Origin of the sequence: Empedobacter sp. UBA1574, from assembly GCF_002322895.1 — a bacterium.
Lineage (GTDB): Bacteria > Bacteroidota > Bacteroidia > Flavobacteriales > Weeksellaceae > Empedobacter > Empedobacter falsenii_B.
In genome coordinates this window covers 1-110404 of sequence record NZ_DCOI01000012.1, presented here as the reverse complement: position 1 = coordinate 110404, position 110404 = coordinate 1, and the positions used below count along the sequence as shown (strand labels likewise).

Below are 110404 nucleotides of genomic sequence, written 5' to 3'. Positions count from 1 at the left end.
TTAACAAGGGGAAGATTACAAACTATAATAAGTCCAGAAATTAAAAAATAATTGAAAGAGCTATATCCTATTAATATAAAAAAGAAATAGGCAACTACTGAAATTAATGTGACAATTTTCCTTAGAGCACCATCTTCCATTGAAGGAATAAAATGGGTATTAAATATTATCATTATAAAAACTCGTCTTCATCATCAAAATCATCTTCCATTTCGTCGTCGTCAGGAGGATAATCTTCGATAAAAACTTTGAATAATCTTGGACAAATGATTTGCAAATTGGTTAAATTTTCGTCATCCCAATCAAACTCAGGTTTTGGAGATTTTTCGGTATAAAATTTAAAACATTCTTTGTCTACAAAGTCAATAATTTTGTGTTCGAATTTTTCATAGAAAACATTATCAGCGATTAAATGAAAATCTTCAAACTCATATAAATCATCTTCGTTGAAGCCTTCGTTAAAATAATCAGCTAAATTATCAGGATTCAAAATTGCCTTTTCAAACAATTCTTGTCCTTGCGAAATAATCCAATTTTTGAAATAATAGAAATGTGTTGGATCTGTATCATCATTCATAATACAAGCTGCACACCATATTTCAGGCGAATGTAATGAATAGGAGTAGAACTCTAATCGAAGTTGAAAACCAATAATATCCTCGGCAGTTAGATCTTCTAATTCTTGTTCCAAAGCCTTTTCTTGATCTTGCAAATTATTGGCATTGAGCAAAGAATTTTCTATAATTTGCCAAAACAAATCTTCTTCGAGCATACGCGAAATGCGCTCTGAGGGAAGGGTTGAAGAGTTAAACAAATCATCTAAAAAATCCATATTTCTACTTTTTAGTTTGTATTTAGTTGGTTTTGATTCGTAAAAAATTATCTAACGTTTTATTTCTTAAACCTTTAATTGATAAAACATTTTAATAAAATCTTTTTATAATTTATAAATAAAATATGATGAAACCTATTAATTTTTAAACTATTTACAATTTTTAAGGTAATTGTTTGATTTTGTTTAAACTAAAAAATGTCTAATTCGAAGTGGAATTAGACTTTTTGGTTTTAAATATTTTACTCAATAATATGCGGAACAAAACGACTTTTATCGGTTGTAATAAATTGGTCACTTTCGCGGAACGTAATTCCACACGATTCTTGCCCAATAATCCAACTTCCGATAATGGTATAACCTGTTTCTTCGTGATGTAAATTAGCCAAAGCTTGATAAATAAAACCTTCTTCGCCATATTCGCCAGAAGTTTGCTCCGAAATAGCTCCACTTTTTACAACTTCTACATTTGCGCCTTCACGAGATAACAATGGTTTTTTGACATAATTCTTCATCTCTTTTGGTGAATCTGTATAAGCTTCTAATAATAATGGATGATCTGGATACAATTCCCATAAAATTGGTAAAATAGCTTTGTTCGAAAGAATCATTTTCCAAGCTGGTTCTATCCAATTTGCGTTGATTTCATCATTTTTGATGTTGTATGCAAACAACTCGTTCATCATCCATTCCCACGGATAAAGTTTGAAAATATCTGTAATTGGTTCTTCTTCTAAATCAACAAAATTGACATTATTCCAACCGATTTCGTCTACATAAATTAATTTGGTATTAATTCCGGCTTGTATCGCACAATCTCTGATATATTCGATATTCGTCAAATCTTCTAATGATTCTCTCACGCAAGAAAAATGCAAGGTTTCACCTTTCAAATAAGGTTTTAACATTTTCCATGTTTCAATTAATTTATCGTGAACAGAATTGAATTGATCTTTTGTTTCTCCAAAATAATTTTCCATCCAAAACCATTGTACAACACCACATTCAAACAACGAAGTAGGTGTATCAGCATTGAATTCTAACATTTTCAATTGATCATTATCGTAAGCAAAATCAAAACGTCCATAAATACTTGGCGCATCATTTTCCCATGTATCAATCAAATAAGGTTGAATAAATTTTGGAATTTTAAATTCGTCCAAACGATTATTTTGAATCACATGTTCGACAGCATTCAAGCACATTTCCCACAATTCGTTTGTCGCTTCAAAGATTTTATCCGCTTCTTTTTCCGAAATAGAATAGTAATAATCTTCTACCCAATAGGTTTGTTTATTTTCGTCTGTATGATAGCCAAAGCCAATATTTTCTAACCTTTCTTGCCAGTTTTCGTCAGCTTTTATTCTTTTTAATTGCATAAAATTTGTTTAAGATGAAACTGAACGAGAAGAAGCAGATTTTCCGAATCCACCGCGAACAGTTTGACTTTTATACGCTTGCGCTTTTGCTGCGTTTGTTCCGACGTTAGACTGTTGATGCAAACCTTGACTTGCATAGCCCATTCCGCTGCCAGTTAAGCTACGAAAAGCCATAAACCAAAGCAACGAACTTCCCATTCCACCGTGATGCGAACCACCAGAATGAGATGCATAATTTGACGTAACATCTGTGTAAGGAGCAGTAGAATCTGCACGCATATATACCTTTTGTGCATTGTTCGTAACAGGCGCTTCTTCACGATTCATACACGAACTAAGAACCGAAGAAATTAACACTAAAGTCACGACTTTACTTGCTCTTTTTTCTCTTTTATTCATGATAGATTATTGAATGGTTACGTAAATAGGAATTTTGGTAGAGTCGGTAGGTGTATATTGTTTGTGCGTAATCAAAGTATCTACTTTTTCTGCAATCATCAAATCGTTTGACCAAATTTTTTGTTTGGTAATATGTAAAACAGAGTCGCCTTTAGTTTCGGTTGTCAATACAACTTCGCGAGCCGATTTTTTATCAATTTGTTCTAAATTTTGATTTTCGTTTTGATTAGATTGACACGCAAAAAAAGTTGTCAATGGTAGTGTTACTAAAAGTATTTTTTTCATGTTTCTTAGACTTCTAACAAAGTTACATTATTTCACAAAAAAAGCATAATTCAGAATTTCTGAATTATGCTTTTTGAAAAAGTATAGTCTTATTATTTATTATTCTAATGATTCAAAACTAATAATTCTTCTTTTTTCATAGAACCTGTTTGTTTCAATCTTGTATGCCAAGAGAACGCTTCTTCTAAGATATGTGGCGTTTGACCACCTCTTTCTGCACAAGCTCTTTCGAAATAAGATAATAATTCACCTTTATAATCTGGATGAACACAGTTGTTGATAATTTCGATTGCTCTTTCGCGTGGTGCTAAACCTCTTAAATCGGCTAAACCTTGCTCTGTAACAATAATATCTACATCATGTTCTGTGTGATCGTGATGAGAAACCATCGGAACGATAGAAGAAATATTTCCACCTTTTGCGATAGAAGCAGTAACAAAGATTGAGATAAATGCATTACGAGCAAAATCTCCAGAACCTCCAATACCATTCATCATGTGTGTACCAGAAACATGAGTTGAGTTTACGTTACCATAAATATCACACTCTAAAGATGTATTGATTCCAATAATTCCTAAACGACGAATAACTTCGGCTGAGTTAGAAATAGATTGAGGACGTAAAACAATTTTATCTTTATAATTGTCGATGTTTCCTATAACACGGTCATAACATTCTTGAGAAACTGTCATAGAAGATGCCGAAGCAAACTTCATTTTTCCAGAATCAATTAAGTCAAATGTAGAATCTTGTAAAACTTCTGAGTACATTACTAAATCTTCAAAATCAGAATGTTCTAAACCACCTAAAACAGCGTTTGCAACTTTACCAATACCACATTGTAATGGCATTAATGATTTTGTAAGACGACCTTCTTCAACTTCATTTTCGAAGAATTTCACAATGTTTTGAGCAATTGCAGCAGTCGCTTCATCAGCTGGTTGAATGTCTCCTGGAGCATCTTGAATGTCGTGAAAAACAATTCCAACAATTTTAGAAGGATCTACTTTTATTGTTTCTGTTCCAATTTTTGTATCACAAGCAGTGATGTTAATTGGTGTACGTTTTCCATATTCTTCTACACTATAAATATCGTGAATACCTTTTATATTTGTAGGGATAGACGTGTTAATCTCAATGATTAATTTGTCTGCATTTGCAGCAATTTCAGCATTATTACCGATAGAAGTTGTAGGTACTAAAGAACCATCTTCTAAAATTTCAGCAACTTCTAAAACACCTAAATTAATTTTAAATTGTCCATCTAAAATATGTTCAGCAGTTTCTCCTAAATGCTGATCGATAAATAAAACATTACCTGCATTTATATTTTTACGCATTACAGTGTCTACTTGGAATGGTAAACGTTTTTTTAATGCTCCACTTTCTACTAAAGCTGCGTCTGTACCATGTCCTAATGAAGCTCCTGTTACTAAAGTGATTTTTAAATTTTCAGATTTGGCACGCTCCGCAACAGCTTTTAATACAACTTTTGTATCGCCTCCTCTTGTAAAACCACTAGAACCAACAGTCATTCCATCTTCAAAAAATTTGGCAGACTCCTCTGCTGTCATTACTTTTGACTGTAAGTTAGTTAATTTTATTCTTTCCAACATAATGCAACTTTTTCTTTCTAATACTATTCAATAATTGTTCCCTTCTGAACGAAGGGAATTACAAATATTGGATTAATTAATAAAAAGTTAATATTAAAAATAGTCAAATAATTATCTATTTCGGACATTTTTATTTGTGTACATTATACATCATATCAAATAAATTATTATATTAGTTCGCAGATTAAAGAAACTATGAATATACATTTGGATAATAAGTTCGAAACACGATATTACCTAACCGAAATTGACAAATTACCAACCTCAATTTTCTGTTACCATAAGGAAATTTCGGAAGCATACGTGGTAGAACATAAACATAACAAAGCGCAATTTCTTTATTGTGAGGGAGGAATAGTTTATGTAAAAATAGGAAAAGATACTTTTTATTTACCTGCAAGACACTATATGTGGATACCGCCTCATGTGGAACATAGTATACACCCAAATACACCAGAGGTGATTATGAGAAATTTATATTTCCCTATTAATGAAAGTGATAATTCGTTTTATAAAAAAGTAGGAATCTATCCTGCTGATGGATTGTTGTTAGAGCTTTTATTATTTTCTAACCAATGGAAAGGAGATATTGTTCCAGAAAACAGAAGCGAATATGTAATTGCACAAGCTTTTAAAGAAATATTACCTAAAGTAAGCAAAAGTAGTTTACGATTAGCTCTTCCATTACCACACGACGAACGTCTGAAAAAAATCGTTCAATTCTTAGATGATAATATGGATTCTTCGATTACAATGAAGAAAATTACAGCCGAATTCGGTTTCTCTGAACGATCATTATCACGATTATTCCAAAAAGATTTGAATATGACATTTGTTCAATATTTCACTATTTTAAGAATGTTACGCGCTTTACAATTGTTAATTGATAATACGTATTCAATCAGTGAAATTTCGACAATGGTTGGTTACAATAGTTTACCAACATTTAGTAATACATTCCAAAAAGTAATTGGAGTTCGTCCAACAGATTACTCAAAGAAAAAAGATATATTATAAATTAAGGTATGAAAATTTATCAAGTAAGTGGATTAGGCGCAAACGCAAATGCTTTTCGAAATCTACGCTTGGAACAAGATTTTGAGCAAGTTTATATTCCTTGGTTAGATCCAGAGAAAGATGAAACTTTGGCTCATTATACCGAAAGATTATTAGATAAAATAAATCCCACAGAAGATTTTCTTTTGATGGGATTATCTTTTGGTGGAATAATTGTGCAGGAAATGAATCGTTTTATTAATCCAAAACATACATTTCTGATTTCGACAGTGAAGAATAGGGCAGAGCTTCCGAAGTTATTTCGATTCTCGGCTTCTATTAATGCACATAAAATAATTCCGATGAGTTTCTTAACTTCGGATCGGACATTTTCGTACATGATGATGCGAAAATTATATTATACTGATCGAGAAAAAGATAATATTGACGATATTTTTGAGTTTCGAAACAAAGAATATTTAAGTTGGTCGATTCATAAGATTGTAAACTGGGAACATTCTACAGCTTATCATGAAGAAAATATTACACATATTCATGGTACAAAAGATATTGTTTTTCCGATTGAATATATCAAAGATGCAATACAAATAGAAGGCGGAACACATATTATGGTGATGCAAAAGCCAAAATTAGTGAGCGATGAAATAAATAAAGTATTAATCACTTTATAACTAAAAAAAGCTTGAACATTTGTTCAAGCTTTTCTGATTTTATACTTCTTCTGTTGTATTTTCTTCTTCAAAATAGCTTTTTTCTAAAGCGAAATTTTCAGCATTGATGACATCAAATTCGCCAATTTTTGTACGACGAAGTGCTGTTAAATATCCACCAGAATTGACTGCTTTTCCAAAATCAAAAGCCAAAGAACGAATGTAGGTTCCTTTGCTACAATTCACTTCAAAATCGACAAAAGGTAAATCTATTTTTGTAATTTTAAAATCGTGAATCGTTATTTTACGTGCTTTACGTTCTATTTCTTGACCTTCGCGAGCTAATTCATATAAACGTTTTCCATCTACTTTTACCGCTGAATGCATTGGCGGAAATTGTTCAATTTCTCCAACAAATTGTTTTGTTGCTTCGCGAATAATTTCTTCTGTGATATGATTTGTCGGAAAAGTTTCATTTTCTTCCGATTCTAAATCATAGGTAGGCGTTGTAACACCTAATTTAATTGTACCAGTATAAGTCTTTTCTTGCGCCTGAAATTCATCAATGCGTTTTGTCCATTTCCCTGTACAAACCAATAAAAGTCCAGTAGCTTTTGGATCTAAAGTCCCAGCATGTCCAACTTTTATTTTCTTTAAGTTATATGCTTTTCTAATGTTCCAACGAATCTTATTTACAACATCAAAAGATGTCCAATCAAGTGGTTTATCAATCAAAAAAACGTGACCTTCTTGTATTTTTTCTACATTCATCTTATTTGTGCTGAATCATTGTAGTTTCTACTGAAGCGGCATTGTCTTTTTCTGCTTGTGTTGGAGAATTATATGAGAAATAAATCAATAAAATAATTCCGATGATTATTCTGTACCACCCCCAAAATTTGAAACCATATTTTGTTAAAACTGCGATAAATGTTTTCACTGCGATTAATGCTACAATAAATGCTACAACATTTCCAATTAAGAATAATATAATATGGTTTTGATCTTGTAAAATCATTTCATAACCTTTCATTGGTGTTGCAGTATCTTCTCCCCAAGTTTTAACAAAAATAGAATAAACTGTAACCGCTAACATTGTCGGAACCGCTAAAAAGAATGAAAATTCTGCAGCTGCTTTACGCGATAAACCTTGTGTCATACCACCAATAATAGAAGCGGCAGAACGAGAAGTTCCAGGCATCATCGCCAAACATTGCCAAAAACCAATGATAATTGCTTGTTTTAATGTGATGTCTTTTTCATCATTAATTTTAGGATTTTTGAACCATTTATCTACAAATAATAAAATGATTCCTCCGAAAACTAACATTCCAGAAATAGCAACTTGATTTCCTAAAACAGCCTCGATTTTATCATCGAATAGTTTTCCTAAAATAAGTGCAGGAACAACCGCACAAGCTAATTTGATATAAAAATTGAAATTGAAATTTTTGAAGTCAAAGAATTTTTTCCAATATAAAACTACGATTGATAAAATTGCTCCAAATTGTATCGAAACTTGAAACATTTTTAAGAATTCGCTTTCTGGCATTCCCATCAAAGCTGCTGTGAATCCCATGTGTGCTGTAGAAGAAATTGGTAAATATTCGGTAAGACCTTCTATTATAGCAATTATAATTGCTTGTAAAGTATTCATTATTTTTCTTTATTCGGATTGATTAAAATGGCATAAATCTCGACGATGAAACCAACGACAACTAAAAATGGCGCTAATCTAATTCTACGAAAAGAATAGATTTCGTCGTTCCAATAATTTGCATCCCACGTTCCATCTGGTCTTGTGTTGGCATCGTGTCCTGTCATTAATAAAAATCCAAGACCAATTAGTGCAACACCAATTGCCATGAAAATGTAATTTCTTTTTCCGAATAAAAAAGTAAAACCAGCATCATTTGTAGATGCTGATTTTTTTGTTGTATCGATAGAATTTGATTTCATTAATAAAGTTGATCAGTTTTTAATCTTAAATAACGCCATGCAGCAAACAATGTACTAAATACGGCAATGACAACTCCAATTCCAATTAAAATAATAATAAGTGGAGTGAAGCTTGGGTTCCAAAGTACTAAACCAACTTTTGTTGCTAAAATGTACCATAAGAAACCTAATCCTACAGCTGCAATAAATGCTGCTAAGAAACCTAAAACTGCGGCTTCTATCAAGAAAGGTTTTACAATGAAACGTCTACGCGCTCCAACTAATTGCATTGTTTTGATGCTGAAACGTTTTGCGTATATTTTCAGACGAATAGAGTTGTTGATTAATACAACAACGATTACCAAGAAGATAACAGCAAAAATCATAATCCAGAATGTAATTTTATTGATGCTGTGGTAAATCGTTACCATCGCTTCTTTGTCACTTTTTACTTCGTCTACAATCGGATTTTTAGCCAATACCTTATTAATAGAATCAATTTGTTCAACAGATTGTATTAATGCAGGATTCAATGTAATTTGAACTGATGCAGGGAAAATACTTTCTTCGAAGAAATCGCTACCATCCGTACCCAAATCTTTTTTCGCAATTTTAGCTGCATCCTCTTTGCTGATATACTGTGTAGCTTCAACAAAAGGATACTTCACTTTCAACGAATCGATATAAGATTTTTGTAAATCAAGCTCCTTATCTTTTAATTTTGGATCTTCGACATCTTTAAAATATGCCTCGATTTTTAACTCTCTTTTTAGATGTTCTGCGTAACTTTGTGCATTAATGACAATTAAGCCGAAAATACCTAATAGAAATAAAACAAGCGAAATACTAATCACAACAGTGATGTTAGAAGATCGCAGTCTTTTTTTCTCAAATTTATCGTTCGTTTTTGACATTTGGGTTAATTTTGGGGCTAAGATAAAAAAAACTTATTTCGCAAGAAAGATATTCCGTATATATTCTACGGTAAGTTGGTTAAAGAAAACTTAAAATTTAGAATTTTTGAAAGTAAAAGCTAAAAAACATTTAGGTCAGCATTTTTTGAATGATGAAAATATTGCACGAGACATCGCCGAAGGGTTAACTTGGGAAGGTTATGATCGTGTCTTAGAAATTGGTCCAGGAATGGGCGTGTTGACAAAATATATTTTACAAGCAAAGAAAAATATAGAGGTTGTGGAGATTGATACAGAATCAGTCGAATATTTAAAAGAATATTATCAACCATTTTACCCAGGATTTAAAATTCATTCCGAAGATTTCTTGAAAATGGACTTTTCATCAAAGTTTGATGAACAAATTGCTATTTTAGGAAATTTTCCGTATAATATATCTTCGCAAATTATTTTTAAAGCTTTAGAAGAGCGTTACACTGTTCCCGAAGTTTGTGGAATGTTTCAGAAAGAAGTTGCCGAACGTATTGCATCAAAAAAAGGTACAAAAGATTATGGTATACTTTCTGTTTTAGCTCAAGCGTATTATCATTGTGAATATTTGTTCACTGTTCCAGAACACGTTTTTACACCACCACCAAAGGTGAAATCGGGCGTTATTATTATGAAACGCTACCGAACAGAAATTGAAGGAGTTGAACAGAAACGATTTTTTCAAGTGGTAAAAGCTGGTTTTGGACAAAGAAGAAAAACGCTTCGTAATTCGTTGAAGGCTTTGGGTATTCCTGAGGATTTAAACGATCACGAGTTTTTGAATATGCGCGCAGAACAATTATCTGTCGAAGATTTTATTGAGTTAACGAAAAGAATGAAATAGATTATGGAGGTAAAAATTACAAAAGATTTTATTGAACATTTAAACGAAAGTATTAATCAGCAAAATGCAAAAGCAGTTAAGGAGATGTTGCAAGATTTGCACCCTGCTGATATTGCTGAATTGTTTGATGAGCTTTCGACCAAAGAACAGTCTTTTGTAATTGATTTACTCGATAATGAAATTTCTGCTGATATCCTTCTTGAATTAGAAGAAGATGATCGACGTAAATTCCTGAAAACGCTTACTGCAAAAGAAATTGCCGAAGATGTCATCAATGAGATGGATACCGATGATGCAGTTGACGTTATCAATGAACTTTCTGATGAAAAGAAAGATGAGGTAATTGCACAATTAGAAGACCAAGAACATGCCCGTGAAATTGTAGATCTTTTGCGCTATGACGAAGATACGGCTGGAGGTTTGATGGGAAAAGAGTTGATAAAAGTTAACAAAGATTGGTCGGTAATCACAGCGGTAAAACAAATGCGAAAACAAGCTGAGGATTTAGAAGAAGTTTTCTCGATTTATGTAGTTGATGAAGATGAAAAATTACTTGGAACATTGAGTTTAAAGCGTTTGTTGACAACTTCTGCGAACACTAAAGTGGCAGATGTTTACAATGAAAAGATCCAATATGTAAAGACCTATACAAAAGATATGGAGGTTGCGAAAGTAATCGAAAAATATGATTTGTACGAAGTGCCTGTAGTGGACGAGTTAACGCGTTTGGTAGGTGTAATTACGGTGGATGATGTGATTGATGTGATTCGTGAAGAAGCTGAAGAAAATTATCAATTAGCAGCCGGGATTACTCAAAATGTCGACTCTGATGATAATATATTGAAATTAACTCGCGCTCGTTTACCTTGGCTTTTATTGGCTTTGGTAGGTAGTTTTGTAGCAGTTAATGTGTCGCAAAGTTTTAGCGATGCGATGAATTTGTATCCGCAATTATTCTTTTTTACGCCGCTTGTTGCTGCCATGGCAGGAAATGTTGGTGTGCAATCTTCTGCGATTATTGTGCAAGGTTTGGCGAATAGTAATATTTCGGGTTCTATTTGGAAAAGATTAGGAAAAGAAATGTTATTAGCTTTATTGAATAGTACATTATTAGCTTTTGTACTTTTATTGGCGACACATTTCTTGATGAGCACAAGCTACGAAATTTCTTCAACCATTGTTTTAGCTTTAGTTATTGTGATGATTTTAGCAAGTTTGATTGGGACATTTATTCCAATTATGTTGCATAAATATGGTGTTGATCCTGCTATTGCAACGGGACCATTTATCACAACAAGTAATGATATCTTTGGTTTGTTGATTTACTTTTCGATTGCGAAAATGATTTTAGGATTTTAAAAACCTTAAAAATGAATAAGTTGAAAATTATAGGAATAACGACTCAAACGTCTAATAATGATAGTCAAGCGATTGATGATTTAGGAAAATTGTGGCATCAATTTTTCGATGAGAATATAATTGCTAAAATTCCAAATGCAATTAGTTCTAATATTTATTCTGTTTACACAGATTATGAAAGTGATTTTACAGGAAAGTATATGACAATTATTGGTTTAGAAGTTTCTTCATTAGATGAAATTCCAGAAGGTATGGTTGGTCGTGAATTTGAGCCACAAACATTCAAAAAATATATTGCCAAAGGAGAATTGCACGAAGCAGTTGGGAAAACTTGGACAGAAATTTGGAATGATGATGCAAATCTAAATCGCACGTATAAATATGATTACGAATTGTACACCGAAAAAGCTCAAAATCCTGCTGATGCAGAAATTGAGATTTATATTGGTGTAAAAGAATAGTAATTAATACTGATATATTAGAAAATAATATTAAAAAAATGAGCTGAAAGTAAAACTTTTCAGCTCATTTTTTATTTTGGATATTTTGTAGGATTTCTATGCGCATTAAAAACTGCATAAATAAAAAAGTTTTTTCTTCTTCATTAGTTTCAAAAAAAAACAAATAAGGAAAAGATCTAAAAGGTTTTGAACGCAAATTTCTATAGTTCACTTGATAGAAAGGATTATTTCCAAAGTTTCCAAAACTTAAGATTTTGCCGCAGATGTAGAAAAGTTTGAATAATAAGAAAGAGCTTGTTCAATATCTTGGGCAGCTTCAGAAGAAATTCTAGTCTTATAAATCATATTTTTCGTGTAATTCTTTCAATACATCTTTTGCGTTCATAATTATTAATTTTACAAAACAGTTGTCGTTCTAACAAAGTCACAAAAAGTATACCTCATTATATAATCAAGATTTTGTGTAATATTTCTGATTATTTTTTCAATAAAATCTTAAACTCAGTTCCCGTTTCTTTAGATGATTTAGCTACAAATATTTTTCCTTTGTGATAATCTTCGATAATTCGTTTTGCTAATGATAATCCCAATCCCCAACCGCGTTTTTTGGTAGTAAAGCCAGGTTGAAAAATCTTTTTCTGCAATTTGGTCGGAATTCCAGAACCTGTATCAGCAATAGAAATTTCGACAAATTTACCTTTCGTTTTTATATCGATATCCAAAACGCCTTTATTTTGCATTGCATCAGCGGCATTTTTCATCAAATTTTCGATAACCCAACTATATAAAGAAGAATTAAGATTGATGTTAAATTCATCGACATCGGTAGTAAAGTTTAATTCAATTCCTTTCGAAATGCGTTGCGAAATATAATCCACTGTTTGTTTGGAAGTTGAAATAATATCAGTTTGTTTGAGTTCAGAAGTTGAACCAATTTTCGAGAAACGTTCGGCAATATGTTTCAATCGATCCACATCTTTTTCAATTTCTATGACTGAAGTTTGATCGATTTCTTCCAATTTCAATAATTCGACCCAACCCATCAACGAAGAAAGTGGTGTACCAATTTGATGTGCCGTTTCTTTTGCCATTCCAGCCCATAAATAACTTTTTTCGGTGTCACGAACTGTTTTGAAATACCAGTACGAAAATCCAAAAAACAGTAAAATCAATAAAATAATGATGAGTGGATAATATTGTAATTGATTGAGAAGTTTTGAATTTTTGAAATAAACATAATTTTTAGTTCCGATTAATTCAACATCAATTGTTTGTTCCGACGATTTCATTTTGTTGACATATTTTTTTAATTGAACCGAATCTTTTACGATGGATTCATCAATATTTTTGGTGTCTACAATAATGCCTTTTTCGTCTACAAGTGCAACAGGGATCGATTTGTTGTCTTCAATTAATTTGAATAGAAAATCTTGCGTTTTCGGATCTAAAAATTCTGATGAGCTTATCAACTCTAACGATCGCGCATAATTCTCTACACGTTTGTGTTCTTCACGTTTTAGCTCTTGTACAATTTTATTACTCGACCATATTGTAATAGCGAAAATCACAAATATTATAAAGAAGCCAATCCAACGTTTGTTTATTTTTTTTGTTAGAAAATTTCTCATCTAAATGTAAAATCTTTCTTAAATTTATATCAAATGTAATGATTATTTGATTATAATATATTTTTATGGCGAGATAAGATAAATATGATGAAAGTAATTTTTTTTAAAGCCTTAAATAGTTTATTTTTGTAGCTAAATCTCATAGAGAGTAAAATTTATGGATCGTTTTTCGTTTTTAAATGCCGCTCATTTAGAGTTTATAGGCGACTTATATGATCAATACGTCCAATATCCGGATAGTATTGAACCAAGTTGGAAAGCTTTTTTCCAAGGGTATGACTTTGCGAATGCAACATATGATGGAGAGCCATTATTTGCACCAGCAACACAAACAGCTCCTAACAAAGCTAGTCAAACAACGCAAGCAGTAGTTAATCCTGCAGTAGTATCTCAAGTTCCAGACAACGTACAGAAAGAATTTAAAGTAATCAATTTGATTGATGCTTACCGTTCTCGTGGACATTTGTTTACTAAGACTAACCCAGTTAGAGCGCGTAGAACTTTTGAACCTTCATTAGACATCAAGAACTTCGGTTTGACAGATGCCGATTTAGGATTGACATTCAATGCTGGTGAAATTTTAGGTATTGGTGGACCAATCACTTTACGTGAAATCATTGGACACTTAGAAAACATGTACTGCGAATCTATCGGAATCGAGTATATGTATGTAAGAGAACCTCAAAGAATTAATTGGATTCAGAATTGGTTAAACCAAAACTTGAATCAACCAAAATTATCTAAGGAGGAGAAAGAACGTGTTTTAGAAAAGTTGAATGAAGCAACTGCTTTTGAAAACTTTATGCACACGAAATATGTTGGACAAAAACGTTTCTCAGTAGAAGGAAATGAATCTTTAATTCCTGCTTTGGATACATTGATTAACCGTTCTGCAGATCACGGCGTACAAGAGGTTATCGTAGGGATGGCTCACCGTGGTCGTTTGAATGTTTTGGCTAACATTTTTGGAAAATCATATTCTCAAATCTTTTCAGAATTCGAAGGAAAAGCTTTTGATACAGATTTAATGGCTGGTGATGTTAAATATCACATGGGATCATCAAATCAAATCAAAGCATTGAATGGAAAAGATATCCGAATCAATTTAGCACCAAATCCATCTCACTTAGAGACTGTAGATGCAGTTGTAGAAGGGATTACACGTGCAAAAGTTGAGGAAGATTACAAAGATGATTATTCTAAAATTATTCCAATCTTAATTCATGGTGATGCTGCTGTAGCTGGACAAGGAATCGTTTACGAGGTTGTTCAAATGGCAGGATTAGACGGATATAAAACAGGTGGTACAGTACACGTTGTGGTAAATAACCAAGTTGGGTTTACAACAAACTATTTAGATGCGCGTACATCTACATATTGTACAGATGTTGCTAAAGTAACATTGTCTCCTGTAATGCATGTAAATTCTGATGATGTAGAAGCGGTAGTTCACGCTTTCCGTTTTGCAGCAGATTATCGTGCAGAATTCGGTTCTGATGTATTCATCGATTTATTAGGATACCGTAAATATGGACATAACGAAGGTGATGAACCAAAATTCACTCAACCTAAATTATATAACTTAATCGCTAAACACCCAAATCCTCGTGAAATTTACAAGGATAAATTATTAAAAGAAGGTGTAATAGGAGAAGAAATCGTTAAACAAAAAGAAGCAGAATTTAAAGCTCTATTAGAAACGAATTTCGAAGCTTCTAAAGAAATTGAGCGTAATCACATTTTCCCTTTCATGCCAGAAGAGTGGGAAGGATTTGAAATTGCTGATGATGCAAAAGTTTTTGAACAAGCAAATACTTCTTACGACGAAGCAAAATTAAAAGAAATTGCAAAAGCTGTTTCTACAGTTCCTGAAGGTAAAAAATTAATCAAAAAAGTTTCTCGTTTAATTGAAGGACGTGGAAAAATGATTGAGGAAGATAAAATTGACTGGGGATTAGGAGAAGCTTTAGCTTTCGGTTCTATCTTAACAGACGGACGTAACGTGCGTGTTTCTGGGGAAGATGTAGAACGTGGAACTTTCTCTCACCGTCATGCGGTTGTAAAAACTGAAGACACAGAAGAAGAAATTATCTTATTAAACCATATCAATAATGAACAAGGTCAATTAAGAATCTATAATTCATTATTATCTGAGTATGCAGTTTTAGGTTTTGATTATGGATATGCAATGGCAAATCCTAAAGCGTTAACTATTTGGGAAGCTCAATTTGGAGATTTCGTGAATGGAGCGCAAATCGTAATCGACCAATATATTTCTGCAGCAGAAGATAAATGGAAATTACAAAATGGTTTAGTAATGTTATTGCCTCATGGATATGAAGGGCAAGGAGCAGAGCACTCTTCAGCACGTTTAGAGCGTTTCTTACAAATGTGTGCTGGTAACAATATGTTTGTTGCAAATATCACAACTCCAGCTAACTTCTTCCACGCATTAAGAAGACAGGTTGTAACAGATTACCGCAAACCATTGGTTGTAATGTCACCAAAATCATTATTACGTCATCCATCAGCAGTATCATCATTAGCAGATTTCGCAAATGGAGGTTTCCAAGAAATCATCGAAGATGTAACAGTAGATGCGAAAAAAGTGAAAAAAGTAGTTTTCTGTTCAGGAAAAATCTACTACGATTTAGACAAAAAACGCCAAGAATTAGGTGATAAAGAAACTGCAATTATTCGTTTAGAGCAATTATATCCTTTAAATGAAGAAAAAGTAGATGCTATCATCTCTAAATTTGGTAATGCTAAATTGGTTTGGGCACAAGAAGAACCAGAAAATATGGGAGCTTGGATGTATATCTTACGTAAGTTAAGAAAATATCCATTCGACGTAGTTTCTCCAGCAGAAAGTGCTGCAACAGCACCAGGTTCAAGTAAACGTTGGGCTGCAATTTACGAAGAGGTAATTAATAAAGTATTCAATTAAAAAATAAAGCTAATAGATATGTTAGAAATGAAAGTCCCATCACCAGGGGAATCAATCACAGAAGTAGAGATCGCTACGTGGTTAGTAAAAGACGGTGATTACGTAGAAAAAGACCAAGCAATTGCTGAGGTTGACTCAGATAAAGCAACATTAGAATTACCAGCAGAAGAAAGTGGAATTATCACTTTGAAAGCGGAAGAAGGTGATGTTGTAGAAGTAGGACAAGTTGTTTGTCTTATTGATACATCAGCTGCTAAACCAGAAGGAGGAAGCGCTCCAGCTGCAGAAGCACCAAAAGCTGAGGTTAAAGAAGAAGTAAAAGCTGCTCCAGCTCCAGTTGCTACGCCAGCACCTGCTGCTCCAGCTGCAACTTACGCTACGGGAACTCCATCTCCAGCGGCTAAAAAAGTTTTAGACGAAAAAGGTATCGATGCTTCTCAAGTAAAAGGTTCAGGACGTGACGGACGTATCACTCAAGATGATGCAGCTCGTTTTACACCAGCAATGGGAACTTCTACTCAAGGAACTCGTGCTCAATCAGAGAAAAAATTATCATCATTACGTCGTAAAATTGCACAACGTTTAGTTTCTGTTAAAAATGAAACTGCAATGTTAACTACATTCAACGAAGTTGATATGTCTGCAATTTTTGCTTTACGTAACCAATATAAAGACGAATTCAAAGCTAAACACGGTGTTGGTTTAGGATTCATGTCTTTCTTTACAAAAGCAGTTACACGCGCATTAGAGTTATACCCAGACGTAAACTCTATGATTGACGGTGACTACCAAGTAAAATTTGACTTTGCTGACGTTTCTGTTGCAGTATCAGGACCAAAAGGTTTAATGGTGCCAGTTGTACGTAATGCAGAAAACTTAACTTTCCGTGGTGTTGAGCAATCTATCAAAGATTTAGCAATCAAAGTACGTGACGGAAAAATTTCTGTTGATGAAATGACAGGAGGTACATTTACAATCACTAATGGTGGTGTATTTGGATCTATGATGTCTACACCAATCATCAACCCACCTCAATCAGGTATCTTAGGAATGCACAATATCGTTGAGCGTCCAGTTGTTAAAAACGGACAAATTGTTATCGCTCCAATGATGTATGTTGCTTTATCTTATGACCACCGTATCATCGACGGACGCGAATCTGTAGGATTCTTAGTTGCTGTTAAAGAAGCGGTAGAAGATCCATTAAACGTATTAATGGGAGGTGACGCTAAAAGAGCTTTAGAATTGTAATACATAAAACATTCTAACAATCCATAAATTGAAAGCCATTCGAAAGAATGGCTTTTTTGGTTTATAAGTTGAGATTACCTAATTCTCCCTTCCTCTTCATTTACTTTATTCTCTTTCGAGATGGTTTTATTCAATCGGCCAAAATTATATTTAACACTAACTGATAGTTCTTGATAATCGACTAAAAATAGATTTTTAGAACTTATTTTATCATAATTCAGTGTTTCGCTAAATTTCATTTGTTTGAATAAATCATTGAAACGAATAGAAAAATCAAAGTTTTTGTATGATTTTGTCAATCCAAGATTAACGATAACTTGAGAATTTCGATCATAAATTCCTTCAGTTCGTTTGCTTAACCAATATCCATCAACCATAAAGTTGAAATCTTTTCCCAATTTGAAATTGTGATTAGAGTATAAATAGATATACGGAATCGATTTTTTTAACACAGCTTTTTCATCAATTATTTTACTATAAATTATAGCTAAACTAATTTGTGTTGACCAAAATTTATATTCGAATGGAACATCCAAAGCAACAGAAATGTTTTTTTCTTTTTCGAAATTAATCGTTGTAAATGTTGAAATATTTCTCACATCATTATAAATTAATGTATAATTCATCGGATTTTTACTTTGATAATACGTCACATTCATGTTCCATTTTTTTAATGAATAATTCGCTGAAAATGTGTCGGTGTAAGTAGGTAAAATATTAAAATTTCCACTGTATTCGATATAAGGACTTCCGTACAAATTCCCAGAAGAAAGATTGCTGTAATTCGGTCTGTCAATCGTACGTTTATAGTAAATTGTTAACGCATTTTTATTATCAAAAGTGTAATTAATTTCTGCATTCGGAAACCAATCGATGTATTTTTTATCAATATCCGAAAGTTGTTTTATTTCATCAAGACCTTTAGAATTAGTCGTTTCTGTTCTTAATCCAGCTTTATAATTCCATTTTTCATAATTTTTAGTGTATTGCAAATAGGCGGAAAGATTCAGTTCTTTGAAATTATAAAGAAATTCTTCTGATGATTGTTGAGGAAAAAATGTTTCATTATTCGTCTCAGATTTAGCGTGTGTAAAACGTCCTCCAAATTCAATTTTTTGATCAGATTCAAACTTTTTCTCTACATCAAATTTTCCTGCAAAAACCTTAAGACGATATTTTTGATAGCGCGATTGATTGTATTCGACATCATTCTCATTAATCTTATTATAAAAATCATATGTTGTTCCTGTATTATAAATCGTGTATTGTAATCCTGTTAAAATACTTGCGTCAATTGATTGAATATTTTTATTGTAATTCACCAAAGTATTCACAAAATTTCGATGATTTTCATTATCATTTAACGTTAAAATAGATTGATTTTCATTGTTTTCGGTATATTCTGTTTTGGTATCAAGCAAACCTTTATCTTTTCTAAAATTTGAATTAATAGCAAACGAAAAATAATCTCCAGATTCATTTAATTCCTGAAAAAAGCTTGTGTTTACAATAAAATGTGGACGTTTAGTTTGCGATTTTATGAAATAATTGGACTGAATATTTTTGTCTTTTATGCGATAATCGAATCCATTTCCTTCCCACGGATTTAGTTGATTATAAGATGCGTTCAGTTTAAATTCGCTTTTATTTTTACGAATTTGAAAAGTCGAATTGAAATAATTATTAAACTTTCTTTTGAAAGATAATGTTTCTTGCAAAGTCAATTTTAAACCTTCTTTTTTACTTTTCTTTAGATTAATTTTTACGATAGATTTTCCATTTGCTTCATATTTAGCAGAAGGGTTTTTGATAATTTCAATCGATTTTATGTCCTCAATTGCTAAACTCGAAATGGTAGAAAAATCAACTTGTTGATCGTCCAAATACAACAAAGGATTTCCTTTTCCAATAATCGTCAATGTTTCTTGATCTGCGCCTAACATGACGCTTGGTAATTTTGAAAATAATTCTTTAGTTGTAGCAAGTTTATTAAAATTTGAATTGGCGACATCAATATTATAATTGCCATTTTCTATTTTGAAAGTTTCTTTTTTTCCATTGATTATAACTTCATCAATTTGTACAGTTTCATCAATATTTAAGTGAAATGTTTTATTTTCGTTTAAATAAAAAGGTTCTTCATCTTGAATATTATTGTCATAAATAACAGAAATTAAATAGATTTTAGGTTCTAAATTTTCAAAGTTAAATTTAGAATTTTCAGTTTCAATTGTTTGAATAACATTTTGAAATTCATCGTATAAAATAACTTTTGCGTGAATTGTTTTTGACTCTTTTTCTGATGAAATATAGCCTGTAATCGAATATTTTTCTTGTGCAAAAGCAAAAGAGCTAATCAAAATGAGAATTAATTGTAGAAACTTCATAATAAAATTGTGTTGATTATTGTTTTACTTACATTTAGAGGAAGTAAAATTTTTGTTTGAACAATTTTAATTTATATTTTTAAATGTTTTTTATCAACTTGGTGTCAAATGATAATTGTTTACAATATTATTTAAATTAAAGAAATACAATATGTTACGTTTTATGATTTCGGGAAATAGGTTTCTTAAATTTATTATAGTTATTCTATTCATATTCAGTTCAGTAAATATGTTTGGAAAAACACAAAAAGATAAAGCTGAATTTTTGCGTCAAAAAAATAATGATTTGGTTGAAGAAAATCTTCGAATTATTGATTCAACGATTTCAACAGCTTATCGATTGAATGATAAAGTTGTGTTGAGTGAAGCTTATATCGAAAAAGGAAATTATTTTTTGGAGCAACGTAATTACAATAATGCATTGAAAAATTTCACCATTTCGAAACAACTATCAACTGAAATAAAAGATGATTTTACATTTTATTCTTCGCTTGTTGGAATTGCGAAAACAAAAGAAAACTTACATGAAATCAAGGAATCTATAGTGTTATACGAAACTTCTTTATCATATTTCGAAAAGCATAAACAGCAACCAAAATCGTTCAGCATTTATCTTTCCATTCTTGGGAAATTGTCTTATTTATATAGCAAAACAAATCATCTGAACAAAAGTGATTATTACAACAAAATTGAATTATCTGAAACGGTTGATACGGTAAATTATCAATATGCTTTGAAGAATAAAGGAATAATTGATTTCTACAAAAAAGATTATAATTCGGCATTTAATACATTGAAAAAAGCACAACAAGCTTTCTGGAAGCAAAATGATATCAAATGGTATGTGATTTCGGAGCAATTTTTAGGTGAAATTTTATATCAACAAAAGCGAAATAGAGAAGCAATCCAATATTTTGAAAATGTTGTGGAATTCTCAAAACAATATAAAATTCTTGATGAAGAACTGCGACTTTCTTATGAACGAGTAGTTGAATACAACGAGAAATATGGAAATAGTCGAGATAAATTATTATCTGTAAATAATTTATTGTCTTTTGATAGTTTATTTTATGTGGCTGATCATACTGTTTTGAAACCAAATCTCGAGAAATATGAAAATACATTCCTGAAAACTGAACGAAATTTATTGAAAGAAAAGAATCAAAACTTCAAAAGATCTTCATTTTTTGGTTTAGTAGTAATTCTATTTTTTGGTGGAATTGTTTTTTATAAAATGAATCAAAAACATCAAAAAAAGAAGAATTATTTACAAAAATGTCTTGATGAAATAATAATACTTGAGTTAGATATTAAGGAAGAAAATCAATTAGAAAAAACAAAATTCGAAGTTGAAATTGATGAAGATTTCGAACAAAGTTTGCAATTATTTGAAGAACAAAAGTTATTTCTAAATCCAAAATTTTCGTTGAATGATTTGGTTCTAGAATTGAACGCCAATCGAACAATTGTGTCAAATTATATTAATCGTTCGAGATCGAAAAATTTTAACCAATATATCAATGAATTGAGAATTAATCATCTTTTGAAACGAATTGAAAATGAGCCAAATCTCAAAAAATACACAATTGATGCGTTGGCAGAAGAAACAGGTTTTAATTCGAGAAAGACTTTTTCAGATGCTTTTTTGGAACATACAGGTTTTCGTCCGTCTCAATATTTACGGAATATTCTTGAATAAAAAAAGCAATCCAATTGGATTGCTTTTTTACTATTATATGAAATTGATTAATTGACTTTACTTAATGTACGAATTCTAATTTCTTGTAAAACATCTTCTACAGACATTCCTACATATGCACCTTCTTCTACAATTGGGTATAATTGATCGTAAGACATAATACGTGTATTGTCGATACGTAAATTTACGTGATAACGATTGAAATCTCTGTGAGATTTAACACCTGTTGCAGAAATTAACTCAGATAAAATATGCATTGTTTTCTTGTGGAAATTATACATACGAGTTGCTTTATCTTCTACGTCTAAACCTTTCATTAATTCACGATCTTGCGTCGCAACACCAACAGGACATGTATTTGTATTACATTGTAATGCTTGGATACATCCTACAGCCATCATCATTGCACGAGCCGAATAAACTAAATCCGCACCAATAGCCATTGCACGAGCAATGTGGAAAGAAGAAATAATTTTTCCAGAAGCTACAACACGAATATCTTTTTTAAGACCATAACCACGTAAAGTATCAACTGCAAAAGCTAAACCATCTAACAAAGGCATACCTAAAGAGTTTGAAAACTCTACAGGAGCAGCTCCAGTTCCTCCTTCACCACCGTCAATTGCAATATAATCTGGTTTGATACCCGTTTTAATCATTGCTTCACAAATCTCGATAAACTCACGTTTAATCCCAATACACAATTTAAATCCAACTGGTTTTCCACCTGATAATTCTCTTAATTGTTTGATGAAATGTAACATTCCTTCTGCATCAGAGAAAGCTGAGTGAGATGGAGGAGAATCAACAGTTGTATATGGTTCTACAGCACGAATCTTAGCGATTTCTGGAGTATTTTTATTTGCTGGTAAAATTCCTCCGTGACCTGGTTTTGCACCTTGAGAAATTTTCAACTCAATCATTTTTACATTTGGTAAAGTAGCACGCTCTACATACTTATCTGGATCGAAACCACCATCAGCTGCACGACATCCAAAATATCCTGTACCAATTTGCCAAATCAAATCTCCACCTGGCTGTAAGTGATATGGAGAAATTCCCCCTTCACCTGTATTGTGCGCAAAGTTTCCTAATTTGGCTCCTTTGTTCATTGCTAATACAGCATTTTCACTTAACGAACCGAAAGACATTGCAGAAATGTTTAATAAACTTGCTAAATAAGGTTGTTTACATTCGCTTCCACCAACTTTTACACGTGGATCATCAGCATGTTTGATTTTTCCTGCATACATCGAGTGATTTAACCACTCATATCCTGGTTCATAAACATCTAATTGCGTCCCAAAAGGAACTGTGTCAATTACATTTTTTGCACGACGATACACCATACTACGCATCAAACGGTCAATAGGTTTCCCTTCAGTATCCGTTTCAACAAAGTATTGCATAATTTCTGGACGAATACTTTCTAACAAATAACGTCCATGTCCAATAATTGGAAAGTTTCTTCTGATAGCGTGTTTTGTTTGCGAGATATCTGCAAATCCTAAAGCAATCAAAGGAAGAATAATTATTAAAGACCATAAGATACCTGGCCAAAAATAAGAGATTACTCCAATTGCAACAAGAGTAACGATAGATCCTACTACGAAAAGTTGTCTTACTTTCATAAGTAAAAATTTAAATGATTTTGATTAAAAATTTGGTGTCAAATATATCTAAAAAAACTCGGTTTAACGCCTATATTTCTGAAATAATTTCTTTTAAATTGTTGATTTCAAACGTTAGAGAAAACCCATTATTTCAAATAAGTTAACAATTATCTAATGTCGTGAAATAAAATGAAATATTATTTAGATTTTTTTAAAAGATGTTCAAACTTTTTGAGAAATGTCAAAAGAATTATTCTTTGTAAACTCTCGTTAAATCCAATAATTTGATTGGTCCCATCGAAAAATTCTTAACTTTTTTATTCAAAAATAACGTTGTTTGATCATAAAATAATGGCAAAATTGGAGCGTTTTGCATCATCAATGCATCCATTTTTTGATAAATTTTGGCACGTTCGTCTAGATTATTGGTCAAAAATGCTTGTTCGTACATTTTATCAAATTCACCATTTTTGTAATGTGAATAATTTGGACCTTCTGGCGCAAAGTTTTTCGAATAATATAAAGACAAAAAGTTTTCGGCATCTGGATAATCTGCTCCCCAATTTGCGCGGAACAACGTAAATTTTCCCGTTGCTTTTCCATCGCGCATCGTTGGTCCAGGTACAACATTCACTTTTATTGGTAAGCCTAATTTTGCCATTTCTGCCGCAATATATTCACAAACATCTACATATTCTTGCACAGTTGTCAGCTCGATTGGTACAATTTTTTCGTTCGTTTTTTTATAGCTATTGATTAGTTCACGTGCTTTTTCGGGAGAATATTTGTAACCACTTTCTGGCGAATAACCTGGTAAACCTTTCGGAATGAAACCTCCATCTGCTTCAAAAGCTTGACCTTTCATCATATATTTGATGATTTTGTTTTTATCAACTCCATAATTTAATGCTTGACGCAATTTCAAATCAACTGCATTGGGCGCATCAAGATAAAAACATAAATAAACGGTACTTAAATAAGGAACTTTTTGAATCGTTAAAATATTTGAATATTTTGGATTCAAATCTCCGATTGGATTTAAAATTTCATCTTTATAAGAAGGATCCAAATCTGCCATCATATCCAAATTACCTTTGATTAATTCTAAAAATTCTGAATTTTTCTCTGGTAAAAATGATAAATTAACCGCTTCTAAATATGGTAAACGTTGTCCTTTTTCATCAAACTCGAAATACTTTGGATTTTTTCTAAAAACCATTTTCACATTATCTTCCCAAATCTTAAATTGAAAAGGGCCTGTACCAATTGGATGTTTCAAGAATTCATCGTTTCCATTTTTGAATAATTCTTTCGGAACAACCGAAGCATATTTCATCGAAATTAATCCCAAAAATGCAGGATAAGCCTCTTTTAATTTAATTTCAAAAAGTGTATCATTTATCGCTTTATATGAATCAATATTATTCATAATCCAACCTCCAGAACCTCCAGCTTTCGGATCTTTTAAACGATTAAAACTATACTCGAAATCTGAAGCCGTTACAATTCGAGTCGAATCTTTTCCGAAAGCTTCATGTTTATGAAAAAAAACATCATTTCTCAAAGTAAAAGAATACGTTTTTCCATCTTCAGAAATTGTCCAAGATTTTGCAATATCTGGCTGAATTTCTAGTTCGTTATCAATCTTCACTAAACTATTGTACATTAAATTGCATGCCCAATTATTGGCTTGTGTACGTGCATTGATAGGATCTAAAGAAGAAATATTATCGTAACGATTTAATTTAAATACTTTGTTTTCATCGATTTCAATTTTCTTAGAACACGAAAATATTGAAACGAATAACATAATGTAGATAAAGTATTTAGTCATTTTGAATAGCTGATTTATTTATGTTTCAAAACTATGGATAATTTCTTAAATTTGCAGCTATGAATAATCAAACTAAAACAGTTGCATTTCATACATTGGGATGTAAACTTAATTTTTCTGAAACTTCGACGATCGCAAGAAACTTGAAAGATAATGGATATCAGAAGGTTGAGTTTACAGATTCTGCGAATGTGTACGTGATAAATACATGTTCGGTAACCGCAAATGCAGACAAAGAGTGCAGAACGATTGTGAAAAATGCAATGAAAGCAAATCCAGAAGGTTTTGTTGTCGTTGTAGGTTGTTATGCGCAGTTGAAACCGCAAGAAATTGCGGAAATGGAAGGTGTTGATTTGGTTTTAGGAGCTGCAGAAAAATTTAATATTGCTGAATATTTAGACGATATCAATAAAAAAGAAGAAACAATTGTACATTCTTGTGAGATTGAAGAAGCCGATTTTTACGTTGGTTCATACTCAATCGGTGATCGTACGCGTGCTTTTTTGAAAGTGCAAGATGGTTGCGACTACAAATGTACGTATTGTACAATTCCTTTGGCTCGTGGAATTTCGCGTTCAGATACAGTAGAAAATGTTATCAAAAATGCGAATGAAATTGCACAAAAAGGAATCAAAGAAATTGTATTAACGGGTGTAAATATTGGTGATTACGGTAAAGGTGAATTCGGGAATAAAAAACACGAACATACTTTCTTGGAATTGGTACAAGAATTAGATCAAGTTGATGCGATAGAACGAATCAGAATTTCTTCGATTGAACCAAATTTATTAAAAAATGAAACAATTGATTTTGTTTCAAAAAGTAATCGATTTGTTCCGCATTTCCATATTCCATTACAATCTGGTAGCGATGAGATTTTGAAGAAAATGAAACGTCGTTATTTATCTAATCTTTATTTAGATCGTGTAACAAAAATTCGCGAAGTGATGCCAAATGCGTGTATTGGTGTAGATGTAATTGTTGGTTTTCCAGGAGAAACAGAAGAATTGTTTATGGAAACATATAATTTCTTAAACGAATTACCAATTAGCTATTTACATGTATTTACTTATTCGGAGCGTGATAATACAGAAGCGATCGAATTTGAAGGAGTTGTAGATCAAGGAGAACGTAAACGTCGTAATAAAATGTTACGAATTTTATCAGAGAAAAAACGTCAAGCTTTTTATCAGTCTCAATTAAATTCTACTCAAAAAGTGCTTTGGGAACATGATAATAAAGACGGGAAAATGTTTGGTTTTACAGAAAATTATGTAAAAGTTCAGACAGATTTTAATCCTGAATTAGTCAACGAAACGCAAATTGTAGATTTGGTTAGAATCAATCACAATGGAATTGTTGAAGTGAAAATTCAAGAGTTAGAATTAGCAAAATAAAATTGTAAATATTAGTTAAAAAGAAGTTCATGTATTTTGAGCTTCTTTTTTTTTTGATTTACCTTTACATTTAGGAATAATAATTGTAGTTTTAAATAAAAAATCAAGGTCATGAAAATTATACACTTTACTTTTATAATTTTGTTGTCATTATTTGTAACAAGCTGTGGAACAGTTCAAGTAAGTACAGATTACGACAGATCAACAAATTTTGCTTCATATAAAACTTATACTTTTCACCAAAAAGGATTAGATAAGTTAAAGGTTAACGATTTGGATAAGAATCGACTAATTAAAGCAATTGATGCACAAATGGCTACAAAAGGATTTACAAAAGTAAGTTCTGATGCAGACTTAGTTATTAATTTATTGACAAGTTCTAAAGAACAAGTTTCTGTAAATAATAACAATTGGGGCTACGGTCCTTATGGTTACTATGGCGGATATTACGGCGGAAATAGCGTTTCTTCTTATCAAGCAGGAACAATTGTAATAGACATTATTGATGATAAACGTAATATATTGGTTTGGCAAGGTGTTGGTTCTGATCTTAATTTGAGTAATATCAGTGCTAAAGCGGAAAGAATCCCGAAAGCAATTGAAGAAATTCTTGCTAAATTTCCTCCTCAACCAAAAAAATAAATTTTCGAAAATAATATAGAAAGTTCTTCATTTGGAGAGCTTTTTTTATGAAATGAAGTTTGTATTAAAAAAAGCTTTAATTTTGTTAAAATTATACAATAACTTATGAAAAATTTAAAAACCAATCTATTAAGTTTATTTCTTTTAAGTTTATCTACTTTTTCTTTTGCTCAAATCGAATTTGGAGTTAAAGGAGGTGTTGGACTTAGTAACACAACTATTGTTCATGGAGTTTCTAAAGAGAGAGTTGGATTTTTAGTTGGAGGAGTTGCAAAATATCAATTAACTACTCGAAACGAAAATCATTATTTACAAGCTGAAGTTTTATATACTACTCAAGGTGAATATTCGTTATATAAAGAAGGTGGAGAGAAATACAAAGCTTTCTTAAATTATATCAATATTCCAATTATGTATAAATACTATTTTGATGATCAAGGAAAAGATTTCTTCGTTGAAGGTGGTCCTCAATTAGGTTTCAAAGTATCAGAAAAATTTGATGAAAATGAACCTGAAAGAGAAAATAATGTTCCAAAATCGTTTGATTTAGCTTTTAATATCGGTGGAGGTTATTCTATTGATAGAAAATACGAAATTAATTTACGCTATCAATATGGTTTAATAGATACTTACGACTATAAACGTTGGGATAATGGAACAAATCGTTCATCATTTTTAACTTTAGGAATTACATATTTCTTCAAATAAATTCAAAACCGCTTTATAGCGGTTTTTTTATTATCTTGTTTTAAAATTTAGTCAATGAATTTTAAACAAATTATTATTTTAGGTTTTTTCTTAATTAGTAGTAATCTATTTGCACAAAATACAATTAAAGGAAAAGTGATTGATGAAAAATCGCTTCCAATTATTAATGCTGAAATCTATGTCGATAATTCTACGATTAAATCAAAAACGAACGAAAAAGGTGAATTTGAACTAAGTCTTCCTAATGGACAATATAACTTAATTGTTCGTGCAAGTTTGTTTGAAAATTATATTTTGAATGTTAATACAAATCAAATTACATTTTATAAAGTAGTTTTAGAACCTGAAGTGGTAGCGTTGCAAGAAACAGTTGTTCAAGCAATATCTAAAGAAGATTGGTTGTATTATTATCAGACTTTTTTGAAATTGTTTTTGGGAAGTAATGAAGCTGCAAAAAAATGCAAAATAGAAAATTCGAAAGACTTAAGGTTTAAATATGATAAAAATACACGACAATTATCTGCTACTTCTAGAAATCCTTTAATCATTACAAACAATTACTTAGGTTATAAAATCGAGTATGACTTGGTTGATTTTAATGTTGATTTTAAGTCAAATTATGTCTTAACTCTTGGAACAGCACTTTTTACTGAGTTAAAATCATCAGCTTCTAAAGAAAAAAAATGGCAAGAAAATCGTCGTAAATCTTATTTAGGAAGTATTACTCATTTTATGAAAGCAGTTTATGAGAATAAAATTGAGGAAGAAGGATATGATATAAAACGATTGATTCGCAAGGATAATCCTGAATACATAAAATTTAAAGAAGAAACTTTGTTAGGAGGTAGAATTGAAGGTAAAGTTCCTCCAAAAATAATTACTTACTTAGTTAATCAAAAAGTTCCATATGATAGTTTGAAAATCGTTGATAATAATGATCAGTATCTTAATTTTAAAGGATTATATTCAGTTGAATATAAAAATGAAAAAGAGGATTTGGACTATGCAAAACAGAATGGTGCAAAATATATTTCGAACCAACTTTCTATTTTCGCTATAAAAAGCGATTTATTAAAAATTGAAGAAAATGGTACATATTACCATCCTGCTAATTTGGTTGTTGAAGGATATTGGAGCTGGGAAAAAATAGCAAACATGGTTCCTATGGATTATAAAATTGAGTAATATTTAAAACCTATTTCTTAATTCCATAATAACGATGGCTTTTCTTTATTGCCCATTTTTCTTTAAAATGAATCCATTTTAGTTGAAAAATCTTGCGCATCAATTTATCGGTATAGCGCATAATAAATACATGATAAATGGTATTCATCACTTGAAAAAACTCATTAGGAAAGGCGCGTAAAGACATTGAAAATCCTGCTTCTAAATAACGATTATAATGCCAATAACCGCGTGGGATAAATAAAGCATCGCCATGATTCATGACAAAATCAAAACCTTTTGCGTATTTCAAAGCTGGGAATTTTTCGTAATCAGGATGATCATAATCAATTTCGTAAATTGTATGTACAGAAAGTGGAACTTTATATAAAGCTTTGGATTGTTTTGGATCAAACAACAAAATTCGTTTATCACCTTGGAACTGAAAATGAATGAAATCCGTCATATCGACATCATAATGCATCAAAACTTTGGCTTCACTTCCTCCAAAAAACAATGTTGGTAAACGTTCAAAATATTTTAAACCTAGATCAGGATAAGTGAAATTTTTGAGTAATTCGGGAATTTTATCTTTGATGATAAAGAAAAAAATTCTCAAATCAGAGGGCTCTTTTTTGATCAAATCTACATATTCATTAAACTTCATATGTGTAGCAGGAGTGTCCGAACTTTTGTTAGCATCAGCAGGTTTGCTATCGTATAAAGGTACAATTTGTTCTCCAGCTTTTTCTTTGATATAATCGAGATTCCATTTGTCAAAATCTTTCCAATTCTTCGCATAACCTTTCAATAACAAAGGTTTCCTTTTTTTGAGATAATTTTTGATGAAATCTTCTTTCGAAATTGATTCAACTGTATCAATAGTCTGAAATTGCATGCGTTTTAAAGTATTGGATTACTCAAAAATAGAGAATCTATCTGAATTAAAAACAAAAAAGCCAACATATTGTTGACTTTTCATTTATTCTGTTTCTTTAACCATTCGAATCAGATACGCCATATTCCGAATTACACTATTGTGTTTTTTTACAAATGGATTTTCTTTGTTCCAAACGTATCCCGCTAAAACAGCACAAATTTTTTCTTTGACATCAGGATTTTCAGGTTGATGGAAAAATAATTCTTGCAAATTTCCTGTGTACCATTCTTGCACATAAGTGGTGAAAACATCGATACCTTCTTTCATATAATCTTCGTAATCTGTCTGCCAGTCTACTTTTTCGCCATTCATTTCTTTAATAGCAAGCTTAGCAGCTTTCAAACCACTTTCTGTTGCGAAACAAACACCAGAAGAGAAGACAGGGTCTAAAAACTCGGTACTATTTCCTGTCAAAACATAACCATCTCCAAACATTTTAGTCACCGCAGCGGAATAATTTTTTAACCAAATTGGGTTAAATTCAAATGGTAAATTACCAAAACGATTGACGTAAAAATCGGATTTTTGAATTGCATTTTGCAAAGCTTCTGTTGTATCTTGATTGGTTGATAATTGATTGATATAATCTGTTGGGCCAACGATCCCTACACTTGTTTTTCCATTCGAAAAAGGAATTACCCACAACCAAACTTTCGTTTCAATAATATCAAAAGAAATCTGCGTTCTTTCTTGACCTTCAGGGCGACGAACATCATTAATATGTGTGAAAATTGCTGAATGTGGATTTAGTTTTGATGGACTATCAATATTTAATAATCGTGGTAAAACGCGTCCATATCCACTCGCATCAATCAAAAATTTTGCATTGATTTGATACGTTTCTCCATTTTGTTTTTTTACAGTTGTAATCGATTTTTTTCCTTCAAATTGAACATCAATTACTTCTTCATTAAAACGCAAATCTGCACCTTTGTCTATAATTGCATCAGCTAAAGTCATGTCGAAATCAGCACGCGGAACTTGCCAAGTCCAATCTTGTCCTTTCCCAAACTTTTTACTGAAATCGAAAATACAAATTTGTTCGCCTCGAATAAATCTCGCACCAGGTTTTACTTCGAAATTTTGTTTCTCTAAATAAGGTAACAATCCAGCTTCTTCAAAATGATCCATAGAGCGAGGGATCAAACTTTCACCAACAACAATTCTGGGAAATTGAGTTTTTTCTAAAACAATAACTTTAATGTTTTTTTCTCTTAAATAGGCTGCTGCAACCGATCCCGAAGGTCCTGCACCAATGATTAAAACATCTGTATTTTCAATCATGACTTTTTGTATAGTTTTTTAATTATTTTTGCAACTGATTGAGGGAGTAAATAACCAAAATCGATAAATCTTTTACCTAATCAATAACATGACAAAATTAACAATTGACACTATAGAAAACATACTTTTTGAGAATAAAAAATTATTGCTTGATAAATCAACATTTGATCGTGTGGAGAATAGTTTTAAATTTTTAAAAGAATTTTCAAAAAATAAAATAATTTACGGCGTAAATACAGGTTTTGGACCAATGGCACAATATCGTATTGAAGATGAAAATACAATTCAGCTTCAATATAATCTAATCAGAAGTCATTGTACAGGAATTGGAGAACCGTTGACGTTAGACCAAACAAAAGCTGCGGTTATTGCACGTTTTAATACGCTTTCGTTGGGATATTCTGGGATTCATCCTTCAGTTTTAGTATTGATGCAAGAATTAGTAAACCGTGATATTTTACCTGTCATTTATCAACATGGAAGCGTTGGTGCTAGTGGAGATCTGGTTCAATTGGCGCATTTGGCTTTGACATTAATTGGAGAAGGAGAAGTTTTTTATAAAGGAGAAATCAAATCGACGAAAGAAGTGTTTGAACTTGAAAATCTTCAACCAATAGAAGTTCATATTCGCGAAGGTTTATCAATTATGAACGGAACTTCGGTAATGACGGGAATTGGAATGGTAAATTTGATTAAAGTTAATCAATTAATTAATCTTTCGATTACGTTAAGCTCGATGATGAATGAAATTGTACAATCTTTTGATGATCATTATTCAAAACCGTTGAACGAGGCTAAACAACATGTTGGTCAACGTTATGTGGCGAATAAAATGACCGATTTTTTGAATGATAGCAAATTAGTCAAAAAACGTGCAGACGAATTATATCAAGAACGTACTGAGAAAATTTTTGAAGAAAAAGTACAAGAATATTATTCGTTGCGTTGTGTTCCTCAGATTTTAGGACCAATTTATGATACTTGGAATGCCGCGAAAGAAGTACTAGAAAATGAAATAAATTCGGCGAGTGATAATCCAATTATCGATGTTGAAAATCAAACTGTTCATCATGGAGGAAATTTTCATGGCGATTATGTTTCATTAGAATTGGATAAATTAAAATTGGCTGTTACGCGTCTATCAATGCTAAGTGAACGTCAATTAAACTATTTAGTCAATCCAAAAATCAATAATATTTTACCACCTTTTGTCAATTTAGGAACGCTTGGTTTTAATTTCGGTTTGCAAGCTGCTCAATTTACGGCGACTTCTACAACAGCTGAAAATCAAACACTTTCTACGTCAATGTATGTGCATAGTATTCCAAACAACAATGATAATCAAGATATTGTGAGTATGGGAACAAATGCGGCTACGATTTGTGCAAAAGTGATTGATAATACGTTCGAAGTGTTGACGGTTCAGAGTATGGCTGTAACGCAAGCGATAGAATTTCTACAAATACAAGATAAATTATCTTCGAAAGGGAAAGCATTTTATGATTCGATTCGTAAAATTGTTCCTGTATTTAAAGAAGATGAGGTGATTTATCCTTATCTTAAGGAAGTTAAAAAATATTTACTAAATAATAAAGTAAACTAAAGCATGAAATGTGCAATTGTAACAGGTGGTTCTCGTGGAATTGGAAAAGCAATTTGTTTGAAAATTGCCGAAGAACATGATTATCATCTTTTGATAAATTATAATTCGAATGAAGCTGCTGCGTTAGAGACTTTGAAAGAAGTTGAAGCATTAGGAGGAACAGGAGAAATTTTAAAATTTGATGTGGCTGATGCAAATCAAACGCAACAAGTTTTAACCGAATGGACAGAGAAAAATACAGATGCAATTGTAGAAGTTATTGTAAACAATGCAGGTATTACGAAAGACAATTTGTTTATGTGGATTTCTCAAGAAGATTGGTCAAATGTGATTAATACAAGCTTGAATGGTTTTTACAACGTAACTCATTTCTTTATTAATCCATTATTGAGAAATAGATTCGGAAGAATTGTTAATATAGTTTCTGTTTCTGGTTTGAAAGGAACGCCAGGACAAACAAACTATTCTGCTGCAAAAGCTGCTGTGATAGGTGCTACGAAAGCATTGGCACAAGAAATAGCAAAACGTAATGTAACTGTGAATGCTGTTGCACCAGGTTTTATCGAAACGGATATGACAGATGAATTGGATCAACAAGAATTAAAGAAGTTGATTCCAGCAAATCGTTTTGGAAAAGCCGAAGAAGTTGCTGATTTGGTAAGCTTTTTGGTTTCTAAAAAATCGAGTTATATCACAGGAGAGGTTATTAATATAAATGGAGGAATTTATTCTTAGATAAAATGAGTCAAAGAGTAGTAATAACAGGAATGGGCATCTATTCTTGCTTAGGAACATCATTAGAAGAGGTAACAGAATCTTTGCGTCAAGGAAAATCAGGAATTATTTTTGATGAAGTACGCAAAGAATTTGGCTTTAAATCAGCTTTGACGGGAACTGTTCCAGTACCAGATTTGAAACCTTTTTTGAATCGTCGACAACGAATTACAATTGGTCAAGAAACAGAGTTCGCTTATATGGCAACTTTAGAAGCGTTGAAAAATGCTAATTTGACGGAAGAGTATATCAAGACTAACGAGGTTGGAATTATATATGGAAACGATAGTGTTTCAAAAGCAATTATTGATGCAATAGATATTGTTCGTGAGAAAAAAGATACTGAATTAATTGGTTCTGGAGCGATTTTCAAGTCAATGAATTCTACTGTAACCATGAATCTTGCAACAATTTTTGAGTTGACTGGAATTAGTTTTACGATTAGTGCAGCTTGTGCAAGTGGTTCGCATTCGATTGGATTAGGTTATATGATGATCAAAGATGGTCTGCAAGATATGATTATTTGTGGAGGAGCACAGGAGATTAATAAGTATGCAATGGCAAGTTTTGATGGTTTGGGTGTTTTTTCCGAAAATGAAGCAAATCCTACACAAGCTTGTCGTCCTTTCGATAAAAATCGTGATGGATTGGTGCCGAGTGGAGGTGGAGCAACATTGATTTTAGAAAGCTATGAATCCGCAGTAAAACGTGGTGCGCCAATTATTGCTGAGGTTTTGGGTTATGGTTTTTCGTCGAATGGTGGACATATTTCTACGCCAAATGTAGATGGGCCAGCAATTGCAATGAATAGAGCGTTGAAACAAGCAAAAATTTCTGCTGATGAAATTCAATATATCAATGCACATGCGACTTCTACGCCAGTTGGTGATGCGAACGAAGCAAAAGCGATTGACCAAGTTTTTGGAAAAACGAAACCTTTTGTAAGTTCTACAAAATCGATGACGGGACACGAATGTTGGATGGCAGGAGCAAGTGAGATTATTTATTCTAACTTAATGATGATGAATAACTTTATTGCACCAAATATTAATTTCGAAGAAGCAGACGAAGATTCAGTTAAATTAAACATTGTTAAAGAAACCTTAAATAAAGAATTTGATGTATATTTGTCGAATTCTTTTGGATTTGGTGGAACGAATTCTGCCTTAGTAATTAAAAAATTTAACTCCTAATATGGTGAAAAGTAAAATCGCTGAAAAATTAAATGCTATCTTAATTGATGAATTTGAAGTTGATCCTTCTGTGATTTCAGAGGAAAAAAATATTAAAGAATCTTTAGATTTAGATAGTTTGGACTATGTTGATTTAGTGGTAATCATTGAATCTAATTTCGGTGTGAAATTAATTAAAGAAGATTTTCAAAATATGATAACTTTTGAAGATTTCTATGCAATTGTAGAACAAAAGTTAGAGAATAAATAACAGATATGAAACAATGGGATGGTCGTTCTAAAGGAACGGTCCTGGGATACAAAATATTTGTCAACGTTATGAAAAAGCTCGGAATTAAGGCTGCTTACTCAGTCTTAATTTTTGTAGCTTTTTATTATTTTATAACGGCTTATAGCAGTAACAAATCTATTTACGAATACTTTCGTTATCGATTAAATTTTTCGGTTTTCAAATCAATTTTAAGTGTTTACAAAAGTTACTATACTTTTGGACAAGCCTTGATTGATAAAACAGCGATTAATGCAGGTTTACGTAACAAATATTCGTACGAATTTGATGGAATAGAATTATTAAGAAATCTATTGAATCAAAAACAAGGCGGAATCTTAATAAGTGCACATGTTGGTAATTTCGAAGTTGCTGAACATTTTTTTGCAGATATTGACTTTGATTGTCAAATTAATTTGGTTACAACAGATTTAGAACGAAATGTTATCAAAGAATATTTAGAAAGTATTTCGAAGAAACCTTCGGTAAAGTTTATCTTGATTCAAGAAGATTTATCTCATATTTTCGAAATAAATAATGCGCTTAGTCGAAACGAATTAATTTGTTTTACAGGAGATCGTTATTTCGAGGGAAATAAAACGATGTCTGAAGTGCTCCTTGGAAAACAAGCTAATTTTCCTGCAGGACCATTTTCTATTGCTTCTCGCTTGAAAGTGCCCGTTGCTTTTGTGTATGTAATGAAGGAAAAAAATCTACACTATCACTTATATGCGCGTCAAGCAAATTTCAAACATCGTGATGCAAATGCACTTTTGAAAGAGTTTTGCGTCAATCTAGAAACCATTGTAAAAAAATATCCTTATCAATGGTTTAATTATTTCGATTTTTGGATGTAAATTAGCCCACAATATGAATTTTCAAACCACTAAAAAACCTAAACTTTTACATGAAATGCAACGTATTAGTTGTTTATTACTCTCAGTCAGGACAGTTAAATGAGATTGTCGATCAAACAACATATGATTTAGTTCAAAATCAAGATATTAATTTAACGAAATACAAGATAGAAATGGAAGAGGAATTTCCTTTTCCGTGGGATTTCTATTCTTTTTTCAATGCTTTTCCAGATAGTTTTCTTCAAAAAGAAAAGAAGATTAAACCAATTCCGACAGAAATCTTGAATCAGAAATATGATTTGATTTTACTGTATTATCAAGTTTGGTTTTTATCGCCATCTATTCCAATCAATTCGTTTTTAAAGGATAAACAAACACAACAACTTTTAGAAAATTCTAAAATAATTACAATTAGTGGTTCGCGAAATATGTGGTTCTTGGCACAAGAAAAAATCAAAACAATCTTGAAAGAACACAAAGCAAAATTAGTTGGAAACATTGCATTGGTTGATCACACGCCAAATTTAGTAAGTGCCATGACAATTGTAAATTGGATGTTTTCGGGCGTTAAAAAACGAATGTTCAATTTGTTGCCTTTGCCAGGGATTAGTGAAAAAACTATTCAGGAAAGTAGAAGATTTGGTAAAATTATTCTAAATTCAATCCAAAATAATAATTACTCTAATCTACAAGAAAACTTAATTCAATCTGGAGCCGTTGAGGTAAAACCTTTTTTAGTTTCTGTGGATACAAAAGGAAATCGAATGTTTAAAGTTTGGTCTAAAATTATTGATTCTAAACAAGGTAAACAGCGAGAAAAGTATTTGAAATTCTTTTATTATTATTTAATTTTAGCTATTTGGATAATATCTCCACTAGTAAATTTGTTATATATTATATTTTATCCGTTCAACTATTTTAAATACAAAAAACAGGTAAAATATTTTCAAGGAATAGAATAATATGCAAAATGTATATATAACGAAAACGTCGAAGTTTTTGCCAAATCAACCAATTTCGAATGATGAAATGGAAGATTTTTTAGGAAAAATTAATCAAATTCCTTCAAAAGCTCGAAGAATCGTTTTAAGAAATAATGGAATCAAAACGCGTTATTACGCTCTCGATAAAACTGGAAATGTCACACATTCTAATGCAGAATTGACGAGTAATGCAATTACAAATTTATTTGATGCACAGTTTACAAAAAATGAGATAGAAGTGTTGTCGTGTGGGACTTCAACGCCAGATTTGTTGTTGCCTTCTCATGCCGCGATGGTACATGGTTTATTGCAAAATAATGTTTCGGTGGAGTTAAATTCTTCTTCGGGAGTTTGTAATTCGGGAATGAATGCGTTGAAATTTGGCTATCTTTCGGTGAAGTCAGGTAATTCTAAAAATGCAGTTTGTTCAGGATCTGAGCGAGTTTCGACATGGATGAAAGCAGAAAAATTTGAGCATGAAGTTGAGAATTTGAAAGAATTAGAAGAACAACCAATTATAGCATTCAAAAAAGATTTTTTGCGTTGGATGTTATCAGATGGTGCTGCAGCTTTTTTATTGCAAAATCAACCAAACGAAGATTCTATTTCGCTTAAAATAGAGTGGATGGAATCTTATTCTTACGCGCACGAATTGGAGACGTGTATGTATGCCGGAGGCGATAAATTATCGAATGGAGAAATGAAACCTTGGAGCGATTTTTCTTCGGAAGAATGGTTAAAAGAATCCGTTTTTTCATTGAAACAAGATGTCAAAATTCTGAATGATAATATTTTGATAAAAGGCGTAGAAAGCATGAAAGCTGCAATGGATAAACATCAACTATCGTCAAATGAAATTGATTATTTGTTGCCGCATGTGTCGTCAAATTATTTTGTTCAAGGTTTATATGACGAATTTTGTAAGAAAGACATTCATATTCCGTTAGAGAAATGGTTTATGAATTTAAGCAAAGTTGGAAATGTGGGTTCAGCGTCTGTTTTTTTGATGCTTGACGAACTTTTTCAAGACGGAAACCTTAAAAAAGGAGATCGTATTATGCTTTGCGTACCAGAAAGTGGACGTTTTTCGTATTCGTACGCTTATTTAACAGTCGTTTAAAAAATGAATAAAATACAATTACCCAATCATTCGATAGAATTTATCAAACAATTGATTCCACAACGTGAACCAATTATTATGGTAGATGCTATTTTTGAATATGAAGAGGGAAAAGTTGTTGGAGGTTTAACAGTCAAAAACGAATCGATTTTTGTCGAAAATAATCAATTGAAAGAATCTGGAATATTAGAACATATGGCTCAAACAGTAGCTTTATATACAGGTTATCAATTTTATATTCGAAATGAATCGGCTCCAACTGGATATATTGGCTCGATGAAATCAATAGAGATTAATCGTTTGCCAAAAGTGAATGAAAATTTAACAACAACAGCAACTATTTTGCACGAAGTAATGGGAGTGACTTTGGTTTCGATTGAAACAAAGATAGAAGGAGAAGTAATTGCAAAAGGAGAGATGAAAACAGTGATTGCAGAAACATAATTTTATGAAAGTAAATCAGCAAATTGATATTCAACAATTTCTTCCACATCGTGAACCAATGCTTTTTGTAGACACGATTTCTTGGATTGAGAAAACCTATGTTGAAGCTTTATTTACGATAAAATCGGATCAATTATTTATTCAGAACGAATATTTTACTGAAGTCGGTTTATTGGAAAATATGGCGCAAGTTTGTTCGACAATTATTGGACAAAATTATTTTATCAATTTTTCTGATGTACACAAAGGCGATGTAATCGGCTTTATTAGCACGATCAAACAAGCTGAAATTATGCAATTGCCAAAAGTTAATCAAACCATTACAACAAAAGCAATGTTGTTAGAAGTTTTCGATTACGATGAATTTACAATTAGTCTGATGCAAGCAAAAGTTATCTTGAATGACGAAATAATTGCGACAGCTACAATGAATTTGATGCTTCAAAACCATAAAAAATGAAACAATCAGAAGTACCACAAGATAAAGGACATCTCAAGGATTTCAATGAAGTTTATTACGCAATTGATGACCGAGGAGAATTTTCTCAGACATTGAGTGCGGGTTGGGAAGCGAAAAATATTGTTCAGTCCGAAACTTTAAAAATTTTGGATGAACGCATAGAGGAAGCAAGACAAAAAGTAATGGATGGAAAAGCAAGTCCAATTTTATATTTCATGGAATTGAAACGTATGGATTGGGAAATTTTGTCTAATTATGTCGGAATTTGGAAGATTTTTGTCAAAAGACATGCAAAACCAACTGTTTTCTCAAAATTAAAAGAATCAACACTAAAAAAATATGCCGAAGCTTTTGAAATTTCGGTTGATGAATTAAAAAACTTTGATGGAAACCATAACTGATTTTAAACATTTTCAATCAGCACATTGCGAAAATGGAGTTGCCTCCAACTTATTAAAAAATAAAGGAATTGATATTTCAGAACCGATGATTTTTGGGATTGGTTCTGGTCTTTTTTTTGTGTTTTTACCTTTCTTAAAAGTTAATCATGCGCCTGCGATTAGTTATCGTCCAATGCCAGGAATGATTTTTAATCGTGCAGCAAAAAATCTTGGTATAAAGGTTAAACGTCATAAATTTCGTTCTACAAAATCAGCTCAGACTTTCTTAGATGAACAACTTTTGGCCAATCGACCTTGCGGTTTACAGGTTGGTGTCTACAATTTGACATACTTTCCTGAAGAATATAAATTTCATTTTAATGGACATAATTTAGTTGTTTTCGGAAAGCAAGATCAAACGTATTTAATCAGTGATCCTGTGATGCAAGAAACGACAAAATTAACTGAAAATGAGTTAGAAAAAGTTCGTTTTTCGAAAGGAGTTTTAGCGCCAAAAGGACATTTATATTATCCTGAATTTATTCCAGAAAATATAGATTTTGAGAAAGCAATCAAAAAAGGGATTAAGAAAACGTGTCGTGAAATGTTAGCACCAGTTCCGATTGTTGGTGTTCGTGGAATTAGAATGGTAGCGAAACGAATCAAAAAAATGCCCAAGAAGATTGGGAATGCAAAGACAAATTATTTTTTGGCGCAAATGATTCGAATGCAAGAAGAAATTGGAACTGGTGGTGGTGGTTTTCGATATATTTATGCTGCTTTTTTACAAGAAGCTTCACAAAAATTGAATCAACCAAATTTGAATGATTTTGCTATAGAAATATCTGAAATAGGAGATAAATGGCGAGATTTTGCTCTAAATGCATCAAGAGTTTATAAAAAAAGAAATAATGCGCAAGATATTTACGATGTGATTTCGAATCAATTGTTGGAATTAGCAGATTTGGAAGAATCGTTTTTTAAACGTTTAAGAAAAGCAATTTAGCCACAGATGATTGAAATTGAAAAATTATATAAAAAATATAAAAATTCTGATGTTTTTGCGTTAGAAGATTTTTCTTTGACGATAAAACAGAACGAAATTCACGGTTTACTTGGTCCAAATGGAGCAGGGAAAACAACCTTGATGTCGATACTTTCTGGATTGATTAAACCAACTTCTGGTAATGTTGTGATTCAGAATTTAAATCAAAAAACGGATTTAAAAAAGATTCAGAAAATCATTGGAATTGTTCCACAAGAATATGCTTTGTATCCAACTTTGACGGCGAGAGAAAATTTAGAATTTTTTGGAAAAATTTATAAAGTTCCTTCAAAAGAATTACACGAAAAGATTCAGCTTTTGACTGAAAAAGTAGGAATGAGTAAGTTTTTGGATAAAAAAATTGATTCTTTTTCGGGCGGAATGAAACGTCGCATTAATTTATTGGCAGGAATTCTTCATCAGCCAGAAATTCTCTTTTTAGATGAACCAACCGTTGGCGTTGATATTCAATCAAAAATTGCGTTATTGGATTATTTACAAGAATTACATCAGCAAGGAATGTCGATCGTTTATACATCTCATCATATGGCAGAAGCCGAAGATTTTTGTACACAAGTTACAATTATGAATCAAGGAAAATCGATTGTAACAGCCGAACCGAAAGAATTAATCAAGCAAGTGAATGCGTATAATTTGGAGGAAGCTTTTGTTAATCTAACTAAATTATCGTGATATGTTGAGCCAACTTTTAGCATGTATTAAGAAAGAAATTTTATTACTCATTCGCGATATAGGCGGATTAGTAATTCTTTTTATTATGCCTTTGATTTTGGTTATTACGGTGACTAAAATTCAGAAAAGTACCTACGATTCTTTTGCCGAAGCGAGTATTCCTGTTCTATTTATTGATCATGATCAAGATAGTATTTCCGCAATTGTAAAAAAATATATTTCACATTCAGGAAATTTAAAAATTGTAACTGAATTAAATGGAAAAAAATTAACGGAAGATAAACTGAAATCCGAAGTTTTTAAAGGTAAATACCAAGTCGGAATTGTAATTCCTGCGAAATTATCAAAGGATTTAAATTATAAAATCAATCAAAATGTTGAGAAAATTCTGAACGAATTTGCTTTTGATAGCACGCAAGTGAAATATAATCAACAGGTCAATCCAAAAACGATTAAATTATACTTTGATCCCGCAACTTCGCTTGCTTTTAAAGAAAATGTATCGAATGTTTTGGATAAATTAATTACAGATACTGAGAATAAAAGTATTTATAAAGCATTTCAACAAGAAATGGGATCAAATGATTTAGGATTTCAAAATGAGAAGTTTATTCATTTTCAAGAGATTGTTCCTGAGGATTCTAAATCAGTTTTGAAACCAAATGTTACACAACATAATGTGCCAGCATGGACATTATTTGCGATATTTTTTATCGTAGTGCCGCTGTCAATCAATATTGTAAAAGAGAAAAGTTTAGGCACACATATTCGATTATTAACAAGTCCAATGCCTTATTCTGTTCAAATTATCGGAAAAACCATCACGTATTTAATCATAAGTTTACTACAATTTACTATGATTTTATGTGTCGCTAAATTAGTTTTTCCATTGATTGATTTACCAGGTTTCAAAACGGATGGTATATTATTTTCGATTTACGGATTAACTGTATTCGCTTCTTTAGCAGCAATTGGATTAGGACTTTTAATAGGTACAATTGCGAAAACCCAAGAACAATCTGCACCTTTTGGAGCGACTTTAGTCGTTATTTTAGCTGCAATTGGTGGTGTTTGGATTCCAGTTTTTGCGATGTCAGATTTTATGCAACATTTTGCGAAAATATCACCGATGAATTGGGCACTCGATGGCTATTATAGTTTAATTCTGCGAAATCAATCTTTTCTTCAGATTGTTCCGAATATTATTTTGTTAACTTTGTTCTATATTATTACCTTGTTTGCCGCTATATATTATGATAAGTTCAGAAGAGAAGATTAAAACATTAGTACATAATTCCAATTTCGCAGTACGATTCAATGAAACCGATCCGTTGGGAATCGTGTGGCATGGGAATTATATTACGTATTTTGAAGATGGAAGGGAAGCTTTTGGACGTCATTTTGGGATTAGTTATTTGGATATTCAAAAAAGCGGATTTGTAACACCAATCATTAAGTCGGTTTGTGAACATAAATTTCCATTGAAATATGGCGATAAATGTAGAGTAGAAACAACTTTTGAAGATACTTTGGCTGCTAAAATGATATACAGATTCAAGATTTTCAATCAAGATGAAAAATTGGTTTGTATTGGAGAAACGACTCAAGTTTTTTTAGACAACGAAGGAGATTTAATGTTAACATTGCCACCATTTTTTGAAGAATGGAAGAAAAAAGTAGGATTGTTGTAATGGAAAAAGTTTACATTAATCGTGCAAATATTTTAACGCCTTTCGGAAATTCAATTGAAACAAATTGGAATGAATTGTTGAAAGGAAATTCGGCTGTTTCTAAAATTGATTCATTTGGTCATTTAAAGAATTTTTATGCTGGGAAAATTGAGGATGATATTTTCTTAAATTTAAAAAATGAACTAAAAGATAATCAACATTATACACGATTAGAAATAATTGGTATTTCAGCTCTTCAATCTATTATTGAAAAATCAAAAATTTCACAACGAACTGCTTTTGTACTTTCAACTACAAAAGGAAATATTGATCAACTTTCTGATTCTTTAGAAAAAGTTTCAATTCCAAATTTTGCAAAGAAAATTGCAGATTATTTTGGATTTAAAACTGAACCAATTATCATTTCAAATGCTTGTGTTTCTGGAGTTTTAGCAGTTAATGTTGCAAAACGTTTCATTGAAATTGATGAGTTTGATGATGCATATGTTTTGGCTTTGGATGAGTTGACAGATTTTGTTTTGACAGGTTTCAATTCTTTTCAAGCAATGGATTTTGAATTATGTAAACCATTTGACAAAGATAGAAAAGGTGTTAATTTAGGCGAAGCTGCGGCTTGTGTTTATCTTTCAAAAAGTCAAGAAGAAAATAGTTTTCAGATTTTGGGTGAATCTTCAATTAACGATGCAAATCATATTTCTGGACCATCTCGAACGGGTGAAGGTTTGGTCTTGAGTATAGAAGTCGCGATGAAAGAAGCCAATATTTCATCAAATGAAATTGATTATATTTCGGCACATGGAACGGCGACATTGTATAACGATGAAATGGAAGCAATTGCTTTTAATCGTTTACAAATGGATAAAACTCCGACAAATAGTTTAAAAGCTTTTTATGGACATACATTGGGCGCTTCTGGATTGTTGGAATTAATTATTGCGATGAAGCAAGCTGAAGAAAATTTAGTTTTGAAAAGTCATAATTTTAGTGAAATAGGAACTTCAGTTCCATTAAATATTTTGAATGAAAATCTTCAAAAAGAAGTCAATATTATCTTGAAAACTTCATCTGGTTTTGGAGGAAGTAATGCTGTAATTATTCTAAAAAAAGTTCAGAATGACTAAAGTTGAGATTAAAAACGAACAAGTTTGGTTGAATGATGAACTTCATTTTGAAGATTCTTCAGGAGATTTTGGTATATTTTCGAAAAATTTCTTCAAATCTTTCGAAATTGATTATCCAAAATTTTATAAAATGGATTATCAAAGTAAATTAGCTTTTTTAGCTGCCGAAATTTTGTTGAAAGATGAGAATACTTTAAATGAAAATCAAGATATTGCATTGGTTTTTGCAAATCGAAATTCGAGTTTAGAATCAGATTTGAAACATCAACAAAGTATTCAATCTACTGATGAAATTTTTCCAAGTCCTGCTGTTTTTGTTTATACATTAGCAAATATTTGTTTAGGTGAAGTAAGTATTCGTCATGGATTGAAGACAGAAAATGCTTTTTTTATTTCGAAAAATTTTAATGAAGAACAATTAAAAAAATATGCGAATTATTTAATTCGAAAAAACAAAGCAAAGAAAGTTGTTTTGGCTTGGGTAGATTATTTACAAGGTGATTACGAAGCGAAAATGTACTTAATAGATTAAAAACAATATTAGTTTACAATAAAAAATACTATGGAAAATTTAATTAACGACTTAAAAGTAAAAATTATCGAAATTTTAAACCTTGAAGATGTATCAGTAGAGGATATCAAAAATGATGATCCTTTATTTGGTGACGGTTTGGGATTAGATTCAATCGATGCTTTGGAGTTGATTGTTTTATTGGATAAAGAATATGGAATCAAAATTACTGATCCAAAAGAAGGAAAAACAATCTTTCAATCGGTAGAAGTAATGGCAGATTATATTGAAAAAAATAGAACAAAATAATGCATAAAAAAGTTGGAATAACAGGAATGGGAATTATTTCGGCAATTGGTAAGAATGTCGAAGAGAATTTCGATTCATTAATTCATCAAAAGCATGGTTTATCATGCCTTGAAAATTTTGATTCTATTCATAAAAATGAAATTTTTGTAGGTGAAATTAAATTATCGAATGATGAATTAGCAACTTTTTTAAACTTATCTTCAGAGAATAATTTCTCTCGAACAGCGATGTTAGGACTAATAGCTGTGAAAGAAGCTCTGAAAAATGCAGGAATCGAAAACGTAAATGAAGTCAGAACAGGACTGATTTCTTCGACAAGTGTGGGAGGAATGGATATGACGGAAAATTATTTTTTGGATTATGAAAACCTGCCCGAGAAACAAAAGTATATTTCGAGTCACGATGCGGGCGCTTCTTCCAATCAAATTGCAAATGAAATTGGTTTGAAAGGCTTTGTTTCTACAATTAGTACGGCTTGTTCTTCGGCTGCGAATGCGATTATGTATGGAGCGCGCTTGATTAATTCAGGAAAATTAGATAGAGTGATTGTTGGCGGAACGGATGCTTTGTCAAAATTTACCATTAATGGATTCAAAAGTTTGATGATTTTGAGTGATGAGTTTAATCAACCATTTGATGAAAATCGAAAAGGTCTAAATCTTGGTGAAGCAGCAGCTTATTTAGTTTTAGAATCAGAAGAATCAGTTCAAAAGTCAAATAAAAAAGTTCTTGGTTATTTAGTTGGTGCTGGAAATGCTAATGATGCATTTCATCAAACAGCTTCGTCTGAAAATGGAGAAGGAGCGTATTTGGCGATGAAAAAAGCGTTCGAAACTTCTATTATTCAGCCTTCAGAAATCGATTATATTAATGTTCATGGAACTGCAACAAACAATAATGATATAACAGAAGGTCGAGCTTTGAAGAGAATTTTCCGAGAAAATGTCCCTAATTTTAGTTCTACAAAACCATTTACAGGTCATACGTTGGCTGCTGCAGCGAGTGTAGAAGCGGTATTCAGTTTGTTGAGTATTCAACATAATCTTGTTTATCCAAATCTTAATTTTCAATCTCCGATTGAAGAGTTGAATATCTTTCCGACCACAAAATTGGAAAAGAAAGATATTGAATATGTGTTATCAAATTCGTTTGGTTTTGGAGGAAATTGTTCAACTTTAATTTTTTCTAAATCATGAAAGAAGTATTTGTAAACGGATTAGGCTTTGTAAATGTGCGATTTATAGATATAATAACTGATGATTTTCTTCCTTTAGAAGCTTCTATTACTAAGGCAAAATCGCCTTCGTTAAAAGATATTATTTCTCCTGCGATGAGTCGTAGAATGGCTTCTGGTGTAAAAATGGGAATTTATTCTTCTCTAAAAGCATTGAATGAGGCAGGAATTAAACAACCAGAAGCAATAATTACTGGAACTGCTTTGGGTTGTTTGGTTGATTCTGAGAAGTTTTTGACAAATATTATTCAAAACAAAGAAGAGTTTTTGACGCCAACAGCTTTTATTCAATCTACGCACAATACAGTTGGTTCTCAAATTGCTTTGCATCTTGGTTGTAATGCGTATAATTTCACGTATACAAATGGTTTTAATTCGTTTGAAAATGCACTTCTAGATGGTTTTTTACAAGTTGAAAATCAAGAAGTAAATAACGTTTTGGTTGGTGGAATTGATGAAATTGGAGAAAGAACATATCAGTTGTTACAATTAATTGGTGAGATTGAATCAGAAGAAAATCAAGGAATTAAATATAGTGAAGGTGCTCATTTTTGTGTTTTATCTAATAAAAGAAATGAAAATTCTTATACAAAAGTTTTAGATGTTTCTATTTTAAATCAATTTGAAGATTTATATTCCGAAATTTTAAAATTCATTCAATTGAATCATATTGATTTAACCGATATTGATTCGATTATTTCTGGTGAAAATTTATTGAATATTAATGATTTAAATCAACTTGAGTTATTTGGATACAAAGATTTTATTGGAGAATTTGGAACTTCCTCTGCTTTCGGATTTGTGTTAGGTTGTGAATTATTGAAAAATCAAACTTTACCAAACCAATTCAAAAAGAATGACGTAAAAGCTGAAAGTTATAAAAACGTACTTTTAGTGAATGGTCATAAAGGTAAAGATTTGAGTTTAGTATTGCTTCAATCGATATGAAATTCAGAGTAGTCACAATCCTTTTTGTAGTTATACTAATTTGTTTATCAATTGGTTGTTTTACAAAAGGTTTGTCTTTTTTTTATTTGTTTATACCTTTTATTATTTGGTTGTTATTGACAATTTTTGGAGCTTTTGAAATTCGATTTAACTATTTTTTGAAAGCTTATCATCGAGGAAATAATCATTCAGAGAAAATAATTTCTCTTACTTTTGATGATGGACCGACGGAATTTACACTAAGAATTTTAACCATTTTAGAAAAAAATAGTGCAAAAGCAACTTTTTTTTGCATTGGTAGACAAATCGAAAATTATCCTGAAATTCTTGAAATAACTCATCAATCAGGACATTTGATAGGGAATCATACATTTCATCACTCTTCTAAAAATGGTTTTTATTCAACAGAAAAAATCATTGATGAAATCGTTTCTACCAATCAACTTATTGGAGAAAAAATAAACGTTACGACGAAAATTTTTAGACCACCTTTTGGTGTCACAAATCCACATATAGCAAAGGCTTTAAATAAAACACAACATAATGTAATTGGTTGGGATATTCGTTCTTTGGATACAGTTATCAATGATGAAAAAAAATTATTGAACCGAATTACTGGTCGAATAAAGCCTGGTTCTATTATTTTGATGCACGATACTTCAGACAAAACTGCGAATGTTTTAGAGCAATTATTCGTATTTTTACAAAAGGAAAATTATAAAGTAGTTCCATTAAATGAACTCTTGAAAATTGATGTATATGAAAACTAAAATCTTCATTTTATTAGCTTTTTTTCACTTGACAATTTTTGCGCAAGAAAGTAAAATGAGTAATGCTGAAATTGAGAATTTCAAAAAAGATATTATAGCTGATTCTAAGAAAATACAGACGTTGACGGCTGATTTTACGCAATATAAAGTGATGAGTTTCTTGGATAAACCAATCGTTTCGAAAGGAAAATTGTATTTGCAAAATCCGAAAGCGATGCGTTGGAATTATACTCAACCAATTGATTATAATGTGATTTTTAACAATGGAAAAATCTATATTAATGACGAAGGAAAAAAATCGAGTGTAGATTTACAAGGAAATAAAAAGTTTGAAAAATTAAATCTATTAATCGTAGGAAGTGTAAGTGGAAATTTGTTTGATACAAACGATTTCATCATAACTTTTGCGAAAACTGATAAATCCCGAATTGCGAAATTGCAACCGAAAATAAAGGATGTAAAAAAGTACATCAAAGAAATTCAGTTGACGTTTTATTCAGGTCAATCGACGGTTACGGAAGTTAAATTAATTGAACCTTCGGATGATTACACAAAAATTTTATTTACTAACAAATCTTTAAATAAAACGATCAATGCGTCTGTTTTTAATCCTTAGTTTTTTCATTTTAACTTCTTGTGGTACGGCTTACAAAATTGCTGATATACAAGAACAACAAAAGGATGAAAGGGAGTTTTTGAACCCATATTTTAGTTCAATTGATAAAGAATATAGCTATCGTTTCAAGATTACGTTCATGAAAAAGGAGATGAAAGGTAATTTTGTTGTGAAAAAATTGGTTTACAACTCGCATCGTGTGGTGATGACTTCTGATTTTGGGAATACGTTATTCGATTTGTCAGTCACGGACCACTATTATACATTGAATTATGCGATGCCAGATTTGAATAAAAAAGTGGTTGTAAAAACTCTTGCAGAAGATTTACAAGCTATTTTTAAAAATGATTTTCAAGTTGATGAGCGTATAAAAACGACAAATCAAACGATTTTAAAATCAAAAGTAGTGAGTTTAATTTTTGCTAAGAATGAATCAAATTATTTCAATGAATTGGTTCATTTAAAAAATAATAAAATCAAAACAATTAATCAATTTTCGACAGATAAAACAGATTTTCCAGATCAGATTTTAATTAAACATAATCACTTCAATTTAAGCATTACACTTACAAAAGTAAATATACAATTAGAGGAAGAGTAAACTAACGTACAAATCATCTTTTTTTAGATTATATTTGTAATTCAAAACTATTACAAATGCTTATTCCTAATCTATATACCATTAAAAATACTGAAAAAATTGATGAAAATAATTTTAAAGTTCAAATTGAATTGAATCCAAATCATCAAGTTTTCAAAGGTCATTTTCCAAATAATCCAATTACACCTGGTGTTTGCATGATGCAGATTATAAAGGAAATAACAGAAGGTTTTGTTTCGAAAGATTTGTTTTTGTCTAAAGTTTCGAATGTGAAATTTATGGCGACGATTAATCCATTTATTCACCCAATTTTGGATTTGAGTTTGAATGTTGTTTGTGAAAATAATGAAGTGAAAGTGAAAAATTCTTCATTTTTTGAAACGACAAATGCGTTGAAATTTAGTGCAATTTATAAAGTTCTGGATTAATGAAAACTCTATTATCTATCTTTTTATCGGTTTCATTTTTCTTTGGATTAACCTTACCCGAATTGAGAACAGATTTTGAAAACGCTTCGAAATCATCAAATAATGTATCTATTTTGTATAATAAATTAGATGATTATTCAGGTGATAATCAAACAATTATTGCATACAAAGGTGCGTCTAAAATTATGAAAGCAAGGTATATAAAAGATAAGGAAACGAAGAAACAATATTTTACAGATGGAGCAACTTTGATCAATAATTCGATAAAAAAGGACTCGAAAGATGTTGAAAATCGTTTAATTCGATTGATTATTCAAGAGAATATTCCAAAATTTATCAAATACAATCAAAATATACAAGAAGATAAAACATTCATTGTCGAAAATTATAGTTCTGCGCCAAAAGAAGTAAAAACTTTAGTGAAATCTTACGCCAAAAAATACAATACTTTTACAGCGCAGCAGCTGAAAAAACTAAATTAATCAATGGATTTTTCGATTATTCGACATAAAATAGACGAACAAAAAGTTTGTGTACTTATTCCGACTTACAACAATCATAAAACATTGAAACGTGTGATTGACGGAGTTTTGGAGTACACGAATCAAATTATAGTTATAAATGACGGATCGACGGATTCTACTTCCGAAATTTTAAAAGATTATCAGAATCAGTTTATTGTAATTGAACTTTCCGAAAACAAAGGAAAAGGAAATGCATTGCGTACTGGTTTCAAAACTGCGCGAGAAAAAGGCTACCATTATGCATTGACAATCGATTCGGATGGTCAACATTTTCCGCATGATATTCCAAATTTTATTACAGAATTAGAGCAAAAAAATAAGCCTGTTTTAATTATTGGAAGTCGTCAAATGGAGCAAGATGGCATTCCGAAGAAAAGTAGTTTTGGAAATAAGTTTTCTAATTTTTGGTTTTGGTTTGAGACAGGAATTAAGCTGAATGATACACAATCTGGTTATCGTTTGTATCCGTTGAAATTTATTCCGAAAAAGTTTTGGACAAATAAATTCGAATTCGAAATTGAAATCATTGTACGAACAGCTTGGAAAGGAATTGAGGTAACGAATATTCCAATTGATATTTTGTACGATCCAAACGAACGTGTTTCACATTTTCGTCCATTTCAAGATTTTACGCGAATTAGTATTTTGAATACTTTTCTGGTTTTTTTGACAATTTTTTACATTAAACCACGTAATTTTTTCTTCAGTTTCAAAAAAAAAAATATACGAACATTCATTAAAGAAGATATCCTAGGAAGTAATGATAGCAATAAAGTAAAAGCGCTTTCAATTGCTTTGGGAATTTTTCTTGGAATTGCTCCATTTTGGGGCTTTCAAACTTTTTTATCCATTTTTTTAGCGTCAATGTTTCGTCTTAATAAAGTGATTAGTTTCTTTTGTTCCAATATTAGTATTCCGCCAATGATTCCGATAATTATTTATCTTTCTTTGTTGACAGGTGGATTTATTTTGCAGGACAATTTTCATTTAGATTTGAGTTTAGTTTCTTTCGAAATTATCAAAAAAAATCTGCTTCGTTACATTGTCGGAAGCTTGGTTTTAGCTACTTTTTGTAGTATTGTTAGTGGAATTGTAAGTTATTTTTTATTAACTTATTTCAGTCAAAAGACAATTAAGAATGCATAAGTTTTTTTATAACATATTTTTACAAATCAAGGCGAATAAATGGTTGAGTGTATTGTTTTTTATTCTTTTTTTGGTTGGTTGTACTTTTTTTGCAAATCGACTAAAATTTGAAGAAGATATTACGCGAATCATTCCGAAAGATGAGAAAAATGATGCAATGGCAAAGGTTATTGCTCAATTAAAATTTACGGATAAAGTTGCGGTGATTATCGAAAAAGAAAAAGCTGGAACATTGGATGATATGACGGCTCAGGCAACTGATTTTTTAGATAGTATTCAACCGTTAAATAACTATTATAATGACATTCAAGGGCAGTATGATTTAGATAATTTTGCTTCGACTTTTGATTTTGTTCATCAAAATTTACCACTTTTTTTAGAGAAAGAAGATTATAAAACGTTAGAGCAAAAATTGTCTAAAGATTCGATAGCTTCTATTGTTGAAAGTAATTACAAAAGCTTAATTACGCCGACTGGAATAGTTTCGAAAGAGTTTATATTGAAAGATCCGCTTGGATTGACTTTTGTTGCGTTAAATCGATTAAAAGAAAAGAATTTGACGGATGATTTCGAGGTTTACAATGGATTTATTGTAACGAAAGATCATTCGAAATTATTTCTTTTTATCAATCCAAAATTTTCAGGAAGCGAAACAGAACATAATACCGAATTTGTCAATCGATTAGAGGAAATTCAACAGCATTTAAATCCTGAATATAGCGGGAAATCAACGTTGAGTTATTTCGGTTCAAGCTTTATTGCAGTTGCGAATGCAAAGCAAATTAAACAAGATATTATCACAACTGTTTTGATTTCGATGATTACATTAATGGTCATTTTAATGGTTTTTTATCGAAAAATTTACATTCCGATAATTATTTTTATTCCTTCCGTTTTTGGTTTTTTCTTCGCTTTGGCACTTTTGTATTTTATTCAAGGTACAATTTCTGCAATTTCTTTGAGTATTGGAGCAGTTTTATTAGGAATAACGATTGATTATTCGCTGCATATTATGACACATTATAAGCACAATAGTGATTCTAAAACATTGTTTAGAGAGATTACGAAACCGCTTATTATGAGCTGTACAACTACAGCGATTGCATTTTTGTGTTTACTTTTTGTGAAATCGGATGTGTTGAAAGATTTAGGAATTTTTGCTGGAATAACAGTTATTGTTTCTGGTATTTTTTCTTTATTGATTATTCCACATTTATATCATCCAAAACAAGATGCGATTGAAAATAATTCTTCAATAATAGAGAAGTTAGCGTTCTTTTCATTTCATAATAACAAGATATTGATTGGTGCTTGTGTTCTTTTGATTATTGTGAGTTGTTTTACGTTTAATAATGTCAATTTTGATAAAGATTTATCCAAATTGAATTACGTTCCAACCGATCAAAAAATAGCGGAACAAAAGTTAGAAACATCGTCTAATTCTATCTCAAAATCGTTGTATGTTGTCAATTATGGAAACAATGTAGAAGACGTATTAAATGAAAATATTGCGTTAACAAATAAGTTACAAAAAGCAGAAAATAGAGATGAGATTTTAAGTTATAATTCTATTCAATCGTTGATTTTACCAATTTCTGTTCAACAAGAAAAAATATATGATTGGAAAAATTTTTGGAATTCAGATAAAGTGAATTTTGTAAAGAATGAATTTATCAAGGATGGAAAAAAATATGGTTTCAAAAAAGAAATTTATAATCAATTTTTCTCAATTTTTGATAAAGCATATCAACCTTTAAATTTAGAAGATTATAGAGCATTTAATCCGTCGCTTTTTGAAGAATTTGTTTCGCAAAAAAAAGGTTTTTATACGATTTCTACTTTAGTAAAATTAAAGGAAGAAAGCCGAGAAAACTTCATCAAACAATATCATAATAAAGAAACAATTGTAATTGATCGCAAACAGTTAAACGAAAATTTTTTAGGAAATTTAGTGACAGATTTTAATAATCTTGTCAATTACTCATTTATTGCTGTTTTATTAATATTGTGGTATTTCTTTCGACGTATAGAATTGGTTATTATCAGTGCGATTCCTATTGCGTTATCGGGCTTGGTTACTGCTGGATTGATGGGACTTTTTGATATTAAATTCAATATTTTTAGCAGTATTGTTTGTACATTGGTTTTTGGTCATGGTGTTGATTTTAGTATTTTTATGACGAGTGCTTTACAAAAAGAATATACGACCGGAAAAGATGAAATGCCTACTTATCGCACTTCGATTTTGTTAGCAGTTATCACGACAATTTTAGCAATTGGAGCACTTATTTTTGCTAAACATCCAGCGTTGAAATCAATCGCATCAGTTTCTTTAGTTGGAGTTGTGGCGGCACTAGTGATTACATTTATTTTCTACCCAATTTTATTTCGATTTTTCATCTCAAATCGTCCTAAAAAAGGTAAATCTCCAATGACGTTGTGGTTGGCAATTCAAAGTGGGATTTTCTTCATTTATTTTGGATTATTTGGTACAATAACGTCTTTAATCCTTCGATTTTTTATGCTTATTTTACCAATCTCGAAAGAAAAAAAATATAAACTTTTTGGATGGGGAATGTCAACTTTTATGAAATCTGTGTTGATGTTAAAGCCAACGGTTGTCAAGAAAATTATTAATCCAAATCAAGAAGACTTCAAGAAACAGTCAATCATAATTGCGAATCACACTTCGTTCTTGGATACGTTGGCGATTGGAATGTGTACGCCTAAAATTGTGTTCTTAGTGAACGATTGGGTTTATAAATCGCCGATTTTTGGTCGAGCTGTGAAAATGGCAGGTTTTTATCCTGTTTCAAACGGTGTTGAAAATAATATTGAAGAGATTAAAACTCGAATTGGGAATGAGTTTTCGTTGATGATTTTCCCTGAAGGAACACGTTCTCGAACGAATAATATTAATCGTTTTCATAAAGGTGCATTTTATTTGGCGGAGAAATTGAAACTTGATATTTTACCAATTTATATTCATGGAAATTCAGAGATTATTCCAAAAGGAGATTTTTTAATTTTTGATGGACATATTTATTCAATAATAGGTAAAAGAATTGCTTGGAATGATGAAAACTATGGTTTGAATTATTCAGAACGAACTAAAAGAATCAGTAAGGAATTTAAAAATAATTTTCAAGAAATTCGAGATAAATATGAAGATAAAAACTATTGGAAACAGAAATTATTTTTAAGTTTTTTGTACAAAGAATCTGAAATTATTCAAGTTGTAAAAAAGGATTTTAGTTTGAATAAATCTGTTTATCATCAATTAAATAATGCATTTACAAAAGATGAAAAAATAGTTCATTTTTCGAATGATTTTGGACAAATTGATTTTTTATTATTGATGCAACAAGCAAACCGAAAAATAATAACGTTTGTAAAAGAGGAAGAAAAGCGAGAGATTGCAGCAACAAATTACATTACAAAAATTCGTTCGTTAGAATATCGTTCTGATCTTGATGTTATAGATGATTATAAGACGCTTTTAATTTCTACTGATATTGAAAATATTTATCAAGAAACAATAAATCAATTTGAGAAAATTGTTGTTTTAAAGAATAGAAATATTGACGAATCACTTTTTACAAGTTTTGCCCAACAAACCGAAACAAATGAATACACAATTTACACAAAATAATTCTGAATCTCATTACGATGTAGTCGTTATTGGTAGTGGTTTGGGAGGACTTGTTTCTGCGCTTATTTTGGCAAAAGAAGGAAAGAAAGTTGTTGTATTAGAAAAGAACAATCAGTTTGGAGGGAATTTGCAAACTTTTGTTCGAAATAAAACAATTTTTGATACTGGTGTTCACTATGTTGGAGGTTTGGATAAAGGAGAAAATTTGTATAACTATTTCAGTTATTTGAATATATCCGACAAATTGAAATTGCGCCAGTTGAATAAAAATGGTTTTGATATGATTTCGTTTGATGATGATTCTCAGGAATATCCAATTGCGCAAACGTATCAGAATTTTGTTGATCAATTAGCTGTTTTTTTTCCTGAAGAGAGAGAAAATTTAATCAAATACAGCAAAAAATTAGAGGAAATTTGTTCTGCTTTTCCTATGTATAATTTGAATATCGGAACTTTTGCTGATGAAGAAGATTTTTTGTCGATTAATGCGAAAGAATACATCGATTCGGTTTTCACAAATAAGCGTTTGAAAGCGGTTTTAGTAGGAAATAATTTTCTTTATGTAGGACAAGCAGAGAAAACGCCTTTGTACATACACGCGCTTTCAGTTAACTCTTATATACATTCGGCTTGGAGATGTGTAAATGGAGGAAGCCAAATCGCGAAACTTTTGATCAAAGAACTGAAGAAATATGGAGGTGAAATTTATAAATACCAAGAAATAAAATCATTTGTACAAAACGAGAATGAAGAAGTAATTGGTTGTGAAACAACAAAAGGAAAACGTTTCTTTGGTAATTTATTCATTTCGAATATTGACATTAAAAAAACAATAGATATGTTAGGCGAGCGTAAGTTTGGTAAACCATTTTCTCGACGCGTCAAAAGCTTGGAAGTAACGCCTTCTGCATTTACTATTTATATTGTTTTTAAGCCAAAAAGTTTTTCCTATATCAATCATAATATTTATCATTTTAACTCGATAAATGATGTGTGGGACAGCTACGAAAAAACTACAAATGATTGGCCAAATACATACATTGCAACATTTAGTATGGATCAAAAAGATGAAGAGTATTCGGAAAGTATGACGGTTATGACGTATATGATGTTTGATGAAGTACAAAAATGGGAAGAATCGTATAATGTTGATATTAATGATAATTACGGAAATAGAGGAGAAGAATATGAAGAATTTAAACGTCAGAAAACGGAATTAATCATTCGTAAATTAGAGAAAAAATTTCCTGATATTAGAGAAAAAATTTCTTCAATTCATACTTCTACGCCTTTATCTTATCGCGATTTTATAGGTTCTGAAAAAGGAAATATGTATGGATATTTGAAAGATAGTAATCATCCGATGAAAACATTTATTTCACCAAGATCAAAAGTAAAAAATGTGTTTTTTACTGGTCAAAATGTCCGTGTTCATGGAGTTTTGGGTGTAACGGTTGGTGCATTTGTAACATGTTGCGAAATCCTTGGTGCTGACTATTTAATGAATAAAGTTCATCGTGAAATAAAACTAAATGCGAATGAATAAAACTATTTACTTTTTTACGTTTATTTTTTTTACGTTTATATCTTGTGGCATTAGAAAAAGTTTAGAAAATCGTCCTGATTTGTCTACTTTTCAATCAAAACAATATAGTAGAAATGAGATCAATGACTCACTTTTTTATATTGAAAATAATTTTTTTAAGAAAAATAAAACACAAAATTGGGAACTTTTTGTTTCGGGAGATCCGTTAGAAATTGGTCAAAAAACAGGTGTTTTAACGAAAGAATTATATGCTTTTCAAGAGCAATCTTTCATGAATTTGATAACTGATTTTATTCCTTCTGAAAAGCGCAGAAAATTTCTTTTCAAAGTACTCAAATATTATAATCGAGATTTACATAAATATGTCAACAACGAATATAAAGCACAAATTTATGGACTTTCTGAGTCTGCAAATAGCCACTATGATTCGTTAATAGACAAATATAATCGTAACCTTTTTTTACATGGGGCGCACGATATAGGACATGCTATGCATGATTTGATGTTGGTTGGTTGTTCATCTTTGGCTGTTTTGGATAATAAATCTGAAGATGGAGGTTTGTTGATTGGTCGCAATTTTGACTTTTATGCAAATGATGATTTTGCGAAGAATAAAATAGTTTCGTTTGTCAAGCCAAATTCTGGTTATCCATATATGTCGGTGACTTGGTGTGGAATGATTGGTGTTTCGTCTGGAATGAATCTGGAAGGGCTTACAGTAACGATAAATGCGGGAAAATCTTCTATTCCACTTAAAGCAAAAACGCCTATTTCTCTCGTTGCTTTAGAAATTTTACAATATGCCTCAACGATTGATCAAGCAATTGAAATAGCAAAGACTAAAAAGGTTTTCGTTTCTGAGAGTATCATGATTGGTAGTTCAAAAGATCATCGTGTGGTGTTGATAGAAATTTCTCCTAAAAAGTTTGGTGTTTATGAAGTTCAAAATCAACCTTATTTAGCTTGTACTAACCATTTTCAGAGTGATGTTTATTTGGATGATAAGCGAAATAATATTCAAAAAGAGGAAAGTCATTCGGTTTATCGTTTTGAAAAAATTGAAGAACATCTTTCGAATGAAAATAAGCTAAATCCCACTAAAATGGTTGAATTATTGCGTGATACAAATGGTTTGAAAAACACTAAATTAGGTTACGGAAATGAAAAGGCTTTGAATCAACTATTGGCGCATCACGCAGTTGTTTTTCAACCAGATAAACGATTGGTTTGGGTTTCGTCAAATCCATATCAATTAGGTGAGTTTACAGCTTATGATTTGAATAAAATTTTTAATGATTCTATTTCAAATTATATGTTAAATGTAGATAGTTTGAGAATAGAAAAAGACAAGTTTGTCTTATCTGCTGATTATTCTAATTATGAAAAATATCGTGAACAAACACACCAAATAAGTAAGTTGATAAAAGAAAATAAGAAAATTGATGAAACTTTTTTAACAAGTTACATTCAAAATAATCCTGATTTTTGGTTGGTTTATGACAAAGTTGGTGATTATTATTTTCAGCAGAAAGATTATCAACAAGCGAGTTTTTATTATAAATTAGCATTGACAAAGGAGGTGACTACAGTTCCTGACCGAAATAAAATTCAGAAAAAATTATCCAAATGTTCTCGAAAAACGCGTTAACATCCTTAGAACTTCAATCTTTAGAAGAGATTAAAGAATTTCAAAATCAGAAACTTCAAGAACAGATAAAGTATCTTGCGACGCATTCCAAATTTTATCAAGATTTATTCAAAAAATATCAAATTGATTGGAAATCTATTCAAACAACGGAAGATTTAAAATTAATTCCTGTTACAACGAAGAATGATTTGCAACAATATAATTTTGATTTTTTATGTGTTCCATTAACTGAAATTATTGATTACTCAACAACTTCTGGAACTTTAGGTGATCCTGTAACATTTGGTTTGACGGATAAAGATTTAGATCGTCTGGCAGCAAATGAAATGAATTCTTTTCAACGAATTGGGGTTCAAAAAGGTGATGTTGTACAATTGATGACAACGATTGATCGTCGTTTTATGGCTGGTTTGGCGTATTTTCTTGGTTTGAGAAAAATAGGCGCGGGCGTTATTCGTGTTGGTGCTGGAGTTCCGCAATTGCAATGGGATTCTATTTTAAAATATCAACCCAAATTTTTGGTTGCTGTTCCATCTTTTTTATTGAAAATGTTAGATTATGCAGAGAAAAATAACATCGATTATCAAAATTCATCCGTAAAATCGGTTTTGTGTATTGGAGAGTCGTTGCGTGATAAAGATTTGAATTCGTCTTTGTTGGCGCAAAAAATAAATTCGAAATGGGATATTCAACTTTTTTCGACTTATGCTTCAACCGAGATGGGAACAGCGTTTACAGAATGTAATGAATCGGTTGGAGGACATCATCAGCCAGATTTGATTATCACAGAAATTTTAGACGAGAATAATGAAGTTGTACAAGATGGTGAATTAGGTGAATTGACAATTACAACATTAGGAATAGAAGGAATGCCTTTATTGCGTTTTAAAACAGGTGATTTAGTACGCAAACATTCCGATAAATGTATATGCGGGAGTAATTCGTATCGATTAGGACCAGTTGAAGGTAGAAAGCAACATATGATAAAGTACAAAGGAACAACCTTGTATCCGCCAGCTTTACATGATATTTTGAATCATTTTGATGAAATCAAATTACATTTAATCGAAATTTATTCGAACGAATTTGGAACAGATGAAATTTTAATTCGATTAGTTTCAACAGACGAAACCGATGATTTTTTAGCAAAAATAAAAGATTATTTCAGAGCAAAATTACGCGTAACGCCTTCTATAAAATTTGAAACTTTTGAAGAATTACAATCAATTGTTTTCAAGCCAGAAAGTAGAAAACCAATTACGTTTGTTGATTATAGAGAAAGTTAAATATATGAAATAAAAAGTCCACTGAAAGTGGACTTTTTATTTGAAAATATCTTATTTTAAATAAGTATCAGAATTTCTTGCCGGGCTTTTAACCTCTGGCCATTCTTGCTGTTTTCCGTCTCTACCATTAGGTAAAATACGACGCTCACGACTTACTAAATCTTTTTCTTGATCTGCCATCATCGTTAAAGTAGCACTCAAAATTGCATTCGTTTGTACTTCTTCAAAAACGATTTTATCATACGTATCTTTGTTTGTGTGCCAAGTATACGTACCGTAACCCCAATTTAATGAACTAAGTCCGAAAGCTGGCGCTCCTGCAGCGATAAAAGATGCATGATCCGATCCTCCACCACTTGGCATTCCAGGGAAATCTGTCTTGATTTCTTTCGTAATAAAATTAGGAACAGCTTGTAACCAGCGCGTCATGTATTCATATGATTTTTCAAAACCAGATCCATTGATGTTTACTACACGTCCTGTTCCATTATCTTGGTTAAATACAGCTTGAGTGTTTTTAATAATTTCTGGATGATCTTCTACAAAAGCACGAGAACCATTCAATCCTTGTTCTTCACTTCCCCATAAACAAATCAAAATTGTACGTTTGTTATTTGGGTATAATTTTTTGATTGTACGAATTGTTTCCATCATTGTGATAGTTCCAGTTCCGTTATCTGTTGCTCCTTGCGCTCCATCCCAAGAATCGAAGTGAGCAGAAAGAATAATGTACTCGTTTGGTTTTTCTTTTCCTTTAATTTCTCCAATAATATTGAATGTTTTCGCAACTCCATTGTGTTTAGATTGTGCATTAACAGTCAATTTTGGAGCAGTTCCATTTTCAGCTAAACGATATAACATTCCGTAATCTTCATTCGAAATATCTAACATTGGGATAGTTTTCGTTTTTGCACCAAAAATTCTATTTGCTCCCATAATTCCTGTCCAATAAGAAATTGCAACCGCTGCAGCTCCATTTTTCTCAAAAACTTCTGGAAGTGTATTGTTGTTGTAACCTGTCACTTTTATAGAATTTGCCCAAGCTTCGGCTTCAGCTTTTCTTGTTTCAGTAACTTTTTTATACAAATCCTCTAAACCAAAATCTTTGTATTGATAATCAGAACGTCCATATGATTGGTTTTGTGACATCAAAACAACTTTTCCTTTTACAGAAGGTAACCATGCGTCAAATTCAGCTTTTGTTTTGAAAACAGGCATTGCGATAGCATCTGCATTCACAGCTTTTTTAGTTGCTGGTGACCATGCTAATTGAGTAGCTTCGATAGATTTTGCTCTTGGATACGTCATATCAACATGCGTTATTCCGCGCTCCCATGCTTTCCATGTTCCATAATCTTCACGGCGGGCATCAATTCCCCAAGATTTCAACGTTTTAATTGCCCATTCTCCTGCTTGATCCATTTGTGGAGTTCCTACTAAACGAGGTCCGATTCCGTCTAATAATTCGTGCGAAATTTTCTTCAACTGCGAATTATTTTGAATTTCGGTTACAAAACTTTGTACAGTTGGGTCTAATTTTTCTTGTGCTTGCGCATGTACCGCAATAGACGATAATACAATTGTAGAGTAGGTTAATGTGTTAATCAATTTCATAATTAAAGTAATTTCGTGTGATAAATTTTACAAATTAGGTCTAAAATAGAATATTTTGTGAAATAAAAAAAGACATCTGTAGATGTCTTTTGTGTAATTATGTTTTTTTGAAAATATAGTATTGTTTTTTAACTATCTTTCATTTTAATGAATCGATTATTTTGTAGCACAAATATTTTGTCAGGGTTATAGGCATGATTCTTTTTCGATTCTTCATTTAATGGAAAAACCGTAATTGCTAAAACTGGAAAATCATTGAAACTAAATATCTGTAAATTAATGTTTTTATATAAATATTCGTCCTGAGAAAAATTTGCATCAAGTAAATTGTAATAATTAATCAATTCGACATCGCTCATAATACTTTCGGTTAAATTTTCTGGATGATAACCAACAAATAATAAACCTCCCTGACCATGCAGCATTGCATAAATATTTTTTTCAATTTCTTTCGGACAATTCTTTTCTAAAAACTGAACATAATTAAAATATTGATAATGAAAAAGATGATCGTAAAGACAATCTAGAATAAATTCGTTGTTCGAAATATTATTTATAAAAAATTGTCTTGTTGGGTTATTCCACAAAAAAGGTGTGTCTAAAATTTTGAAATAGTCATCTTTAATAGCAAAATTTGAGAATAGATTTTTATTTAATTTTATTGCATTTATTTGTTCTTCAAAACCTAAATTTTTCAGTAACTTATATTCGTTTATTAAATTGTTAAGTTGTTCAGAATAATTAATTTGTTTAGAATTTTTTAAAGAATAAATTTCATATTCGTTATCTTTTTTTAAAGAATCGAAATCTTCATTTAACACAAAAGACAAACTAATTCCGTAAGGAAAAATGGTTTCATTTGGAGTGATAAAAATAGCTTCTTGATTAACTAGTTTTAAGCGTTTGTAATTATTTTCGTTAGGAAAATTGATTTCAGTATTTATTCGATCAATTGCTTTTGGTTGAATAAAGTTACTTTCAATTTGTAGCAAACCTTCATTTGAAATAATTTCGATGTAATTTTTAAGAAAATTAAAAGCATCCAACCTATTTTTTAACCCGTTATCCGAATTAAATTCAGTTGTTTGAAATTCTTTTGAGCTTGTGCAAAAACGTGTTTTTACAACATAAGTTATTGTAGATAAAATGTTTTTGTGCATAGTTGAATTTTAATCTTTTGTAAATGTAAAAGATTAGTTTTTAATAATTTTTACTAAAAAACACTTTTTTATAAAAATTATTAAGTGTTTTTGTTAAGAACTTTTTGATTCCGTTTTCGATAAAATAGTCACTTTTTTTAACATTGTTTTTGAGGAAATGATAAAATTATAAATTTGATTTAAACAAAAAATCCTCAACTCCGAAGAATTGAGGATTTACTAACCAACTAAAATTAACTATATCTATGAAATTTGTATGCTACGTTTTTCTTTTGGTAAAGCTTCTTCTTTCTTAGGTAGAACTAATTGCAAAATTCCGTTTACATAAGAAGCTTCTATTTTATCTTCGTTTATGGTTTCTGGCAATGTAAATGCTCTTCTGAAGCTTGAAAAATTAAATTCTTTTCTCGAAAATTTTTCTTCTTTTACTTCTTCATTTTGTTTAAATTCTGATGAAATTTTCAAAATATTTTCATCAATTTCAATAGAGAAATCTTCTTTGTTTAAACCTGGTGCAGCTAATAAAATCTCGAAACTATCTTCATTTTCTTTGATATTTACTGCAGGAAATTGATTTTGAGAATTTACAAAAGTTTCAAATTTTGGACGCATTGCATTTTCAAATCCAAAAGGAAAATAATTTGCTCTATTATTTCTTGCTGTATTCATGTCTTGTATGTTTAAATTTTTGATTTCATTGTTCATGTTTTCACTTTATTCAAATTATGTGCAAATCGATATTTTAAGACAAAATGACTGGTTTTTACTATTTTCAAATGTCAAAATGACCGAAAATTTAAATTTTGAACATAAAAAAATCCTGAAAAGTCATTTTCAGGATTTGTAAATCTCGGTAAAGATTCTATTTATTTATAAATTTCGTCTAAAACTTTTGCTAAACGTAGACCGCCTTTTAGCATTTGATCTTCGATCGTTTTTTTGTTGTCAAAATGATAACGGTAACCTAATTTATCGTCCATTTTAACACCTGCGTAAATTCTGTTTGCAATAATATAAGAGCCGTAAATCCAATCAGCAAAAGTTCCTTCTTGCATTGTTTTTTGTTGTTCTTTCGTTGCAATATCCAGTAAATTAGAATATTCTGTGTACGAATAGTTTTCGTAATCAACCAATTTAGAATCCCAAACGGTATGAATATTTACTTTATCGCGAAACCATTCAACTTTGATTCTATTTCCACCCAAATCGTCTGGACGCCCAACATGTAAAGGTTGATGCGCATCTCCCAAAATGTGAATCAAGAAATATAAATCGTGTTGTTTTTGTTCGATTGTTAAATTCTTGTTGTTTTTTAATTCATTAATCAAAAACAAACCTTTTTTGTACATATTATCATCAGAAGTTCCATCTAGCGCAACATCAAATTGTGCACGATCCAAATCTCCTGGAATATTTACGTAATGGTAAGAATCTGCATGTTTCCAAGAATCATCAGACTTGATAAAATCTGGCCAGTTCGCCCAATACGCTAATTTTTGTGGACCAATAATTTTTGTAATTTCTTTACGAGTTTTCTTGCTAATATGTTGTTCTGCAATTTGAGAAACTACTCGGTGACCTGTTAATCCCCAAGCTAAAGCACTTTCTGAAGCTAAAAATGCTCCTAAAAGCATTGCACTTCCTATAATTTTTTTCATTGTGTGAGCTCGATTTTTGACAAAGGTAATAAAACTAATTCAAGTAGAATGAGTGATTTTTGAAGGTGATTTTTAAATGATAGTTAATATTTTTTCAAGTAAAATCAAGTACTTTTTCATAAAAAAAACATCGATTTTAAAATATTCTTAAATAACTTAAAAAACTTAAAAAACTTAAAAAACTTAAAAAAAATATTAATTCAATAAACCTCGATAAACAGGCAGATTGGTATGTCTTTTATTTATAATACTAAAAATAATTCAGTACTTTGTTTTGCATAATACTAAAACTTTTATATATATTTGTATAACAAAATAAAACAAGCCGTTCTTATGAATATAGAGAAAACAAAAGTTCAGATGCGAAAAGGTGTACTGGAATATTGTATTCTCAGCATTATCAAAAAAGGAGATGCTTATGCATCTGATATCATAGACGAATTGAAAAAAGCAGAGATGATTGTTGTTGAAGGAACATTATATCCGCTTTTGACAAGACTAAAAAATGATGACCTTTTACAGTATCGCTGGGAAGAATCAACGTCAGGACCACCTCGCAAATATTATGCACTTACAGAGTTAGGTGAAAATTTTTTAAAAGAATTAGCTGAAACTTGGGAACAGTTAATTGAAGCCGTGAATAAAGTAACCACAGAAACGCAGAAAAATGGATAAAACAGTATCAATAAGTATAGGAGGATTTTCTTTCGTGTTAGACGAAATCGCCTATAATAAATTAAAGACCTATTTACAAGATGTAAAAACTTCGTTGAGAGGTACGGAAGGTGTAGAAGATATTATTGAAGATGTAGAAATCCGTATTTCTGAATTATTTCGTGAACGATTAAAATTTAGAGAAGTCGTAAACGAAGATGACATCAATTTTGTAATTGCAACGATGGGACATCCAGATCAATATAAGGTTGAAGAAGATGAAGAGAACGAAAAAACGTCTACAAATTCATCATACAATTATTCGTCAAATAATCAATCGTATGGTGGGCAACAAACTGGTGCGAAACGTTTGTACCGCGATCCAGATGATACAATTGTAACAGGATTATCTGCTGGTTTGGCGCATTATATGGGCGTTGATCCTTGGTTTGTACGTTCTATTTGGTTAGTTCTTGGAATTTTGGGAATTTTCACAGCAGGTGTATCATTTTTCTTAGTGGTATTCTGTTATTTTATCTTGTTAATTTTTGTTCCAAAAGCAAAAACAACATCAGAGAAGTTACAGATGTACGGACAACCAGCAAACATTGATACATTAAAAAAAAACGTAGAACAAGCTAGTGAAGCTGTTGTAAGTGGAAGCAAAGAATTAAGTAATAAATTAGGCGGAGCCTTTGGTGTTTTTGGTCGAATTTTACTTTGGTTCATCGGATTTATCATTCTAAGTTCAGGAATTGGATTAATCATTGGAGGATTCTTTTTCTTCTTTACTACTTGGACAGAAATGCCAACAGAATTATTCGGTTATCTTGTTGAAGAGGAATGGATGAGCATGGCAGCCAAAATATTTGGAGGAATATTAATGGTAATTCCAGGTATTTTGTTGACAATTTTAGGTGTAAAATGTTTCTGGAATAAAGTAAAAGTAAGCAAAGCTGTCATCTTTGGATCAATCGCTCTTTGGTTTGTTGCATTATTTGCAATCATCGGAATTTCTGTAAGTACAGCAAGTAAATTTAGAAACTCAGTTGAAATGACACAAGAAAAAAGTTATGTTATTCCTTCTGATACCTTACAAGTTTATTTTAGAGAAAATAATGAAGGTAACTTAAAGTTCAAAACTTTTAACGATTTAGATCAATTAATTGATGCTGATGGAAACTTAATCATTCCAATTGATGATATTTTTGAGATTGAAGAAAGTACAGACGATAAACTTCATGTTCAAGTAACTTATTCTTCTAAAGGAGGAAGCAAAGAAGAAGCAAAACGCAATTTAGAAGCAATTAGATATAATTACGAATTAAATGGAAATAAACTTTATTTAGATGAGTTTATTAAAATTCCTAAAGATGGTAAATTTAGAAATCAAACGGTTGATATCAAATTGTATGTTCCTAAGAACAAATTAATTCACACGAATAACACTGATCGAATAACAATTATTAATAATGATAATGATCGTGATTATTTATACGATTTGAAGAATAAATTTATTGGATATAATGGAAAAAAATTCGTATGTTTGAATTGTCAAAAAGATTCAGATTCTGAGGACGATATTAATCTTGATTCAGAGGATGTAAACATAAATTTGAATGACGGAAACGATTCGGCGAGAGTTAGAATTGATAAAAATGGTATTCGTGTCGAAAGTAAAGACGGTTCAGTAGGACTAAATTTACCAAGAACTGAAAACAAAAAAGAAAAATCAAACCAAGAAATACACTATAAAGATGATACAGATTCTATTAACATTAACTACAGAAATCATTCAAATAATCGTTGATTTCTTTGCATAGACTTAGGAAGTATTTTAATTAATAATATTCAAAAAGAGACATTTCATTTCGGAATGTCTCTTTTTATTTTTGGTTACATTGACTAATATCCGTTTCGAGTTTTGTATGTTTGCAAATGCATAAAGCATCATTTTATGAAAAAAATTTTAGGCAAACTTTTGTACTCATTAGGAGGTTGGAAATTAGATAATCATCTCGATCTATCGAAAGTAGATAAATGCGTTTTGGTTTGCGCTCCGCACACTTCCAATTGGGATTTTTACTATACTATTTTGGCTTTTTGGCAAATGGGAATTCCAATGAAAATGTTTATCAAAGATGCTTGGACAAAACCTTGGTATGGATATTTTATAAAGAAAATGGGCGGAATCGGAATTGATCGTTCTCAACGACATAATATGGTCGATTTTGCTTCAGATATTTTGAAAGAATCAGATAAATTATATTTAATTAATACACCAGAAGGAACGCGTTCTCGTGCAGAAAAGTGGAAAAATGGATTTTTCTATATCGCGCAAAAAGCAGATGTTCCGATTGTTTTGGCTTATTGTGATTTCAAGAAAAAAAGAGCTGGAATTTCAAAAATTGTAGAAACAGAAAACAGAACTTTAGAAGATGTGATGGATGAAATTCAAGATTTTTACAAAAAAGTTAGGGCAAAACATCCAGCACTTTATAACCCAAAAATACATTAAATTATGAACGAACAAGATATTTTACAGAAGTTCAATGAAATTTCGAAAAATACATTACTTGAAACTTTAGATATAGAATTTACGGCAGTTGGAGAAGATTTTTTATCAGGAAAAATGCCTGTTACGCCTAAAGTTCATCAACCATTTGGGTTATTGCATGGAGGCGCTTCTATCGTTTTGGCGGAAACGTTGGGAAGTACATTGTCAAATATTATTTTACATTCGGATGATTTTGTGGCGGTTGGTCAACATGTTGACGCAAATCATCTTCGTCCAAAAAAGGAAGGAACAATTTTTGGGCATGCAACAGTCGTAAAACAAGGTCGTACTTCGCATTTGATTAAGATTGAAATCAAAGATGAAAACGATAAATTAATCTGTTATACACATTTAACAAACGCTATTATTTCTAAAAAACATGTTTAAAAAATTTCAAGATAAACTTGAAAGATTAATTCAGAATCAAGAACCTTTTCTTCTTTTTAGAAAACCAAATTCTACACAAGTGGAGTTGTGGGAAAATAAAGATTTTGAATCGGATAACAAGTTTATTTGTAATAGTTTCGATAATACAAAATTGGTTGAATTTAATGATAATGAGGTTATAGATATTGGAATAAATGAATTACCAAATTTTGAACTTTCTTTACCAGAATCAAACAAAAATGAAGCAATTTCGTATGAAAATTATATTGATTTAATTCAAAAAACAGTTGAAGAATTACAAAGTGATTCACCAACTAAAAAAATTGTAATTAGTCGAATCAATTCACTTCCAGAAACGAATATTAATTTAGTTGAAACTTTTAAAAATTTACATCAACATTATCCAAATGCCTATGTGTATTTGCGATTTGATACAGAAGAAGGTTGTTGGATTGGAGCTTCGCCAGAGCTTTTATTGAAAGAAAATAATCAATTTATACAAACTGTTTCTTTAGCTGGAACAAAAGCAAAAGAAGATGAATGGACAGAGAAAGAATATCACGAACAACAAGTAGTAACTGATTATATTTCGTCAACTTTAGAACCTTATACTTCTTACATTGATGTGGACGGACCATTTTCGGTAAATGCAGGATTTTTTGAACATTTGAAATCATTTATTTCAGCTCAATTAAAAGACAAATCTCAGCTGTATGACTTGTTGAAAGCTTTGCATCCAACGCCTGCTGTAGGAGGAATGCCAAAGGATCTGTCAAAAGATTTTATTCTCGAAAACGAAGGCTATAATCGTACTTTTTATGCAGGTTTTATGGGCTTTCAAAATAAAACAGAATCGGAGTATTTTGTTAATCTTAGATGTGCAAAAATCTATTCTAATAAAGTAAATTTGTATGTAGGAGGAGGTATTATGCCCGATTCTATTCCTGAAAATGAATGGCGAGAAACAGAACTGAAATCAAAAACAATAGGTGAATTGTTGGTGAAAACAGAGAATTAAATCAACTTAGGACGTTTAGATTTTGGTAAAGTTAAGATGACTAAATTATAAGAATCTTTTATCCATTCTTTGATTTGAATGTTTTTCACGTCTTGATGAATTTTAACAGTATTCCAATGTTTTTTGTTCATGTGATAACCAGGAATTACAGCTTCGAAAGTTGCGCGTAATTCGATTGCATTATCTGGATCACATTTGATATTTACAGAATCAAAATCGTCAATATTACAAAGGCAAAACATTTTTCCAGCGATATAAAAGACCAAAGTAGATTGATCAAAAGGAAATTTTTCTTCGACCAATGGAAGTCCTAAACAAAACTCTCTTAACTCTTCTATATGCATAAAGATATTTTTAGTGAAGATACAAATAAAACGAAAACGACCTTAATTACAAGGTCGTTTTCTATTAAATGTGGAATGTATGCAATTAATTTACATCCCACCAAACACGCGTATTGATGTTATCTGGTCCCATTTGTTGAATGGCCTGTTGGTAGCCTTCAGGGTTGTAATTTCTGACACTTGTTGGATAAAGTAAACGTCGAGGCATTTTCTGATCATTCAACATGGTAGAAGTTGTCGGTAATTTTGGAAAACCAGTTCTTTTATATTCAAACCATTGTTGGTAATCTGTAAAGAATAAAGCAAAATATTTTTGATCGATGATACGTTCTAACGTATTGTTGTATTTAATTTTTTCTTGTGCCATAAATTCAGCAGTAGGCTCGATATTCGTCCATAATTGTACAGCAGCTTTTACAGCTTTATCATAATGTGTTTTTGCATCGCCACCTAATCCTTTTTGAGCAATTTCGGCTTTAATAAATTCTACTTCTGCATAAGTCATCAACGGAATTTTCATAGGTGCAACAACAATTGCATTATTCGGTGATGAAGGATTGAATTTAAAATCTGAACTATTTCCTTCATAAGCAGCAGGAACACCCTTATAACCTAATGAAGAACCATCAAGATTAGAAGCTTTGTTCACTAAAAATGGTAAACGAGGATCGTTTGTTTCGTTCATTTTATCTACAAAAAATTCGGTAAATGTACGACTATCTCTATAATCTTGTTCTCTTGGCCAAGGCGATAAACTTGGTGCTAAACCAGAAATTTGTAGGATAGCAGATTCAGATTCAGTTTCGAAAACTGGATAAGTTGTCGGATTGTCGATCATTTTTTTGATCTCTGTTAATGCAGAAGCGTCACGATTAGAGATTCTTAGCAATAATCTCATTTTTAATGAATTGGTGAATTTTTTCCAACGTGTAATATTGATATTTTTTTCACTGCTTGGGAATAATATATCACTACCATATTTTAATCCCAAATTAGTCACATATAACTGATTTGCTTGTTCTAAATCGTTTATTAATTGGTTGTAAATATCTTCTTGACGATCAAATTTTGGTTTTGTAATTCCTTCTTCTGCTTTTGCAGCTTCAGAAAAAGGAACGTCACCAAACATATCAGTTAAATTAGAAATAACTAATGAACGTAATGTAAGCGCGATTGCCTCGTAATTTACATCTCCTGCTTTTTGAGAAACTTTTAGCATTTCTTCTAAATTCACCAAATTTTTATACGCATTATTCCAAGTAGAATTACCTGTTCCATTGGTTACGTCGTAGCGATGAAGTCCCATTGCATTACTTGGATAAGGAAAATGAACTTGCATTAATTGCGCTGTGATATCGTAGTTTTTTAATACGTTGTTTTCTGCTAAATCATAAATAACAGGATTTAAAACTGAACCAGAATTTATTTCAGTGATTAAGTTAGGATCTTCGTTAGCTTTCTCAAAATCATTTGTACAAGAGAAAGTAGTTGATATAATGGTTAAGGCGAAAAATAGTTTGATTGAAATCTTTTTCATTTTAATAAATTGAATGTTGTAAATTATAACGAAGCTTTTAATGTAATTCCGTACGTTGCAGTTGAAGGCATTTGTCCCATTTCAACTCCAGGAACATATGTACTTCCGTTTAATGATGCTGTTTCAGGGTCGTATAAAGGGAAATCACTAATAGTAAATAAATCGCGGCCATATACAGTTAGAGATAAAGCTTCTAAACCTGTTTTAGATAATAATCGTTTAGGGAAATCGAACGTTAAACTAACATCTCTTAATTTTAAATATGATGCATCGAAAGAATTAGATTCGACGTTTGCTCTTCGGTTATATTCTTTATAATAAGTCGCTACATCAGTTTTTGTTGTATTCTGAGAATAAGTTCCGTCAGCATTCAATACAACACCATTTCCAATGATGTAACCATCTTCTCGACCAGGTAAAGAATCTGCCAATTTTCCTTGCTCCATCATTTTGTGATAAGTTTGTGAATAGACAATTCCACCATATTGTCCGTCTAATGTAAAACTGAAACGCAATGTTTTGAATTTGATTTCATTTGTGAAACCTGCTCTCCATTTAGGTGTTGCGTCTCCAACATATTCTATTAATCCATTTTTAAGTGGAACACCTGTTTTTGCATCATAAATGATTTGTCCCGCATCGTTTCTTACAAATTTTTCACCATATAGAGCTGTAGAAGAACCGCCAACTTTAGCAATTTGATAAACTGTTCCAGATTGACCAAGAATCATTTGATCACCTTCTATTCCTTCTACTAAAGATTTTACTTTGTTTTCATTTTTAGACCAAGTTCCAATCATTTTCCATTCAAAATCTTTACTTTTAATTGGAGAATACGTAGCTGCTATTTCAATTCCTCGGTTTTCAATTTCTCCTCCATTTACCACTCTTCTTGAATAGCCAGTTGTGATATCATTTGGTAATTCGAAGATTTGATTTTTTGTACTTTGTTGATAAACTGTAAAATCTAAGCTTAATCTTTTCTTGAATAATAAAGCCTCGAAACCAGTTTCCCATGATGTTGTAGATTCAGGTTTAATATCAGGATTAAATAATCTTCCAGGTACTACTGCAGATGCTGTAAAATCGCTTTGATCGTAATATCTATTTGTCCAACCTGTTGTACCTCCGTTACCAACTTTTGCAAATGATAAACGGTATTTTAAGTAATTAATAGGTCCTTTTATTTTGAATAAATCTGACAGAATAAAACTTGAAGAGACTGAAGGATAAAAGAATGAGCTATATTTTACTGCAACAGAAGAATTCCAGTCGTTACGACCTGTAAAATCAACGAAAATCATGTCTTTCCAACCAAATGAAGCCATTCCATATAATGAATTTTCTTTTAAATTAGAATCATACGTTCTTGCAAAAGGAGAAGTTAATCCATTCGAAAGTTTATAAACTCCAGGCGAAGCTAAACCATTTACCCAAGCCGTTAAATTTCTGTATTCATAATTTTTTCTATTACCTCCAACATTTGCATTGAAACCAAAATCTCCCCATTTATCAGTATAAGTTAATAAGAAATCGATATTTGTTTCAGTTTTAGATATGTCTTGTCTTTTGTAATATCCATTCGGCGTACGATTCATATCAAATGGACGTTTTTGTTCGCGCAATTGAGTATAGGTATTAATTGCAGGACGTAACATTAAGCTTAATTTATTGCTTAATTTAAAATCTGCTCTAATATTTCCAACAATTTGATTACTACTCATTGGATTAACAGCTTCGTAAGCAATAGCATAAGGATTGTCCATGTATGAACTAAATGGGCGAATCATTTTTACTCCATTGAAATCCTTTTTCCAAATTGGTTTGTACCAATTTAAATCTACGTTTGGATTTTGGAAGATCATAAAATAAGCAATAGATCCGTTATTGTAACCAGTTCCTGGTAAATTATCACTTGTTTTGCGAGTATAGTTTAAGGCAGTCGAAACTTTGATGCGATCACTTACTTGATAGTTTCCATTAATAGCAGCAGTATAATTTTCGTAGCCTGTATTTGGCATAATCCAGCTATTTTTCTGATGTCCAATAGAAGCTCTCATACTTCCTTTGTCATTTCCACCAGAAAGTGTAACTGCATTACTGAAAGTGAAACCAGTTTGCCAAAACCCTTTTCTATTATCTTTATACGCACGCCATAAAGTTCTTTCAGCCCCTTGTTTTTCTAAAGTTGGATCATATTGAAAAAATGATTGTCCGTCAAATTTTGGTCCGAATGCAGAAGAAGTACTTCCTGTATTTGGTCCATCTGCTGAGGTTTGATATGAGTAATAAGGATTGCCGTTTTTATCGAAACTTTTTCCAGTTCCTTGACCATATTCATATTGAAAATCTGGCCAATTGTTAATAACGTCAATAGCTACAGTTGATTTATATTCTAAACCTAATTGTTTACCTTTTTTACCTGATTTTGTTGTTATAATTAAAGCTCCATTTGCAGCTTTGTTTCCATAAAGAGCCGCTGCAGAAGGACCTTTTAAAACGGTTACACTTTCGATATCTGCTTGATTGATGTCAGAAATACCGTTACCAAAATCGATAGGTGAATCATCGCCCATGTAAGCAGTATTGTTTCCAGAAGAAGTCATTTCTGTACTCATTGGAACACCATCGATGACAATTAAAGCGTAATTTTTTGATTGGTCGATTGAATTTGCTCCGCGCAAAATAATTTGCTGAGAATTGATTGGTCCATTTCCTCCAGAAATAATATTAAGACCAGCTACTTTTCCTTTCAATCCCGAAGACCAGTTATTCGCTTCTGCTGTTGCAAGTTCTTCCGAACCTATATTTTGTTGAGCAAATCCTAATTTTTTCTGCTCTCGCTTTATCCCCAAAGCAGTTACAATTACCTCATTCAGTTGGTTAGATTCTTCTTGTAAAGTAATTTTTACTTGAGAAATATCTTTCGGTGTGTATTCAATAAATTTGTGTTGAGATGAATTTACCAATAATGTAGGATGAGCAACATTTACTGAAACAAATTCGAAAAAACCATCTCCGTCTGTAAATGTTTTAAAAGATGTTCCCTTGATGATGATTTCTACATCTGCAATTCCTAATCCGTTTTGATCAACGATTTGACCTTTGATTGGATTTTGATCTTGAGAAATCGATTGATGATAATCTGTTCCGGTGTAAGTTTTAGCATTGGCGTGTAAACTTAAAAATCCACCTAGTAGAAGTAGTGGTAATTTTAATTGTTTCATAGCTGTAAATGTGAAATGTTTATGTGTTAAAAATTTTAACAAAACTAGAACTTCTTTTTATGAAGTTGTTTAACTCATGGTTAAGAGATTTTTAAGTAAACATTACTAAAATAGAGGTCTTGATATTAGTTTTACATTTGAATAAAGGTTTATTGATTTTTATTTAACATGAATAAATTGTAAAATATTTTATTTAAAAAAGCCACTTCAAAAGAAGTGGCTTATCAAGATGTGTATAAAACGGTTATTTAATAACTTCGAAAGAAGATTTTTCTGTAAAAGTGTTTCCGTACAAATCGGTTGCGCGAACTTCAATTGGATAAGTTCCAACTTTTAGTTTATTCGGTAAACGAACTGACCAAATATGTTTCGAAATTTCTGGAGCAGAAGGTCTGTTACCAATATTTGTAATTTCTGCATTATCAATTTTCATGATGGTTTCCATATAATTGTAATCAACTGTTGGATCCCAATTCATCTCTTTCCATTCACCATTATTTACACGATATTCAACTTTATTTGATTCATGTCCCATAAAGAAATTAGCATATAAAAAAGCACGATTGCGTTTACCTTCTTTTACTTTTTTTGTGTGGTACAGGTCGATTTGTTTTTCTTTTGGTGAATTTGCAACTTTATAATCAAATTTATATTGATTACCATCTACATGTAAAAAAGCATAACCTTTTGGTGTACCATCACGCATCGTAGAGGCCGGAACTCCTTTTGCATCTTTCGGTCCCGAATACCAATCACCAGAAGTTGTTCCAACATTGTACTCGTGATGAGGTTTTTGTTGTTGCCAACCATCTTGATTTGCATAAAAAATCTGTTCTTGGAAATGTGTATGAGCAGACATTGAAATTGTATTTGGGTAATCTTTTAACAATTCGAATAATTGATTTCTATCTTCTGGACGTGTGTCACGCAACGGAATATGAAATGCTAAAACAATTAAATGATCTTTTGGAACAAATTTTAAATCATTTTTAATGAATTCTAATTGATCAGGACGGAAACCTCCCCAATATCCTTTTCCATCACGAGGATCTGGATATAAAATATCATCTAAAACAATAAAATGTGCTTTACCGATATTATATGAATAATTATTTGGACCGAAATTTTTCTCGAACGTTTCATCCGAATATTGATCTTCTTTTGCATCATAATTCATATCGTGATTTCCCATAACATTGTACCAAGGTAAACCAACTTTCGAAACAGCTTTTATATAAGATGGATGCAAATTCAAATCATCACCAACCAAATCTCCTAAAGAAAGTCCGAATTCCATTCCTTTAATTCCTTTAACATCATCAATTACACCTTTAGAGAAATACTCGATTTCTTCTTCTGTATAAGCTTGAGGATCACCAAAAATTAAAGCCGAAAATTTTTCGTTTTCTTTTGTAGGAATTAAAGCAAAATCAATACTCTTTGGAGTATTTCCAGTCGGAGCAGAACCTGCATATTCTAATTTTGGAGAGCCATTAGGTTTGTTGATGTAGTAGAATTGTGGCTGATTGAATTCGTTTGTAGGAATTTTGTAATTTGTTGGTTTAATGACAAACAAAATAGTTTCGTTATCAATCTCGATTTGATATTCTCCTTTATCATTTGTCGAAACAACTTGTTTTCCGTTACTAATTTGCACGTTTGCCAAACGTTTTTCTGATTTATCGAATTTATTGTTTTGATTTTTATCTTCAAAAACAATTCCTTTAGCAAGTTGTTGAGCGTTGACAGAAGTATAAAAACTTCCAAATAATACTAGCGATAATACGATTTTTTTCATTGTGTGAATTTCTTGTTTTGTAGATGTTAAAATTCTATATTTTATGCGGTATTCGGATTAACACAACAATAAGTAAAGATTAAATTTAAGTAAATAAGAATAATATATTTTCAAATTTAATAATGGATGAATAATTGTCTTTGATTATTAAATATTCTAAATTTGCAACCGATTGCATTATGTTATGGAAGAGAAATTAAGCATGAGTTCACGACAAATTTTCATGCAAATTATAGGTTATGTAAGTTTTTCATTTATAGGTTATTTACTTATAGGTTTACCGTTGGCTATTTTACCTATTTTTATTACAAAAACATTAGGTTTTACTGAGCTTGTAGCGGGTATTGTAATTAGTTTGCAATATGTGATAACTTTTATATTGAGAGGTTATGCGGGAAAAATCGTAGATACAAAAGGTCCTAAACCAGCCGTTTTATTGAGTATGAGTTTGTTTATTTTAGCAGGAGTTTTATTATACTTTTGTTACTTCACAAGAAACAATCATTTTTTGTCAATAGCTATTCTTGTACTTGCGAGATTGGTTACTGGTGCAGCAGAAGGAATGGTAGGTGGAAGTCCAATAAACTGGGCAATTTTAAAAATTGGACAACAACATACAGCGAAAGCAATTTCTTATAATGGTGTTGCTAGTTATGGTGCATTGGCAATTGGAGCACCATTGGGAGTTATCTTAAATCAATATTTTGGACTTGGTTTTATTGGTTTGTTTAGTATTGTTTGTGCGATTATAGGTTATTTTTTAGCTAGAAATAAAGAGAATATATTAACTGCAGTTTCAAAAGTTCCGCAACCATTTATAAGTGTATTGAAAACAGTGGCTCCTTTTGGAATTTGTTTAGCACTTGCAGGTCTTGGATTTGGAGGAATTTCTAATTTTATAACACTTTACTACGACTTTTATAGTTGGTCGAATGCAGCTTTATGTTTAAGTGTTTTCAGTTTATTGTTTATTGTAGGACGATTATTTTTTAATAGTTCAATTAATACATTAGGAGGATTAAAAGTTGGAATTATTTGCATGATAGTCGAAACGATAGGTTTATTAATTCTTTTTAGTGCGCCAAATTCTTTTATCGCTCTTATTGGTGCAGGTATTACAGGAATTGGTTTTTCATTGGTTTTTCCTGCGATGGGAGTAGAGGCTGTTGCTTTGGTTTCAGATAATAGTAAAGGAGCTGCTGTAGCTGCGTATGGCTTGTTTATTGATATCTCATTGGGAATTACAGGTCCTCTAATTGGTGGTGTTATCAGTTTGTTTGGAATGTCAAACTTATTTGGTTTTTGTAGTTTGTTTGTGTTTATAGGATTATTGTATAGTTATTATTTACAAACAAAAAAAAATCGTTCAGAATTTAATAATTCCGAACGATAATATGAAAACATCTAATTTTAGATTCTTTTACGTAGTAAATTTTACCTGTTCTAACATAATTTTTTAGCACTTGTTCTAACTCTTTTTCTAGTTTAGAATCAGGTCTAATTTTATGATTAAACCTAACATAAGAAATATCAAAAGCAGCACCAAAATTATGTGAACTATCATTAGAAGAAGCATTTTTATTAATTCCTCTCAAACGATTTTGATCATGTAGCGTTCGTGTCATTGATGTAACAACGAAAAAATTTTGACCTGTTGTTTTTACAAAATCTCTTGCAATACTTGTCAAAATATCTCGACCTTTTGGAATAAGATACGAATGACTATGCGTTAAATCACCAACTCGCCAACCATAACCACGTTGTTTTATTTTAACCAATTTACCTTGATTGATATATTTGTTCAACTTTTTATCACCATCAATTAGCTCAAGTTTATGAGATTTTGCGGCATTCAAATGCTGAACATATTCTTTAGAAGGTTCTATAATAACTCGAGATTGAGCGTAACCGAATAAAGAAGAGCAAATAAAAAAAGTTGTTAAAAATTGTTTCATGATTCAATTCTCTTCTGCAAAAATAGAAAAGAACTTTTATATATTACATTGTTGTTGATTTAAATTGATCGGGATTACGAACCGTTACATGAAAACAGTGTTGTCTATATTCTTTGATATAGTAAATTTTACCGTCTTCTTGCAATTGTTTTAAAATCGCTTCTAAATTATCACGATGAGTTTTGCTATACGTATATTTATTATTGAATTTTGTATACGACAAATCAAAAGAAGCACCATAGTTATGAGAACTTTCGCCTTTTGCTGCATTGCTATTTACTCGTCTTAAACTTGCTTGACTTTCTTCAGAACGGGTAAGCGAAGTTACAGTAATTGTAGCATTGTTTTCGTCCAGAAATTTTGAAGCAATTCGTTCCAACACAGTTTTTGCTCTGTTATTTAAAAAAGCTTTACTGTGTGTTAATTTCTCAATTGTGTACCCATTTCCTTCTTCAGGAATTGCAACTAATTTTTTTGTAGCAACTAAACCTTCAATATCATCAAAACTCTTCACGATTGGAATGTTGAATGATTCTGCTGCCATTAAATGATCGTCATAAGTTACTTTTTTTGTAGAGATAGAAGTGGATGAAGAGGCAGAATTTTCTGCTAAAATGTAACTTTCTTGACTTTGAGCTGAAATAAATATTCCGCTAAAAAGACAAGAAAGGGCAATTAATTTTTTCATGTTTTAAATTATTACGCGACAAAATTAGAAGTTACAATTTAATAAAGACTTGTTAAAAATTATAATATTTAGGTAAACTTTTTTTAAAATTTTCTTAAATCTGTTCTCAAAATAGCATTGCTAGATAGATTGATAGAAATTTAAATTTCATCACATTTGAAACATAAAATATTCTTAAATATAAATTCTAATAGATTAAATCCTACTAAATTCGCTATTTTTGTAATTATTATTCATTTTTATTTTTAGACCTATTTATAAAATGGCAAAAGTTAAAGTTGGAATGGTACAAATGACTTGTACTAATAACAAACAAGAAAATTTAAACAAAGCAATAGAGCAAGTAAAAGTAGCAGCTGCAAAAGGCGCTCAAATTGTGTGTTTGCAAGAATTGTTTACCTCATTATATTTCTGTGACGTAGAAGATTACGATAATTTCGACTTAGCAGAAGCAATTCCTGGACCATCAACAGATGCGTTATCAGTTGTAGCTAAAGAATTGGGAGTGGTAATTATCGCTTCATTATTCGAAAAACGTGCGCAAGGTTTATATCACAATACAACCGCTATTTTAGATGCTGATGGACAATATTTAGGAAAATATCGCAAAATGCATATCCCAGATGATCCTGCGTTTTATGAAAAATTCTATTTTACTCCAGGTGATTTAGGTTACAAAGTTTTTGATACTAAATTTGGAAAAATTGGAGTGTTAATTTGTTGGGATCAGTGGTATCCAGAAGCTTCTCGTATAACAGCATTGATGGGAGCAGAAATTTTATTTTATCCTACTGCGATTGGTTGGGATACGACGCAAGACGAAGAAACAAATCAAGATCAATACAATGCTTGGCAAACAATTCAGCGTTCACATGCGGTTGCGAATGGAGTTCCGGTTATTTCTGTAAATCGTGTTGGTTTTGAGCAAGATGGAGCAATGAAGTTCTGGGGAGGCTCTTTTGCGACAAATGCGCAGGGAAAATTGTTGTACTTAGCAACGCATGATAAAGAGGAAACAGAAGTGGTTGAATTGGATTTGAACGAATCTGATTTCTTCCGTAAACACTGGCCTTTCTTAAGAGATCGCCGCATCGATTCTTATCAACCAATTACAAAACGTTTTATAGACGAGGATTAATGAAGAAATTATTTTCACTTATAGCATTGATAGGAAGTTTTGCATTTGGTCAAATAAAACCAATTCAGATTGATCCGATTAATAACAATTTATTTGTTTATCAAACATTCAATTCGTTTAATGGTGTTGAGTATAATGCAAATGGAATGTATTTGGTAACGAATAAAGGAATCGTTTTGTTTGATGTTCCTTGGCAGAAATCGCAATATCAAGAATTAAATGATATGTTACAAGAAAAGTATAATTTGCCAGTTATCGCTGTGTTTGCAACACATTCGCATGATGATAGAGCAGGAGATTTAAGTTTTTATAATGATTTGAATATTCCTACTTATGCAACTTCTTTAACCAATTCTAAATTAAAAAAAGAAGGAAAAGCGACATCAAAATTTGAGATTGAATTAGGAAAAACATACAAATTTGGTAATGAAAAATTTGTTGTTGAATATTTTGGTGAAGGACATACTTCTGATAATGTTGTGGTTTGGTTTCCAAAATATAAAGTGCTGAATGGAGGTTGTTTGATAAAAGGTGCTGACGCTGTAAATTTAGGTTACACAGGTGAAGCAAATGTTACTGAATGGCCAAAAACAGTACAGAAACTAGTTACAAAACATCCAAAAATTAAACAAGTTATTCCAGGTCATGATAATTGGAAAGTTACTGGACATATCGAAAATACGTTTAAACTTTTAGAAAAGAAATAAAATTGAACACTATAGATACATCAAAATTCCCAAAAGATTTAGGATATAGATTTCCTGCCGAATGGGAAGAACACGAAGCAACATGGTTGTCTTGGCCGCACAAAGAAGAATCTTGGCCAGATCGTATTCAGTTAATTTATCCAGCTTATGCTGAATTTATTGCTGAATTATCGAAAGGTGAAAAGGTTCGTATTAATGTGAAAGATGAAGAAATGAAAGTGTTTGCGTTGTCTTTTATCGAAAAAACGGATGCAGATTTGTCACAAGTTGAGTTTTATTTTAATGAAACAAATGATGCATGGTGTCGCGATCATGGTCCTGCATTTTTATTGAATAAAAACAATCCTGATAACCCAAAAGTTATTGTTGATTGGGGATTCAATGCGTGGGGAGGAAAATATCCACCTTTTGAAAATGACGATGTTGTGCCAACAAGAATTGGTGCAGAATTTAATCTTCCTGTTTTTCATCCTGGAATTATTATGGAAGGAGGTTCGGTCGAATTTAATGGAAAAGATACGTTGATGACATCAAAATCTTGTTTACTGAATGAAAATCGTAATCCAGATTATTCGCAAGAACAAATCGAAGAATTTTTAAGAAATTATTACGGAGTTTCGCAAATTCTATGGGTAGAAGACGGAATTGTTGGTGATGATACGGATGGACACATTGATGATACAATTCGTTTTGTAAATGAAGATACAGTTTTGACGGTTGTTGAAACAGATGAATCGGATGATAACTACGAATTGTTGCAAGTGAATCTTCGCCAATTGCAAGAAATGAAATTACGAGATGGACGTCCATTAAACATTATTGAATTGCCAATGCCGGATGCGGTTTATTGCGAAGGTGAGCGTTTACCTGCTTCTTATGCGAATTTTTATATTGCGAATAAATCTGTCATTGTACCAACTTATCGTTGTGCAAAAGATGCAATTGCTTTGGATATTATTCAGAAATGTTTCCCCGATCGTAAAGTTGTAGGAATAGATTCTACAGATATTATTTGGGGACTAGGATCTTTCCATTGTTTGAGTCAACAAGAACCTAAGATTTAGTTTTTAAAATACAAAAATACCCCTCTTCAAAATTTCTTGTTGAGGGGTATTGATTTAGAATGAAAACTAAAAACTTATTTTTTAATATATTTCTCTAAGCCGATATTTAGTATGATCAGTTCTTTAACAGCTAATTTCGAAACTTCTTCGGCTCCAAGTTTTGATAGATGAGTATCATCGTTTTTGCCTTTTGGATAATAATCAATTTCATTTGGTTGATAATGTAAATGCAATTTTTTAGAGTTTCCTGGACCATATTTTATTTCCAATTTCTCTGTCAAATATTGCATATCAACAAACGGAACATCCAAATCTTTTGCAACACTTCTCACAATCAAAGGATATAAACCGTGAGTGTCAACCAAAACGCCTTTTTCATTAAAATTTCGACGAACAATAGAAGTCATTAAAATCGGAATAGCACCTTTTGCTCGTGCTTCTGTAACATATTGTTCCAAATTTGCGCGATATTGAGTGACAGGATTTGTGTAACGAACAGAATCTTCAATTTTTTGATCGTTATGTCCAAATTGAATGATTACATAATCACCTTTTTTCAATTGATTCTGAACTTTTTTCCATCTTCCTTCTGTTCTAAAACTTTTGGAACTTCTTCCATTTGTTGCATGATTCTGAATTTCTAAATCAGAATTCATTAACTCAGGCAAAAGTTGTCCCCAGCCATGTTCGGGATTTTTAGTTGGATTTTCTTTATTCGCCATTGTCGAATCTCCAACAAGAAATAGGGTTCTTTTTTGTGCGAATATTATGCTAAAAAACAAGCATAAAATCGTTGATAAAATTATTTTTTTCATGTTAATTCTGCTTTGGATTCCATCCGTTAAAAATATTCTCGATGGTATATTTTTGTATTTCTTTTTCGGTTAATTGATGCGACCAAATTGCTCTTTTTTGAGGATTATTTCCTAAACCTTTATTTTTATATTCTGCATAATAAGCTTTTTTTTCTTTATCTGGAAACATTGCATCACCTTTCCATTCGTTCCAACCAATAGGAAGAATATGTTTTCCCATTTCGGTATGTATAAAAACTGTTTTGGCAAAAGGACGCCAAGGTCTTCCCAAATAAACTTTTGTCAAATTGTCTTCTGCAATAAGACTACAATTGAAAAAAACATAACCAAATTCTTGCTCTTGATGTGTTGCCGCAGCTGTAATATAAGAATTAGCCAAACTTTTTATGGTACAATGCTCAAAAACGGCAATTGCTTCACCAAAAATAAAATCTGTCGTTCCTTCGATATAACAATTTTGATAATATTGACGACTTCTATTTGTAGCTGTGTACAATGTATCTTGACATCCTAATAACCGAATATTTTTTGCCACAAATTTATCGCCTTCCACATGCAGAGCAACAGCTTGACCTTGGTTACAACTTTCGTTTTGTATCGTGAGATTTTCTAATTGTATATCATCTGCTTCAACCAAAAAAGTGTAGGAAGTATAGGTTGTCATTTTTTGATTGGTTAAACCATCTATTTTTCCTGAAAAATCATTATTAGTAATAATAGTTTTCTCTGAATCTTCACCTTTTATCTTTATTTTATGTTTCCAAGAAGGAATTCTAATTTTTTCGAGATAAACGCCATTTTTAACAAGAATCAAAGCTTGATCTGGTCCTAAATCTCTCAACGAATTAATCGCTTCTTGAATAGATGTAAAATCTGCTTGTTGATCTTTTGCAACAGTAATTGTTTTGTATTGAGCATTTACATTAGTATAGATGAAATGTAAACAAACTATAAAAATGAATTGAATGATTTTCATTTGTTAAATCGTTTCGTTAAAAAATCAATAATGTAGTCTTTCGTTTCATCAAACCAAGGATTCATCAACCAAAAAGAATGAGGCGAATTCTTAATTTCGTATGCTTCATTTAGAATATGATAATCGCTTAATTTTTTCATCATATCATCTCTACCAGCTCGAAATCTCGGTTGCGAACTATTGATAAATAGAGTAGGAGGCGTTTTAGAAGTAACATATTCTAAAGGCGAAGCTTCTTTCCAAAGTTCAAAATTATCTTGTTTCGTATAACCGAAAAAATAACTGGCATAAGTACCTTCTTCAGCTTCGGGATGAATAAAAGAAACAATTCCATCAATATTGATAATTGCAGCAATTTTCTTTGATTTTACGCCGTAAAGTGTTGCCAATTGAGCACCTGCAGAAGCGCCAAGAATAACGATTTTCGATTGATCGAGTTTGTGTTTTTTACGATTCTTTCTCAAATAATTAACCGCATCATCCATATCTTCTAAAGGAGCTGGATATTTTGCAGCATCACTTAATCTATAATTTATCGCCATCGTTACAAAACCAGCTGAAGCCAACGTTTGAGCCATTGGTTTTTGATTTTCTTTGCTACCCGAAATCCAACCTCCACCATGTACAAGAACAATTGCTATAGAGGATTTAGTTTGATTTTTTGGTTGATAAATATCTGCTTTTAATTGATGTTTTTCTTGATAAATTATATCTTCAAACGCATTAATGTTTTCGAAGTTTTTAGAAGAAATCGGCGTAATAAAAGGGTAATTTTTCTTTAATTTTTTGTAAGTCGTTTCGATTGTATAAGGCGAAGCCTTCGGTCTCTCAACTTGACCGAAGGCTATCACCAAATGCATCATAAAAACAAACAAAATCTTTTTAATTGATAACTGCATTCTTTTTAACTTCTTTAGAACTTGTTACATTCTTCTTATCAAATGCTTTTGGTAACTTGATTTTATCAGATTCATTACCAATAATCTTAATTTCTGGAGTTGTAGCTGACTTGAATTCAGTAGTGCTTAAATCAACATTTTTACTGTTAAAAATTGTGACCGCTTTTCCCTCTTTGTAATTGAATTTTATATTTTTCAGTTGAATTCCATCAGCGTCAATAATACTTAAAGCTTTTTTCGTGTCGAAAGTTGAATTTTCAACCACAATATTTTTAATATTCATTTCTGCAAGTCCCATGATAAACAAAGCTTCGTGAGAACTTACAACATTAATATTTTTGAAAAATATATTTCGAATTGTTGGAGTTTCCTCTGTTACAGGAACTTTTTTATCATTTCTTTTTTCGTCATCTGCATTTTGATCATCTTCTACAATCGGAGAATTTCCTTCGTAAAACATGTTAAAACCAATTGCTTGCGCAGGAATATTAATCATATCAATATTAGAGATGTAAATATTTTCGATTAATCCACCACGACCACGAGTCGTTTTGAATCTTAAACCAATATCTGTTCCGATAAAAGTTGCACCAGAAACATGAACATTACGAACACCACCAGACATTTCGCTACCAATCACAAATCCGCCGTGCGCATGATAAACTGTGTTATTTTTGATAATTACATTTTCAGTAGGAATTCCACGATCGCGACCATCTTTATCTTTTCCAGATTTGATACAAATCGCATCATCACCAACATCAAACGTATTGTTGTAAATCAACACATTTTTACAAGATTCTAAATCCAATCCATCTCCATTTTGCGAATACCAAGGATTTCTAACATTCAAATTTCGAATGATAATATTCGAACTCATTAACGGATGAATGTTCCATGCTGGTGAATTTTGAAACGTTGGACCATCTAAAAGTACACGATCCGAATTAACAATACTAACCATTACTGGACGTAAAAAATCTCTTACTTTAATTAGATCTTCTTTGCTAATTTTATCAGGAACATTAAAATTAGAACTGCTGATATAACCTAATTTAGAACCTTCGCTTGGAAACCACGTTTTTTTATCATCTGATAAAACTCCGCCAGACGCAACTAGATTTTTCCATTGAGAATCTGTCATTTTACCCTTCTTTACAAAACGCCACGCATCACCATTTCCATCGATTGTTCCATTTCCTGTAATCGCAATATTCTGCGCATTTTTTGCAGAAATAGGAGAAGCAGTACGCGTTGTATTTAATCCTTCGAAGCTTGTTTCAACTAAAGGATAATCGTTGAAATCTTTACTAAAAATCAATAAAGCACCATCTTCTAAATGTAAATTGATATTACTTTTAATTTCGATAGGACCACTCAACCAAATTCCACGTGGAATAACAACTTTTCCTCCACCTTTTGCACTTGTTTCTGAAATAGCTTTGTTGATTGCTTCTGTATTTTTGAAAATTCCGTCCGATTTTGCACCATATTGAGCAATTGAAACAACACGATTTGGAAACGAAGTTTCTTTTACTTTGGGCATATTAAACTCAATATCTTTGTAAATATTCTCATCAACTTGAGCTGATAAATGAGAAGAACAAACAACCGCTAACGCAACTGTAAGTAGTTTTATGTATTTTTTCATTATTTAATGGTTTTGTTTTGAATGATATTTTTGAATTCTTTGAAAACAATTGATGCGACAGCTTTTGCGCCTGCAATTTGAAAATGTGTATTATCTTTTTGTCCATTTGGATAAGCATCGTACAAATTCGCTTCAAAATTCATGAAATAGGTTTTTGTTACATATTCTTGTCCTTTTTGGCTAAAAAAATCCATCGATAATTGATTTAAATCTAAGAATGCAACATTTTTTTCTTTTGCAATTTCTTTTGCAACAAATGGATATTCGCCATGTACATTTTCTAACTTTCCATTTTTCCAAGGATAATTTCTTGCAACAGGACTTAGAATAATCGGAATTGCACCTTTTTCTCTCGTTTGATCCACATATAATCTCAAAAATTCTTTGTAACCTTCTAAATTTACAAATCGTTCTGGTTTATCTTCGGCGGCATCATTATGTCCGAATTGTATTAAAACATAATCACCTTTTTTTAGTTGAGAATAAACCTCTCGCCATCTACCTTCTTGAAAAAAAGTACGCGTACTTCGACCACCTTTTGCTTTATCCTTGACGATGATATGTTTATTGGCTAAATGTTTCAGATCTTGTACACTATCTTTTGCAAAAAATGGTTGAAATTCTTGTCCCCAACCAGCAATTGGATATCTGTTTTTCATATAGTTTTTGCCCGGATCATAATCGTCTGTATAATCTGCAACAGTTGAATCTCCGATTAAGAAAATGGTGATTGATTTTCCTTTTTGAGCATGACAAAAATTTGACAAAGTAACGAAGCAAATTAAAGCATATAAAAATTGTTTTGTCTTCATTATTTCTCATTTTTATCTACTCTGAACCAATCAAAATCAGCATAACCACCACGTTTCGCATCTTGAGAACTTATACTATATATACCAACTTTTGCTCCGATCCATTTTCCTGGTTTAGCTTGAAATGGTTCTCCGATTGATGTATATTTTTTTCCGTTTTCACTAAAACTAAATTGACAAACTCCGTTAGGTTCGCTCACTCTTACTTTCAAGAAAACTTCATTAGTTCCTAATTTTACTTCGGATAGAATTTTTTCTGGATTATTTTTCTCTGCTTTTTCTGCACGAATCAATTGTAAATAATAACCATCTTTTTTATTTGTGATAACCAAAGATTGATAATCTGTTCCCATGATTAATAAACCAGCAGTTTTCCCTTCTGTAGCATCTTCAGGCGTAAGTTTTATTTTTGTTGAAGCTGTGAAATTTGGTGCAGGAAATTTTTGGGTTAACAAATTAGGAACCGTCCAAAGATTATTCGAATTTTCTGGAACTTTGATAGAGAAAAGACGAAGAAAATTTTGATTTGCTAATTTACTGTACCAAACAATTGAAGGATTTGCGCTCCATTGCCATTGTAATCCAATATCATTTTCTTTAAATTCATCTGTTTCTGAAGGATTTATAATGTCAGACTTATTCGAAATTGTAGGTTTTTTATACGTTAAAACTGGTTCTCCAATTCCATTTTTATCTTGATCAACACCAATAAAGGGCCAATCGTTGATCCATTTCATTGGTTGAAGATGAACAATTCGTCCATAAGTGTCCGCATCTTGAAAATGATAGAACCAATCTTCTCCATTTTTTGTATCCACCCAAGCACCTTGATGAGGTCCATTGACATTGGATTTCCCTTGTTCTAAAACAATTTTTTCATCATAAGGCCCATAAATATTTTTTGAACGTAAAACTAATTGCCAACCAGTAGCTACTCCACCTGCAGGAGCAAAAATGTAATAATAACCGTTGCGTTTATAGATTTTTGGTCCTTCGACAGTTGGATGATTTTCGTGTCCATCGAAAATGTGTTTTCCTTTATCTAAGACTTTTGTTCCTTCCGCATTCATTTTTTTGATTGTCAAAATACTTTTTACACCTGCACGACTTCCTGCCCAACCATGTACGATATAGGCATTTCCGTCCTCATCCCAAAACGGACACGTATCAATAATACCTTTTCCTTCTTGAACTAAAATAGGATCTTCCCATTTTCCGAAAGGATTTTGGGTTTTGACCATGTAAATTCCGAAATCTGGATCGCCCCAATAAATATAATATTCGTTGTTATGAAATCTGATACTCGGCGCCCAAACACCATCACCTCTTTTTGGCGTACTAAAATGTTTAATAGGAAAAACATCGGGTAGGGCATGATTGACCAATTTCCAATTAATCATATCAGTTGAATGTAAAATTGGTAAACCTGGCGCTTCATTAAAACTAGAAGCTGTCATAAAAAAATCATCACCGACACGAATTGCATCAGGATCAGAATAATCTGCATATAAAACAGGATTTTTGTACGTTCCGTTTCCTAAATCTGATATCCAGACATTTGATTTTTGAGCGTGTATTGGCAAGAAATTTAATCCTAATAATGATAGGAGAATTAATGTTGATTTCATGGCGATTAACGATTTAATTCTAATGCAGCTAAAATAAATGGTCCAGTACCTTTCGGATCATTTGCTCTTATTTCTTCACTAATGTAATACTCGTAAGAACCATCGCGATAAGGATTTCCACCTAAACCAGCAACAGAACAACATTTTTCTAAACTTACAATACCTTTTTCATCGACTTGAATAAACTCTTTTAAAATTCCTTCAAATCCATTTTTGGCATTTTTCATGTATGATTTTGGTAAATAACCTTTGTTAACACCTTTTGCTAACGTATAAACGTACATCGATGAACCTGTTGCTTCCAAATAATTTCCTGTTCTATTTCCTTGATCCAAAACTTGATACCAAGTTCCCGAAGAATGTTGAACCTTCACAATTGCCTCCGCATATTGATTAAGGTATTTGATTAATTTATCACGACCTTGATAATCTTTTGGTAAATAGTCTAACACATCAACCAAAGCCATTCCGTACCAACCCATTCCTCTCGACCAGAAGTGTTGAGAAAGACCTGTTGTACTATTTGACCATTTTTCTTTTCTGCTTTCGTCCCAACCGTGATAATATAAACCAGTTTTTGGATCGCGGTTATATTTTTCGATTAAGTCAAATTGTAAAACAATTTTATCATACGATTTTTTCGCTTCAGTTGCGCTCTGAAATTTTGTAGCATATTTTGCATGAAAAGGTTCGGCCATGTAAACACCATCTAACCACATCTGATTTGGATAGATTTTTTTGTGCCAATATCCGCCTTCCGTTGTTGTTGGTTGTTGTTCTAATTGTTTATCTAACGTTTCCATTGCAATTTTGAATCGATTTTCTTTTGTTTTTTCGTATAAATCAAAAATTGCGTCGCCAGATTTAATCATATCTAAATTATAATTCTCGAACTTATACGTATCAATTTTTCCATTCGAATCAATCATTCTATTTGCATAATCGTAGATATAATTATAGATAGTTTGGTTATTTGTTTGCTCATATACTTTGTACATAGCGTCTAAAACCAATCCATTTGTATAACTCCAACGTGGTTTTTTTTGAAAATCTAAAAGTGTAGGATCAGGGAAACGAATAGTTTCTGAAATTGCCATTCTTTCTGACCATTTTAACTTTGGATCGACAAGAATATTTTCTGTATTTTTTTTCTGACTGATACAAGACGTACTCGAAATTATCATCAAACCACAAACCGTTGTTTTTAAAATATTTTTCATTATCAACTATTTATAAACGATTAGACTTTTCTAATTGAACTAATTTCGAATTCAAATCATTGTAGAATTCAGTTTCGTTTTTAAGTCCATTTGGCTCTTGTGCCCAAGCTGCCAAAATATAATATGTCATTGTTTTGGTTGTCGGTTTGAAAACGATTAAATGATCATCTTTTCCGTTTACTAATTTTTCGACCTCATCCGATTTATAGAAAATTGCCATTCCAAGCAAATCATTTTTGTCAACTAAAGTTTGTTTTCCGTAGGTTGCGATATATCCCCAACTTCCATTTGCGCTTTTCTTTTGCTGCAACGGAATATTTTTGAATTTCACCAAACCAGTTGTTAAACCATTCGTTAAGACAAAAGTTTTCAATTCAAATTTAGAAAAACGATCATAAGGATAAATCGAAACTTTTGCTTTTACATCTGTTGTGTGATCCGCAGTTTTCCATTTAGAATAATCAATTTCAAAACTCGAAACATTTTTACTGTTTTTAACTTTGACATATGTATTTTCAACTTGATGCAAATGCGCAACCGTATCATTCACTAATCGTCCAAAACCACCAATTCCAAGCGATTTACCAGCTTTCAGAATATCTTGTCCCCAAGGCTGAGGATCGTGATAAGAATCAAATCCATCTTGTCCAACATCTTGCAAAACTTGCGTTTTTACTTTTTTTCCGAAAATATCAACAGCATTTCTCCAATCCAAATACAAACGATAACCAACATTTTGATTTTCCCAACCTGGACCTTCGTATCGAATATCGAAAGCATGATCGGTATGCTGAGGATCAAGAGTATGTTCTTGTACATTTCGAAATGTTCCGCCTTCGTACTCTTTGTGACCTCTTTTTCCATCTACCCATTTTCCGCCTTCTTTTATAGAAATTTCGGAATAGGTAAATCCATTGTTTTCATGTTGAACCAATCTGTTACTACAAGAAGTGACAAGGATTAATGTTGTTATTGTGGCAATAATTTTTTTCATACGTATTTATTTTTTAAAATTAGTGAGGAGTTTAATTGACGATCCAATCACCTAAAACATTATTTTTAGAGAAAGCTAAAGCTTCTTGAGCAGTTAATTGACGACTCCATTTAACTCTTTTATTTGCGATATGTTTACCTGTAGATTTGTATTCGGAGTAGCGTGTTGTAGATTCATTTGCAACTTTCCCCCAATTGTTCCAACCTTCTGCTTTAACAGACAAATCCATGTCACAATTGATGAAAGTAGTTTGAGCAAAAGGTCGCCAAGGTCTTCCCAAATGATGAGAATCTTGATTGTTCCCAGAAATCTTACAATTCTCGAAAACGAAACCGTATTTCTGATCTTCTGTCGTTGATGCCGCTGTAATGTATCCTTTCCCTTTATTATTTAGCTGACAGTTTTCAAAATAAGCGGTTCCTGCTCCGAAAATGTAATCGACTGTACCTTCGATGTAACAGTTCTTAAAATATTGTCTGCTTCCGCTTTTCACTAAATATAACGTATCTTGATTTCCTAAAAACCGACAATTTGTAAATTTTATTTTATCTGCATCAACGCGAACAGCAACAGCTTGTCCAACTTCGCCTGCGCTATTTTCGAATGTTATATTTTCGGCTGAAAAATTATCTCCAAAAATAAAAAATGAAGCCGAACCAGATGTTCCAATTTCTTGACCAATATTATTTAATTTTGATGCGTAATCATCATACGTCAAAATGGTTTTGTGTTGATCTTCACCAATAAAATTAATCATCGTTTTAGAAGGAGGTAAGGTGATTTTTTCTTTGTAAACACCATTTTTAATCAAAACTTTTACAGGAACTCGACTAAAATCGGGTAGTGCAGCAATTAATTCTTGAATAGTTTTGAATTGCCCTGAACCATCTTTCGCTACAATAAAATCATAATCTTTGACTTTGTTATTCGCTGAATTAATCTTTTCTGAAACTAATGATTCTGCATAAACTTCTAAATTGGTATATTGACTTGATAAATTGTAACCGTTTGCATCGTTAATGCCAACTTTCAAATTATTTCTTTTTTCCCATTCATCGTCCATTCCATCCTGATCTGTATCTGTAGGAATATTGTATGTTTTTAACGTAGGAAATCCGCCAACTTCTGTTTGACTATCGATAATTCCGGTCATATTTTTTGGATATCCGTTTGTTAAATAACCAATTAATCGATTATCAACTTCATCGCGTTTTAAACTTGCTCCCGCATGTGCTTGAACCATTTTGTAGGCATTTTCAGCAGAATGAGTGATAATTTCATTTTTACCAAATTCAGTTTCAGCTTTTGCTTTTAAAGGTTCATCGGCTTGTACACCGCCATTCCAGTTATTTGCTGTTATATCAGCATAACCTTTTACAAAATTTCCGTTGACATAAAATTTACCATATGGAATAGAAGGATTTACAATTCTATTTTTATGTTTTGTGGCTGGTCCAGATTTGAAATAATTATTAATCAAATTATATTTTCCTTTTTCTCCGCCATAAATAGAATTTGCGCCCCAATTAAAAATTACATTATTACGAAAATCAACCATTTCATCTTCAGGATTCATCGTTGATTCTGACCCACTAAAACGAGGATTTCGACTATTGTTACTCATAATTAGATTGTGGTGGAAACTTGCAGGCTCACCACCCCAAATTCCACCATAACCATGCGCTCCTTTTACATGGATAGATTTATTAAGAGCTTCTGATATGATAGACCATTGAATTGTAAGATTTTTGACACGATAAAACGAGATGTTTTCATCTGTAGCCCAACTTACCGAACAATGATCTATGATTATATTTTGTGCATTTCGACCACCCAAAGCATCACCTTCTACTTTTGCTAAATCGCCTAAACGAAATCTCATGTAACGAATAATTACATTGTCAGATTTGATGGTTACAGGATAATTAGAAACCGTAATACCATCTCCAGGAGCAGTTTGTCCAAGAATAGAAATATTTCCGTAATTAATATCCAAAGGAGATTGCAATATAATGTTTCCAGAAACAGCAAAAACGATTGTTCTGCTCAATTTTTTTTGAATTCCGTATCGTAAACTTCCTTTACCAGAATCGTTGAGATTTGTGACAATATAGACTTCTCCACCTCGTCCACCAGAACTGTACCTGCCATATCCTTCGGCAGAAGGAAAAGCAGGTAAATTCTGTGCAAATAAACATGAATGAATTAAAAATATAAATGTAATTGCGATGTGTGATTTCATTTTTTATCGTTTAATTAATTCCACCATCTTGGATCTCCAATCGCAGCACCTGTAGAAGATGCAGTTCTTAATGGAGAATTGACTGGTAATGTAAAATCAATTGTTGTGTTTGTCCAATTTAGAGCATTTTCTTGATTATTCGTAGAAGTTACTCCTCCAGTAGGAAAAACAAGTTTTTGTAAATCAGCTGCTTTACCATTCGTCAAATTATAGAAATTGTTGAACGTAAAAACAGCTGTACTTGAAGTAGCTAAACGAATTAAATTATTACTCGATAAACTTCCTCCAACTCTTGGCGAATTTGCAATAATATTATTGGTAAAATTAGCTTTGATCGGCACGTTATTATTGTCTAATAGTGGAAAAGAAGAACTTTGTCCAAAACTATTAATTGTACAATTGTTGACATTAATTGTTGCGTTAGCAGATGGCGTAGTAATACTTTCTCTGTATCGAATAAATAAATCTCCAACTTCTGTAAATGTTGAATTTTCGATATTAACTTCGTTAAAAACTAATTTGTCTAAATGTAAAAATCCGTAAGATGAAGCTGGGAAATTCTTGAAGAAAGAATGTTTAATCTCAAATTTATCCATTACATATCCGCTATTTGGACCTCTATTTGCTCTGAAAGCTGAGGTTTTAACACTACTTACAATACAGTTTTCAATCAATACATTTGCAAAATTAGCCTTCGCACCATTGCTGCTGCTGCTTGTCAAATTGATTAAATAATCTGCCGTATTTGCGCTTCCATCTAATTCGATATTCTTTAGATATAAACCAGCCCCAGTATCATTTAACGTAAATTCTTTGAAAGAAACTTTTGTATCTTCTGGATTTCCAGAAATTCCAATCAATGAAATTTTCTTCGCATTAATTGCAAACAATTTATCTCCAGAATCATATTTACCAGGATTTAATCCAATGATATCACCATCTTTTGCATTGTTAATCAAGGTGATTAAATCATCGCCAGAATTAGCAATAACACTATAACTTGTAGACGATTTAGTCGTGAAATTCTGAGAACCAACGCTTGTATTTCCTTTATAAATTTCGACTGTATATCGTGTACTTGGATTAAGCCCTTTTGTTGTTTTAAGTCCAGCAGTAGCTTCGCTACTTGTAATTTGACTTATAATAGGATCGCTAACATAAACAGGATCCTGACCAGAAACTTGTGTATATGCTTGAAATCTCAATTCAGTTACTCCAGCAGTTACATCCCAACTAACCGTTGCTTGATTCTCCAGAATATTTGGATCATAAATAGGATGCAAAATTTGGATTCCAATAATTTTAATTCGCTTACTAACAGACCAGTGAGATTCTGGTCTGTTTTCGTAAGCATTTGTTTTAACACGTATAAAGAAATTTTTTCTCACGGGAATTTCTTGATCCGTAATAACAACTCCAGCAGAATCTGTTTTTTTTGTTAAAATGATATCTTTTGGATTTGTAAATAACGAATCGCTTGAAACTTCTGTTGTATAAGTTTCGTCAATATTATTAGTATACAGAGAAGGTGACCATGTGACTTTAGTTTCTGTTTCAAAATTTTCGGCAGATAAAGACAATGGTGTAAACATTCTCATTGGATCGTTAGATTCTGACTGAAATTCATCATCATTACAAGAGATTACAGCATTTGCAGTAAGTAATACTGTTCCTATAATCAATATTTTATAAAAAGTTTTTTTCATAATAATTGTGTTTTAGTATCCGTAATCTTGTGTTAAATTATAGTTTGTATTGATGATGTCTTGATAAATAGGCAACAGTTCTGAATGATTTGGTTTGTAATATTGTAACCAACCTTTTCGCTCGTCGTTAATCATTGTCGCAGCCATTCCAGTTTGCCAGTTTATGCGTGTATATCCCGTTGGAGTAGAAGCTACAGAAGGCGTGTAAAACAATTCTGTTTTATCATTTCCAACAAAATAAGTATCTAAATTCAAAACAGTTTTTTGTGCAGTTTGCGTTGGATCGTATTTACCAATTTTGTAATAAATGTATTTAGGTACATTGGCATATTCTCCCGTTCCATCTAATAGATTTTGTAATTTAACACGAGTTTCTGTTACCACTTGACCTAAAAGATTCCATCTGATTAAGTCATATTTTCGGATAGATTCTCCACCAAATTCTAATAATCTTTCGTGTACAATTTGCTCAAAAAAGCCTTGATAACCATTCGCTGTAACCGCAGGCATTTTATCAGGATTGTTCGCATAAGCTCTTGCTCTAACTTCTCTTAAAGCATCTATTGCAGCAGCTGTTGGTCCACCATTTAATTCATTTTCTGCTTCAGCAAACATTAATAAAACATCAGCAAAACGCATAATAGGCCAATTGATTCCAACATTTTGAGAAGGACCAGTTACTTTTGTCCAAGACTTTCTAAATTTTCCGTCTGTTAAAGCATCAATTTTTACCACCTGTGTTAAATCATCTGCATTAATTTCGAACGCATTGATTGTTACATCTCGTCTTTGATCATATTTATCAAATTCATAAAAATAAGTTGGTAAAGCATTTATTCCGCCACCACCATTCCATTTAGAAGCTGCATTATGACGTAATCCGTTGTAATAACCAAGTTTACTATCAGTTCGCGCATTTCCGCCAAAAGCACCTACTTGAAAAATCATTTCGTTTGTATTATCCATGCGACCTTCGTGAATAGCACGGAAAACATCTTCGTAATTTGGATTGATATTATGACTTCCACGTTGTTGCATAATGTCAAACGTTTCGTTGCGAGCAATTTGGTAATATTTTTCTGGATTTGTTCCTTTAACCATCTGTACAGGCTGTCTTCTCAACGAATATCCAGCTCTAGCAAGTGCAATACGAGCACGTAAGCCTTTCACAAAAGCTTTTGTAATTCGTGTTGTAGGATCTCCAGATTCGGCTCTCCATGGAATAACTTTTGAAGCAGTTTCTAAATCATTTAATAAAACTTCATACACTTCATCACGATCAGTTTTTGGAAGGAAAATATGTTCGTACTGAGAAGATGGTTTATCTTGAAATGGAACATCACCAAAGTTTCTGATTAATTCGTAATAATATTGCGCTCTTAACGTCAATGCTTCTCCGTAATATCTATCCATTAACTTTTTGTCACTATCACTTCCAGATTTGTAGACATCAGATGTCGGAATATTATAAATTAATAAATTTGCTCTTTCGATTCCTGTGTATAATTGACGGAAAGGTTTGTCTAATTCTGGATTTGTAGGACATGCATTGTACATACTAATTCCACGACGATCGTTACAATTGTAATCACCTGATGTTTTGAAATCATCTGCAGCTTGTCCAATGATAGAAGAAATTCTGTTTCCGTAACCATTATCACCAGCCAATTGATTATATACGCCAACCAAAGCAGAGTAAGTGTAACTTGCATCGTTGTAAACCTCTATTTCGGAAGTATTGGAAGGGCTACTAACATCCAAATAATCATCGCATGATGTTGTTGTTAATAAAACGATGCTAACGCCTAATATTTTTATAATTGTTTTTGTTTTCATTTTTGATGTGTTTTGAGATTAGAAAGTAACATTAATACCTGTTAAGAAAAATCTGCTTCGTGGATAGGCAGCGTAATCAACTCCAGGAGTTAAAGGACTTGTGCGTCTTGTATTTGCTTCAGGATCATAACCAGAATAACCAGTAATTGTAAATAAATTATTGATTGTTGCGTAGATTCTTACTTTGCTAATAAATTTCGTTTTTGCTAACATATCTTCTGGTAAAGAATAACCAACTGTAACGTTGCTTAATCTTAAATAAGATCCATCTTCGATGGCATAAGAATGTAAAATATAATTTCCAGAAGGAGGTGACCAAAATGTAGCATTTGCGTTTAGAGCTTCTAATTGTGTAGGATCTGTTACTCGATTTCCGTTATCGTCAAAATTTCTCCAAGCTCCAGCAACTGCTTTTAACATATTGTTGTCGCGGTATAAATATTGTGTTGTAAACTCAACTTTATTGGCATTGTAAACTTTATTACCAACAGAATAAGTGAAGAACATACTTAGGTCGATATTTTTCCATTGAAATTGTTGATTAAATCCACCATAGAATTTAGGTTGAGCATTTCCTAAAACTGTTTTATCATTATCATCAATTATTCCATCGTTATTTAAATCTTTCAATTTTAAATCTCCAGGACGCACATCTTTTGAACCTAATGCCGCAGCAGAATTGCTTGCAACACCAGCTTTTAATGTATATTTTTGAGTTGATGGATTGTAATCGAAATCGCTCACTTTGTACCATCCGTCTGTTACATAACCATAGAATTGTCCGATAGGTTTACCTACTTCAACTTTGAAATCTTGCAAATTATTTACCCATCCAGATGATTGATAATAGTATTGTAGACCATCACCAGTTACATCTTTTCCTAAAGATTTGATAACATTTTGATTATGAGAAATATTGAAGTTTACATTCCATTTAAAGTTTTTAGATTTCGCAATATCAGCACCTATTGTAAATTCAATTCCTTTGTTTTCCGTTTCACCAGAGTTTTGATATTGGTATTCGTATCCGCCTGTTTGCGGAATTTTAGCCAATAATAATAAATCTTTTGTATTTGTTACATAAGCATCGATACTACCATAAACACGTTTATTGAATAAAGTATAATCTAATCCAATGTTTTTAGAAATTGTTTTTTCCCATTTTGCACCCGAATTTGCCAACCTTTCATTAGGAGCTAAACCTGGAACTACAGCATTATCAAATGAATATCCCCAGTTACTTGAACTACTAAAGAATGTTGAATATAAGAATGGCTCAATGCGGTTATTACCCGAAGTACCATAGCTTAAACGTAATTTTAGTTCGTCAATCCAAGAAGAATCTTTTAAGAAATTTTCTCTTGCAACATTCCAAGCAAATGAAGCAGAAGGGAAGGTAGCATAACGATTATCAGGAGAGAATACACTCGATCCGTCTGTTCTGACAGAAAGTGTTAACATATATTTTTTATTGAACGAATAATTAACTTGTCCAAAAAACGAAGCCAATCGATCCACATTTACTGATGTTGAAACTGGATCTTGTACCATTCCTGCAGGAGGAACCGCACTTTGCAAATTAGAAAATGCTTGATTAGCCGAAATATTTTTTGGTAACCATTTGATATACGTTCTTGATGTTTCTCCGTCTGTTTTTACAATTTCCTGTCCAATCATTACATCTAGTTTATGATTAGAACCTAATCTTGGTGAATATTGTAATGTATTTGAATTTGAAATTCTTCTTGTTTGACTTGCACGCATATCAACCACAGGAAGATTAGCATTTGCCATTGCAACACTTGTGATATTTCCGTAAAAACTATTGTCATTGCGATCTGTTTGTACATAACCAAAAACAGATTTGAAGGTTAACCCTTTGACAATTTGCCAAGACAAGTAACCATTCATCAAAAGGTTTTGTCTTTCGTCTTCTCTTACTTCATTATTCGCTAGCAAAACAGGACTTGTAAGGTTTGTTTGTGCATAATAATCTGGATCGAAGAAATCAACATACGATTCGTTTCCTGGAGCAGCAAAAGGTTGATATCTCACTGAATTACGAAGTCTGTTATTTGATTGAGAACCTGTATTTGAAGTACCAGCTCCCATGATTTTATCTTTACTATATCTAAAACTAACTCCCGTTTTTACTTTGTCGCTGATTTTATGATTTAATTTGAAGTTTGCTAAATTTCTTTTGTAACCAGAATTCAGCATAATTCCATCTTCGTTGATGTGATTTAAATTTAAACTGAAATCAGTCGATTTATTTCCACCAACAATCGAAACGTTATGATTTTGAGAAAAAGCTTTTCTACCAAAAACTTCTTCTTGCCAATCTCTCGCTTCCATACTTTTATAGATATCTATATCGTTAAAATCTCCATATCTTTTTCTGAAAGAATCTGCTAATTGCTCATCATTATTAATATTATACAATTCATACTGATAACGTACAAATTCATACGGAGTCATTACTTCTAACTTATTCTGAATTTCTCTAAATCCAGTATAATTAGAATAAGTAACTTGTGTAGGCATGTTGAAACCACTTTTTGTCGTAATAAGCACAACACCGTTTGCACCTCTCGCACCATAAATAGCAGTAGAAGCTGCATCTTTTAAAACATCAATACTTGCAATTTCTTGTGGAGATAAAATAGATAAGGCATTTTCTACTTGTATTCCATCCACGATATACAGAGGGCTGTTGTCTTGTGTAATCGATGTGCCTCCACGAACTTTAATTGTAACATCAGCTCCTGGTGCACCTTCGGACATACTAACTTGTACACCAGCTAATCGACCTTGTATAGCTTCAGCAGCAGAATTTACTGCCATATCTTTTATCTGATCAGCATTTACACTTGCCACAGAACCTGTTAATTCATCACGTGTTACAGTTGTATATCCAATTACAACAACTTCATTTAGATTTTGTTGCTCTGTTGCAACAAGATCTTTCAGTTTTATATCGATTGTTCCTTTCTTATTAACAGGAATAGTCTGTATTTCATAACCATCATAGGTAATGGTTAAAGTCGAGTTATCTGGAACAACAATTTCATAAAATCCATTTTCATCTGTAATTGTTTCGTACGTTGTCCCATCTACATAAATGTCAACTCCATTAAGAGGTGAATTATTAATAGATGATTTAACTGTTCCGGAAACTTTTATTTCTTCTTGCGCAAAACTCGCAATTGGTAGAAGCAAAAGCGTGAATAACTTAATTTTAGATATCCTCATATGTGTGGTTTTGTGTTTCTTCTGTTAAACTAAATAATTTTTAGCGTAATCGATTACATTATTAAATATAAAAGTGTATATAGTACACTAAAATATAACTATTTTTTTTAAAATCAAATAAAATATTAAAATTTATAAAAAATAATTAATCTATTTGTTAGTTATTGATATTTAATACAATATCTGTTTGTGTTGACTGATATTTATATATACTCTAACTTAAATAAGCTAAAGTGGTTAATTTAGATCATAATTTTTTTGGTGATTTATTGAATTTTTGAATATAAAAATATATAAATTGAAGTAAATTTGTAATCGATTACAAATGTGTTTTGAATGCTTTTTAATAGTTTTAGAACCATTGTAATTTATACATTACTATATAATACTATTGAGATTTAATTTATATTTACCGAATCTTGATAACGAACTTGAATTTTACCTTATTATGAAAAAAAGTGCTACAATATATGATATTTCTGAAAAATTGAATATTAGTGCTGCTACCGTTTCGAGGGCTTTAAACGATCATCCTAAAATTAGTCAGAAAACGAAAGAGTTGGTTATGAAAGCTGCTAAAGAGCTTAATTACAAACAAAATACTTTAGCGCAGGCTCTAAAAAGTGGGAAGACAAATAATATTGGGATTATTGTTCCTTATATTAATACAAATTTTTTCTCATCTCTAATTCGTGGGATAGAAGAGGAGTTGTCTCCACATGGTTACCATGTTATTATTTGTCAAAGTCACGAAGATGTAGATTTAGAAAGAAAACAACTAAATACATTATTGAATGCACAGGTTGATGGTATTTTTATGTCTGTTTCTAAAACGACGGAAGATATTTCGCACATAGAAACTGCAAAAGAATCTAATACTCCAATCATATTTTTTGACCGTAAAAAAGATATTGCAGGAATCAGTACTGTAACAATTGATGATTATAAGGGTGGATATTTGGCAACCGAGCATTTGATTAAACAAGGTTGTCGTAGAATTTGTCATTTATCTGGAGATTTGCGTTTAGAGATTTATCAGAATCGTTACAATGGTTATATCGATGCATTGAAAGATAATAAATTAGCTTTTAAAGAAGAATATGTTTTTTCAATTAAAAGTTCGATAGAAGATGGGGTTGAAGCAATAAAAACATTATGGAATTTATCATCGCCACCAGATGGTATTTTCTCGGCCAGTGATTATGCAGCGTTGGGAGCTTGTCAACAATTGAAAAAGAAAAATATAAGCATTCCTGAAGATGTTGCAATAATAGGTTTTAGTAATGAGCCATTTACGCAATATATGGAATTACCTATTAGTAGTGTAGATCAGACACCAGATGTAATGGGAAAAATTTCCGCTCAAGTATTTCTGGAATATATGAACGAAAATTTTTCAGGGATAAGCATAGAAAAAAAGGTTGTTTTAAATCCTCAAATTCATATTCGAAAATCTTCGAAAAGAAAATAGGTTATAAAGAAACGCCTCTTTTCCAAGGGATAAAATCGTTTTGATTTAAAATCTTAGCTTTTACTTTGACTTCACCGCTTGCAACTTTTATGATAAATTCTAAAAGTTCGTTAGCGGTTTCTTCAATTGTTTTATTTCCAGTAATGATTTCTCCCGTATTAAAATCGATAATATCAGGCATTTTTTCTTGTAATGCTGTGTTCGAAGAAATTTTTACAACAGGGGCAACAGGATTTCCAGTAGGCGTTCCTAAACCTGTAGTGAACAAGACGATATTAGATCCAGTTCCGACTAATGCAGTTGTACATTCAACATCATTTCCTGGTGTACATAGCAAATTTAAACCAGGTTTTTTGATATATTCTGTATAATCTAAAACATCTTGAATAGGAGAGGAACCCCCTTTTTTAGCTGCACCAGCAGATTTCATCGCATCTGTTATTAATCCATCTTTTATATTTCCAGGAGAAGGATTCATGTCAAATCCAGAACCAGCGGCAACAACAGAATCTTCGAAATCTTTCATTAATTGTAAAAATCTTTCGGCATCTTTTTCATTCACACAACGATTGATTAATTCTTGTTCAACTCCGCACAATTCGGGAAATTCGGACAAAATGGTAGCACCTCCAATTGCAGCCATAATATCTGATAAATAGCCTAAGGTTGGATTAGCAGAAATACCAGAAAAACCATCTGATCCTCCACATTCTAATCCTAAAACTAATTTAGATAATGGAGCTGGTTTACGTTCAATTTCATTGGCTTTTTTGATTGCTTCGAACGAATCTTTAATAATACCGTTCAACATATTATCAACTGTTCCAGATTTTTGTTGCTCGTAAACGATAATTGGTTTTTGATTATCAGGATTGATTTTATGTAAAGCTTCTTTAAAAATATCAACTTGTAAATTCTGACACCCAAGACTCAGGACTGTTGCACCAGCGACATTCGGATTGTTTACATATCCAGCAAGCAATCTTCCTAAAGCTTCAGCATCTTGTCGAATTCCGCCACAACCTCCTTGATGTGTAACGAATTTAACATCAATATTTTTGAATACTCTAGTGTCTTCTTCATCTGTGTCTTGCTCGTTTTCATCAGAATTCTGAATTAACGAACGTAAAAGCAGTTGATGTTTTGATGGTTTTTCGAATAATAATTCTTTTTCGAAAACATCTTTCAAAATTTCAACATTTCTATTTTCGCAAAAAACCAAAGGAAAAAACAACCAAATATTTTCCGTTCCAACTTGTCCGTCTTCTCTGTGATATCCCATAAATGTTTTGTCTTTCCATTTATCGATATTTGGAGGAGTCCATGACGTTGTAGCTGTTTTCTTTTCGACTTTAGAACTTTGATGTTTTACATTTTCAGTCGTAATAACTTCACCTTTTTTTATGTTGCAAACGGCTTTTCCGACAGTAATACCATACATCGTAATCGTGTCATTTTCTACAAAATCTATTGCAGCAAACTTGTGTTTCGCATTCGTATCTTTCTGAATTTCATATTCAGCATTATCAACGACCACAATTTCATTTACTTTTAGGTCAACTAATGCAACAATTACATTATCCGTTGGATTAACTTTTATAGCTTTTTTCTGCATTTTTTTCTCTTAAATCGTTTGGTTGCTATATATTTCATAAGATTTTTCAATTCCATATTCATCAATTAGCCGAAGAGCTTTTTCAATTTCATTTTCTAATTGATTAACCTTTGTCAAATCTTGTTCCCAGAAATTTATATTCTTCAAAACAGAATGACTTATTTGTTGATAATCATTGTTTTTCCAAATATTTCTGAACTCACTTATAATCGCTTCGTCATCATTTATAGGTAATTCTTCATTGTTCCAATCACCTTTGTAAAAACGAATTAAACAAGCCAAAGAAAATGTAATTCCTTTCGGAATTTGATTGAATTTCTCTACATAATCTAATAAACTTGGAAGAACACGAACTTTGAATTTAGAGATAGAATTTAACGCTATACTCGATAAATAGTGCTTGATAAAAGGATTTCTAAATCGATCTAAAACATCTTCTGTATATTCTTTTAATTGTTCTTCTGGTAAATCAAGGATAGGAATGATTTCATTATAAATAATATTTTTAATAAAATCTCCAGCTACTTTGTTATCGATTGCATCACGAACAGTTTCTATACCTAACATAATAGAAAAAGGAACCATTGAAGTGTGAGCGCCATTTAAAATTCGAACTTTAGAAGTACGATAAGGTGCTATATTTTTGACAAGCAAAATCTGTTCATTTGCTTTACTAAAAGGAATTTTTTCTTCCAATTTTTCATCGCCTTCAATTGCCCAAAATAAGAACGCTTCTGAAACGACAATCAATTCATCTTCATAATCTAACTGATTTGTGTAGCTTTCTAAATCATCTTTTGGAAATCCAGGTACAATTCTGTCTACTAATGTATTATGAAATTTATTTGAAGTGTTAATCCAAGTAATAAATTCATTTTCTAAGTTCCATAATTTAGCGTATTCTAAAATATAATCTTTCAAAATAATGGCGTTATTCTCAATTAATTCACATGGAATAATTGTTAAACCTTTGTCAGTATCTCCATTAAAATAAAGATATCTTTCATATAAGAACGCAGTTAATTTTGCAGGAAAATTTTCGTGGGGCGCATTTTCTAATTTGTTTTCTGAAGGATCAAATACAATTCCAGATTCTGTTGTGTTAGAAAAAACAAATTCCAATTGTTCTTCTTTTGCTAATTTCAAAAAATCTTGGTATTCTTTATAAGGATTAATCGATTTTTGAATCGCAGAAATAACACGATTTTCATCAATCAATTCACCTTTTTTAATTCCTCGAATAAATAAAGTATACAGATTATCTTGTTCTTCAAAAGTATGAAATGAACTTCCAGAAGGTGTCACTTTTATGTTTGCGATTCCTGCATTAAAATTGGCATCTTTATTCAGTTTATCGATTACATAGTCTGTAAAAGCGCGCATAAAATTTCCACCTCCAAATTGAATAATTTTTATAGGAAGTTCATTTTCTTGATGATATAGTTTTTTATTTAATTTTGTTTTCAAGTTATTGAATTTAAATTGATTATTTAATCACTTTGTATTTTGGTACTAATATTTTCATGACAATCCATGCTGTTAAATAAGCAACCCCACAAATTGTAAAAATGATCATATAACCTTTGTTGATTCCATCAACTATAATTGCTCCTGATTTTTCTAAATCTGAAAGTAAATTTTCTGGTAATCTTTCGTTGATGTATTGAGGATATTTTTCTAATAATGGAGTACCATCGATAGTTGTCCAGTTTTTGTGTGAATAATCAAACAAAACTCCTGATGATTTATTGATCAAAAAAGAACCAATTCCACCAGCCATACCACCGATTCCAACTATTGTAGCAATAGCACTTTTAGGAAACATATCACCAACTGTAGAGAAAATATTTGCAGACCAAGCTTGATGAGCTGCTCCAGCAATACCGATGATAATTACGGGAATCCAAAAAGAGGTTGCACCAAGAGGTTGAGCTAATAATGCCAATAATGGAAAGAAAGCAAAAATTAACATTGCGCGCATTCTTCCCGAATATGGATTCATGTTTAATTTATCGACAAAATATTTTGGTAACCATCCCCCAATAATAGAAAGTAATGTGATGATGTAAAGTACAAACAAAGGTAAGGCACTTTGTGTGCTATCCATCTTGTAGACTGAACTTAAGTAAGCTGGAGTCCAAAAAAGGTAGAACCACCAAACACCGTCTGTCATAAATTTTCCGAAGATAAAAGCCCACGTTTGTTTGTATTTAAAACATTCAGAAAAAGTTAGTTTTCTTCCTTCTGTAGATGTTTCTGTATTTTCTTCTATATCTTGTTGAATATACTCTAATTCAGCGCTATTAACTTTTGGATGTTTGTGTGGTACTTGGTATAAATAAATCCAAAATCCCATCCAAATAAATCCTAATGCTCCGATGATGATAAAAGCCATTTCCCAACCCATCGATTTTGCAATAAATGGAATTGTAAGAGGAGCAGCTAATGCTCCTACAGTAGCACCAGCATTGAAAATACTTGTTGCAAACGCACGGTCTTTTTTCGGAAAATACTCGGCTGTTGCTTTGATTGCTCCTGGAAAATTACCAGCTTCACCGATTGCTAAAATTAATCGAGCAAAAATAAATAAGCTAACACTTGTTGAAATAATTAATGAGGTGTCACTTACTTTTTCTAAGATTTCTTTTGCTCCAGCAAATCCAACAAACCAATTATCTGTAATATACCCTGCTGTTGCAATTCCACAAAAAGCGTGTAAACATGCTCCAATTGACCAAATTGCAATAGCGTATAAGAAACCTTTTTTAGTTCCCATTTTGTCAATAAATCGGCCAGCAAATAACATACTTACAGCATAAAATATTGAAAAAAGTGCGGTAATATTTCCGTAGTCATTATTATTCCAGTGAAACTCTGGAACTAAGTAATCTTTCCAAGTTAATGATAAAACTTGACGATCTAAGTAATTTATGGTTGTGGCAACAAATAGTAAACTGCAAATAGTCCATCTAAAATTACTTGGTTTAATGGAAGTTTCGTTCTTCATTTAGTGTGTTTTTGTGATTTATTATTTTTGACTTCTTCCTTTAAATCATATATTTTTTAATTCTTTATAAATTTGTATTGATTCTCCAACTGTTCGTTCAATTTGAGAGTAATCATATTCATTTGATGAATTTTTTGTGAACAATTGTGATCCAATTCCAACACAATAAGCGCCAGCATTTATCCAGCTTGTTATGCTTTCTTTTGTAGGCATAACACCTCCGCTTGGCATAATATTCGTCCAAGGCATTGGTCCATTTATAGCTTTGATAAAATCTGGTCCTCCAACTTGTGTTGCAGGAAATATTTTAACGATTTCTGCTCCTAATTCTTCTGCTAAAGAAATTTCCGAAACAGATCCACAACCAGGCATCCAAGCTACTTTTCTTCGGTTACAAACTTTTGCTACTTCAGGATTTAAAGAAGGGGCAACAATAAAGTTTGCTCCAAATTGAAGATATAATACTGCTGTTGGTGCGTCTAAAACAGAGCCTATTCCTAAGATTAATTCGGGTAATTCTTTTGCCGCATATTTATTTAATTCAGAAAAAACTTCGTGCGCAAAATCGCCTCTGTTTGTAAATTCAAATAATCTTGCGCCACCATCGTAACAAGCTTTTATAATTTTTTTAGAAATTTCGATGTCTTGATGGTAAAAAACAGGAACAATTCCAGTTTCTTTTGCTTTTAAAGCGACTTCTATTCTTGTAAATCGTGCCATTTTTATCTTTTTATTCTTCCTCCAAAATTTCCATTAACTAACTCTAAAATATCATCAACAGAAGCTAAATTTGTGTCACCTAAAATAGTATGTTTCATTGCGCAAGCTGCGTTTGCAAAATTTAAAGCAAATTGATCATCGTGATTAATCAAACCATAAATCAAACCTGCAGCAAATGCATCGCCAGTTCCAATTCTATCAACGACATGGTTGATATGAATTTCTTCTGTTTCTAAATATTCATTATTAATCCAAGCTCTACCTTGTGTTGCTTGCGAACTTGCATTAATTCCAATTCTAACTTTATCAAATACTTTTTGAATTGACGGAATTTCTTTCATCAATGTTTTAGATGCTTCAGTAAATCCATTCTTATCCGTTGAGAAATTTGTTTCTAAAATTTCATTGATTTCATTCACTCCACCAATAAAAATGGTTGAATATCCGATTAATTCTTTCAAAATATCTTGTCCTTTCTTCCCGTAATTCCATAAATTACTTCTATAAGCAGGATCAGTTGTGATATGAATACCTTTGAAATAAGCGAATTGTAAACCTTGCTTCAACGTTTCGTAAGCAGATTCTGAAATTCCAGGTGTAATTCCTGTCCAATGGAAAAAGTTGCAATTTTCTAAGGCTTTATTCCAATCAACTTCGTTTGGTTTTATATTTGAAAAAGAACCATTTAATCGGTTATAAGCGATACGACTTGGTCTGACATCAGAACCAACTTCTAAAAAATATAATCCAAGTGGATGTTCATTTTTTTTAATAAATGAAACATCAATTCCTAGACTTTTCATGTAGGAAATAGCTGCATCTCCAACAAAATCATTCGAAACATTTGAGACGTGTTGCGTTTTACAACCAAAAGTAGACAAAGAAGCTGCAACATTCATTTCTGTTCCACCAAAAAAGAATTCTACTTCTTTACTTTGTTGCAAAGTTTTATGATTTGATGGAGAAATTCTCATTAAAACTTCTCCAAAAGTCAAAATATTATTGCTCATAAATAAATCTAAAAATCAAAATATTCTTTTGCATTGTAATAACAGATATCTGATATTGTTTTTCCAACTAATTCAATATCATTTGGTAATTCGCCATTTGCCATTTCTTCTCCGAATAAATTACAGATTACTCGTCTGAAATACTCATGCCTAGGGAAAGATAAGAAACTTCTTGAATCTGTTAACATTCCAATAAAGCAACTTATTAACCCCATATTAGATAGGGCATTTAGTTGTTTGATGATTCCATCTTTTTGATCTAAAAACCACCAACTCGAACCAAATTGCACTTTTCCTTTTACGCTTCCATCATTGAAATTTCCAATCATTGTTGCGAAAATTTCGTTATCAGCTGGATTCAAATTATAGATGATTGTCTTTGTTAATTTATCATTTCCGTCAAGTCTATTTAAGAATTTAGAAAGATTAGCCGCTTGTTTAAAATCTCCGATAGAATCCCAACCTGTATCAGGACCTAAAATACGATGCATACGAGCATTGTTATTGCGAAGTGCGCCTAAATGATATTGTTGAATCCATCCAAATTGGTGATATGTTTCCCCTAAAAATAGAAGTAGGGCAGTTTTGAATTGCTCGATTTGAGTATGATTTAACGGTTGATTATTTCTTTTTGATTCGAAAATTGTATTAATTTCAATATCAGTAAATTCTACGTAAGAAATATTATTCAAACCATGATCACAAATTTTGCAACCGATTGCATTAAACGCTTCAATTCGATTATATAACGCATCTTTCAAGTTTTGGAACGAATTAATTTCGAAACCAACAACTTCAGAAAGTTTATTGATGTAAGAATTGTAATCCTGATTTTCAATTAGAATCGCTTTATCTGGTCGAAAAGCTGTACTAACTTTTGTCTTGAAATTGCTTTTATTTAACGTTATATGATATTCTAACGTATCTGTCGGATCTTCAGTTGTGCAAACCGTTTCAGCATTTACTAAACTTAATAAACCTTGACAAGATTTATCTGCTTGTTGTAATTGAGCGGAAGTATTCTCGAAAATTTCTTTTGCGTTATTTTCGTTCAATAATTCATCGATTCCAAAATATCGTTTTAATTCTAAATGAGTCCAGTGAAATAAAGGATTTCGAAGCGTATGAGGAACAGTTTTCGCCCACGCTTCAAATTTTTCTAAATCAGAAGCATTTCCTGTGATGCAATTTTCGTTAATTCCTAACGTTCGCATTGCACGCCATTTGTAATGATCTCCAGCAATCCAAACTTTCGAAATATTTTCAAAAACTCTATTTTCTGCAATATCTTTTGGCGATAAATGATTGTGATAATCTATAATAGGAAGTTTTTCAGCATAGTTGAAATACAATTCCTCGGCATATTTATTTTGTAATAAAAATGTATCAGTTATAAATGATTTCATATAATATTTAAATTTTACTCGTTTGATGGTTTACCTATTGTTGCTAAAATTCCTCCATCGACATAAATGATTTGTCCATTAACAAAATTACTCGCTTCCGAAGCTAAGAAAACCGCTGTTCCAGCTAAATCTTCGGGATTTCCCCAACGACCAGTCGGCGTTCTGTTGATAATAAATTCGTTGAAAGGATTTCCGTCCACACGAATCGGCTCTGTTTGTGAAGTTGCAAAATAACCAGGTCCGATTCCGTTTACTTGAATGTTATGTTTTGCCCATTCTGTAGCTAAGTTGCGCGTTAACATTTTCAATCCACCTTTTGCCGAAGCGTAGGCAGAAACATTGTCTCGTCCCAATTCGCTCATCATCGAACAAATATTAATTATTTTTCCAGTTTTACGCTCAATCATTCCTTTTGCAACCAATTGCGACATGATGAAAGGACCAACTAAATCGACATCGATAACTTTTCTGAAATCTTCGACATCCATATCTACCGCAAGAACACGTTTGATAATTCCAGCATTATTCACAAGAATATCAATTTGACCATGATTCTTTTCGATCAATTCAACTTGTTTTTTTGCTTGTGGTTGATCAGTTACATCAAAAATATATCCTGTTACAGTAAATCCTTTACTTTTATAATATTGTAAAGCTTCTTCAAGTTTTGAAGGAGTTGTACTTGTAATAACTAACTCAGCACCAGCTTGTGCCAATCCTTCTGCCATTGCTAATCCTAAACCATGTGTTCCACCTGTGATTAAAGCTATTTTTCCTGATAAATCAAATAAATTCATAATTCTATTATTTTAATTCATCCGTATTTACACCATCCATATCGCTGTAATCCATATTTTCACCAGCCATTCCCCAAATAAAAGTATAATTTGAAGTACCTACACCCGAGTGAATAGACCATTCTGGTGAAATAACTGCTTGATTGTTTTGTAAGAAAATGTGACGCGTTTCATTTGGTTGTCCCATAAAGTGGCTAATTGATTGTCCTTGTTCTAAATCAAAATAAAAATATGCTTCCATTCGTCTTTCATGTGTATGAGCTGGCATTGTATTCCATACACTACCAGGATGTAATTCGGTCATACCCATTTGTAATTGACAAGTTTCTAAAACACTATTTACAATAAGTTTATTAATTGTTCTTTTGTTTGCATATTTAGAATCGCCTAACTCAACAATTTCAGCTTCATTTTTTGTAATCTTCTTAGTTGGATACGAATGATGAGCAGGAGCAGAGTTGATATAAAACAAAGGTTGTTCGTTATTTAGTTTATCAAAAACGATTTCTTTATTTCCTTTACCAATATATAAAGCTTCTTTGTTGTTCAATTCGTATTCAGTTCCATCAACAGTTACTTTTCCTTTTCCACCAACATTTATAATTCCTAATTCTCTTCTCTCTAAAAAAAAATCTGCTTTAAGATCTGTTGTTGGTTCCAAAGTTATTGCATGATTAGCTGGGTAAATACCACCAATAATCAAGCGATCATACATCGAATAGACTAACTTCACCTGATCTTCTATAAATATATCAGGAATTAAAAAATGTTCTCTTAGTTCTTCAGTTGTATATTTTTTAACATCATTAGGATGATGTGCATATCTAAATTCAGAATTTATCATAATAGTTATTTATTAAAATTAATGTAATCGATTACATTTTAAATTTAAAAAAATACATCGAGATGATGTTTTGTAAAAGTATTAAAAAGTTTTTTAATAATGTACATAAAACACTATAAAAATTTCTTTTCAAAAGATGATGAATGTAGTTGTTTGGAAATAAATTTATTCGTAAATATTTTTAACAATACTCTTTGTTGAAATATTGAATATGACAACAAAGAGAGAAAAAAATAAGTTACATTTTTGTAAATTATATTTTGGTTATTAAACCTTTTAATATTTTGTTTAGTTTTCTATTATTAAGAGTAGATACTAAAACTTAAAGTTCAGAAAGTCGAATGATTTGTTTCAGAAAAAATTTTTATAATAATAAATGTTAAATATTCAAAAAACTGTTTTAAATCATGTATCTTTAACTTAATTAACTAATTAATATGGATTATGAGACGAGTTTTATTTCTATTTCTCGATCATTTCTCATCTACTTACCTTTTATTGTTTTGCTTTTTTTGTTCAATTTATATTAATGCGCATAATGTTGAAATAAAAGAAAGAGATGATTCTATTCCAACAATTTCTAAAGGTTTAGTCACAATAAAAGAAAATACTACTTTTTACATTTCTAAAAATACAATTATATCTAATTTTGAAATTAAAGATTCTATTAACCATGAAAAAAATATAAAACAAAGAAAATCAAAAGAAAAAATCAAAAGAAAAAATCAAAAGAAAAAATACAAATAACTCAAAGCTTAAAAAAAGCAGAAATAATTCGTATGATTTATCTACACTAACAAATAAAAAAATATATTATTTACCGTATAAAGAATCAACATTTTTCATTAGTAGTAAATCAATTCTTTTAGCACTTTATCCTATCAATTCTTATAATATAATTATTTTTTAACCCGTTGTGCATTTTGAT

The 110404-nt window shown here is 31.5% G+C and carries 96 protein-coding genes; 51 read left to right on the top strand and 45 right to left on the bottom strand.

The features are described from left to right. Nucleotides 1-172: 172 nt before the first annotated feature. The 5 genes from B3578_RS02980 to B3578_RS02960 all read right to left on the bottom strand — a co-directional run bounded on the left by B3578_RS02980 (nt 173) and on the right by B3578_RS02960 (nt 4511). Nucleotides 173-832, bottom strand: a complete 660-nt coding sequence (locus B3578_RS02980; RefSeq protein ID WP_286496108.1) for a DUF4240 domain-containing protein — start codon at nt 830-832, stop codon at nt 173-175. Nucleotides 833-1074: 242 nt separating this feature from the next. Continuing rightward, the gene (locus tag B3578_RS02975) at nt 1075-2211 is read right to left on the bottom strand and encodes a glutathionylspermidine synthase family protein (protein ID WP_286496109.1); all 1137 of its coding nucleotides are present in this window, start codon (nt 2209-2211) and stop codon (nt 1075-1077) included. A 9-nt stretch (nt 2212-2220) separates the two neighbouring features. Further along, nucleotides 2221-2610, bottom strand: coding sequence for a hypothetical protein (locus B3578_RS02970; protein ID WP_219034280.1), 390 nt, complete (start codon nt 2608-2610; stop codon nt 2221-2223). A gap of 6 nt (nt 2611-2616) precedes the next feature. Beyond that, the gene (locus B3578_RS02965; RefSeq protein WP_280035742.1) at nt 2617-2895 is read right to left on the bottom strand and encodes a hypothetical protein; all 279 of its coding nucleotides are present in this window, start codon (nt 2893-2895) and stop codon (nt 2617-2619) included. Between the two features lie 104 nt (nt 2896-2999). Continuing rightward, nucleotides 3000-4511, bottom strand: a complete 1512-nt coding sequence (locus B3578_RS02960; RefSeq protein WP_286496110.1) for a succinate CoA transferase — start codon at nt 4509-4511, stop codon at nt 3000-3002. A gap of 195 nt (nt 4512-4706) precedes the next feature. On the opposite strand from B3578_RS02960, the gene B3578_RS02955 reads away from it, so the two are divergent. Further along, on the top strand, nt 4707-5528 hold the full coding sequence (locus B3578_RS02955) for an AraC family transcriptional regulator (RefSeq protein WP_180906175.1): 822 nt from the start codon (nt 4707-4709) through the stop codon (nt 5526-5528). 8 nt (nt 5529-5536) lie between these two features. Continuing rightward, entirely contained in the window at nt 5537-6199 is a 663-nt protein-coding gene (locus B3578_RS02950) for an alpha/beta fold hydrolase (protein ID WP_114999497.1), read from the top strand. 39 nt (nt 6200-6238) lie between these two features. On the opposite strand, the gene truB is transcribed toward B3578_RS02950, so the two are convergent. The 4 genes from truB to B3578_RS02930 are packed head-to-tail and all read right to left on the bottom strand — an operon-like array spanning nt 6239 to nt 9030. Next, complete coding sequence (gene truB, locus B3578_RS02945) at nt 6239-6949, bottom strand: tRNA pseudouridine(55) synthase TruB (protein WP_125349728.1); 711 nt, start codon at nt 6947-6949, stop codon at nt 6239-6241. A 1-nt stretch (nt 6950) separates the two neighbouring features. Continuing rightward, nucleotides 6951-7835 carry an undecaprenyl-diphosphate phosphatase gene (locus B3578_RS02940; protein ID WP_125349727.1) on the bottom strand — a complete coding sequence of 295 codons (885 nt, stop codon included), beginning with the start codon at nt 7833-7835 and terminating at the stop codon, nt 6951-6953. Further along, complete coding sequence (locus B3578_RS02935; protein WP_052217597.1) at nt 7835-8137, bottom strand: DUF3098 domain-containing protein; 303 nt, start codon at nt 8135-8137, stop codon at nt 7835-7837. The genes B3578_RS02940 and B3578_RS02935 overlap by 1 nt, the downstream gene beginning before the upstream one ends. After that, complete coding sequence (locus B3578_RS02930; protein WP_221855311.1) at nt 8137-9030, bottom strand: cell division protein FtsX; 894 nt, start codon at nt 9028-9030, stop codon at nt 8137-8139. The genes B3578_RS02935 and B3578_RS02930 overlap by 1 nt, the downstream gene beginning before the upstream one ends. A gap of 106 nt (nt 9031-9136) precedes the next feature. On the opposite strand from B3578_RS02930, the gene rsmA reads away from it, so the two are divergent. The 3 genes from rsmA to B3578_RS02915 are packed head-to-tail and all read left to right on the top strand — an operon-like array spanning nt 9137 to nt 11724. Beyond that, nucleotides 9137-9904: a 16S rRNA (adenine(1518)-N(6)/adenine(1519)-N(6))-dimethyltransferase RsmA gene (gene rsmA, locus B3578_RS02925; protein ID WP_038332430.1), complete on the top strand. Its 768-nt coding sequence runs from the start codon at nt 9137-9139 to the stop codon at nt 9902-9904. A 3-nt stretch (nt 9905-9907) separates the two neighbouring features. After that, entirely contained in the window at nt 9908-11263 is a 1356-nt protein-coding gene (mgtE, locus tag B3578_RS02920) for a magnesium transporter (protein WP_280046030.1), read from the top strand. 11 nt (nt 11264-11274) lie between these two features. Further along, complete coding sequence (locus tag B3578_RS02915) at nt 11275-11724, top strand: GyrI-like domain-containing protein (RefSeq protein ID WP_219034286.1); 450 nt, start codon at nt 11275-11277, stop codon at nt 11722-11724. 476 nt (nt 11725-12200) lie between these two features. Here B3578_RS02915 and B3578_RS02910 read toward each other — a convergent pair whose 3' ends face one another. Continuing rightward, entirely contained in the window at nt 12201-13352 is a 1152-nt protein-coding gene (locus B3578_RS02910; RefSeq protein ID WP_219034287.1) for a sensor histidine kinase, read from the bottom strand. Nucleotides 13353-13509: 157 nt separating this feature from the next. Between B3578_RS02910 and B3578_RS02905 the strand changes: the two genes are divergently transcribed. Together B3578_RS02905 and odhB are read left to right on the top strand one after the other, a co-directional pair. Further along, nucleotides 13510-16299 (top strand): 2-oxoglutarate dehydrogenase E1 component, encoded by a 2790-nt coding sequence (locus tag B3578_RS02905; RefSeq protein WP_219034288.1) that lies wholly within the window; start codon nt 13510-13512, stop codon nt 16297-16299. Nucleotides 16300-16317: 18 nt separating this feature from the next. After that, nucleotides 16318-17550 (top strand): 2-oxoglutarate dehydrogenase complex dihydrolipoyllysine-residue succinyltransferase, encoded by a 1233-nt coding sequence (odhB, locus tag B3578_RS02900; protein WP_185096030.1) that lies wholly within the window; start codon nt 16318-16320, stop codon nt 17548-17550. A 74-nt stretch (nt 17551-17624) separates the two neighbouring features. Here odhB and B3578_RS02895 read toward each other — a convergent pair whose 3' ends face one another. Further along, nucleotides 17625-19937 carry an outer membrane beta-barrel family protein gene (locus B3578_RS02895; protein WP_286496114.1) on the bottom strand — a complete coding sequence of 771 codons (2313 nt, stop codon included), beginning with the start codon at nt 19935-19937 and terminating at the stop codon, nt 17625-17627. Between the two features lie 229 nt (nt 19938-20166). Between B3578_RS02895 and B3578_RS02890 the strand changes: the two genes are divergently transcribed. Then, nucleotides 20167-21636, top strand: a complete 1470-nt coding sequence (locus B3578_RS02890; RefSeq protein ID WP_291046936.1) for a helix-turn-helix domain-containing protein — start codon at nt 20167-20169, stop codon at nt 21634-21636. Nucleotides 21637-21683: 47 nt separating this feature from the next. Here the strand turns inward: B3578_RS02890 and B3578_RS02885 are convergent, their stop codons facing one another. Continuing rightward, nucleotides 21684-23267, bottom strand: coding sequence for an FMN-binding glutamate synthase family protein (locus B3578_RS02885; protein ID WP_280035759.1), 1584 nt, complete (start codon nt 23265-23267; stop codon nt 21684-21686). Between the two features lie 232 nt (nt 23268-23499). Beyond that, nucleotides 23500-25083: an ABC transporter substrate-binding protein gene (locus B3578_RS02880; RefSeq protein ID WP_286496118.1), complete on the bottom strand. Its 1584-nt coding sequence runs from the start codon at nt 25081-25083 to the stop codon at nt 23500-23502. A gap of 59 nt (nt 25084-25142) precedes the next feature. Here B3578_RS02880 and mtaB point away from each other — a divergent pair, with 59 nt between their 5' ends. The 4 genes from mtaB (at nt 25143) to B3578_RS02860 (ending at nt 29015) form a co-directional block, all read left to right on the top strand. Continuing rightward, the gene (mtaB, locus tag B3578_RS02875) at nt 25143-26480 is read left to right on the top strand and encodes a tRNA (N(6)-L-threonylcarbamoyladenosine(37)-C(2))-methylthiotransferase MtaB (RefSeq protein ID WP_038332401.1); all 1338 of its coding nucleotides are present in this window, start codon (nt 25143-25145) and stop codon (nt 26478-26480) included. Nucleotides 26481-26591: 111 nt separating this feature from the next. Continuing rightward, on the top strand, nt 26592-27122 hold the full coding sequence (locus B3578_RS02870; RefSeq protein ID WP_114999525.1) for a DUF4136 domain-containing protein: 531 nt from the start codon (nt 26592-26594) through the stop codon (nt 27120-27122). Between the two features lie 105 nt (nt 27123-27227). Continuing rightward, nucleotides 27228-27830 carry a porin family protein gene (locus B3578_RS02865; protein WP_114999523.1) on the top strand — a complete coding sequence of 201 codons (603 nt, stop codon included), beginning with the start codon at nt 27228-27230 and terminating at the stop codon, nt 27828-27830. 54 nt (nt 27831-27884) lie between these two features. Next, complete coding sequence (locus B3578_RS02860) at nt 27885-29015, top strand: carboxypeptidase-like regulatory domain-containing protein (protein ID WP_291046930.1); 1131 nt, start codon at nt 27885-27887, stop codon at nt 29013-29015. Nucleotides 29016-29025: 10 nt separating this feature from the next. On the opposite strand, the gene B3578_RS02855 is transcribed toward B3578_RS02860, so the two are convergent. Continuing rightward, nucleotides 29026-29892 carry a cupin-like domain-containing protein gene (locus B3578_RS02855; protein WP_291046928.1) on the bottom strand — a complete coding sequence of 289 codons (867 nt, stop codon included), beginning with the start codon at nt 29890-29892 and terminating at the stop codon, nt 29026-29028. An 84-nt stretch (nt 29893-29976) separates the two neighbouring features. Then, the gene (locus B3578_RS02850) at nt 29977-31218 is read right to left on the bottom strand and encodes an NAD(P)/FAD-dependent oxidoreductase (protein WP_291046926.1); all 1242 of its coding nucleotides are present in this window, start codon (nt 31216-31218) and stop codon (nt 29977-29979) included. Between the two features lie 88 nt (nt 31219-31306). On the opposite strand from B3578_RS02850, the gene B3578_RS02845 reads away from it, so the two are divergent. Genes B3578_RS02845 through B3578_RS02705 form a run of 29 tightly spaced genes read left to right on the top strand, consistent with a single transcriptional unit; the run spans nt 31307 to nt 59069 of the window. Further along, nucleotides 31307-32821, top strand: a complete 1515-nt coding sequence (locus tag B3578_RS02845; RefSeq protein WP_038332296.1) for an HAL/PAL/TAL family ammonia-lyase — start codon at nt 31307-31309, stop codon at nt 32819-32821. A 3-nt stretch (nt 32822-32824) separates the two neighbouring features. Next, the gene (gene fabG, locus B3578_RS02840) at nt 32825-33556 is read left to right on the top strand and encodes a 3-oxoacyl-ACP reductase FabG (protein ID WP_291046923.1); all 732 of its coding nucleotides are present in this window, start codon (nt 32825-32827) and stop codon (nt 33554-33556) included. Nucleotides 33557-33561: 5 nt separating this feature from the next. Beyond that, nucleotides 33562-34788, top strand: a complete 1227-nt coding sequence (locus B3578_RS02835) for a beta-ketoacyl-[acyl-carrier-protein] synthase family protein (RefSeq protein ID WP_291046922.1) — start codon at nt 33562-33564, stop codon at nt 34786-34788. Between the two features lies 1 nt (nt 34789). After that, nucleotides 34790-35038 carry an acyl carrier protein gene (locus B3578_RS02830; RefSeq protein ID WP_038332291.1) on the top strand — a complete coding sequence of 83 codons (249 nt, stop codon included), beginning with the start codon at nt 34790-34792 and terminating at the stop codon, nt 35036-35038. Nucleotides 35039-35043: 5 nt separating this feature from the next. Next, nucleotides 35044-35913: a lipid A biosynthesis acyltransferase gene (locus B3578_RS02825; RefSeq protein ID WP_291046920.1), complete on the top strand. Its 870-nt coding sequence runs from the start codon at nt 35044-35046 to the stop codon at nt 35911-35913. 50 nt (nt 35914-35963) lie between these two features. Next, the gene (locus B3578_RS02820) at nt 35964-36875 is read left to right on the top strand and encodes a dialkylrecorsinol condensing enzyme DarA (RefSeq protein ID WP_291046919.1); all 912 of its coding nucleotides are present in this window, start codon (nt 35964-35966) and stop codon (nt 36873-36875) included. 1 nt (nt 36876) lies between these two features. Next, nucleotides 36877-38016 carry a beta-ketoacyl-ACP synthase III gene (locus B3578_RS02815; protein WP_291046918.1) on the top strand — a complete coding sequence of 380 codons (1140 nt, stop codon included), beginning with the start codon at nt 36877-36879 and terminating at the stop codon, nt 38014-38016. Nucleotides 38017-38019: 3 nt separating this feature from the next. Then, nucleotides 38020-38460 carry a hypothetical protein gene (locus B3578_RS02810; RefSeq protein ID WP_291046916.1) on the top strand — a complete coding sequence of 147 codons (441 nt, stop codon included), beginning with the start codon at nt 38020-38022 and terminating at the stop codon, nt 38458-38460. A 4-nt stretch (nt 38461-38464) separates the two neighbouring features. Continuing rightward, complete coding sequence (locus B3578_RS02805; protein ID WP_038332459.1) at nt 38465-38920, top strand: hypothetical protein; 456 nt, start codon at nt 38465-38467, stop codon at nt 38918-38920. Beyond that, nucleotides 38917-39321, top strand: a complete 405-nt coding sequence (locus B3578_RS02800; protein ID WP_291046912.1) for a hypothetical protein — start codon at nt 38917-38919, stop codon at nt 39319-39321. The genes B3578_RS02805 and B3578_RS02800 overlap by 4 nt, the downstream gene beginning before the upstream one ends. Further along, nucleotides 39305-40306, top strand: coding sequence for a BtrH N-terminal domain-containing protein (locus B3578_RS02795; protein ID WP_291046910.1), 1002 nt, complete (start codon nt 39305-39307; stop codon nt 40304-40306). Before B3578_RS02800 ends, B3578_RS02795 begins: the two co-directional genes overlap by 17 nt. Nucleotides 40307-40312: 6 nt before the next feature. Then, nucleotides 40313-41038: an ABC transporter ATP-binding protein gene (locus B3578_RS02790; RefSeq protein WP_135834995.1), complete on the top strand. Its 726-nt coding sequence runs from the start codon at nt 40313-40315 to the stop codon at nt 41036-41038. 1 nt (nt 41039) lies between these two features. Beyond that, nucleotides 41040-42317: an ABC transporter permease gene (locus B3578_RS02785; RefSeq protein WP_291046907.1), complete on the top strand. Its 1278-nt coding sequence runs from the start codon at nt 41040-41042 to the stop codon at nt 42315-42317. Beyond that, nucleotides 42292-42729 carry an acyl-CoA thioesterase gene (locus tag B3578_RS02780; RefSeq protein ID WP_221854827.1) on the top strand — a complete coding sequence of 146 codons (438 nt, stop codon included), beginning with the start codon at nt 42292-42294 and terminating at the stop codon, nt 42727-42729. Before B3578_RS02785 ends, B3578_RS02780 begins: the two co-directional genes overlap by 26 nt. Then, on the top strand, nt 42702-43850 hold the full coding sequence (locus B3578_RS02775; RefSeq protein WP_291046904.1) for a beta-ketoacyl-[acyl-carrier-protein] synthase family protein: 1149 nt from the start codon (nt 42702-42704) through the stop codon (nt 43848-43850). The genes B3578_RS02780 and B3578_RS02775 overlap by 28 nt, the downstream gene beginning before the upstream one ends. Continuing rightward, the gene (locus tag B3578_RS02770) at nt 43843-44382 is read left to right on the top strand and encodes a 3-oxoacyl-ACP synthase (RefSeq protein ID WP_286495637.1); all 540 of its coding nucleotides are present in this window, start codon (nt 43843-43845) and stop codon (nt 44380-44382) included. Before B3578_RS02775 ends, B3578_RS02770 begins: the two co-directional genes overlap by 8 nt. 30 nt (nt 44383-44412) lie before the next feature. Continuing rightward, nucleotides 44413-44670: a phosphopantetheine-binding protein gene (locus B3578_RS02765; protein WP_019975316.1), complete on the top strand. Its 258-nt coding sequence runs from the start codon at nt 44413-44415 to the stop codon at nt 44668-44670. After that, the gene (locus B3578_RS02760) at nt 44670-45866 is read left to right on the top strand and encodes a beta-ketoacyl-[acyl-carrier-protein] synthase family protein (protein WP_280051371.1); all 1197 of its coding nucleotides are present in this window, start codon (nt 44670-44672) and stop codon (nt 45864-45866) included. The genes B3578_RS02765 and B3578_RS02760 overlap by 1 nt, the downstream gene beginning before the upstream one ends. After that, nucleotides 45863-46852: a beta-ketoacyl synthase chain length factor gene (locus tag B3578_RS02755; protein ID WP_286495636.1), complete on the top strand. Its 990-nt coding sequence runs from the start codon at nt 45863-45865 to the stop codon at nt 46850-46852. The genes B3578_RS02760 and B3578_RS02755 overlap by 4 nt, the downstream gene beginning before the upstream one ends. Next, on the top strand, nt 46849-47622 hold the full coding sequence (locus B3578_RS02750) for a polysaccharide deacetylase family protein (protein ID WP_280051373.1): 774 nt from the start codon (nt 46849-46851) through the stop codon (nt 47620-47622). Before B3578_RS02755 ends, B3578_RS02750 begins: the two co-directional genes overlap by 4 nt. Further along, the gene (locus B3578_RS02745; protein ID WP_414646266.1) at nt 47612-48238 is read left to right on the top strand and encodes a LolA family protein; all 627 of its coding nucleotides are present in this window, start codon (nt 47612-47614) and stop codon (nt 48236-48238) included. Before B3578_RS02750 ends, B3578_RS02745 begins: the two co-directional genes overlap by 11 nt. Next, nucleotides 48216-48839, top strand: coding sequence for a hypothetical protein (locus B3578_RS02740; protein ID WP_291046900.1), 624 nt, complete (start codon nt 48216-48218; stop codon nt 48837-48839). The genes B3578_RS02745 and B3578_RS02740 overlap by 23 nt, the downstream gene beginning before the upstream one ends. Before the next feature lie 56 nt (nt 48840-48895). Next, nucleotides 48896-49267: a 3-hydroxyacyl-ACP dehydratase gene (locus tag B3578_RS02735; RefSeq protein ID WP_291046898.1), complete on the top strand. Its 372-nt coding sequence runs from the start codon at nt 48896-48898 to the stop codon at nt 49265-49267. Next, complete coding sequence (locus B3578_RS02730; protein WP_291046896.1) at nt 49267-49749, top strand: hypothetical protein; 483 nt, start codon at nt 49267-49269, stop codon at nt 49747-49749. The genes B3578_RS02735 and B3578_RS02730 overlap by 1 nt, the downstream gene beginning before the upstream one ends. 3 nt (nt 49750-49752) lie before the next feature. Beyond that, nucleotides 49753-50937, top strand: coding sequence for a DUF2062 domain-containing protein (locus B3578_RS02725; RefSeq protein ID WP_291046894.1), 1185 nt, complete (start codon nt 49753-49755; stop codon nt 50935-50937). Next, on the top strand, nt 50930-54589 hold the full coding sequence (locus B3578_RS02720) for a 1-acyl-sn-glycerol-3-phosphate acyltransferase (RefSeq protein ID WP_291046893.1): 3660 nt from the start codon (nt 50930-50932) through the stop codon (nt 54587-54589). The genes B3578_RS02725 and B3578_RS02720 overlap by 8 nt, the downstream gene beginning before the upstream one ends. Further along, on the top strand, nt 54564-56135 hold the full coding sequence (locus B3578_RS02715; RefSeq protein WP_286495630.1) for a phytoene desaturase family protein: 1572 nt from the start codon (nt 54564-54566) through the stop codon (nt 56133-56135). Before B3578_RS02720 ends, B3578_RS02715 begins: the two co-directional genes overlap by 26 nt. After that, nucleotides 56122-57783: a C45 family autoproteolytic acyltransferase/hydolase gene (locus tag B3578_RS02710; protein ID WP_286495628.1), complete on the top strand. Its 1662-nt coding sequence runs from the start codon at nt 56122-56124 to the stop codon at nt 57781-57783. The genes B3578_RS02715 and B3578_RS02710 overlap by 14 nt, the downstream gene beginning before the upstream one ends. After that, nucleotides 57762-59069: a phenylacetate--CoA ligase family protein gene (locus tag B3578_RS02705; protein WP_219034299.1), complete on the top strand. Its 1308-nt coding sequence runs from the start codon at nt 57762-57764 to the stop codon at nt 59067-59069. The genes B3578_RS02710 and B3578_RS02705 overlap by 22 nt, the downstream gene beginning before the upstream one ends. 51 nt (nt 59070-59120) lie before the next feature. Here the strand turns inward: B3578_RS02705 and B3578_RS02700 are convergent, their stop codons facing one another. The 4 genes from B3578_RS02700 to B3578_RS02685 all read right to left on the bottom strand — a co-directional run bounded on the left by B3578_RS02700 (nt 59121) and on the right by B3578_RS02685 (nt 63501). After that, nucleotides 59121-60683: a M20/M25/M40 family metallo-hydrolase gene (locus B3578_RS02700; protein ID WP_125350368.1), complete on the bottom strand. Its 1563-nt coding sequence runs from the start codon at nt 60681-60683 to the stop codon at nt 59121-59123. 128 nt (nt 60684-60811) lie between these two features. Continuing rightward, nucleotides 60812-61843 carry a hypothetical protein gene (locus B3578_RS02695; protein ID WP_219034300.1) on the bottom strand — a complete coding sequence of 344 codons (1032 nt, stop codon included), beginning with the start codon at nt 61841-61843 and terminating at the stop codon, nt 60812-60814. A gap of 243 nt (nt 61844-62086) precedes the next feature. After that, nucleotides 62087-62512, bottom strand: coding sequence for an Hsp20/alpha crystallin family protein (locus B3578_RS02690; RefSeq protein ID WP_291046890.1), 426 nt, complete (start codon nt 62510-62512; stop codon nt 62087-62089). A gap of 197 nt (nt 62513-62709) precedes the next feature. After that, nucleotides 62710-63501 carry a S1/P1 nuclease gene (locus B3578_RS02685; protein WP_219034301.1) on the bottom strand — a complete coding sequence of 264 codons (792 nt, stop codon included), beginning with the start codon at nt 63499-63501 and terminating at the stop codon, nt 62710-62712. Between the two features lie 333 nt (nt 63502-63834). On the opposite strand from B3578_RS02685, the gene B3578_RS02680 reads away from it, so the two are divergent. From B3578_RS02680 to B3578_RS02660, 5 genes are all read left to right on the top strand, one after another. Then, nucleotides 63835-64176 (top strand): PadR family transcriptional regulator, encoded by a 342-nt coding sequence (locus tag B3578_RS02680; RefSeq protein ID WP_125350363.1) that lies wholly within the window; start codon nt 63835-63837, stop codon nt 64174-64176. Next, nucleotides 64169-65965 (top strand): PspC domain-containing protein, encoded by a 1797-nt coding sequence (locus tag B3578_RS02675; protein ID WP_219034302.1) that lies wholly within the window; start codon nt 64169-64171, stop codon nt 65963-65965. The genes B3578_RS02680 and B3578_RS02675 overlap by 8 nt, the downstream gene beginning before the upstream one ends. Before the next feature lie 147 nt (nt 65966-66112). Further along, nucleotides 66113-66673: a 1-acyl-sn-glycerol-3-phosphate acyltransferase gene (locus B3578_RS02670; protein WP_286495621.1), complete on the top strand. Its 561-nt coding sequence runs from the start codon at nt 66113-66115 to the stop codon at nt 66671-66673. Nucleotides 66674-66676: 3 nt separating this feature from the next. Beyond that, entirely contained in the window at nt 66677-67099 is a 423-nt protein-coding gene (locus B3578_RS02665; protein WP_219034304.1) for a PaaI family thioesterase, read from the top strand. Beyond that, the gene (locus B3578_RS02660; RefSeq protein ID WP_286495620.1) at nt 67092-68117 is read left to right on the top strand and encodes an isochorismate synthase; all 1026 of its coding nucleotides are present in this window, start codon (nt 67092-67094) and stop codon (nt 68115-68117) included. Before B3578_RS02665 ends, B3578_RS02660 begins: the two co-directional genes overlap by 8 nt. Here the strand turns inward: B3578_RS02660 and B3578_RS02655 are convergent. The 4 genes from B3578_RS02655 to B3578_RS02640 all read right to left on the bottom strand — a co-directional run bounded on the left by B3578_RS02655 (nt 68114) and on the right by B3578_RS02640 (nt 75023). Next, nucleotides 68114-68461, bottom strand: coding sequence for an MmcQ/YjbR family DNA-binding protein (locus tag B3578_RS02655; RefSeq protein ID WP_125350359.1), 348 nt, complete (start codon nt 68459-68461; stop codon nt 68114-68116). The two genes, B3578_RS02660 and B3578_RS02655, sit on opposite strands and share 4 nt — an antisense overlap. 85 nt (nt 68462-68546) lie before the next feature. Then, entirely contained in the window at nt 68547-69998 is a 1452-nt protein-coding gene (locus B3578_RS02650; protein WP_291046887.1) for a SusD/RagB family nutrient-binding outer membrane lipoprotein, read from the bottom strand. A gap of 23 nt (nt 69999-70021) precedes the next feature. Continuing rightward, on the bottom strand, nt 70022-73225 hold the full coding sequence (locus tag B3578_RS02645) for a SusC/RagA family TonB-linked outer membrane protein (protein WP_291046886.1): 3204 nt from the start codon (nt 73223-73225) through the stop codon (nt 70022-70024). Between the two features lie 244 nt (nt 73226-73469). Further along, on the bottom strand, nt 73470-75023 hold the full coding sequence (locus tag B3578_RS02640; protein WP_286495616.1) for a calcineurin-like phosphoesterase C-terminal domain-containing protein: 1554 nt from the start codon (nt 75021-75023) through the stop codon (nt 73470-73472). A gap of 184 nt (nt 75024-75207) precedes the next feature. Here B3578_RS02640 and B3578_RS02635 point away from each other — a divergent pair, with 184 nt between their 5' ends. Continuing rightward, nucleotides 75208-76416, top strand: a complete 1209-nt coding sequence (locus B3578_RS02635; RefSeq protein ID WP_349676194.1) for an MFS transporter — start codon at nt 75208-75210, stop codon at nt 76414-76416. Here B3578_RS02635 and B3578_RS02630 read toward each other — a convergent pair. Beyond that, entirely contained in the window at nt 76397-76978 is a 582-nt protein-coding gene (locus tag B3578_RS02630) for a DUF5715 family protein (protein ID WP_219034309.1), read from the bottom strand. The genes B3578_RS02635 and B3578_RS02630 overlap by 20 nt on opposite strands. A 43-nt stretch (nt 76979-77021) precedes the next feature. Next, nucleotides 77022-77666: a DUF5715 family protein gene (locus tag B3578_RS02625; RefSeq protein ID WP_114999918.1), complete on the bottom strand. Its 645-nt coding sequence runs from the start codon at nt 77664-77666 to the stop codon at nt 77022-77024. A 262-nt stretch (nt 77667-77928) separates the two neighbouring features. Between B3578_RS02625 and B3578_RS02620 the strand changes: the two genes are divergently transcribed. The 3 genes from B3578_RS02620 to B3578_RS02610 are packed head-to-tail and all read left to right on the top strand — an operon-like array spanning nt 77929 to nt 80575. Beyond that, nucleotides 77929-78804, top strand: coding sequence for a carbon-nitrogen hydrolase (locus B3578_RS02620; RefSeq protein WP_114999920.1), 876 nt, complete (start codon nt 77929-77931; stop codon nt 78802-78804). Continuing rightward, complete coding sequence (locus tag B3578_RS02615; protein ID WP_114999921.1) at nt 78804-79511, top strand: subclass B1 metallo-beta-lactamase EBR-4; 708 nt, start codon at nt 78804-78806, stop codon at nt 79509-79511. Before B3578_RS02620 ends, B3578_RS02615 begins: the two co-directional genes overlap by 1 nt. A gap of 2 nt (nt 79512-79513) precedes the next feature. Further along, a complete protein-coding gene (locus tag B3578_RS02610; RefSeq protein ID WP_219034310.1) occupies nt 79514-80575 on the top strand; it encodes an agmatine deiminase family protein in 1062 nt (353 codons plus the stop codon). A gap of 74 nt (nt 80576-80649) precedes the next feature. On the opposite strand, the gene B3578_RS02605 is transcribed toward B3578_RS02610, so the two are convergent. From B3578_RS02605 to B3578_RS02550, 12 genes are read right to left on the bottom strand one after another with little or no spacing between them, the layout of a single operon-like run. Continuing rightward, nucleotides 80650-81390: a rhamnogalacturonan acetylesterase gene (locus B3578_RS02605; RefSeq protein ID WP_286495612.1), complete on the bottom strand. Its 741-nt coding sequence runs from the start codon at nt 81388-81390 to the stop codon at nt 80650-80652. 1 nt (nt 81391) lies between these two features. After that, nucleotides 81392-82366 carry a pectinesterase family protein gene (locus B3578_RS02600; protein WP_286495611.1) on the bottom strand — a complete coding sequence of 325 codons (975 nt, stop codon included), beginning with the start codon at nt 82364-82366 and terminating at the stop codon, nt 81392-81394. Next, nucleotides 82363-83265, bottom strand: a complete 903-nt coding sequence (locus B3578_RS02595) for an alpha/beta hydrolase (RefSeq protein ID WP_219034313.1) — start codon at nt 83263-83265, stop codon at nt 82363-82365. Before B3578_RS02595 ends, B3578_RS02600 begins: the two co-directional genes overlap by 4 nt. Beyond that, nucleotides 83249-84916: a glycoside hydrolase family 28 protein gene (locus B3578_RS02590; RefSeq protein WP_221855156.1), complete on the bottom strand. Its 1668-nt coding sequence runs from the start codon at nt 84914-84916 to the stop codon at nt 83249-83251. Before B3578_RS02590 ends, B3578_RS02595 begins: the two co-directional genes overlap by 17 nt. Then, nucleotides 84916-85728, bottom strand: coding sequence for a rhamnogalacturonan acetylesterase (locus tag B3578_RS02585; RefSeq protein WP_286495610.1), 813 nt, complete (start codon nt 85726-85728; stop codon nt 84916-84918). Before B3578_RS02585 ends, B3578_RS02590 begins: the two co-directional genes overlap by 1 nt. Next, entirely contained in the window at nt 85728-87356 is a 1629-nt protein-coding gene (locus B3578_RS02580) for a glycoside hydrolase 43 family protein (protein WP_221855152.1), read from the bottom strand. The genes B3578_RS02585 and B3578_RS02580 overlap by 1 nt, the downstream gene beginning before the upstream one ends. A 5-nt stretch (nt 87357-87361) precedes the next feature. Further along, nucleotides 87362-88576, bottom strand: coding sequence for a glycoside hydrolase family 88/105 protein (locus B3578_RS02575; protein ID WP_291046876.1), 1215 nt, complete (start codon nt 88574-88576; stop codon nt 87362-87364). A gap of 10 nt (nt 88577-88586) precedes the next feature. After that, a complete protein-coding gene (locus B3578_RS02570) occupies nt 88587-89570 on the bottom strand; it encodes a DUF4861 family protein (protein WP_291046874.1) in 984 nt (327 codons plus the stop codon). Nucleotides 89571-89601: 31 nt separating this feature from the next. Continuing rightward, nucleotides 89602-91812 carry a pectinesterase family protein gene (locus tag B3578_RS02565; RefSeq protein ID WP_219034319.1) on the bottom strand — a complete coding sequence of 737 codons (2211 nt, stop codon included), beginning with the start codon at nt 91810-91812 and terminating at the stop codon, nt 89602-89604. A 14-nt stretch (nt 91813-91826) separates the two neighbouring features. Then, the gene (locus B3578_RS02560; protein ID WP_291046870.1) at nt 91827-93518 is read right to left on the bottom strand and encodes a DUF4957 domain-containing protein; all 1692 of its coding nucleotides are present in this window, start codon (nt 93516-93518) and stop codon (nt 91827-91829) included. A gap of 12 nt (nt 93519-93530) precedes the next feature. Continuing rightward, nucleotides 93531-95354, bottom strand: coding sequence for a RagB/SusD family nutrient uptake outer membrane protein (locus tag B3578_RS02555; RefSeq protein ID WP_221855142.1), 1824 nt, complete (start codon nt 95352-95354; stop codon nt 93531-93533). 18 nt (nt 95355-95372) lie between these two features. After that, a complete protein-coding gene (locus B3578_RS02550; protein ID WP_291046868.1) occupies nt 95373-98606 on the bottom strand; it encodes a SusC/RagA family TonB-linked outer membrane protein in 3234 nt (1077 codons plus the stop codon). Nucleotides 98607-99054: 448 nt separating this feature from the next. Here B3578_RS02550 and B3578_RS02545 point away from each other — a divergent pair, with 448 nt between their 5' ends. Next, nucleotides 99055-100077: a LacI family DNA-binding transcriptional regulator gene (locus B3578_RS02545; protein ID WP_038330468.1), complete on the top strand. Its 1023-nt coding sequence runs from the start codon at nt 99055-99057 to the stop codon at nt 100075-100077. Between the two features lies 1 nt (nt 100078). Here B3578_RS02545 and B3578_RS02540 read toward each other — a convergent pair whose 3' ends face one another. The 8 genes from B3578_RS02540 to kduI are packed head-to-tail and all read right to left on the bottom strand — an operon-like array spanning nt 100079 to nt 109476. Then, the gene (locus B3578_RS02540) at nt 100079-101692 is read right to left on the bottom strand and encodes a UxaA family hydrolase (RefSeq protein WP_221855138.1); all 1614 of its coding nucleotides are present in this window, start codon (nt 101690-101692) and stop codon (nt 100079-100081) included. Nucleotides 101693-101701: 9 nt separating this feature from the next. Then, nucleotides 101702-103159 (bottom strand): tagaturonate reductase, encoded by a 1458-nt coding sequence (locus B3578_RS02535; RefSeq protein ID WP_286495604.1) that lies wholly within the window; start codon nt 103157-103159, stop codon nt 101702-101704. 19 nt (nt 103160-103178) lie between these two features. Further along, nucleotides 103179-104699 carry an MFS transporter gene (locus tag B3578_RS02530; protein WP_221855134.1) on the bottom strand — a complete coding sequence of 507 codons (1521 nt, stop codon included), beginning with the start codon at nt 104697-104699 and terminating at the stop codon, nt 103179-103181. Between the two features lie 45 nt (nt 104700-104744). Beyond that, nucleotides 104745-105419 (bottom strand): bifunctional 4-hydroxy-2-oxoglutarate aldolase/2-dehydro-3-deoxy-phosphogluconate aldolase, encoded by a 675-nt coding sequence (locus B3578_RS02525; protein ID WP_221855132.1) that lies wholly within the window; start codon nt 105417-105419, stop codon nt 104745-104747. 2 nt (nt 105420-105421) lie between these two features. Beyond that, complete coding sequence (locus B3578_RS02520; protein ID WP_286495603.1) at nt 105422-106429, bottom strand: sugar kinase; 1008 nt, start codon at nt 106427-106429, stop codon at nt 105422-105424. An 8-nt stretch (nt 106430-106437) separates the two neighbouring features. Next, nucleotides 106438-107835, bottom strand: coding sequence for a glucuronate isomerase (uxaC, locus tag B3578_RS02515; protein ID WP_219035359.1), 1398 nt, complete (start codon nt 107833-107835; stop codon nt 106438-106440). Nucleotides 107836-107849: 14 nt separating this feature from the next. After that, nucleotides 107850-108632 carry a gluconate 5-dehydrogenase gene (locus tag B3578_RS02510; protein ID WP_291046863.1) on the bottom strand — a complete coding sequence of 261 codons (783 nt, stop codon included), beginning with the start codon at nt 108630-108632 and terminating at the stop codon, nt 107850-107852. Nucleotides 108633-108639: 7 nt separating this feature from the next. After that, complete coding sequence (gene kduI / locus B3578_RS02505; protein ID WP_286495601.1) at nt 108640-109476, bottom strand: 5-dehydro-4-deoxy-D-glucuronate isomerase; 837 nt, start codon at nt 109474-109476, stop codon at nt 108640-108642. Nucleotides 109477-110404 lie beyond the last annotated feature (928 nt).

Excerpts from the sequence above, each read along its gene's own strand:
- B3578_RS02980 (WP_286496108.1), bottom strand. The coding sequence starts at position 832 with ATGGATTTTTTAGATGATTTGTTTAACTCTTCAACCCTTCCCTCAGAG.
- B3578_RS02975 (WP_286496109.1), bottom strand. The coding sequence starts at position 2,211 with ATGCAATTAAAAAGAATAAAAGCTGACGAAAACTGGCAAGAAAGGTTA.
- B3578_RS02970 (WP_219034280.1), bottom strand. The coding sequence starts at position 2,610 with ATGAATAAAAGAGAAAAAAGAGCAAGTAAAGTCGTGACTTTAGTGTTA.
- B3578_RS02965 (WP_280035742.1), bottom strand. The coding sequence starts at position 2,895 with ATGAAAAAAATACTTTTAGTAACACTACCATTGACAACTTTTTTTGCG.
- B3578_RS02960 (WP_286496110.1), bottom strand. The coding sequence starts at position 4,511 with ATGTTGGAAAGAATAAAATTAACTAACTTACAGTCAAAAGTAATGACA.
- B3578_RS02955 (WP_180906175.1), top strand. The coding sequence starts at position 4,707 with ATGAATATACATTTGGATAATAAGTTCGAAACACGATATTACCTAACC.
- B3578_RS02950 (WP_114999497.1), top strand. The coding sequence starts at position 5,537 with ATGAAAATTTATCAAGTAAGTGGATTAGGCGCAAACGCAAATGCTTTT.
- truB (WP_125349728.1), bottom strand. The coding sequence starts at position 6,949 with ATGAATGTAGAAAAAATACAAGAAGGTCACGTTTTTTTGATTGATAAA.
- B3578_RS02940 (WP_125349727.1), bottom strand. The coding sequence starts at position 7,835 with ATGAATACTTTACAAGCAATTATAATTGCTATAATAGAAGGTCTTACC.
- B3578_RS02935 (WP_052217597.1), bottom strand. The coding sequence starts at position 8,137 with ATGAAATCAAATTCTATCGATACAACAAAAAAATCAGCATCTACAAAT.
- B3578_RS02930 (WP_221855311.1), bottom strand. The coding sequence starts at position 9,030 with ATGTCAAAAACGAACGATAAATTTGAGAAAAAAAGACTGCGATCTTCT.
- mgtE (WP_280046030.1), top strand. The coding sequence starts at position 9,908 with ATGGAGGTAAAAATTACAAAAGATTTTATTGAACATTTAAACGAAAGT.
- B3578_RS02915 (WP_219034286.1), top strand. The coding sequence starts at position 11,275 with ATGAATAAGTTGAAAATTATAGGAATAACGACTCAAACGTCTAATAAT.
- B3578_RS02910 (WP_219034287.1), bottom strand. The coding sequence starts at position 13,352 with ATGAGAAATTTTCTAACAAAAAAAATAAACAAACGTTGGATTGGCTTC.
- B3578_RS02905 (WP_219034288.1), top strand. The coding sequence starts at position 13,510 with ATGGATCGTTTTTCGTTTTTAAATGCCGCTCATTTAGAGTTTATAGGC.
- odhB (WP_185096030.1), top strand. The coding sequence starts at position 16,318 with ATGTTAGAAATGAAAGTCCCATCACCAGGGGAATCAATCACAGAAGTA.
- B3578_RS02895 (WP_286496114.1), bottom strand. The coding sequence starts at position 19,937 with ATGAAGTTTCTACAATTAATTCTCATTTTGATTAGCTCTTTTGCTTTT.
- B3578_RS02890 (WP_291046936.1), top strand. The coding sequence starts at position 20,167 with ATGTTTGGAAAAACACAAAAAGATAAAGCTGAATTTTTGCGTCAAAAA.
- B3578_RS02885 (WP_280035759.1), bottom strand. The coding sequence starts at position 23,267 with ATGAAAGTAAGACAACTTTTCGTAGTAGGATCTATCGTTACTCTTGTT.
- B3578_RS02880 (WP_286496118.1), bottom strand. The coding sequence starts at position 25,083 with ATGACTAAATACTTTATCTACATTATGTTATTCGTTTCAATATTTTCG.
- mtaB (WP_038332401.1), top strand. The coding sequence starts at position 25,143 with ATGAATAATCAAACTAAAACAGTTGCATTTCATACATTGGGATGTAAA.
- B3578_RS02870 (WP_114999525.1), top strand. The coding sequence starts at position 26,592 with ATGAAAATTATACACTTTACTTTTATAATTTTGTTGTCATTATTTGTA.
- B3578_RS02865 (WP_114999523.1), top strand. The coding sequence starts at position 27,228 with ATGAAAAATTTAAAAACCAATCTATTAAGTTTATTTCTTTTAAGTTTA.
- B3578_RS02860 (WP_291046930.1), top strand. The coding sequence starts at position 27,885 with ATGAATTTTAAACAAATTATTATTTTAGGTTTTTTCTTAATTAGTAGT.
- B3578_RS02855 (WP_291046928.1), bottom strand. The coding sequence starts at position 29,892 with ATGCAATTTCAGACTATTGATACAGTTGAATCAATTTCGAAAGAAGAT.
- B3578_RS02850 (WP_291046926.1), bottom strand. The coding sequence starts at position 31,218 with ATGATTGAAAATACAGATGTTTTAATCATTGGTGCAGGACCTTCGGGA.
- B3578_RS02845 (WP_038332296.1), top strand. The coding sequence starts at position 31,307 with ATGACAAAATTAACAATTGACACTATAGAAAACATACTTTTTGAGAAT.
- fabG (WP_291046923.1), top strand. The coding sequence starts at position 32,825 with ATGAAATGTGCAATTGTAACAGGTGGTTCTCGTGGAATTGGAAAAGCA.
- B3578_RS02835 (WP_291046922.1), top strand. The coding sequence starts at position 33,562 with ATGAGTCAAAGAGTAGTAATAACAGGAATGGGCATCTATTCTTGCTTA.
- B3578_RS02830 (WP_038332291.1), top strand. The coding sequence starts at position 34,790 with ATGGTGAAAAGTAAAATCGCTGAAAAATTAAATGCTATCTTAATTGAT.
- B3578_RS02825 (WP_291046920.1), top strand. The coding sequence starts at position 35,044 with ATGAAACAATGGGATGGTCGTTCTAAAGGAACGGTCCTGGGATACAAA.
- B3578_RS02820 (WP_291046919.1), top strand. The coding sequence starts at position 35,964 with ATGAAATGCAACGTATTAGTTGTTTATTACTCTCAGTCAGGACAGTTA.
- B3578_RS02815 (WP_291046918.1), top strand. The coding sequence starts at position 36,877 with ATGCAAAATGTATATATAACGAAAACGTCGAAGTTTTTGCCAAATCAA.
- B3578_RS02810 (WP_291046916.1), top strand. The coding sequence starts at position 38,020 with ATGAATAAAATACAATTACCCAATCATTCGATAGAATTTATCAAACAA.
- B3578_RS02805 (WP_038332459.1), top strand. The coding sequence starts at position 38,465 with ATGAAAGTAAATCAGCAAATTGATATTCAACAATTTCTTCCACATCGT.
- B3578_RS02800 (WP_291046912.1), top strand. The coding sequence starts at position 38,917 with ATGAAACAATCAGAAGTACCACAAGATAAAGGACATCTCAAGGATTTC.
- B3578_RS02795 (WP_291046910.1), top strand. The coding sequence starts at position 39,305 with ATGGAAACCATAACTGATTTTAAACATTTTCAATCAGCACATTGCGAA.
- B3578_RS02790 (WP_135834995.1), top strand. The coding sequence starts at position 40,313 with ATGATTGAAATTGAAAAATTATATAAAAAATATAAAAATTCTGATGTT.
- B3578_RS02785 (WP_291046907.1), top strand. The coding sequence starts at position 41,040 with ATGTTGAGCCAACTTTTAGCATGTATTAAGAAAGAAATTTTATTACTC.
- B3578_RS02780 (WP_221854827.1), top strand. The coding sequence starts at position 42,292 with ATGATAAGTTCAGAAGAGAAGATTAAAACATTAGTACATAATTCCAAT.
- B3578_RS02775 (WP_291046904.1), top strand. The coding sequence starts at position 42,702 with ATGGAAGAAAAAAGTAGGATTGTTGTAATGGAAAAAGTTTACATTAAT.
- B3578_RS02770 (WP_286495637.1), top strand. The coding sequence starts at position 43,843 with ATGACTAAAGTTGAGATTAAAAACGAACAAGTTTGGTTGAATGATGAA.
- B3578_RS02765 (WP_019975316.1), top strand. The coding sequence starts at position 44,413 with ATGGAAAATTTAATTAACGACTTAAAAGTAAAAATTATCGAAATTTTA.
- B3578_RS02760 (WP_280051371.1), top strand. The coding sequence starts at position 44,670 with ATGCATAAAAAAGTTGGAATAACAGGAATGGGAATTATTTCGGCAATT.
- B3578_RS02755 (WP_286495636.1), top strand. The coding sequence starts at position 45,863 with ATGAAAGAAGTATTTGTAAACGGATTAGGCTTTGTAAATGTGCGATTT.
- B3578_RS02750 (WP_280051373.1), top strand. The coding sequence starts at position 46,849 with ATGAAATTCAGAGTAGTCACAATCCTTTTTGTAGTTATACTAATTTGT.
- B3578_RS02745 (WP_414646266.1), top strand. The coding sequence starts at position 47,612 with ATGAAAACTAAAATCTTCATTTTATTAGCTTTTTTTCACTTGACAATT.
- B3578_RS02740 (WP_291046900.1), top strand. The coding sequence starts at position 48,216 with ATGCGTCTGTTTTTAATCCTTAGTTTTTTCATTTTAACTTCTTGTGGT.
- B3578_RS02735 (WP_291046898.1), top strand. The coding sequence starts at position 48,896 with ATGCTTATTCCTAATCTATATACCATTAAAAATACTGAAAAAATTGAT.
- B3578_RS02730 (WP_291046896.1), top strand. The coding sequence starts at position 49,267 with ATGAAAACTCTATTATCTATCTTTTTATCGGTTTCATTTTTCTTTGGA.
- B3578_RS02725 (WP_291046894.1), top strand. The coding sequence starts at position 49,753 with ATGGATTTTTCGATTATTCGACATAAAATAGACGAACAAAAAGTTTGT.
- B3578_RS02720 (WP_291046893.1), top strand. The coding sequence starts at position 50,930 with ATGCATAAGTTTTTTTATAACATATTTTTACAAATCAAGGCGAATAAA.
- B3578_RS02715 (WP_286495630.1), top strand. The coding sequence starts at position 54,564 with ATGAATACACAATTTACACAAAATAATTCTGAATCTCATTACGATGTA.
- B3578_RS02710 (WP_286495628.1), top strand. The coding sequence starts at position 56,122 with ATGCGAATGAATAAAACTATTTACTTTTTTACGTTTATTTTTTTTACG.
- B3578_RS02705 (WP_219034299.1), top strand. The coding sequence starts at position 57,762 with ATGTTCTCGAAAAACGCGTTAACATCCTTAGAACTTCAATCTTTAGAA.
- B3578_RS02700 (WP_125350368.1), bottom strand. The coding sequence starts at position 60,683 with ATGAAATTGATTAACACATTAACCTACTCTACAATTGTATTATCGTCT.
- B3578_RS02695 (WP_219034300.1), bottom strand. The coding sequence starts at position 61,843 with ATGCACAAAAACATTTTATCTACAATAACTTATGTTGTAAAAACACGT.
- B3578_RS02690 (WP_291046890.1), bottom strand. The coding sequence starts at position 62,512 with ATGAATACAGCAAGAAATAATAGAGCAAATTATTTTCCTTTTGGATTT.
- B3578_RS02685 (WP_219034301.1), bottom strand. The coding sequence starts at position 63,501 with ATGAAAAAAATTATAGGAAGTGCAATGCTTTTAGGAGCATTTTTAGCT.
- B3578_RS02680 (WP_125350363.1), top strand. The coding sequence starts at position 63,835 with ATGAATATAGAGAAAACAAAAGTTCAGATGCGAAAAGGTGTACTGGAA.
- B3578_RS02675 (WP_219034302.1), top strand. The coding sequence starts at position 64,169 with ATGGATAAAACAGTATCAATAAGTATAGGAGGATTTTCTTTCGTGTTA.
- B3578_RS02670 (WP_286495621.1), top strand. The coding sequence starts at position 66,113 with ATGAAAAAAATTTTAGGCAAACTTTTGTACTCATTAGGAGGTTGGAAA.
- B3578_RS02665 (WP_219034304.1), top strand. The coding sequence starts at position 66,677 with ATGAACGAACAAGATATTTTACAGAAGTTCAATGAAATTTCGAAAAAT.
- B3578_RS02660 (WP_286495620.1), top strand. The coding sequence starts at position 67,092 with ATGTTTAAAAAATTTCAAGATAAACTTGAAAGATTAATTCAGAATCAA.
- B3578_RS02655 (WP_125350359.1), bottom strand. The coding sequence starts at position 68,461 with ATGCATATAGAAGAGTTAAGAGAGTTTTGTTTAGGACTTCCATTGGTC.
- B3578_RS02650 (WP_291046887.1), bottom strand. The coding sequence starts at position 69,998 with ATGAAAAAGATTTCAATCAAACTATTTTTCGCCTTAACCATTATATCA.
- B3578_RS02645 (WP_291046886.1), bottom strand. The coding sequence starts at position 73,225 with ATGAAACAATTAAAATTACCACTACTTCTACTAGGTGGATTTTTAAGT.
- B3578_RS02640 (WP_286495616.1), bottom strand. The coding sequence starts at position 75,023 with ATGAAAAAAATCGTATTATCGCTAGTATTATTTGGAAGTTTTTATACT.
- B3578_RS02635 (WP_349676194.1), top strand. The coding sequence starts at position 75,208 with ATGGAAGAGAAATTAAGCATGAGTTCACGACAAATTTTCATGCAAATT.
- B3578_RS02630 (WP_219034309.1), bottom strand. The coding sequence starts at position 76,978 with ATGAAACAATTTTTAACAACTTTTTTTATTTGCTCTTCTTTATTCGGT.
- B3578_RS02625 (WP_114999918.1), bottom strand. The coding sequence starts at position 77,666 with ATGAAAAAATTAATTGCCCTTTCTTGTCTTTTTAGCGGAATATTTATT.
- B3578_RS02620 (WP_114999920.1), top strand. The coding sequence starts at position 77,929 with ATGGCAAAAGTTAAAGTTGGAATGGTACAAATGACTTGTACTAATAAC.
- B3578_RS02615 (WP_114999921.1), top strand. The coding sequence starts at position 78,804 with ATGAAGAAATTATTTTCACTTATAGCATTGATAGGAAGTTTTGCATTT.
- B3578_RS02605 (WP_286495612.1), bottom strand. The coding sequence starts at position 81,390 with ATGAAAAAAATAATTTTATCAACGATTTTATGCTTGTTTTTTAGCATA.
- B3578_RS02600 (WP_286495611.1), bottom strand. The coding sequence starts at position 82,366 with ATGAAAATCATTCAATTCATTTTTATAGTTTGTTTACATTTCATCTAT.
- B3578_RS02595 (WP_219034313.1), bottom strand. The coding sequence starts at position 83,265 with ATGCAGTTATCAATTAAAAAGATTTTGTTTGTTTTTATGATGCATTTG.
- B3578_RS02590 (WP_221855156.1), bottom strand. The coding sequence starts at position 84,916 with ATGAAAAAATACATAAAACTACTTACAGTTGCGTTAGCGGTTGTTTGT.
- B3578_RS02585 (WP_286495610.1), bottom strand. The coding sequence starts at position 85,728 with ATGAAGACAAAACAATTTTTATATGCTTTAATTTGCTTCGTTACTTTG.
- B3578_RS02580 (WP_221855152.1), bottom strand. The coding sequence starts at position 87,356 with ATGAAATCAACATTAATTCTCCTATCATTATTAGGATTAAATTTCTTG.
- B3578_RS02575 (WP_291046876.1), bottom strand. The coding sequence starts at position 88,576 with ATGAAAAATATTTTAAAAACAACGGTTTGTGGTTTGATGATAATTTCG.
- B3578_RS02570 (WP_291046874.1), bottom strand. The coding sequence starts at position 89,570 with ATGAAAAAAATTATTGCCACAATAACAACATTAATCCTTGTCACTTCT.
- B3578_RS02565 (WP_219034319.1), bottom strand. The coding sequence starts at position 91,812 with ATGAAATCACACATCGCAATTACATTTATATTTTTAATTCATTCATGT.
- B3578_RS02560 (WP_291046870.1), bottom strand. The coding sequence starts at position 93,518 with ATGAAAAAAACTTTTTATAAAATATTGATTATAGGAACAGTATTACTT.
- B3578_RS02555 (WP_221855142.1), bottom strand. The coding sequence starts at position 95,354 with ATGAAAACAAAAACAATTATAAAAATATTAGGCGTTAGCATCGTTTTA.
- B3578_RS02550 (WP_291046868.1), bottom strand. The coding sequence starts at position 98,606 with ATGAGGATATCTAAAATTAAGTTATTCACGCTTTTGCTTCTACCAATT.
- B3578_RS02545 (WP_038330468.1), top strand. The coding sequence starts at position 99,055 with ATGAAAAAAAGTGCTACAATATATGATATTTCTGAAAAATTGAATATT.
- B3578_RS02540 (WP_221855138.1), bottom strand. The coding sequence starts at position 101,692 with ATGCAGAAAAAAGCTATAAAAGTTAATCCAACGGATAATGTAATTGTT.
- B3578_RS02530 (WP_221855134.1), bottom strand. The coding sequence starts at position 104,699 with ATGAAGAACGAAACTTCCATTAAACCAAGTAATTTTAGATGGACTATT.
- B3578_RS02525 (WP_221855132.1), bottom strand. The coding sequence starts at position 105,419 with ATGGCACGATTTACAAGAATAGAAGTCGCTTTAAAAGCAAAAGAAACT.
- B3578_RS02520 (WP_286495603.1), bottom strand. The coding sequence starts at position 106,429 with ATGAGCAATAATATTTTGACTTTTGGAGAAGTTTTAATGAGAATTTCT.
- uxaC (WP_219035359.1), bottom strand. The coding sequence starts at position 107,835 with ATGAAATCATTTATAACTGATACATTTTTATTACAAAATAAATATGCC.
- B3578_RS02510 (WP_291046863.1), bottom strand. The coding sequence starts at position 108,632 with ATGAATTTATTTGATTTATCAGGAAAAATAGCTTTAATCACAGGTGGA.
- kduI (WP_286495601.1), bottom strand. The coding sequence starts at position 109,476 with ATGATAAATTCTGAATTTAGATATGCACATCATCCTAATGATGTTAAA.